This window comes from Hasllibacter sp. MH4015 (assembly GCF_020177575.1).
Taxonomy (GTDB): domain Bacteria; phylum Pseudomonadota; class Alphaproteobacteria; order Rhodobacterales; family Rhodobacteraceae; genus Gymnodinialimonas.
Genome location: NZ_JAHTBK010000001.1, coordinates 1,330,041 through 1,443,386 on the forward strand (window position 1 = coordinate 1,330,041; position 113,346 = coordinate 1,443,386).

The 113,346-nt window shown below is 64.2% G+C and carries 110 protein-coding genes, 1 tRNA gene and 1 pseudogene (2 of these 112 running past the window's edge); 57 read left to right on the forward strand and 55 right to left on the reverse strand.

The genetic code is table 11. The annotated features are described in order from the left end of the window. The 10 genes and pseudogenes from trbG to KUW62_RS07025 form a co-directional block, all read right to left on the reverse strand. Positions 1–45 carry the beginning of a P-type conjugative transfer protein TrbG gene (gene trbG / locus KUW62_RS06975; protein WP_224814780.1) on the reverse strand. 942 nt of this gene lie to the left of the window's left edge, so only the first 45 of its 987 coding nucleotides appear in the window; the start codon lies at positions 43–45; the stop codon falls past the left edge of the window. Next, complete coding sequence (gene trbF / locus KUW62_RS06980) at positions 42–731, reverse strand: conjugal transfer protein TrbF (RefSeq protein WP_224817058.1); 690 nt, start codon at positions 729–731, stop codon at positions 42–44. The genes trbG and trbF overlap by 4 nt, the downstream gene beginning before the upstream one ends. Beyond that, positions 728–1,438: a type IV secretion system protein gene (locus KUW62_RS06985; protein WP_370632863.1), complete on the reverse strand. Its 711-nt coding sequence runs from the start codon at positions 1,436–1,438 to the stop codon at positions 728–730. Before KUW62_RS06985 ends, trbF begins: the two co-directional genes overlap by 4 nt. Further along, positions 1,396–1,779, reverse strand: coding sequence for a hypothetical protein (locus tag KUW62_RS06990; protein ID WP_224817160.1), 384 nt, complete (start codon positions 1,777–1,779; stop codon positions 1,396–1,398). The genes KUW62_RS06985 and KUW62_RS06990 overlap by 43 nt, the downstream gene beginning before the upstream one ends. Before the next feature lie 117 nt (positions 1,780–1,896). Continuing rightward, positions 1,897–2,823: a DUF2493 domain-containing protein gene (locus KUW62_RS06995; protein ID WP_224814781.1), complete on the reverse strand. Its 927-nt coding sequence runs from the start codon at positions 2,821–2,823 to the stop codon at positions 1,897–1,899. 251 nt (positions 2,824–3,074) lie between these two features. After that, positions 3,075–4,118 (reverse strand): toprim domain-containing protein, encoded by a 1,044-nt coding sequence (locus tag KUW62_RS07000; protein ID WP_224814782.1) that lies wholly within the window; start codon positions 4,116–4,118, stop codon positions 3,075–3,077. Between the two features lie 116 nt (positions 4,119–4,234). Further along, positions 4,235–6,364: pseudogene (locus KUW62_RS07005) on the reverse strand (ParB/RepB/Spo0J family partition protein). A 181-nt stretch (positions 6,365–6,545) separates the two neighbouring features. Then, positions 6,546–6,797: a hypothetical protein gene (locus tag KUW62_RS07015; RefSeq protein ID WP_224814785.1), complete on the reverse strand. Its 252-nt coding sequence runs from the start codon at positions 6,795–6,797 to the stop codon at positions 6,546–6,548. Between the two features lie 157 nt (positions 6,798–6,954). Continuing rightward, a complete protein-coding gene (locus tag KUW62_RS07020; RefSeq protein ID WP_224814786.1) occupies positions 6,955–8,148 on the reverse strand; it encodes a DUF932 domain-containing protein in 1,194 nt (397 codons plus the stop codon). Positions 8,149–8,237: 89 nt separating this feature from the next. Continuing rightward, positions 8,238–9,326: a site-specific integrase gene (locus KUW62_RS07025; protein WP_224814787.1), complete on the reverse strand. Its 1,089-nt coding sequence runs from the start codon at positions 9,324–9,326 to the stop codon at positions 8,238–8,240. Positions 9,327–9,439: 113 nt separating this feature from the next. Here KUW62_RS07025 and dusA point away from each other — a divergent pair, with 113 nt between their 5' ends. From dusA to KUW62_RS07055, 6 genes are all read left to right on the forward strand, one after another. Next, the gene (gene dusA, locus KUW62_RS07030; RefSeq protein WP_224814788.1) at positions 9,440–10,429 is read left to right on the forward strand and encodes a tRNA dihydrouridine(20/20a) synthase DusA; all 990 of its coding nucleotides are present in this window, start codon (positions 9,440–9,442) and stop codon (positions 10,427–10,429) included. Between the two features lie 52 nt (positions 10,430–10,481). Beyond that, a tRNA-Arg gene (locus KUW62_RS07035) sits at positions 10,482–10,558 on the forward strand. A 155-nt stretch (positions 10,559–10,713) separates the two neighbouring features. Next, positions 10,714–12,249 carry a DUF4153 domain-containing protein gene (locus tag KUW62_RS07040; RefSeq protein WP_224814789.1) on the forward strand — a complete coding sequence of 512 codons (1,536 nt, stop codon included), beginning with the start codon at positions 10,714–10,716 and terminating at the stop codon, positions 12,247–12,249. 10 nt (positions 12,250–12,259) lie between these two features. After that, a complete protein-coding gene (locus KUW62_RS07045) occupies positions 12,260–12,955 on the forward strand; it encodes a response regulator transcription factor (protein ID WP_224814790.1) in 696 nt (231 codons plus the stop codon). Continuing rightward, positions 12,940–14,463 (forward strand): HAMP domain-containing sensor histidine kinase, encoded by a 1,524-nt coding sequence (locus KUW62_RS07050; protein WP_224814791.1) that lies wholly within the window; start codon positions 12,940–12,942, stop codon positions 14,461–14,463. Before KUW62_RS07045 ends, KUW62_RS07050 begins: the two co-directional genes overlap by 16 nt. Before the next feature lie 65 nt (positions 14,464–14,528). After that, positions 14,529–15,518, forward strand: coding sequence for an Ldh family oxidoreductase (locus KUW62_RS07055; RefSeq protein ID WP_224814792.1), 990 nt, complete (start codon positions 14,529–14,531; stop codon positions 15,516–15,518). 24 nt (positions 15,519–15,542) lie between these two features. Here the strand turns inward: KUW62_RS07055 and KUW62_RS19035 are convergent, their stop codons facing one another. The 4 genes from KUW62_RS19035 to KUW62_RS07070 form a co-directional block, all read right to left on the reverse strand. After that, a complete protein-coding gene (locus KUW62_RS19035; protein WP_255598657.1) occupies positions 15,543–15,668 on the reverse strand; it encodes a hypothetical protein in 126 nt (41 codons plus the stop codon). Positions 15,669–15,674: 6 nt separating this feature from the next. Next, on the reverse strand, positions 15,675–16,184 hold the full coding sequence (msrA, locus tag KUW62_RS07060; protein WP_224814793.1) for a peptide-methionine (S)-S-oxide reductase MsrA: 510 nt from the start codon (positions 16,182–16,184) through the stop codon (positions 15,675–15,677). Then, entirely contained in the window at positions 16,181–16,630 is a 450-nt protein-coding gene (gene msrB, locus KUW62_RS07065) for a peptide-methionine (R)-S-oxide reductase MsrB (protein ID WP_224814794.1), read from the reverse strand. Before msrB ends, msrA begins: the two co-directional genes overlap by 4 nt. A 159-nt stretch (positions 16,631–16,789) precedes the next feature. Beyond that, a complete protein-coding gene (locus tag KUW62_RS07070) occupies positions 16,790–17,350 on the reverse strand; it encodes a DUF882 domain-containing protein (RefSeq protein WP_224814795.1) in 561 nt (186 codons plus the stop codon). 397 nt (positions 17,351–17,747) lie between these two features. On the opposite strand from KUW62_RS07070, the gene KUW62_RS07075 reads away from it, so the two are divergent. Genes KUW62_RS07075 through KUW62_RS07090 form a run of 4 tightly spaced genes read left to right on the forward strand, consistent with a single transcriptional unit; the run spans position 17,748 to position 21,984 of the window. Beyond that, positions 17,748–19,343 (forward strand): murein L,D-transpeptidase, encoded by a 1,596-nt coding sequence (locus KUW62_RS07075; protein WP_224814796.1) that lies wholly within the window; start codon positions 17,748–17,750, stop codon positions 19,341–19,343. A gap of 31 nt (positions 19,344–19,374) precedes the next feature. Continuing rightward, positions 19,375–20,472, forward strand: coding sequence for a UDP-3-O-(3-hydroxymyristoyl)glucosamine N-acyltransferase (gene lpxD, locus KUW62_RS07080; RefSeq protein WP_224814797.1), 1,098 nt, complete (start codon positions 19,375–19,377; stop codon positions 20,470–20,472). Positions 20,473–20,502: 30 nt separating this feature from the next. After that, positions 20,503–20,769 (forward strand): acyl carrier protein, encoded by a 267-nt coding sequence (locus KUW62_RS07085; protein ID WP_224817059.1) that lies wholly within the window; start codon positions 20,503–20,505, stop codon positions 20,767–20,769. Positions 20,770–20,772: 3 nt separating this feature from the next. Then, positions 20,773–21,984, forward strand: coding sequence for a beta-ketoacyl synthase (locus tag KUW62_RS07090; RefSeq protein WP_224814798.1), 1,212 nt, complete (start codon positions 20,773–20,775; stop codon positions 21,982–21,984). A gap of 75 nt (positions 21,985–22,059) precedes the next feature. Here the strand turns inward: KUW62_RS07090 and KUW62_RS07095 are convergent, their stop codons facing one another. Continuing rightward, positions 22,060–22,728: an invasion associated locus B family protein gene (locus KUW62_RS07095; RefSeq protein ID WP_224814799.1), complete on the reverse strand. Its 669-nt coding sequence runs from the start codon at positions 22,726–22,728 to the stop codon at positions 22,060–22,062. A 531-nt stretch (positions 22,729–23,259) separates the two neighbouring features. Here KUW62_RS07095 and KUW62_RS07100 point away from each other — a divergent pair. From KUW62_RS07100 to KUW62_RS07130, 7 genes are all read left to right on the forward strand, one after another. After that, on the forward strand, positions 23,260–24,831 hold the full coding sequence (locus KUW62_RS07100; RefSeq protein WP_224814800.1) for a helicase HerA-like domain-containing protein: 1,572 nt from the start codon (positions 23,260–23,262) through the stop codon (positions 24,829–24,831). 213 nt (positions 24,832–25,044) lie between these two features. Continuing rightward, entirely contained in the window at positions 25,045–27,027 is a 1,983-nt protein-coding gene (locus tag KUW62_RS07105) for a heme lyase CcmF/NrfE family subunit (RefSeq protein WP_224817060.1), read from the forward strand. Then, on the forward strand, positions 27,024–27,488 hold the full coding sequence (locus tag KUW62_RS07110; protein WP_224814801.1) for a cytochrome c-type biogenesis protein: 465 nt from the start codon (positions 27,024–27,026) through the stop codon (positions 27,486–27,488). Before KUW62_RS07105 ends, KUW62_RS07110 begins: the two co-directional genes overlap by 4 nt. A 74-nt stretch (positions 27,489–27,562) precedes the next feature. After that, positions 27,563–28,339 carry an enoyl-CoA hydratase-related protein gene (locus KUW62_RS07115; RefSeq protein WP_224814802.1) on the forward strand — a complete coding sequence of 259 codons (777 nt, stop codon included), beginning with the start codon at positions 27,563–27,565 and terminating at the stop codon, positions 28,337–28,339. Positions 28,340–28,474: 135 nt separating this feature from the next. Then, positions 28,475–28,849, forward strand: coding sequence for a hypothetical protein (locus KUW62_RS07120; RefSeq protein WP_224814803.1), 375 nt, complete (start codon positions 28,475–28,477; stop codon positions 28,847–28,849). A gap of 81 nt (positions 28,850–28,930) precedes the next feature. Beyond that, positions 28,931–30,010, forward strand: a complete 1,080-nt coding sequence (locus tag KUW62_RS07125; RefSeq protein ID WP_224814804.1) for a tartrate dehydrogenase — start codon at positions 28,931–28,933, stop codon at positions 30,008–30,010. After that, entirely contained in the window at positions 30,011–30,901 is an 891-nt protein-coding gene (locus KUW62_RS07130) for an alpha/beta fold hydrolase (RefSeq protein ID WP_224814805.1), read from the forward strand. It begins immediately after the preceding gene. Positions 30,902–30,910: 9 nt separating this feature from the next. Here the strand turns inward: KUW62_RS07130 and KUW62_RS07135 are convergent, their stop codons facing one another. The 13 genes from KUW62_RS07135 to dctP form a co-directional block, all read right to left on the reverse strand. Continuing rightward, positions 30,911–32,248: a branched-chain amino acid ABC transporter permease gene (locus KUW62_RS07135; protein WP_224814806.1), complete on the reverse strand. Its 1,338-nt coding sequence runs from the start codon at positions 32,246–32,248 to the stop codon at positions 30,911–30,913. Next, positions 32,245–33,255, reverse strand: coding sequence for a branched-chain amino acid ABC transporter permease (locus KUW62_RS07140; protein WP_224814807.1), 1,011 nt, complete (start codon positions 33,253–33,255; stop codon positions 32,245–32,247). Before KUW62_RS07140 ends, KUW62_RS07135 begins: the two co-directional genes overlap by 4 nt. A 93-nt stretch (positions 33,256–33,348) precedes the next feature. Beyond that, complete coding sequence (locus tag KUW62_RS07145) at positions 33,349–33,726, reverse strand: hypothetical protein (protein WP_224814808.1); 378 nt, start codon at positions 33,724–33,726, stop codon at positions 33,349–33,351. Beyond that, a complete protein-coding gene (locus KUW62_RS07150) occupies positions 33,723–34,127 on the reverse strand; it encodes a hypothetical protein (protein ID WP_224814809.1) in 405 nt (134 codons plus the stop codon). The genes KUW62_RS07145 and KUW62_RS07150 overlap by 4 nt, the downstream gene beginning before the upstream one ends. 46 nt (positions 34,128–34,173) lie before the next feature. Continuing rightward, a complete protein-coding gene (locus tag KUW62_RS07155) occupies positions 34,174–34,542 on the reverse strand; it encodes a hypothetical protein (protein ID WP_224814810.1) in 369 nt (122 codons plus the stop codon). Continuing rightward, positions 34,539–34,967 (reverse strand): hypothetical protein, encoded by a 429-nt coding sequence (locus KUW62_RS07160; protein WP_224814811.1) that lies wholly within the window; start codon positions 34,965–34,967, stop codon positions 34,539–34,541. The genes KUW62_RS07155 and KUW62_RS07160 overlap by 4 nt, the downstream gene beginning before the upstream one ends. Further along, the gene (locus KUW62_RS07165) at positions 34,968–35,801 is read right to left on the reverse strand and encodes an ABC transporter ATP-binding protein (protein ID WP_224814812.1); all 834 of its coding nucleotides are present in this window, start codon (positions 35,799–35,801) and stop codon (positions 34,968–34,970) included. Next, complete coding sequence (locus tag KUW62_RS07170) at positions 35,798–36,373, reverse strand: hypothetical protein (RefSeq protein WP_224814813.1); 576 nt, start codon at positions 36,371–36,373, stop codon at positions 35,798–35,800. Before KUW62_RS07170 ends, KUW62_RS07165 begins: the two co-directional genes overlap by 4 nt. Next, the gene (locus KUW62_RS07175; protein WP_224814814.1) at positions 36,370–37,158 is read right to left on the reverse strand and encodes an ABC transporter ATP-binding protein; all 789 of its coding nucleotides are present in this window, start codon (positions 37,156–37,158) and stop codon (positions 36,370–36,372) included. Before KUW62_RS07175 ends, KUW62_RS07170 begins: the two co-directional genes overlap by 4 nt. A 97-nt stretch (positions 37,159–37,255) precedes the next feature. After that, on the reverse strand, positions 37,256–38,452 hold the full coding sequence (locus tag KUW62_RS07180; RefSeq protein ID WP_224814815.1) for an ABC transporter substrate-binding protein: 1,197 nt from the start codon (positions 38,450–38,452) through the stop codon (positions 37,256–37,258). Positions 38,453–38,544: 92 nt separating this feature from the next. Then, positions 38,545–39,942 carry a TRAP transporter large permease gene (locus KUW62_RS07185; RefSeq protein WP_370632920.1) on the reverse strand — a complete coding sequence of 466 codons (1,398 nt, stop codon included), beginning with the start codon at positions 39,940–39,942 and terminating at the stop codon, positions 38,545–38,547. A gap of 174 nt (positions 39,943–40,116) precedes the next feature. Continuing rightward, entirely contained in the window at positions 40,117–40,755 is a 639-nt protein-coding gene (locus KUW62_RS07190; RefSeq protein WP_224814816.1) for a TRAP transporter small permease subunit, read from the reverse strand. 42 nt (positions 40,756–40,797) lie between these two features. Further along, entirely contained in the window at positions 40,798–41,808 is a 1,011-nt protein-coding gene (gene dctP, locus KUW62_RS07195) for a TRAP transporter substrate-binding protein DctP (protein ID WP_224814817.1), read from the reverse strand. A 205-nt stretch (positions 41,809–42,013) separates the two neighbouring features. On the opposite strand from dctP, the gene KUW62_RS07200 reads away from it, so the two are divergent. Genes KUW62_RS07200 through der form a run of 4 tightly spaced genes read left to right on the forward strand, consistent with a single transcriptional unit; the run spans position 42,014 to position 45,745 of the window. Further along, a complete protein-coding gene (locus KUW62_RS07200) occupies positions 42,014–42,775 on the forward strand; it encodes an HpcH/HpaI aldolase/citrate lyase family protein (protein ID WP_224814818.1) in 762 nt (253 codons plus the stop codon). Next, positions 42,769–43,812: a hypothetical protein gene (locus tag KUW62_RS07205; protein WP_224814819.1), complete on the forward strand. Its 1,044-nt coding sequence runs from the start codon at positions 42,769–42,771 to the stop codon at positions 43,810–43,812. Before KUW62_RS07200 ends, KUW62_RS07205 begins: the two co-directional genes overlap by 7 nt. Beyond that, complete coding sequence (locus KUW62_RS07210; protein ID WP_224814820.1) at positions 43,805–44,260, forward strand: YaiI/YqxD family protein; 456 nt, start codon at positions 43,805–43,807, stop codon at positions 44,258–44,260. The genes KUW62_RS07205 and KUW62_RS07210 overlap by 8 nt, the downstream gene beginning before the upstream one ends. Before the next feature lie 45 nt (positions 44,261–44,305). Beyond that, the gene (gene der, locus KUW62_RS07215) at positions 44,306–45,745 is read left to right on the forward strand and encodes a ribosome biogenesis GTPase Der (protein WP_224814821.1); all 1,440 of its coding nucleotides are present in this window, start codon (positions 44,306–44,308) and stop codon (positions 45,743–45,745) included. Between the two features lie 116 nt (positions 45,746–45,861). Here der and grxD read toward each other — a convergent pair whose 3' ends face one another. From grxD to KUW62_RS07230, 3 genes are all read right to left on the reverse strand, one after another. Further along, complete coding sequence (grxD, locus tag KUW62_RS07220; protein WP_224814822.1) at positions 45,862–46,221, reverse strand: Grx4 family monothiol glutaredoxin; 360 nt, start codon at positions 46,219–46,221, stop codon at positions 45,862–45,864. Between the two features lie 131 nt (positions 46,222–46,352). Further along, positions 46,353–46,616 carry a hypothetical protein gene (locus KUW62_RS07225; RefSeq protein WP_224814823.1) on the reverse strand — a complete coding sequence of 88 codons (264 nt, stop codon included), beginning with the start codon at positions 46,614–46,616 and terminating at the stop codon, positions 46,353–46,355. Then, positions 46,613–46,849, reverse strand: coding sequence for a BolA/IbaG family iron-sulfur metabolism protein (locus KUW62_RS07230; protein WP_224814824.1), 237 nt, complete (start codon positions 46,847–46,849; stop codon positions 46,613–46,615). Before KUW62_RS07230 ends, KUW62_RS07225 begins: the two co-directional genes overlap by 4 nt. A 141-nt stretch (positions 46,850–46,990) precedes the next feature. Here KUW62_RS07230 and KUW62_RS07235 point away from each other — a divergent pair, with 141 nt between their 5' ends. Continuing rightward, entirely contained in the window at positions 46,991–47,773 is a 783-nt protein-coding gene (locus tag KUW62_RS07235) for an EAL domain-containing protein (protein WP_224814825.1), read from the forward strand. Between the two features lie 4 nt (positions 47,774–47,777). On the opposite strand, the gene purL is transcribed toward KUW62_RS07235, so the two are convergent. From purL to KUW62_RS07255, 4 genes are all read right to left on the reverse strand, one after another. After that, a complete protein-coding gene (purL, locus tag KUW62_RS07240) occupies positions 47,778–49,937 on the reverse strand; it encodes a phosphoribosylformylglycinamidine synthase subunit PurL (RefSeq protein ID WP_224814826.1) in 2,160 nt (719 codons plus the stop codon). A 58-nt stretch (positions 49,938–49,995) separates the two neighbouring features. Then, positions 49,996–50,409 (reverse strand): GNAT family N-acetyltransferase, encoded by a 414-nt coding sequence (locus tag KUW62_RS07245; RefSeq protein WP_224814827.1) that lies wholly within the window; start codon positions 50,407–50,409, stop codon positions 49,996–49,998. A gap of 257 nt (positions 50,410–50,666) precedes the next feature. Then, on the reverse strand, positions 50,667–51,581 hold the full coding sequence (locus tag KUW62_RS07250) for a LysR family transcriptional regulator (protein ID WP_224814828.1): 915 nt from the start codon (positions 51,579–51,581) through the stop codon (positions 50,667–50,669). Positions 51,582–51,681: 100 nt separating this feature from the next. Next, positions 51,682–52,533: an EamA family transporter gene (locus KUW62_RS07255; protein WP_224814829.1), complete on the reverse strand. Its 852-nt coding sequence runs from the start codon at positions 52,531–52,533 to the stop codon at positions 51,682–51,684. A gap of 291 nt (positions 52,534–52,824) precedes the next feature. Between KUW62_RS07255 and KUW62_RS07260 the strand changes: the two genes are divergently transcribed. The 3 genes from KUW62_RS07260 to KUW62_RS07270 all read left to right on the forward strand — a co-directional run bounded on the left by KUW62_RS07260 (position 52,825) and on the right by KUW62_RS07270 (position 57,986). Then, a complete protein-coding gene (locus KUW62_RS07260) occupies positions 52,825–56,229 on the forward strand; it encodes an indolepyruvate ferredoxin oxidoreductase family protein (RefSeq protein ID WP_224814830.1) in 3,405 nt (1,134 codons plus the stop codon). Between the two features lie 156 nt (positions 56,230–56,385). Beyond that, a complete protein-coding gene (locus tag KUW62_RS07265; RefSeq protein WP_224814831.1) occupies positions 56,386–57,210 on the forward strand; it encodes a sulfite exporter TauE/SafE family protein in 825 nt (274 codons plus the stop codon). Next, positions 57,207–57,986: a hypothetical protein gene (locus KUW62_RS07270; RefSeq protein ID WP_224814832.1), complete on the forward strand. Its 780-nt coding sequence runs from the start codon at positions 57,207–57,209 to the stop codon at positions 57,984–57,986. Before KUW62_RS07265 ends, KUW62_RS07270 begins: the two co-directional genes overlap by 4 nt. Positions 57,987–57,989: 3 nt before the next feature. On the opposite strand, the gene KUW62_RS07275 is transcribed toward KUW62_RS07270, so the two are convergent. From KUW62_RS07275 to ccmI, 4 genes are read right to left on the reverse strand one after another with little or no spacing between them, the layout of a single operon-like run. Further along, on the reverse strand, positions 57,990–58,205 hold the full coding sequence (locus KUW62_RS07275) for a DUF2945 domain-containing protein (protein WP_224814833.1): 216 nt from the start codon (positions 58,203–58,205) through the stop codon (positions 57,990–57,992). Between the two features lie 60 nt (positions 58,206–58,265). Further along, on the reverse strand, positions 58,266–58,502 hold the full coding sequence (locus KUW62_RS07280; RefSeq protein ID WP_224814834.1) for a DUF1289 domain-containing protein: 237 nt from the start codon (positions 58,500–58,502) through the stop codon (positions 58,266–58,268). After that, positions 58,499–58,939: a Holliday junction resolvase RuvX gene (ruvX, locus tag KUW62_RS07285; protein ID WP_255599334.1), complete on the reverse strand. Its 441-nt coding sequence runs from the start codon at positions 58,937–58,939 to the stop codon at positions 58,499–58,501. The genes KUW62_RS07280 and ruvX overlap by 4 nt, the downstream gene beginning before the upstream one ends. A 41-nt stretch (positions 58,940–58,980) precedes the next feature. Next, positions 58,981–60,210: a c-type cytochrome biogenesis protein CcmI gene (ccmI, locus tag KUW62_RS07290; protein WP_224814836.1), complete on the reverse strand. Its 1,230-nt coding sequence runs from the start codon at positions 60,208–60,210 to the stop codon at positions 58,981–58,983. A gap of 223 nt (positions 60,211–60,433) precedes the next feature. Here ccmI and KUW62_RS07295 point away from each other — a divergent pair, with 223 nt between their 5' ends. The 12 genes from KUW62_RS07295 to KUW62_RS07350 all read left to right on the forward strand — a co-directional run bounded on the left by KUW62_RS07295 (position 60,434) and on the right by KUW62_RS07350 (position 70,471). Then, complete coding sequence (locus tag KUW62_RS07295) at positions 60,434–61,678, forward strand: sarcosine oxidase subunit beta family protein (protein WP_224814837.1); 1,245 nt, start codon at positions 60,434–60,436, stop codon at positions 61,676–61,678. Between the two features lie 94 nt (positions 61,679–61,772). Then, positions 61,773–62,054 (forward strand): hypothetical protein, encoded by a 282-nt coding sequence (locus tag KUW62_RS07300; RefSeq protein ID WP_224814838.1) that lies wholly within the window; start codon positions 61,773–61,775, stop codon positions 62,052–62,054. Between the two features lie 264 nt (positions 62,055–62,318). Continuing rightward, entirely contained in the window at positions 62,319–62,555 is a 237-nt protein-coding gene (locus KUW62_RS07305; protein ID WP_224814839.1) for a hypothetical protein, read from the forward strand. A 129-nt stretch (positions 62,556–62,684) separates the two neighbouring features. Beyond that, positions 62,685–63,008: a sarcosine oxidase subunit delta gene (locus KUW62_RS07310; protein WP_224814840.1), complete on the forward strand. Its 324-nt coding sequence runs from the start codon at positions 62,685–62,687 to the stop codon at positions 63,006–63,008. After that, complete coding sequence (locus tag KUW62_RS07315; RefSeq protein ID WP_224814841.1) at positions 63,005–66,004, forward strand: sarcosine oxidase subunit alpha family protein; 3,000 nt, start codon at positions 63,005–63,007, stop codon at positions 66,002–66,004. Before KUW62_RS07310 ends, KUW62_RS07315 begins: the two co-directional genes overlap by 4 nt. Then, positions 65,997–66,566 carry a sarcosine oxidase subunit gamma gene (locus KUW62_RS07320; protein ID WP_224814842.1) on the forward strand — a complete coding sequence of 190 codons (570 nt, stop codon included), beginning with the start codon at positions 65,997–65,999 and terminating at the stop codon, positions 66,564–66,566. Before KUW62_RS07315 ends, KUW62_RS07320 begins: the two co-directional genes overlap by 8 nt. An 81-nt stretch (positions 66,567–66,647) precedes the next feature. Next, positions 66,648–67,052 carry a hypothetical protein gene (locus KUW62_RS07325; protein ID WP_224814843.1) on the forward strand — a complete coding sequence of 135 codons (405 nt, stop codon included), beginning with the start codon at positions 66,648–66,650 and terminating at the stop codon, positions 67,050–67,052. Positions 67,053–67,150: 98 nt separating this feature from the next. Next, positions 67,151–67,945 carry a hypothetical protein gene (locus tag KUW62_RS07330; RefSeq protein WP_224814844.1) on the forward strand — a complete coding sequence of 265 codons (795 nt, stop codon included), beginning with the start codon at positions 67,151–67,153 and terminating at the stop codon, positions 67,943–67,945. Between the two features lie 101 nt (positions 67,946–68,046). After that, a complete protein-coding gene (locus tag KUW62_RS07335) occupies positions 68,047–68,646 on the forward strand; it encodes a superoxide dismutase (protein ID WP_224814845.1) in 600 nt (199 codons plus the stop codon). A 120-nt stretch (positions 68,647–68,766) separates the two neighbouring features. Beyond that, the gene (locus KUW62_RS07340; protein WP_224814846.1) at positions 68,767–68,997 is read left to right on the forward strand and encodes a hypothetical protein; all 231 of its coding nucleotides are present in this window, start codon (positions 68,767–68,769) and stop codon (positions 68,995–68,997) included. Between the two features lie 2 nt (positions 68,998–68,999). Then, positions 69,000–69,506, forward strand: coding sequence for a host attachment protein (locus KUW62_RS07345; protein WP_224814847.1), 507 nt, complete (start codon positions 69,000–69,002; stop codon positions 69,504–69,506). A gap of 311 nt (positions 69,507–69,817) precedes the next feature. Beyond that, complete coding sequence (locus KUW62_RS07350; protein ID WP_224814848.1) at positions 69,818–70,471, forward strand: Crp/Fnr family transcriptional regulator; 654 nt, start codon at positions 69,818–69,820, stop codon at positions 70,469–70,471. Here the strand turns inward: KUW62_RS07350 and KUW62_RS07355 are convergent. Further along, positions 70,468–71,010, reverse strand: coding sequence for a TIGR00730 family Rossman fold protein (locus KUW62_RS07355; RefSeq protein ID WP_224814849.1), 543 nt, complete (start codon positions 71,008–71,010; stop codon positions 70,468–70,470). The genes KUW62_RS07350 and KUW62_RS07355 overlap by 4 nt on opposite strands. A 113-nt stretch (positions 71,011–71,123) precedes the next feature. Here KUW62_RS07355 and KUW62_RS07360 point away from each other — a divergent pair, with 113 nt between their 5' ends. Together KUW62_RS07360 and KUW62_RS07365 are read left to right on the forward strand one after the other, a co-directional pair. After that, positions 71,124–72,446 carry a LysM peptidoglycan-binding domain-containing protein gene (locus KUW62_RS07360; RefSeq protein WP_224814850.1) on the forward strand — a complete coding sequence of 441 codons (1,323 nt, stop codon included), beginning with the start codon at positions 71,124–71,126 and terminating at the stop codon, positions 72,444–72,446. A 151-nt stretch (positions 72,447–72,597) separates the two neighbouring features. Continuing rightward, entirely contained in the window at positions 72,598–74,400 is a 1,803-nt protein-coding gene (locus KUW62_RS07365) for an ABC transporter ATP-binding protein/permease (protein WP_224817062.1), read from the forward strand. Positions 74,401–74,405: 5 nt separating this feature from the next. Here KUW62_RS07365 and KUW62_RS07370 read toward each other — a convergent pair whose 3' ends face one another. The 3 genes from KUW62_RS07370 to KUW62_RS07380 form a co-directional block, all read right to left on the reverse strand. Continuing rightward, on the reverse strand, positions 74,406–75,320 hold the full coding sequence (locus KUW62_RS07370) for a fatty acid desaturase (RefSeq protein ID WP_224814851.1): 915 nt from the start codon (positions 75,318–75,320) through the stop codon (positions 74,406–74,408). A gap of 70 nt (positions 75,321–75,390) precedes the next feature. Then, complete coding sequence (locus KUW62_RS07375; RefSeq protein WP_224814852.1) at positions 75,391–79,230, reverse strand: efflux RND transporter permease subunit; 3,840 nt, start codon at positions 79,228–79,230, stop codon at positions 75,391–75,393. Beyond that, the gene (locus tag KUW62_RS07380; protein WP_224814853.1) at positions 79,227–80,522 is read right to left on the reverse strand and encodes an efflux RND transporter periplasmic adaptor subunit; all 1,296 of its coding nucleotides are present in this window, start codon (positions 80,520–80,522) and stop codon (positions 79,227–79,229) included. The genes KUW62_RS07375 and KUW62_RS07380 overlap by 4 nt, the downstream gene beginning before the upstream one ends. Positions 80,523–80,825: 303 nt before the next feature. Between KUW62_RS07380 and KUW62_RS07385 the strand changes: the two genes are divergently transcribed. Further along, positions 80,826–81,710, forward strand: a complete 885-nt coding sequence (locus KUW62_RS07385) for a hypothetical protein (protein ID WP_224814854.1) — start codon at positions 80,826–80,828, stop codon at positions 81,708–81,710. 82 nt (positions 81,711–81,792) lie between these two features. Further along, entirely contained in the window at positions 81,793–83,151 is a 1,359-nt protein-coding gene (locus tag KUW62_RS07390) for a PQQ-like beta-propeller repeat protein (protein WP_224814855.1), read from the forward strand. An 8-nt stretch (positions 83,152–83,159) separates the two neighbouring features. Here KUW62_RS07390 and KUW62_RS07395 read toward each other — a convergent pair whose 3' ends face one another. Together KUW62_RS07395 and guaA are read right to left on the reverse strand one after the other, a co-directional pair. Further along, positions 83,160–83,780: a YdcF family protein gene (locus KUW62_RS07395; protein ID WP_224814856.1), complete on the reverse strand. Its 621-nt coding sequence runs from the start codon at positions 83,778–83,780 to the stop codon at positions 83,160–83,162. Further along, complete coding sequence (gene guaA, locus KUW62_RS07400) at positions 83,771–85,375, reverse strand: glutamine-hydrolyzing GMP synthase (protein ID WP_224814857.1); 1,605 nt, start codon at positions 85,373–85,375, stop codon at positions 83,771–83,773. The genes KUW62_RS07395 and guaA overlap by 10 nt, the downstream gene beginning before the upstream one ends. A gap of 466 nt (positions 85,376–85,841) precedes the next feature. Here guaA and KUW62_RS07405 point away from each other — a divergent pair, with 466 nt between their 5' ends. Then, positions 85,842–87,398, forward strand: a complete 1,557-nt coding sequence (locus KUW62_RS07405) for a trimethylamine methyltransferase family protein (RefSeq protein WP_224817063.1) — start codon at positions 85,842–85,844, stop codon at positions 87,396–87,398. 21 nt (positions 87,399–87,419) lie between these two features. On the opposite strand, the gene KUW62_RS07410 is transcribed toward KUW62_RS07405, so the two are convergent. After that, positions 87,420–87,662, reverse strand: a complete 243-nt coding sequence (locus KUW62_RS07410) for a DUF6477 family protein (protein ID WP_224814858.1) — start codon at positions 87,660–87,662, stop codon at positions 87,420–87,422. Positions 87,663–87,871: 209 nt separating this feature from the next. Between KUW62_RS07410 and KUW62_RS07415 the strand changes: the two genes are divergently transcribed. From KUW62_RS07415 to KUW62_RS07430, 4 genes are all read left to right on the forward strand, one after another. Further along, complete coding sequence (locus KUW62_RS07415) at positions 87,872–89,026, forward strand: DUF6456 domain-containing protein (protein WP_224814859.1); 1,155 nt, start codon at positions 87,872–87,874, stop codon at positions 89,024–89,026. Positions 89,027–89,268: 242 nt separating this feature from the next. Then, positions 89,269–89,535 carry a hypothetical protein gene (locus KUW62_RS07420; protein WP_224814860.1) on the forward strand — a complete coding sequence of 89 codons (267 nt, stop codon included), beginning with the start codon at positions 89,269–89,271 and terminating at the stop codon, positions 89,533–89,535. A 136-nt stretch (positions 89,536–89,671) separates the two neighbouring features. Beyond that, positions 89,672–90,625, forward strand: a complete 954-nt coding sequence (gene lipA / locus KUW62_RS07425; RefSeq protein WP_224814861.1) for a lipoyl synthase — start codon at positions 89,672–89,674, stop codon at positions 90,623–90,625. 106 nt (positions 90,626–90,731) lie between these two features. Then, positions 90,732–92,102, forward strand: coding sequence for a tetratricopeptide repeat protein (locus tag KUW62_RS07430; protein WP_224814862.1), 1,371 nt, complete (start codon positions 90,732–90,734; stop codon positions 92,100–92,102). Positions 92,103–92,105: 3 nt separating this feature from the next. Here KUW62_RS07430 and KUW62_RS07435 read toward each other — a convergent pair whose 3' ends face one another. From KUW62_RS07435 to hpt, 3 genes are all read right to left on the reverse strand, one after another. Further along, positions 92,106–93,011: a cytochrome c gene (locus KUW62_RS07435; protein WP_224814863.1), complete on the reverse strand. Its 906-nt coding sequence runs from the start codon at positions 93,009–93,011 to the stop codon at positions 92,106–92,108. Between the two features lie 30 nt (positions 93,012–93,041). After that, positions 93,042–93,521, reverse strand: coding sequence for a cytochrome c (locus tag KUW62_RS07440; RefSeq protein WP_224814864.1), 480 nt, complete (start codon positions 93,519–93,521; stop codon positions 93,042–93,044). Between the two features lie 138 nt (positions 93,522–93,659). Continuing rightward, on the reverse strand, positions 93,660–94,196 hold the full coding sequence (gene hpt, locus KUW62_RS07445) for a hypoxanthine phosphoribosyltransferase (RefSeq protein ID WP_224817064.1): 537 nt from the start codon (positions 94,194–94,196) through the stop codon (positions 93,660–93,662). An 84-nt stretch (positions 94,197–94,280) separates the two neighbouring features. On the opposite strand from hpt, the gene KUW62_RS07450 reads away from it, so the two are divergent. Further along, on the forward strand, positions 94,281–94,742 hold the full coding sequence (locus tag KUW62_RS07450) for a type II toxin-antitoxin system RatA family toxin (RefSeq protein WP_224814865.1): 462 nt from the start codon (positions 94,281–94,283) through the stop codon (positions 94,740–94,742). Between the two features lie 69 nt (positions 94,743–94,811). On the opposite strand, the gene KUW62_RS07455 is transcribed toward KUW62_RS07450, so the two are convergent. From KUW62_RS07455 to KUW62_RS07470, 4 genes are all read right to left on the reverse strand, one after another. Beyond that, positions 94,812–95,996, reverse strand: a complete 1,185-nt coding sequence (locus tag KUW62_RS07455; protein WP_224814866.1) for an ammonium transporter — start codon at positions 95,994–95,996, stop codon at positions 94,812–94,814. A gap of 144 nt (positions 95,997–96,140) precedes the next feature. Next, the gene (locus KUW62_RS07460) at positions 96,141–96,617 is read right to left on the reverse strand and encodes a CinA family protein (protein ID WP_224814867.1); all 477 of its coding nucleotides are present in this window, start codon (positions 96,615–96,617) and stop codon (positions 96,141–96,143) included. Next, positions 96,614–97,099, reverse strand: coding sequence for a phosphatidylglycerophosphatase A (locus KUW62_RS07465; protein WP_224814868.1), 486 nt, complete (start codon positions 97,097–97,099; stop codon positions 96,614–96,616). The genes KUW62_RS07460 and KUW62_RS07465 overlap by 4 nt, the downstream gene beginning before the upstream one ends. Continuing rightward, complete coding sequence (locus KUW62_RS07470; RefSeq protein ID WP_224814869.1) at positions 97,096–98,241, reverse strand: bifunctional 2-C-methyl-D-erythritol 4-phosphate cytidylyltransferase/2-C-methyl-D-erythritol 2,4-cyclodiphosphate synthase; 1,146 nt, start codon at positions 98,239–98,241, stop codon at positions 97,096–97,098. Before KUW62_RS07470 ends, KUW62_RS07465 begins: the two co-directional genes overlap by 4 nt. 234 nt (positions 98,242–98,475) lie before the next feature. Here KUW62_RS07470 and dusB point away from each other — a divergent pair, with 234 nt between their 5' ends. The 5 genes from dusB (at position 98,476) to KUW62_RS07495 (ending at position 105,715) form a co-directional block, all read left to right on the forward strand. Then, entirely contained in the window at positions 98,476–99,408 is a 933-nt protein-coding gene (gene dusB / locus KUW62_RS07475) for a tRNA dihydrouridine synthase DusB (RefSeq protein WP_370632865.1), read from the forward strand. After that, positions 99,405–100,475, forward strand: a complete 1,071-nt coding sequence (locus KUW62_RS07480) for a nitrogen regulation protein NR(II) (RefSeq protein ID WP_224814870.1) — start codon at positions 99,405–99,407, stop codon at positions 100,473–100,475. The genes dusB and KUW62_RS07480 overlap by 4 nt, the downstream gene beginning before the upstream one ends. Before the next feature lie 107 nt (positions 100,476–100,582). Further along, the gene (locus KUW62_RS07485; protein WP_224814871.1) at positions 100,583–101,965 is read left to right on the forward strand and encodes a response regulator; all 1,383 of its coding nucleotides are present in this window, start codon (positions 100,583–100,585) and stop codon (positions 101,963–101,965) included. Positions 101,966–102,049: 84 nt separating this feature from the next. Next, positions 102,050–104,317 (forward strand): ATP-binding protein, encoded by a 2,268-nt coding sequence (locus KUW62_RS07490; RefSeq protein WP_370632866.1) that lies wholly within the window; start codon positions 102,050–102,052, stop codon positions 104,315–104,317. Next, entirely contained in the window at positions 104,318–105,715 is a 1,398-nt protein-coding gene (locus tag KUW62_RS07495) for a sigma-54 dependent transcriptional regulator (protein WP_224814872.1), read from the forward strand. A 3-nt stretch (positions 105,716–105,718) separates the two neighbouring features. Here KUW62_RS07495 and KUW62_RS07500 read toward each other — a convergent pair whose 3' ends face one another. Then, positions 105,719–106,177: a hypothetical protein gene (locus tag KUW62_RS07500; RefSeq protein WP_224814873.1), complete on the reverse strand. Its 459-nt coding sequence runs from the start codon at positions 106,175–106,177 to the stop codon at positions 105,719–105,721. Positions 106,178–106,334: 157 nt separating this feature from the next. Here KUW62_RS07500 and trkA point away from each other — a divergent pair, with 157 nt between their 5' ends. From trkA to KUW62_RS07525, 5 genes are all read left to right on the forward strand, one after another. After that, positions 106,335–107,711, forward strand: coding sequence for a Trk system potassium transporter TrkA (trkA, locus tag KUW62_RS07505; protein WP_224814874.1), 1,377 nt, complete (start codon positions 106,335–106,337; stop codon positions 107,709–107,711). Between the two features lie 18 nt (positions 107,712–107,729). After that, on the forward strand, positions 107,730–109,247 hold the full coding sequence (locus tag KUW62_RS07510; RefSeq protein ID WP_224814875.1) for a TrkH family potassium uptake protein: 1,518 nt from the start codon (positions 107,730–107,732) through the stop codon (positions 109,245–109,247). Between the two features lie 121 nt (positions 109,248–109,368). Further along, positions 109,369–109,602: an RNA chaperone Hfq gene (gene hfq / locus KUW62_RS07515; protein WP_025312876.1), complete on the forward strand. Its 234-nt coding sequence runs from the start codon at positions 109,369–109,371 to the stop codon at positions 109,600–109,602. Positions 109,603–109,658: 56 nt separating this feature from the next. After that, on the forward strand, positions 109,659–110,909 hold the full coding sequence (hflX, locus tag KUW62_RS07520) for a GTPase HflX (protein WP_224817067.1): 1,251 nt from the start codon (positions 109,659–109,661) through the stop codon (positions 110,907–110,909). A gap of 124 nt (positions 110,910–111,033) precedes the next feature. Beyond that, positions 111,034–112,257 carry an EAL domain-containing protein gene (locus KUW62_RS07525; RefSeq protein WP_224814876.1) on the forward strand — a complete coding sequence of 408 codons (1,224 nt, stop codon included), beginning with the start codon at positions 111,034–111,036 and terminating at the stop codon, positions 112,255–112,257. 22 nt (positions 112,258–112,279) lie between these two features. Here the strand turns inward: KUW62_RS07525 and KUW62_RS07530 are convergent, their stop codons facing one another. Beyond that, positions 112,280–113,346, reverse strand: partial view of a penicillin acylase family protein gene (locus KUW62_RS07530; RefSeq protein ID WP_224814877.1) — the 3' end only. 1,417 nt of this gene lie beyond the right edge of the window; only the last 1,067 of its 2,484 coding nucleotides appear in the window; its start codon lies beyond the right edge, outside the window; the stop codon is at positions 112,280–112,282.

Sequence of the window (113,346 nt, forward strand, 5' to 3'; positions counted from 1 at the left end):
AGTTGTTGCGAGAAGAAGACAAGACAGGGTTCTGAGATGGGTCATTGGACACTCTCCCTCGACCAGTTGATGGCATGGACATAGACACCGAGCGGGTTCTCACGCAGGCGCTCGGCATCGCGGGGCGGTTGGATGACGATGGTGAGGATGGCGGTCCAGCGTTCGGTGGCTGCCAGCTGGCCGTTCTCGTAGCGCCGCTCCATCCAGGCGACGCGGAAACTGGTTTCGGAGGCGCGGATGACACTGGAGATCTCGATGGCGATCTGGGTCTCGCCGACGGCTGCGAAGGGGTCGTTCACCCGTGCGTAGTCGTTGAGTGCTGTAGCACCGCGATCCGTGGTGAACTCATAAGCCCGCAGCGAGCTTTGGCGCAGCACGATGGGGTCCGCGGGCACTTGCCGGACATTCTCGATGAATCGCGCCAGATGCCAGGCGATCTGCGGATCGGTGGGTTCATAATCTGCGAGAGCGGGCGCAACTGCCTGTGCCGCGCCGAGATTGTCGACCTCGACCACATACGGAACGATCGAACGTTGCGTCGATTGCCAAATGAGCGTGACGCTCAGCCCGGCGACCAGCGTGAGACAACCATGGGCCATGAGGCGCCAGTTGCGGGCTTGAACGCGGGCGGAGCCGATGCGGTCGTCCCAGGCTTGCGCTGCCCTCTGATAGGGCGTGACGGGCTCGGGGGTGGTGGAGTATCGGACTGTTGGACGGCGGAACATGGTCAGGATCTCTCCGATAGGCTGACGGCTGATCCGCCACCGCCATGATCGCCAGAACGGATCACGTGGGCAGCGGTACTCACGCCGTGATGGATGGATTGCTGTTGCTTCATGCGACGCGCCCATGCGGGCGGGCCAGCGTTCGCGGTGGCTACGTTGGTATGTCTGGCATAACTGCCACCGGTGGCGGCGTAGGCGGCGCGCGCGCCGGACTGGGCACTCTCCGCAATCGAGCGTTGCAGGGGGCTCGTGGCGGCCGCCACTCCGGCTTTGCCGATTGCGGCAACGCCTCCCGCAGCCTTTCCGGCCATCGTGGATCGCGATGCAAACCCGAGCTGGTAGGCTGTGCTCGCTCCTCCGGCCGTCGCGCTCGCGCCACGAACGCCAGCCCCTGCCGCTCCAAGAGCCATGTGTCCGGCGGCGGCACCACCGAGGGCCAGACCGCCCGCGGCCACCGCGGTCCCGACGGCGGTGCCAGCGCCAAGTTGCGGTCCGCCCGAGACGATCCCGTTGGCGATGCCCGGGCCGAAGATGCCTAACGCCAAGAGCGCCAAGGCACCCAGAACGACCGACATGGCGTCTTCGATGGTAGGCTCCCCAGCAAAGCCGGAGGTGAAGTCCGCAAAGATGGTTGAGCCGATACCAACGATAACAGCGAGGACAAGAACCTTCACGCCTGACGAGATGACAAGGCCAAGCACGCGTTCCGCCATGAAGGCAGCGTGACCGTGAGATCGCCGGTACCGCCAAAGCTTGAAAGGCCCTTTGCAGCGTGAAACCCGGCGATCCCGGCTGGAACCGCGTAAATGACGCCAATCACCATGCGAAGGATTGGGCCCCGGACGCGCTCGAAGGCGAGCTCGCCGATTACAACGGCGATGCCGCCGAACAGAACCCCTACGAGAATGGACAGGAACACGCCATTGCCGGTCTCGTAGACGCAAAAGCCGGATGTCAGGCCAATTGCGAAAGGAAGGGCGTAGACTGCGAGATTAAAAGCAATCCAACCGAGAACACCAAGACCGAACAGGGAAAGAAAGGTGGAAGCAAGCATAAGGCTCTCCTTTTCGAAGCAGGATTGCGCCGCCACCACCACCATCGGCACGCAGGGAACATAACAGATTGGTGCCCACCCCGGGAGGTCCAAGAACGGGCATCGGCGGAAATCCGGTCATGTCGGCAGGGTGGCTTTCGGGCGAAAGTCGAAGAGGGGGATGCCCATCGCACGGGCCTTGTCTGCGAGGTTGTCGGTGATGCCCGAGCCGGGAAAGACGACAAGGCCAATGGGCAGGAGTTCGATTAAGCGATCATTGAGCTTGAACGGCGCGGATTTGCCATGCCGGGTCCAGTCGGGCCTGAAAACGATCTGAGTCACACTGCGGTTGTCGGCCCAGGCGCTGGCGATCCGTTCCGCACCACGCGGAGCACCGCCGTGCAGAAGCACCATGTCGGCGTGCTTGGCATAGACCCGATCGAGCGCCGCCCAGATCGCGGGGTGGTCATTGCAGTCGAGCCCGCCGGCGAAGGCGATTTTTGTGCCCATGGGCAGCAGCGGCTCCAGATCGGCCCGGCGTTTTGCGGCGATGTGATCGCGGCTGTCGATCAGCGACGCGGTTAGGGCCCGGTGGGAGATATGGCTGCCCGTGCGCGGATGCCAGTTCTGGCCGAGATGGGTCTCGAATAGGTCGGCGGCAAGATCGCGCAGGGCCTCATAGGCGTTGCGTTGCTCCAGAAGGGTAAGACCTTCGGCAGTCAGAGCCTCCAGTTCGACCGAGCGGACTTCAGACCCGTCCTGTTCGCGCTGTGACCGCTTCTGCACTTGCTCATTGGCGTCCAGATCCCGCTCGACCCGGGCTGCCTTGCGATGGAACAGGTTGGTGACGGACCAAAGGAGATCGTCGAGGTCTGGCTCCAGCCGCGTGGCGGACAGCGTGGCGACGAGGGCATCGAAGATGTCTGTGACAGCGGTGCGAAGCGCGCCGAGCTCCGGCAGTGGGCGCGGATCGGGTTCGTCGTTGAAGGGGCGCCAGCCGTAGAGTTGCAACTCGTCGAGAACTATTGCGGTTGAGGATCGGGTCTGAGGATCGGTGTCGGCCATGGAAGTGTCTCCGGATATCGAGGTCCGCGCCTGTCGCGGCCTTCCCGGGCAACGGAAAAGCAGGGGCCGGGCGGGCTTGCATTCTCAGGGGTCCCCGTCGCGCCTGTGCGATGGGGTGGAACCGGAGCGCAGCGGAGGACGGCTTGCCGTTGCGTGCCAGCCCGGCCTCTGCTCCGTTTCGCCCGCTTACGGAAGGCCTGCAGGCGCGGCTCTCCGGCCAGGAACGGCACTGGCCGAGGCGTCGGACCTGGTCAATCGGGGACGGAATCGAGGAAGGTGCCTGCATCTTCTGGCGCAAGTTGTGGGCGCAGACGGGCGCGCAGATCGTCGAGGCCGAAGGCGCGCAGATCGTCGTTGAAATCGCCAAGACGCGGGGTGAGCTGGATGACCTCGATGTGTTGATCTGTGAAACGGTCTATAAGAGACGTCGCCGCACTACGTCCTGCCGGGTCATTGTCGACAGCAATATAGAGGCGGCGCAGGGTCTTCGGTAGGTTGAGTGCTGAGAGGTGGTTTGCCGAGAGGACGGCAACGACAGGCAGGTCAGGCAAAGCCAGACGCAACGAGAGTAACGTCTCCAGCCCTTCGCCCGCGGCCATGATGCTGGCGGCATCACCCATGCGGACCCCATTGCCGAGGAGGTTCCCCATGGCCTTCCGAGGAGGGACGACAGGGGCTTTTAGGGCCGTAGCCGGATCGAGCCAAGTCCGGTGCAGACCGGTCAGGCGACCCTCCAGATCGGTGACTTTCGCCAATAGGGCGGGCCATGTCTCCGGGGGCTCCAGAGGCGGATGGCCCTTGCGCCAGTAGAAGCAGCTCGGATGGAACCGCAGTGCACGGGTTTGCGCCATACCCACCAGCCCACGCTTCTCAAGATATCGTTCGGCCAAAGTGCCCTCGACCGGTTGCCCCATACTCCAGAGCCGCCGCGCGGCCTTTGCCGATCCGCGCTTAGCGGGAGCATTTTCTGTTGTCTGAGTTGGGGGTCTTGGGAGCCCCAGAAACCGTCGCGCTTCTTCCATCGTATCCTTCAGCGTGGTGATCTGCATGGCCGCGCCGATCAGATCGAGAAGGTCGCCATGCTCGCCCGTGGCGGCATCCGACCACTTTCCGGCTGCACCGGCACCGTATGTCGGACCCGTCAGCCGAACGTAGAGGCTGTGCCCGGGCGCGTTCTCGACATTGTCGACCATCCAGTATTGCCCATGCCTGCGGCCGTTCGACAGGTAGTGACGACAGACGGCCTCCGCATTTGCAGCCAAACTGCAGGCGATAACTCTTGCAGGGCTATCCATCGGTGGGTCCTCTCGTCAGTGCAGATGGAAAAAGGGCTCACCGTTTCCGATGGGCCCAAGGTGTCCGGTGGGTCGGGCGGCCTGGGGGACGGTTTAGGCCCGACCCACCGGATGTGTCACTCGGCGGCTGTCTTGGCGAAGGCGTCACCGGCGACGGGATCATCTTCCTCCATCGGGTCGGAGTCTCCGATAGCCGGTTCGCCGCCGTCTTCCGCCGATTGCGCTTCGCTGCTGTCGGGATCGTCGTCCGAAGCGTCATCGTCGACGCGGCCTGCCTCGTCGACCAGCTCGATTGCCGGTGTGTCCTTTTCCGGCAGCGGCGGCGTACGCAACGGTTCGGGCAGCCAGCCGGTGCCCACAAGCTGCTCCTCGGCCGCCGTCACCATCTCGGTCTTCTTCAGCCCGCCGATCCGGTCGGCAGCGTCCTCACCTTTCGCTTCGCGCACGGCCTCGAGGATGCGCGCCTTGGTCACGCGACCGAGGTAGCTGTCACCCGTGGCCGTCCAGCCCGCCTTTGCCATGTCGAGCCCGACGGTCCCAGCCAACACATCCGCATGCGCGATGGCGCGCGGTCGGCGCTGGTAGGGGTCGTGGACGGCATTCACGCTGATCGCCACGCAATGGGCGAAGAGCGCCTCGCGGCTGCAGCTGTCGAACTCGGTCAGGGCCTCCCAGAGGTCTTCTGGCGCTTTCGGCAGGTTCCGTGCCCAGGTTTCATGGCGCTGGTCGATAGCCTGCGCATAGCCCGTGTCGCTGAGGCCCGGCACCTGCGATCCGAAGGCGGCGTTGCGCGGTTCGATCTCGACGCAGCTGTCGACGGCGTAGCGATAGAAGAGCCGCAGGACCATCGCGTGCAGGGCTGCGAGGAAGGCGACCTGCGGGTCCTGGGCCAGCGCATTGCGGAGCGCCACCGTGCGATGGGCCGTCAGTTCCATGACGAGGCGGTCGGAGAGCGGCTTGAGGCCGTCGTCCTCTTCCTCCTCGTCCGTAGTGGACGCGACGGTGTCATCAGCATCCTCGACCGGCGCCGTTTCTGGTGCGATCTCGCCGGTGTCCTCCACCTCCTCGACCGGTTCATCCTCTGCTCGCACATAGCCCCGCTCGACCCGCAGCCGCCCTGAACTGTCGATGCTGACGAAAGCCCCGGCCAAGGCAAGGTCGTCGGCCTCGTACCAGACCGGACGTGCCTCAAACGCTTCCATCGCCTCCTCGATCTCGCCCAACCGGGTATCGACGTCGTCAGGCAGCTCGTCGGCTTCTGCATGCTCGGCCTCAATTGCGTCGTATTCGGCCTTAAGCGCCTGGTAGCTGGTAGCCTCCTCGTCGCTCATCGGCACCGCCTCGCCATGGACCCGGCGCATCCCGAAGGTGTGGCCATAGGGGAATTCGGTATCGACCTCGACCCATTTCCAGCCTTCGGCGCGCACCCCCTCGGCCTCCTCGGCAAGCTTCTCGCGCACCATTGCGTCGAGCAGTGCAGCATCCTGCAGCCAGCCGCCGTCGTCCTGCTGGAACAGGTCGCGCAGGATCTCGCCCCCGGCCTCGATGTAATCGTCGAGCCCGGCGAACTGCGCCCGCTTGTCCGAGGCCCGCACCGCACCCTCTGTCAGCATGCGGCGGATCTCGTAAGGCTGCCGCGAATAGTGCCGCTGCAGCGCCTCCTAGACCTGCTCCTGCCGCGCGTGATCGGGATTGACCGTTAAGGCCATGAGCTGGTCGAGCGTCATCTCTTCCTCGGCATAGGCGTCGAGCAGCGAGGGCGCCACGGCGGCGAGCTTCAGCCGCTGCTTGACCACGCGAGCCGAGACGAAGAAGGCCGCGGCGATCTCCTCCTCGGTGCGGCCCTTCTCGCGCATCGCCTGGAAGGCGCGGAACTGATCGAGCGGATGCAGCGGGGCGCGCTGGACGTTCTCGGCCAGGCTGTCCTCCTCGGCGAGGCCATCGGTGCGCATGATGCAGGGGACCAGCGCGGTCATGTTCATGCGCTTCTGCTTGACGAGCAATTCCAGCGCCCGGAAGCGCCGCCCGCCGGCGGGGATCGTGTACATGCCGGTCTCGGTGCCGTTCTCGTCCAGCACAGACCGCACGGTGATGGAACTAAGCAGCGTCCGCCGTGCGATGTCCTCAGCCAGTTCCTCGATCGACACGCCCGCCTTGACGTGGCGCACGTTCGACTGGCTGAGAATGAGCTTGTTGAAGGGGATGTCGCGCGAGGCGCTGAGGGTGATCTTCTGTTGCTTGGTCATCGGGATATCTCCGCGACAGGCCGGCCGGGAGCCTCTCTCCCGACCTCCAAACCCGTCACGGAAAACCCGGCACCCCTCTCACTCTAGGGCCGCTAGGGCGAACGTGTGCCGCATGAGACGCCCGATATGCGGACGAAGCTGCCTTCGGCAAAGTTTGAGCCAATGACCGCTTTGTGTTACGCTAACGGCGAACCCAGAGAAGTGACACGCCGTGACCATGCCGAAGCTGAAAAGAGTAAAGGTTTCCACCGAGCAGGAGCTTCGGAATTGGCTCAATAAGAATTCTGATCAAGAGCAGGAAGTGATGATTGTTACCTGCAACCAGAAGTCTCGCGACAAATTCATCAGCATCGATCGAGTCCGGGATGCCGTTGTGCAGAGTGGCTGGAATGCCGGGCGAAGTTACACTCTCGACGGCAACTTGGTCGGACACGTCATCAGTCACAGCTAACTGACCTGCTATTCTCAAAACAACTGAATGCGGACATTGGTCATTGCCGCAGCATTTGTAACTTCGGGCTCGAAGCGGACCTTGAAGGCGTGATGCGAGGGAGGTGGCTGCCGCCGGAACCACTCTCATCGGAACCAGACTACGTCACCTTCTCCAACAGGCACTTCGCCTTCCCCTCCATCACCAACCGCGCATCCTGCTGCGGCTTCGACCGTGCCACCGCGGTGATCCCCTGCACGAAGTCGAAGACGCTCTCGGGCGGGCGGCCTTCCTCGGCCAGCACAGTCTCGACGATCCGCCCCGTCTCCGCCTTCGAGAACCCGCGCTTGCGCAGGAAGTCCTGACGGTCCTCGTCCGACCGCGCGACGATCTTCTCTCGCGCCGCGCGGATGCCGTCGATGAAGGGCGCGGGCGAGGACTCGGCGAAGCGGCTGAGCGCCGGGGCGGCCTCATGCGCGAAGCGGGACGCGGCGTATTTCGAGTGCCGGATCGTGATCTCTTGGAAGTCCTCGACGCCCCAGAGGTTGCGGTTCTGGCAGACGGCGCGCAGGTAGAAGCTGGCGATGCCGAGCGTCTTGGCGCCCACCTCCGAGTTCCAGCAATAGAACCCCCGGAAGTAGAGGTCGGGCGAGCCGTCGGGCAGCAGCCCCGCCTCGATGGGGTTCAGGTCGTCGACGAGGAACAGGAACACGTCGCGGTCCGAGGCGTAGAGCGTCGTTGTCTCCTTCGTGACGTCCACGCGCGGGTTGTAGATGCCCGTCGACCAGTCGAGCACGCCCGGCACCTTCCAGCGCGTGTCGCCCGTGCCGTTGCCCGCGATCCGCTGCACGGCGGAGACCAGTTCATGATCGTAGATGCGGCCGTAATCGGGGCCGGTCACGGCGCGCAGTTCCCTTCGGCCATTCGCGACTTCCATGGTCTTGATCTGCTCGGCCCGGTGGTTCGTCAGCCCGTATTGCAGGTTGATGCCCGCCAGAGGCGCAGGCAGCTGCCGGAGATAGGCGGCGGGCGCACCGACGAGGCTTGAGAGCTGGCCGAAGGACCAATGCGTCGGTGCTAGGGGTTCATCCGCACCAGGCAGGACCAGCCCCAGCTTTTCCGGGTCGTCGCGATGCGCCTCGACCCGGATCGACGCACTCTCCACCGTGCGCGTCCGGCTCCGCTCCGCCCGGCCCTTGACCGAGGCGAAGAGATCGTCGAGCGACAGATACCGCTCGTCATCCGGCCGCGAGAACCATTCGGACGCAACGCGGTCCACGTTCGTGCCGCGCGACACGTCCACCTTGTAGCCGCCGCTTGTGTCACGTCCGGCATCGATAATCTCGGTATTCATGCGTTTTCTCCCGCGACGGGCGGTCGAAAGCCTCTCTCTCGACCTCCAAACCCGTCACGGGCCGGAACGGCACCCCTCTGACCCTCGGGTCACTCCGCTGCGAGATCCCCCAGCGGGGAGGAGCCGCGCGATGCGTCCAGCCGGTGAAGCGCCTCTGGACGAATATGGGTGTAGCGGCGCAGCATCTTCCAGTCCTTGTGGCCGGTAACCAGCGAGACTTGCTCGATGGCGAAGCCGGCCTCGAAGAGGCGGCTTGTGCCTTCATGGCGCAAATCGTGGAAATGCAGGTCCTTCACGCTGACCTCGACGCAGGCGCGCCGGAAGGCCGAGCCGACCGATCTCGAATTGTAGGGAAAGATCCGGCCCCTTGCGTGTCCGAGTTCCTTGGCCTGTTCGGTGACCAACGCCCAGGAATCGAACCCCGTGGCGGCGAAGAGTGGGATCCGCTGGTCGTTCCCGGTCTTGTTGCGCGGGTCCTTCCTGTCGCGGATCATGAGCATCCGACGGTCGATGTCGAGATCGGTCCATTCGACGCGGCAGATCTCGTCGAGCCGCATCGCACTGGCCACGGCGAACTTCACGATCCGCGTCATCGGCAGGGTGAGGCGTTCGTTGTCATCGAAGCATCGGAATAGGCGGTTCAACTCGTCCGTTGTGGGGCGACGATCCCGCTCGGTGCCCTTGCCGATCAGACCGAGCCGCTTGAGCGCGACACGCGCCAGATCAACGGGTTCGGGAGAGATGTCGAGCCCGTGCACGGCTGCCGCATGGGTGATGATCATCTTGATCACGCCGATATCGACGCTGAGGGTCACCGGGCCCGCACCTTGCTCCGCGCGCATCTTGCCGTAGTCGATCAGCTTCTGTCGGTCGAGATGCCCGATCTTCTCCTTGCCGAGGTTGCGCTTGAGCGTCGTGAGCGTGGCGGCCTTGCTGCGACGCGGCGGTTTCCCTACCTCGCACATATCGGTTATATGAAGGTCGATGAGGTCGCCAAAGGTCTGGAGGCTGGAAACGGACATGCTTGTAGGCGCCAACCCCTGATCGACCCGGGTCTCCGCCTGGCGGGCCCAGCGATGGGCGTCGTCGCGGCGGAGGAACGTCTCGCTCGCGTAGCGGCCCTTTCGTCTGATTTGGACCCGGTAGGCACCGGAGGGAAGCTTGGTGACGGAGGCCATTTTCGTGTGCGCTGTGTGTGCAATGAATCGTCGTAGAGGGGCAAATTCGGGGATATTGAAGCGTATTCCAGCGTAGCAGCATCCGCCACCAACAGTTTGAAGATACACAAAAAATGCAAATAATTCAACACGCTAGATTGTCTATTGCCCCGATGATGGATTGGACCGATCGCCATTGCCGGTATTTTCACCGGCTGATGTCGACGCGGGCGTTGCTTTACACAGAGATGGTCACAGCCCCCGCAATCGTGCGTGGGGATGCGGAGCGGCATCTGGCCTTCGACGCGGCTGAGCATCCAGTGGCCTTGCAACTGGGCGGTTCGGAGCCTGCGGAATTGGCGGCCGCCACGAGGATCGCGGATGACTACGGGTACGACGAGATCAACCTGAATGTCGGCTGCCCGTCGGATCGCGTACAGTCGGGATGCTTCGGGGCTGTTCTGATGCGTCAGCCAAGGCTCGTGGCGGAGTGTGTGCAAGCCATGCAAGCTGAAACACGCGTGGAGGTGACGGTGAAATGCCGGATCGGGGTGGACGAGCAAGACCCGCGTGAGTCCTTGCCCGCGTTCCTCTCGGCGATGGTCGAAGCGGGTGTATCGCGCGTGACGATCCACGCACGCAAGGCGTGGCTGGAGGGGTTGAGCCCGAAGCAGAACCGCGATGTCCCGCCGCTCGATTACGATCTGGTCTATGACATGAAGCGCCAATTTCCCGCGCTGCATGTGTCCCTCAACGGCGGGATCGACACGCTTGATACGGCGAAAGACCATCTTCGCCGCGGCATGGACGGGGTGATGATCGGTCGCGCAGCCTATCACTCACCCGGGGAGATTCTTCTGACCGCGGACGCGCATATCTTCGGCGATTCTGGGGCGGGGCGGACGGCCGAAGACGTGGCGCTGGCCATGTTGCCTTACATCGAGGCGCACCTGTCCACGGGCGGGCGCCTCAGCCACGTCACCCGCCACATGCTCGGCCTCTTTGCAGGCAGGCCCGGCGCGCGGGCTTGGCGCCGCATCCTGTCGCAGGAAGCCCATATCGACGGCGCCGGGCCGGAGGTCGTGGAGCGCGCCCTGCAAAGCCTGACCGCCCGGGCCGCGTGATATTTATTTGAGATTGCGGGGGGCAGAGGGGGCGGATATACCGCGCTGACGTGGACCCTTAGCTCAGCTGGATAGAGCGCTGCCCTCCGAAGGCAGAGGCCAGAGGTTCGAATCCTCTAGGGTCCGCCACTTTCCCCACGGCCAATTCATCGAAGCCGAAGGCGCGCGCCGCTACGTTCCCCGCGCACCTGCACGGTTTCTGCACGAAAGCCTCTCGCCCCTTGCGCAAGCCCGCGACACATCGCGAGGGCTGCCCTGTCAATGTGCCCCCAACCAATTTTGGAATGGAGAACATGATGACGGGACAATGGACCATCCGCGGCGTACCGGACAGCTTGAGAGATGACGCCTGGTGGTTGGCCGAGCCGAGCGAGGGGCCCGCCCGGCCCGGCGATGCATCGTTTTGGACCCGTGCGCAGCCGCTTTGGAAGGTCATGCTCGCGCTCGTCCTCTTGGTCTGCCTTGCCGATCTCAGCTTCTGGCGGGTCGAGTCGGGGCTTTCGATCGCGGTGTTCTGCCTCGCGCTTTCGGTTGCGATGCTGTTCTTCAGACCGGGCGGGGCCACGATCAGGGAATGGATGCTCGCATTGGGCTTCGCTGTGCTGTGCAATCTTCCGGTGATCGAGCAGGTGCAGGGGCTGTCGATTGTCTTCAGCTTCGCCGGCCTCCTGATCCTCCTGGCTTGGGTTGCCGCGGGCCGTGTTCCCGGCCTTGGCCATACAGCACGCGCGCTGGTCTGGGCGTGTTGCGACGGGATTGCCGCGATGCCGGTGCAAACAATCCGGGCGGCTCGTGCGAACCATGGGGGCGTCGGATACCAGGGCCTGCTGCGTAGCGCACTTCTGCCCGCCGGGATCGGGCTGGTCTTTGCCGCCCTTTTCGTCAATGCCAATCCGATCTTTGGCGGCGTTCTGAACGATCTTACGGCGTTCGGCTGGCTCAGCATTGATGGCGTATTGCGCATCCTTTTCTGGGGCTTCGTCGCCTGCCTCATCTGGCCATATCTGAACGCGCAAGGCGTAAATGGCGTGGAGCCTTTTGGGGCCGCGCGGTTCAGGACCCCGACCTTGCCCGCGACGCTCACCGAATTGGTCAATGCCCGGTCCGTCACACTGTCCCTGATCCTGTTCAACATCCTGTTTCTCGGCCAGACGCTGTCGGATCTCGGCGTGTTGCTTGGCACTGTCGGCCTTCCCGAGGGCGTAACCTATGCCCAATACGCCCATAGCGGGGTCTATCCCCTGATGGCGGCGGCCCTTCTGGCGGGGCTGTTTGCGATGGCGACCCGGTCGATGGTCCAGGACAATCGCACCTTGCGATGGATGGTCTATGCCTGGTTGGCGCAGACCCTGTTTCTGGTGATGACGGCGGCACTGCGCATGATGCTCTATGTGCAGGTCTATTCGCTCACCTACCTGCGCGTGGCCGTCTTCATCTGGCTGGCCGTGGTGCTGATTGGCCTTGTCTTGGTCATCGTCCAGATTGCGGAGCGGCGGTCGACGGGCTGGTTGATCCGCTCAACCTTCGGCGTCGGGATTGTCACGCTCTACGTGTGTTGTTTCGTGAATTTCGCCCACCTGATCGTTTCGTACAACCTGAACGCCGACATTCCGCTCAGCCGGTTGGACCTTGCCTATCTCTGCGGGTTGGGCGAGCAGGCGATCCCGGCGATGATGGACCAGGGGCAGGTCATGGACGAGGTTGTGTGCGGCACGGGCGGGCGGCCGGCAATCCGCTTCGACCCGATCGAGACGTGGCAGGAATGGGGCTTTCGCCGCTGGCGCTTGCAGTCGTATCTTGCCGCTCACCATGATCTTTGAGGGGCGTGTGATGCCTGCCAAACTTCTCGTCATCGACGACGACCCGAATATCCGCGACGTGATCGGCTTCGCGGTGCAGGCGGCGGGGTTCGAATGCACCTTCGCCGAAGATGGCGCGCGGGGTCTGGCGATGGCGCAGGCCGGTGGTGTGGACCTCGTGATCCTCGATATCGGCCTGCCGGAGATGGACGGGCTGGAGGTCTGCAAGGCTTTGCGCAAGACCTCCGACGTGCCCATCTTGTTCCTGACCGCGCGTGATGATGAGATCGACCGCGTGCTGGGGATGGAGATCGGGGGCGATGACTACGTCACCAAACCCTTCAGCCCCCGCGAATTGGTCGCGCGCATCAAGGCGATCCTGCGGCGGGCCGGGGCGGGTCCGGTGGATGACACGTCGGGCGTCTTGCAACAGGGCGCGCTGACCCTCGACACCGGGCGACATGTCTGCCGGTTCGACGGCGCGGAGGTGGCGCTGACGAATTCCGAATTCTCCCTCCTGAGGGTGTTGATGGAGCAGCCCGACCACGTGGTGAAACGCCCGGACCTGACCGACGCCGTCTATGGCACGAACATCCACGTCTCCGACCGCACGGTCGATAGCCACATCCGCAACTTGCGCCGGAAATTGGCGGATGCGGGATGTGCCGACGGGATTGTCACGCTCCACGGGGTCGGATTGCGGATGGGCTCGTGCCGGACCGCGTAAGGCGCAAGTGGCGTCCTGGCCTTTGGGTCGTGATCCTGTTGGTCCTTGGGCTGGTGCTCTGCCTGCCTTTCGCGGGCCTGTTGCTGTTTCGCTTTTACGCCAATCAACTGGTCCAACAGACCGAGGAAAGCCTTTTGATGCAGGCCTCCGTCCTCGCGGCCACCTATGAGCAGGTCTACCGTGTGGCCAGTGACCTGCCGGAGCTTGCCGATGCCCCGATCGGCTTCGCGCCGCTTTTTCCATCCGTCACGATGAACCCCCAGGCGATACTGTCACCGCGCCCCGATCCTTTGCCCGCGACGGAGGCGATCGGCCCGGCCTATGCGCAGATCGCGCCGCTTCTGTCGCGTATCGCCGACAATGCCCAGGAACAGACGCTGGCGGGCTACCGCTTCATCGACCGGTTCGGCACCGTGATCGCGGGCAGCGCGGAGGTCGGCACGTATCTCGGTCATGTGCAGGAGGTCGCCCTTGCCCTGAACGGGGAAACCGTGTCCGTCCCGCGCACGCGGGTGCGCCAGGGGCGGGAAAGGGCGATTTACGCGCTCAGCCAGGGATCGCGGGTCCGCATTTTCGTAGCGATGCCGGTCTTCGTGGAGGAGGATCTGATCGGCGTCGTCTATCTCAGCCGGACGCCCAACCACATCTTCCGCTTTCTCTACAGCGAGCGCCTGAACCTCTTCGGCGCGGCGCTGTTTGTCCTGATTTCTACCGGGCTGATCGGCTTCGTGTTCTGGCGGTTCATCTCGCGACCCCTGCACGCGTTGATCGCCCGAACGGAAACCTTTGGCGCCACGAACGCCGAATGGGACCCGTTGGAGCATTACGGCACGCGGGAGATCGAGACACTGGCCCAGAGTTTCGGCACGCTCGCCAATCGCCTGCAACGGCAGCAGACCAGCCTCAAGACCTACACCGCCCATGTCAGCCACGAGATGAAATCGCCCCTGACCTCCATCAAGGGGGCGGCGGAGTTGATGCAAGACGCAGACATGTCGCCGGAACAGCGCGCCGTCTTCCTCGACAATATCGGGCGCGACAGCGCGCGGATGGAACATCTTCTGGCGCGGATGCGCGAATACAGCGCCGTGGGTCAGTTGCCCGCCGCCGGAACCTGCCGCGTGTCAGCGGTTCTGGCGGCCGTCGAAAGCCCGCTCGATGTCAGGCTGACGGGCGCCGATGAGACTCTGCCGATCTCTGCCGAGGCTTTGACCATCATCCTGCACCATTTGGTCGAGAATGCCGCGGCCCACGGTGCCACGCGCGTCGACGTGCGTGCGGGCAAGGGGGAGGACGAGGCATGGATCACCGTTTCCGATAACGGATCAGGTGTGAGTGCTGGCAACCGCGACCGGATTTTCGAGCCGTTCTTCACCAGCCGCCGCGCGGAGGGTGGCACGGGCATGGGGCTAAGCATCGTGCGCTCGGTCGTGGAACAATCGGGCGGCACGATTGCGCTTGTCGATGCGGGGCAGGGCGCGGCCTTCCGGATCGCCTTCGCTGTGTAGAAAGCCTTGTCTCTGCTGGAAAAAACCGGTTCAGCTAAGCGCGGCACAATTTGAAGGACTAAGATATGCTCGTCTCCGTCTCAGACATCCGCGCGCGCGCCGAGGCGGCGTTGCTGGCCCATGGAGCCGGTCCCTTCCAGGCCGCCGAAGTCGCCCGTGCCGTCGCGAGAGCGGAGCAGACCGGGAACATCATCTGCGGGCTCTACTATCTGGAAAGCTATTGTACCCAGCTGCGCTCCGGCCGTGTGAATGGGACCGTCGAGCCTCAGGTTGCGCGCCCCAAGCCCGGTGTCGTCCGGGCCGATGCGCGCCTGGGTTTCGCGCAACCGGCCTTCGCCCGTGCGCTGCCCATGGCCGTCGAGGCCGCGCGGGAGGTCGGCGTGGCGACCCTTGCGGTCGCCCATTCCCACACCTGCACCTCCCTTGGGTACTTCACCGAACAGATCGCGGCGGAGGGTCTGATCGGGATCGGGTTCACCAACGCCTCCGCCATCGTGGCGGCCCCGGGTGGGCGCGCGCCGGTTCTCGGAACGAACCCGATCGCCATGACGATCCCGGGCGACGATGCGCCCCTGATGCACGCGGATTTCTCCACCTCGGCCGTGGCGCTTGGCAAGATCACCATGGCAAAGGCCGCGGGCGAAGCGATCCCGCCCGGATGGGCCGTCGATGCCGAGGGCCAGCCGACAACCGACCCCGAAGCGGCCTTGAAAGGTGCCTTGGTCAGCGCCGCCGGGCCCAAGGGATGGGCCTTTGGCCTGTTGGTGGAGGTGATGGCGGCCGGGCTGACCGGGTCAGTCAATTCGCTGGATGTGAAAGGGCTGAAGCTGCCCGACGGGCCGCCTCACGATCTGGGACAGACCTACATCCTGATCGACCCCGGTGCCCATGCGGGGCATGACGTGATGGCGGCACGATTGGCGCGCGTTGCCGATACGATCGCGCAGGATGGGGGAACGGGGCGCATTCCGGGCGCCCCGCGCCGTCATCTCGATCCGGTCGATGTGCCGGATGCGCTCTGGGCGCAGGTGCAGGCGCTCGCACCCGGGTCTTAATCCCACCGCATACTGCGCCGACACTCATCGGGTCTGTTCAGACGTTTGCTCTGGCTTCTTGGCCGCCGCTTCCTTCCGTTTGGCCAACACGGTCCATACGACAAACGCCACACCAAGGATCAGGAAAACGGCGATGTGTTGTATGGCCATGGACGGCTACTCCGCTGCTTCGGTCCGCTTGGGCAGGACCCAGTTTGGTCGAACGAAATGGCAGGTATAGCCATTCGGGATGCGCTCAAGATAATCCTGATGCTCCGGCTCAGCTTCCCAGAAATCGCCCACCGGCTCAACCTCCGTGACAACGGGGCCGGGCCAGATCCCGCTATGGTTGACGTCCGCGATCGTGTCGAGCGCCACTTTGTGCTGTTCCTCATCCACATAATAGATCGCCGAGCGGTAGCTCAGGCCGCGATCGTTGCCCTGCCGGTTCGGCGTGGTGGGGTCGTGGATCTGGAAGAAGAATTCCAGCAGTGTCCGATAGCTGATGCGGTCCGGATCAAAGATGATCTCGATCCCCTCCGCATGGGTGCCGTGGTTGCGATAAGTCGCGTTGGGCACATCGCCACCGGTATACCCGACGCGCGTCTCCAGAACGCCGGGCATCTTGCGGATCAGATCCTGCATGCCCCAGAAACAACCGCCTGCCAGTACCGCACGTTCGCTCATGCCACATCCTCCACTTGATCCAGGTATTCGCCGTAGCCTTCGGCCTCCATGTCGTCGCGATGCACGAACCGCAAGGAGGCGGAGTTGATGCAATACCGCAGGCCACCGCGGTCCTGTGGGCCATCGGGGAATACGTGGCCCAGATGGCTGTCCCCGTGGGTGGAGCGGACTTCGGTGCGAACCATGCCAAGGCTCATATCGCGCAACTCGTTGATATGGGCGGGTTCGATCGGCTTGGTGAACGAGGGCCAGCCACAGCCGCTTTCGTACTTGTCCGAGGATGCGAACAGGGGCTCGCCGGACACGATGTCGACGTAGATGCCCGGCTCCTTGTTGTTCAGCAGCTCTCCGGTGCCGGGCCGCTCCGTCGCGTCTTGCTGCGTCACGCGGAATTGCTCCGGCGTCAGCGTCGCGATCACGTCCGGATTTTTGGTGTAGTTTGCCATGGGCGTCCCCCTTCTTGCCTATGCGCAGGATATGGGGGGGCGGGGCGGCTTGTCCAACACTCGGTCAAGTCACGCCTGCGTGTGCAAAAACGCCCCCGACCGGACGGCGGGGGCGTTGCAAGATCTGGGCCGGGCAGGCCGGATATTTCGACAGAGGCGTCAGCCGCCCCAGGTGCGCACCGGACCGCAATCCATGTGCACGAAGTTGGACCGGGAATAGCGCCCGACGCCACCGGCGTTGCAGGCACGTGCCGCGTTGAAGATCTGCGTGACCGAGCGGGACTGCAATTGCAGGTCCGCCGCTTCGCCCCGGATGTGCCGGGAATTGCGCGCCACGCCGGAGGACCGGCGGCGCAGCATCGCGTTCGTCTCCGGGCTGCGGTAGCCGGAAAGAAGCGTGTAGGGCTCGCTCGTATCCATCAGGTTATGGGCGGCGGCCATGATGTCGATGGTGCGGATGTTGATGTCGATGACCTGATCATTGCGCCAATCGCGCATGAAATAGTTCACTTCGTCCAGCGCCGGAGCAATGTATTCGCCTTCGATCCAGTAGATCATGTTCAGGCTTTCGCCCGCGCGGCCATTATACATGTTGAGACGGCGAATATCGCCTGCGCCCCGGAGAAAGCCTGTCGCGTTGGCCATTACCGGCGCTGCGGCAACAGTCGTCGCTGCGAACGTACGCAAAAGCGCACGACGCGAAAAAGTCGTGTCCGTCATGGGTGTCTTGCCCCTTTGTCCTGCCCGTTCCATGTAGCACCCGACCGCTTGTCCACGCGGCCCTCAGCAGAGTTTCGAGTACCATCCCCACAGGTTAGTGTGGTGGGAGTGACACAATCGAAACTTTTTTGGAAGGGTCGTTGCGCCTCAACTCCTCTATGCCCCCGAATTTCGGCGATTTTCTGCCGGTTTCACGGAGAAACGCTGAAATTCGCGTGGCGATTGTGGCGATCACGCTTTGCACCTCTGGCGGATGCCGCGCACCACGTATGCCGTTGCAGAGATGAAACTACACCGAAAAACTTACAGAAACGTGAATGGACTTAAGGCGTTGTTCACGCGACGGTGAGCCATTGACGGCTGCCCATTCATTTTGTCCGACGGGGATAAGAGTAACATGTTGAAATTTGCCAAGCTTTCGCTGCTCTCGCTGGCGTTGGCCGGGACGCCCATGGTGGCGACCCTCGTGATGCCCGCCCAGGCCGAGGCGCAGGCTTTCTCCGCACTGCGCCAGGCGATTGCCGAAGCCTCCTCCACCGAAGAGCAATTGGCCGCGTTCTACCGCGAGCGGGATTTCCAGCCGATCTGGACGACGCCCGACGCCGCCGACCGCCGCAATGCGCTGTTTTCCGCACTGGCGGAGGCGAATAACCACGGCCTTCCCACCCAACGCTACGACGCCGACGCCTTGATCGCGGCGTTCGAAGGCGCGACCAACCCCTACATGGTGGGGCAGGCCGACGTTCAGGCGTCGCTTCTGTTCCTGCAATACGCCCAGGACGTCCATTCCGGTTTCCTGGAGCCCGGCGACATCGTGGGCGACATCGTTCACACCCTGCCGCGCCGCGATCCGCTGGAGCTGTTCACGGAATTCGTCGATGCGAACCCCTATGAGTACATCGCGACCCTGCCGCCGCAGCACCCGGAATATACGCGCCTTATGCGCGCCAAGTTGCATCTGGAAAACCTCATCGACAATGGCGGCTACGGCCCCACGGTTCAGGCAGGCTCACTCGCGCCCGGTGCCACGGGCAACGCGGTCGTGCAATTGCGCAACCGCCTGATGGCGATGGGCTACCTCGAACGCTCGGCCACCGCGACCTACGACGCGCGCCTGCAACAGGCAGTGGTTGCGTTCCAGCTTGCCAACGGGATCGAGGCCGATGGCATCGCCGGCGGCGACACCATCAATGCCGTGAACCGATCCGCCACGGAACACCTGTCCGAGGTCATCCTTGCGATGGAACGCCAGCGCTGGCTGAATTTCGACCGCGGCGACCGGCATGTCTTCGTGAACCTGCCCGATTTCCACACCCGCGTGATCGATGATGGCGAAGTCACCTTCATCACCCGCTCGGTCATCGGCAGCCGTGACAGCGATCGCCGCACCCCGGAATTCTCCGACGTGATGGAGCACATGGTCATCAACCCGAGTTGGTATGTGCCCCGGTCCATCGCGCGCGGCTATATCCCGTCGATCCTTGCGGGCGGCGCGAACCACCTGCAATTGATGGCCAATGGCCGCCCGGTCAGCCGCGGAGCCGTGGATTGGTCGCGGTATTCGGCCTCGAACTTCCCGTTCGACCTGCGCCAGCCGCCGGGTCCGCGCAACGCGCTTGGCCTTGTGAAGTTCATGTTTCCCAACCAGTGGAACATCTACCTCCACGACAGCCCGGACCAGCACCTGATGACCCATGAGGTGCGGGCCTATTCCGCGGGCTGCATCCGTCTGGATGATCCCTTCGACCTCGCCTACCACCTTCTCGCCGCGCAGGAGGCCGATCCCCGGACCTTCTTCGACACGATCTTGAACACGCGGCGCGAGACGCAAGTGAACCTGGTGGAGCCGGTTCCGGTGCACCTCGTCTACTGGACGGCCTGGGTGGATACGGAGAACCGCTTGAACTTCCGCAACGACATCTACGGTCGCAACGCGCAATTGCGCCGCGCCATTCAGGACCTGGGGGTGGAGATTCGCGGGGTGAACAGCTAAGTCCAACCCGCAATCAGCGGGTGAGGGCGGCATGGCTGCTTACAAGGTGAAAGACATTGCGGCGGCGCTTGGGGCAGAGGTCCTGGGCGCCGCCGATCTTTTGGTGACCGGTGTGGCGGAGCCGTCCGCCGCAAGTCCCGACGATCTCGCGCTCGCCATGTCGCCCGCCTATGCCGAGGGCTTGTCCCAGGGTCGCGCCCGCGTGGCGGTGATCGGGGCGGGCATGGATTGGCAGGCGCTGGGGTTGGAGGCCGCGATCATCGCGCCGCGCCCCCGATATGCCATGGCGGGTGTGACCTCGGCGATGGATCCCGGCCCGGCGCTTCCGCGCGGCATTCACGCCAACGCCGTGATCGACCCGACCGCCGTGATCGGACGGGACGCGCGGATCGGGCCGTTCGTCGTGATCGGACACGGTGTGCGCATCGGGGCCAATGCCCGCATCGCATCCCACGCCAGCATCGGGGCAGGGGCCACGATCGGCGACGATGCCGTCATCCACGAAGGGGTCCGCATCTGCCACCACGTGCGCATCGGGGATCGCTTCATCGCGCAGCCCGGCGCGGTTCTGGGCGCGGACGGTTTCAGTTTCGTCACGCCCGAAAAGTCACAGGTGGAGGCGGCGCGCGAAAGCCTTGGCACCGCGCAGGACGCGGCCACCGACCAGAGTTGGACACGCATCCATTCCCTCGGCGGGTTGGTGATCGGCGAGGATGTGGAGGTTGGGGCCAACACCGCCATCGACCGGGGCACGATCGCAGACAGCGTCATCGGGGACGGCACGAAGGTCGATAATCTCGTCCATATCGGCCATAATTGCAGGATCGGGCGCGATTGCCTGATCTGCGGCCAGACAGGTTTCGCAGGATCGGTGGAGGTCGGCGACCGCGTGGTTCTCGGCGGCAAATGCGGGGTCAGCGACAACATCACGATCGGCTCGGACGTGGTGGCAGCGGGGGCGTCCAAGCTTTTCACCAATGTCCCTTCGGGCCGGATGGTCATGGGGCATCCGGCGGTGAAGATGGACCTGCACGTGGACATGTACAAAGCACTCCGCCGCTTGCCCCGCCTGTCCCAGACCGTGGCGGAATTGAAGAAAGCCGTTTTAAAGTCCGACAAGACGCCCTAGATGATCGTTCAAGATCAAAGGGAAGAGGCGATGGGCCAGAGCGTTCACGACAAGGTCATAGCGATCATTGCCGAACAGGCGGTGCTGGAACCCGGCGATGTCACCCCCGACGCCACCTTGGAGGATCTGGGGATCGACAGCCTCGGCCTTGTGGAGTCGATTTTCGCGATCGAGGAAGCCTTCGATATTCAGGTCCCGTTCAACGCCAATGAACCCGATGCCTCGGAGTTCGACATCTCTTCGGTGGCCGCGATCATCCGTGCCGTTGAAGGCCTCGTCGCCGAACAGAAGGCCTGACATTTGCGCCGCGTCGTCATCACCGGGCAGGGCACGATCAACGCCTTGGGCCATGACGTGCCCGCGACGCTGGCAGCGTTCCGCGACGGGCGCTGCGGCATTTCCGAGCTGGAGTTGCGCGATGTCGACCGGTTGAGCGTGCGCATCGGCGGGCAGGTGAAGGATTACGACCCCGAGGCGCTGTTCAACCGCCAGCAGATCGCGCTCTACGACCGCTTCACCCAATTCACCCTCATCGCCGCCCGCCAGGCCCTGGACGGGTGCGGTCTTGATTTCTCCGGTGCGCTGGCCACGCGGTCGGGCGTGGTGCTTGGCACCGCGGGCGGCGGCGTGAACACATGGGATGAGAATTACCGCTCCGTCTATGAGGAGGGGAAGAACCGCGTCCACCCCTTCGTCGTGCCGAAGCTGATGAACAACGCCGCCGCCTCCCATGTCAGCATGGAATGGAACCTCAAGGGACCGTCATTCTCGGTGGCGACGGCCTGCGCATCGTCCAACCATGCCATGGGGCAGGCGTTCAATATCATACGCTACGGCGGTGCGGACGTGATGGTGACGGGCGGATCGGAAGCGATGCTCAGCTTCGGGGGCGTCAAGGCGTGGGAAGGGCTGCGTGTCATGTCGAAAGATGCATGCCGCCCGTTCTCCGCCAACCGTAACGGCATGGTCCAGGGCGAGGGCGCGGCGGTGTTCCTGTTCGAGGAATACGAGCACGCGCGCGCCCGCGGGGCGGACGTTCTGGCGGAAGTCGTGGGCTTCGCCATGACATCCGACGCCGCCGATATCGTCATGCCGTCCCAGCAGGGGGCCGCGCGCGCGATTTCGGGGGCGCTCACCGATGGCGGTCTCAATCCCGAGGATGTGGGCTATATCAATGCCCACGGCACTGGAACGGCGGCCAATGACAAGGTGGAATGCGCCGCCGTGGCCCATGCATTCGGCCACCACGCGGACGACCTGATGATCTCGTCCACCAAGTCCATGCACGGCCACCTCATCGGTGGAACGGGCGCGGTGGAGCTTCTGGCCTGCATCATGGCACTGAAGGACGGCATCGTGGCGCCCACCATCGGCTATGAGGAGCCGGACCCCGAATGCGCCCTCGACGTCGTGCCCAACGACGCGCGGGAGGCGAAGGTCGGCGCCTGCCTGTCCAATGCCTTTGCCTTCGGCGGCCTGAATGCGGTCATCGCCCTGCGTGCTGCGCCCTGACGCGGCAAACGATACCAAAGAAAAAGCCCGCGAACCAAACGGGTCGCGGGCCAATTCTTTAACCGGATACGCGGCTTATTCGGTTGCCTCACCTTCCGCGTCACCCTCTGCGGGCGCGGCATCTTCCTGGGCCTCGATGAAGGCCCGGATCTCGACCATCCGCTCCTCCAGGGACGCGAATGCCGCCGTGAAACCCCGCAGCGATGCAACCGTCGGCACAGGCGCGCCGCCCATCTGGCCCGACTCGTCACGGATCAGCGCGAACAGGCGCACCGCGGTATCGGCGCCGCTTTCGAACTGGCTGATGTCGTCGGCGGTCAGTGCCAGCTGCACGAAACAGCCGATCGGACGACAGAACGCATAGGGTACGGTCGCGGGCGGATTGTCGTCGATCTGGATCTGCAGGCCCGGGCTCAACAGCGTGTCGAGCGGGGTCAGGATCGTCGCGGTCGCCACGGTGTCATCCTGTTCGAACAGCGCAGCGGAGATGCGGAATTCCGCGACCGGGTTGCCGTTTTCCTCCTCCAGAAGCTGGAACATTTCGCAGCGGTCCGGGGCCTCGTCACCCTCGGCACGGATGCAGCGGATCTGCCAGTCCCGGAAGATGTCGGAGACATAGGGCTCCCCCGGTTCAACCTCGGCCCGGTCGGGCAGGACCAGCGGCTCATCCTGGGCCAACGCCAAGCCGGGAAGGGCGAGGCTGGCCGCAAGGCCAAGTGCGACAAGGGTTCTGGAGAAATTCATGCGGAACACTTTCCTTAACGTCTTTGCGGTTCTGGCGTGCAATCCCGGTCCGTCAGTCGATCCGGTGCCATGTCTGAGCGGGTGGCTATCACGGGAAGGCCCGGTCTGTCAGGGGCAAAATCGTAGGGGCTTTCGGGATCGGCCCCGATATGCCGACCGGGGCTGAATTGGTATCCGCGGAGGTTGTAGATTGGGGTGTGCGGGGGTCCCAAAATAGCTAAAGGGTCCGCGGACGGACCCTTTGCATTTTCTCTCCCTGTCGGACTGGCCGACTTATGTGGCGGACGCTATGCCACCGGCGACGAGGCGTCAACAGCCCAAATGCGCCTTTTTTCAAATGTGAACGACCTCGCGATTCCTGACCAAACGGCCAAAAAAAACCGCGCCCATGAAGGACGCGGCCAGTTGACAGGGAGGAAGTCAACACCCACCCAAGCGGGCAGATGCACGGACAGACTGGCATCAAAAGGTTAAAAATGTATTTGTATCCGCGACGTGCCGCGGGGGCAGGGCAGAGCAGGGGGCAGGATCATGGCCGACCAGGTGGATAACGGAATTTTCGTGGGCGGCGGCGGCCCCGATTACGGGCAAGCGCAGGTGCTGCGCCCTGACTATGCGAACCGCCACGGGCTGATTGCCGGTGCGACGGGGACCGGCAAGACCGTCACGCTCCAGATTCTCGCCGAAAGCTTCTCCGCCCTTGGCGTGCCGGTCGTCCTGTCGGACGTGAAGGGTGATCTGTCGGGCCTGGCCCAGGCCGGTTCGCCGGACTTCAAGCTGCACCAACCCTTCATGGATCGCGCCGCCACGATCAACTTCACCGACTACGCCTACCGCGCCTTTCCCGTAACGTTCTGGGACCTTTTCGGCGAACAGGGCCACCCGATCCGCACGACGGTGGCCGAGATGGGGCCACTCCTCCTGTCGCGCCTGCTGGAATTGAGCGAGGCACAGGAAGGCGTGATGAACATCGCCTTCCGTGTCGCGGACGAAGAAGGATGGGCGCTCCTGGACCTCAAGGATCTTCAGGCCTTGCTGGTCTGGGTGGGGGAGAATCGCAAGACCCTGTCCCTGCGCTACGGAAACGTCTCCACCGCGTCGATCGGCGCGATCCAACGGCGCCTGCTGGTGCTGGAGGGGCAGGGTGGCACCGCTTTCTTCGGCGAACCGGCGTTGGAGTTGGACGATCTGTTTCTGACGGATGCTGCCGGGGCCGGCCGCATCAACATCCTGGCCGCAGACAAGCTGATGCAATCGCCACGGCTTTACGCGACCTTCCTGCTGTGGCTCCTGTCCGAGCTGTTCGAGACCCTGCCGGAGGTCGGCGACCCCGACAAACCCAAGCTGGTCTTCTTCTTCGACGAGGCGCATCTGCTGTTCGAAGACGCCCCCAAGGCGCTTGTCGACAAGGTGGAACAGGTCGCGCGCCTGATCCGGTCCAAGGGTGTTGGCGTCTATTTCATCACCCAGAACCCGGCCGACGTACCCGAGGACATCCTGGGTCAACTCGGCAATCGTGTTCAGCACGCACTCCGCGCCTTTACCGCCAAGGACCGCCGCGATCTGCGTCAGGCGGCGGAGAATTACCGCGACAATCCTGATTTCGATATCGAAGACGCGATCCGCGAAGTTGGTGTGGGGGAGGCCGTGACGTCCCTGCTGGAACGCAAGGGCATCCCGGGCATTGCCCAACGCACGTTGATCCGCCCGCCCTCGTCCCAGCTTGGCCCGATCGAGCCCTCAACCCGCGCTGCGCTGATGGGCCAATCACCGGTCGCAGGCAAATACGAGACGCTGCAGGACCGTGAAAGCGCCTACGAGATCTTGCAAAAACGCGCCGCCGAAGCCGCGAAAGAGGCGGAAGAAGCGGAGGCGGCCGAGGAACAGGCGGAAGCCGCCGAACGCGAATACCGCGCCGGGCGTCGCTATACCGGTGGTGGCGTCAGCCGCTCGTCTTCGCGCCCCGCGCGCCAGCGCCGCTCCTCCTCCCGCTCCGATTCCATCGGGACGACCTTCGCGAAAAGCTTCGCCCGTCAGCTTGGCACCCGCACGGGCCGCGCCGTGGTCCGTGGCGTTCTGGGCGGGCTGTTCCGGGGCCGCTAGGCGGGGTCATCCCGCCCCGCTGGTATCGCGTTGATCATTCACTCGTGAATGATTTGTGACCGTTTTCGAGATGACGCTATTCATTCTTGAATGAGCTACGCGCTCCTCTTCTGCACCTTGCGACATGACATCCGCGTCAACGCGGCGAAATCCGATTGGCCAAGGCATCGCATCCTATGGTCACTGGCGCCCGCACGACCTAGACTACATCCCATGATCGTTGAGCTTGGACATTTCGCCCTGATCCTCGGCTTTGCCGTGGCCATCTTCCAGATGATCGTACCGTTGATCGGCGCGGCCCGTAACGATGCGGCCTGGATGGCGACCGCCGATCCCGCGGCGTCTGCGCAATTCATCCTGACGGCGTTCAGCTTCGCCGCGCTGACCTATGCCTTCGTGACATCCGATTTCTCGCTCAGCCTCGTTGTCGCAAATTCCCATACCGACAAGCCACTGCTCTACAAGATCACCGGGGTCTGGGGGAACCATGAGGGTTCGCTTCTGCTTTGGGTGCTGATCCTGACGCTGTTCGGGGCGTGTGCCAGCTGGTTCGGCAAGGGCCTGCCGCCGACACTGCGCGCCCGCGTTCTGGCGGTTCAATCCTCCGTCGCCGTGGCGTTCTTCGCCTTCATCCTTTTCACGTCCAACCCGTTCCTGCGCCTTGCGAGCCCGCCCTTCAACGGGCAGGACTTGAATCCGCTGTTGCAGGACCCTGGCTTGGCCTTCCATCCGCCGTTCCTTTACCTCGGTTATGTCGGCCTCTCCATGGCGTTCTCCTTCGCCGTCGCCGCCCTGATCGAGGGGCGCGTTGACGCGGCGTGGGGCCGGTGGGTGCGGCCCTGGACGCTGGCGGCCTGGGTGTTCTTGACCATCGGCATCGGCCTTGGGTCGTGGTGGGCGTATTACGAGCTTGGCTGGGGCGGGTTCTGGTTTTGGGACCCGGTGGAAAATGCGAGCTTCATGCCGTGGCTGATCTCGGCGGCTTTGCTCCACTCAGCCATCGTTGTGGAAAAACGCGAGAGCCTGAAGTCGTGGACGATCCTTCTGGCGATCCTCGCCTTCGGCTTCTCGCTCATCGGGACCTTCATCGTGCGCTCCGGCGTGCTGACGTCGGTGCATGCCTTCGCCAACGATCCCGAACGTGGCGTCTTCATCCTGATGATCCTGGCCGTGTTCATGGGTAGCGCGCTTATCCTCTTCGCCTTCCGCGCGGGCGCGATGGAGGCGAAGGGCGTCTTCTCGACCGTCAGCCGCGAGAGTGGGCTCGTCCTCAACAATCTCCTCTTGGCGGTGTCGTGCTTCGTGGTTTTTATCGGAACGATCTGGCCGATGATTGCGGACCTGTTCTTTGACCGAACGCTCTCTGTCGGGCCACCTTTCTTCGACGCGGCGTTCACGCCCTTCGTATTCGCGCTGTCGGTGGCCCTGCCTATCGCGGCGATGATGCCGTGGAAACGCGCAACGCTGACCAAGCCGCTGCGTGCGCTGATGCCCGCCGCGATTCTGGCCATCGCAATCGGCCTGCTGACCTGGGCGATGTATACGGGCCGCACGGCGATCGCCCCCCTTGGCGTGGCGCTTTCGGTTTGGTTGGTTGCCGGAGCCGTGACCGACCTCTGGACCCGGACCGGGCGCGGGGAGATTTCAAGCAGGTTTGGCCGTCTCACCCGCTTGCCGCGTGCCGATTGGGGCAAGTCCATCGCACATGCCGGTGTGGGGATCACGATGTTCGGCGTCGTGACCCTGACCGGGTATCAGATCGAGGATATCCGCGTCGCGCGGGAAGGGGAGACCTATATCGTCGGCGCCTACCAGATTGAGCTTCTGGGTGTGGATGAGAATGTGCAGGGCCCCAATTACCTCGCCACGCAAGCGCGCGTCCGCGTCAGCGATCCGGAGACGGGGGAGGAGATTTCCGTCCTCACGCCGGAGCGTCGGATCTATCCCGTGGCGGGCATGCCCACGACGGAGGCCGGGATCAACAACGGCGTGACGCGCGATGTCTACGTCACCCTCGGCGATCCGCAGCAGGGCGGCGGTTGGGCGTTGCGGGTCTGGATCAAGCCCTTCGCCAATTGGATCTGGGGCGGCACGATCATCATGGCGCTTGGCGGCTTCCTCAGTCTCAGTGACCGGCGCTACCGCGTGGCGGCGGGAGCGGCGAAAGCACCCAACGCGGGCGTGCCAGCGGAATGAAACGCATCCTCCTCATCCTGCTTCTCGCCGCGACGCCCGTGCTGGCGGTGCAACCCGACGAGGTGCTGGACGATCCGGTGCTGGAGGAGCGGGCGCGGGATATCTCCGGCGGTTTGCGCTGCCTGGTCTGCCGCAACGAGAGTATCGACGAATCCAACGCCGATCTGGCCCGCGACCTGCGCCTTCTGGTGCGCGAGCGCCTGGTGGAGGGCGACAGCGATACGGAGGTCGTGGATTACATCGTGGCGCGCTACGGCGAATACGTGCTGCTGCGCCCGACCTTTGACGGGTCGACCATGCTCCTGTGGCTGGCCGGACCGGCCTTGCTGCTGGCGGGGCTTGGCCTTTCGGTGGCTTACGTGCGGGGCCGTGCCACCGCGCAGGCGCCTGCGGAAGCCGGGTTGAGCGCCGAGGAACAGGCGCGGCTGGACGAAATCCTCTCCGATCCGCGCCGCGACTGACGCAGCGTTTCCGCTTTTCTGAACCGAACGGTTTGCCTATGGTCCGGGCAGGTAAACGAAAAGGCCCCACGCCCATGGATTATCAGACCATCACGCTCGACACTCGCGAAGGTATCGCCGTCATCACGCTCAACCGTGAAGAGGTGATGAACGCGCTCAACACCCAGATGCGGGCGGAGATCACCCATGCCGTCGTCGCGGCGGGACAATCGGCGCGCGTTGTGGTGCTGACCGGGACGGGGCGGGCGTTTTGTTCGGGGCAGGATCTGGGCGACCGGGCCAATGCGGCGAACCTGAACCTGGAACGGACGCTGCGCGACGAATACATCCCGATGCTGATGGCGATTGTCGATTGCCCGGTTCCGGTCATCGCGGCGGTGAACGGCACGGCGGCGGGGGCGGGGGCGAACCTTGCCCTGGTCTGTGACGTGGTGATCGCAGCCGAATCCGCGTCGTTCATCCAGGCGTTTTCGCGCATCGGCCTGATCCCGGATGCGGGCGGCACCTGGGCCTTGCCGCGCACCATCGGGTTGCAGCGGGCGATGGGAGCAGCGCTGTTCGCCGAGAAGATCAGCGCGGCACAGGCGGCGGAATGGGGCATGATCTGGGAAATGGCTCCGGACCACGAATTCGAGGAGCTCTGGATGGCCCGCGCGACCCACCTGGCAACCGGCCCGACGGAGGCGTTCAAGCGGATCAAACAGGTCATGCGGGCAAGCTTCGGCAACGGGCTGGAGGAGCAGTTGCACCTGGAGGGGCAGTTGCAGGGCCAATGCGGAAAGACGCGGGACTTCAAGGAAGGCGTGATGGCCTTCCTGGAAAAGCGCGCACCGGCCTATGAGGGGCGGTGATCTGGATGATTGCAAGCGCGCAACCCATGGTTAAGTCGTTGTAACAGAACAATATTATTGAAATTGTTTACGAAAATTTAGCGATTTCTACGGGGAAGGTGGGTCTCACCGACCCGACGATGTATACTTTCGGGCATGGGCAAGACAGTCGATATCCAGGCGGGCGCGCGGACGAAGGTGTTCCGGCTGTTCTCAAGCTCTGTTCCCAGCACGATCAACTTCGACGCGACCGCTAAGGACGGCGACATCTCGGGGATTGTCGAGGTGGACCGCTGGCACTGGTTCAGCTGGAAGCGGGAAACCTTTCCGCTGCAATCCCGCAACAGCATCGAGAAGGGATTTGCCGACGCGGATTTCATCATCCATGTGACGCCCGATCAGGATTGCGAATTGGTTTTCACGGGCAAGGGGGCCGGGAGGGGATTGGTGGTGATCGTGCTGGCGGCCCTTGCGATCGTGGCGATTGCGGTTGCGATGGTCCTTCTCTCCGCCCCGCCGCCGGGCGGCTGAGGGAGGACCGGGGCGCGACCGTCCCGGTTGCCTGACCTCGACGTCTGGCCTAGGCAGGTCGGGCCCAAAAGGAAGACACCCATGTCGAAAAACAGCTGGAAAATCGCCGTCATCCCCGGTGACGGGATCGGGAAGGAGACGACGCGAGAAGGCGTTCGCGTTCTGGAGGCGGCCGCGAAACGGTTCGACCTGGGGTTCGATTTCACCGATCACGACTTCGCTTCGGCCGACTATTATGCGCAGCACGGGCAGATGATGCCCGATAACTGGAAGGATCACCTTGGCGGCAGCGACGCGCTGTTCTTCGGGGCGGTCGGATGGCCGGATGTCGTGCCTGACCACATCTCGCTTTGGGGATCGCTGATCCAGTTTCGCCGCGAATTCGACCAATATGTCAGCCTGCGCCCCGCGCGCGCCATGCCTGGCGTTCCGCTGCCCTTGGCGGGTCGCGCACCCGGCGACATCGACATGATGATCGTGCGCGAGAATACCGAGGGTGAATATTCGTCCATCGGGGGCAAGATGTTCCCCGGCACGGACCGGGAAATCGTGGTGCAGGAAACGGTGATGAGCCGGATCGGCGTGGACCGCATCCTGAAATACGCCTTCGATCTGGCGGCCAAGCGCGGTAAGCACCTGACATCGGCCACGAAGTCCAACGGGATCTCCATCACGATGCCCTATTGGGACGAGAGGGTGGCCGAGATGGCGACGCACTATCCCGACATCAAGGTCGACAAGTACCACATTGATATTCTGACGGCACAATTCGTCCTCCACCCGGATTGGTTCGACGTCGTGGTTGCCTCCAACCTCTTTGGCGACATCCTTTCGGACCTTGGCCCTGCTTGCACCGGAACCATCGGGATTGCGCCGTCGGGCAACATCAACCCGGAGGGAAAATTCCCCTCCCTCTTCGAGCCGGTCCATGGCTCCGCCCCGGACATCGCTGGCAAGGGTATCGCCAATCCGGTCGGGCAGATCTGGGCCGCGGCGATGATGCTGGAACATCTGGGCGCGCAGGAGGCCAGCGCGTCGATTGTCACCGCCATCGAGCGTGTGTTGGCGGAGGAGGACTTGCGCACGGGCGATCTTGGCGGGCGCGCCGACACGAAAACCTGCGGCGCGGCGATTGCGGACGCCGTGCTGGACGGGGCCTGAATGGCCGCGTCTGCGTTTCTTGAGGGCTTTGACGTCCAGCGGGTTCAGCTGCCCGACCTCTCCATCAATTATGCCAGCGCGGGGGCGGGGCCGCCGATCTTGCTTCTGCACGGTCATCCGCAGACCCACGTGGTCTGGCGCAAGGTCGCGCCGCGTCTGGTGGAGGCCGGGTATCAGGTGATCGCGCCGGACCTGAGGGGATATGGCGACAGCGACAAACCGCAGAGTGATCCGTCACACCGTCCCTATTCCAAAAGGGTGATGGCCACCGATCAGATCGCCCTGATGCAGCATCTGGGCCTTGAGCGGATTTCGGTCGTCGGCCATGACCGCGGCGGGCGCGTGGCGCATCGGATGGCGCTTGACCACCCGGATGCGGTCGAGCGGCTGATCGTGCTGGATATCGCGCCCACGCGCACGATGTACGAGCGCACCAACCAGGAATTCGCGACGCGCTATTTCTGGTGGTTCTTCCTGATTCAGCCCGATGGCCTGCCCGAGAAGATGATCGCGTCGGACCCGGAATACTTCCTGCGCAGGCATATCGCGGGGCAGGTGAAGATCGAAGGATCGGTGGAGGAGGCGGCGATCGCCGAATACCTGCGCTGTTACCGTGATCCGGCGACGTTGCATGCGATTTGCGAGGATTACCGGGCGGCGGCGAGCATTGATCTGGAACACGACCGGGACGATGAGGATCGTCGCGTCACCGCACCGCTCCTCGCCATCTGGGGGGCGCGCGGCGTTGTGGGGGAGCTTTACGATGTCATGGCGACCTGGAGGGAGAAGGCGGACGATGTGTCCGGCCTCGCCCTGCCATGCGGTCATGCGATCCCCGAGGAAGCCCCAGAGGATCTGACGGCGCACATCCTCACCTTCATGTCGCGGTGATCGTCGCGCTTACCGTTCCGGGATCAGGCCGCGGGGACTGAACCGCAGGACCAGAAGCAGGATGATCCCCATTGTCAGAAGCCGCATATGGGCCGCTGAATCGAGAAGGTGTTCGCGCAGGAAGGCGCCTTCCTCCATCCCCGCGGTCAGCCCTTGTAGGAGCAGGAGGCCAAGCGGTTCGACCTGCACCCAGAGCCACCAGATCAGGAAGCCGCCCAGAACCGCGCCCCAATTGTTGCCCGATCCGCCCACGATCACCATCACCCAGATCAGGAAAGTGAAGCGCAGGGGTTGGTAGGTGCCGGGGACAAGCTGGCTGTCGAGGGTGGTCATCATCGCGCCCGCCAGCCCGCAAACGGCGGAGCCGAGGATGAAGATCTGCAAATGGCGCGCCTTCACGTCCTTGCCCATGGCGGATGCCGAGACCTCGTTGTCGCGGATCGCGCGCATCATGCGGCCCCAGGGCGAATTCCACGCCTTTTCGACCAGCCAGATCAGCACTCCGAGCACGACGATGAAGAGGCCCGCATAGGCGAGTTTCACGGTGATGGTCGACGCGCTGACCGGATCGGCCCCGAGGGAATTGGCGAAGTTGAGGAAGCTTTCGGAGGCCTGTAGATCAACCTCATAAGGGACGGGGCGGGGGATGCCGGTGACGTTCTTGACGCCACGGGCCAGCCAATCCTCGTTCTTGAGGATGGCGATGATGATCTCGGCGATGCCGAGGGTGGCGATGGCGAGGTAATCGGACCGCAGGCCCAGGGCGGTCTTGCCGATGATCCACGCCGCTCCGGCAGCCAGAAGCCCGCCCACGGGCCAGGCAAGGACCACCGGCAGGCCGAGGCCGCCAAGAAAACCGGTCGAGGCGGGCTCGTAGGCTTCGACCGCTTCGACGCCCGGTCCGATGACCGCGCGGTAGATCGCGAAGCCGCCGATCAGGATGACGAGGATGGCGAGCATCCGAAGACGGCCGGCGGGCAATCTGGAATAGGCGAGGATGGCGGCGAGGATGGTAGCCGCGCCCAGGACAAGGCCCAGAAGGATGCGCGGGCCGCCCAGGGCCCACGCCTCCGGCACCGGGTCGGAGGAGACGAGGACGGCGGCAAGACCGCCCAGGGCCACAAAGCCCATAACGCCCACGTTGAACAGGCCCGCATAGCCCCATTGCATGTTCACACCCAGCGCCATGATGGCCGAGATCAGGCCCATGTTGAAAATCGTGAGCGCGGTGTTCCACGATTGCACGAAGCCCGTGCCGACGAACAGCAGCGCCACCAACGCGAAGAGCAGGATGTTCTTGGCGTTGATGGAGGAGGCGGGGGTCTGGGTATTGGCCGCGTCGCTCATACCGATTTCCCCTTCATGATGCCGGTGGGTTTGAACAGGAGCACGATCAGGAGGATGCCGAAGGACACGGCGAATTTGTAATCGGTGCTGAGCAATTGCAGGAGCCCCTCGGGCTGCCAATCCTCCGGCCCGAGATAGCCCACGACCTTGCGGAAGGCGTAGGTCACGCCGACCTCGGAAAACGCGATGAGAAAGCCGCCGAGGATTGCGCCGAGCGGGTTGCCGAGCCCGCCCACGATGGCCGAGGCGAAGATCGGCAGGAGCAGCTGGAAGTAGGTGAAGGGTTTGAATGACTTGTCGAGGCCGTAAAGCACACCCGCCGTGGTCGCCAGCGCCGCCACGATGATCCACGTGATGAGCACGACCCGTTCGGGGTTGATGCCTGATAATAGCGCCAGATCCTCGTTATCGGAAAAGGCGCGCATCGACTTGCCGGTGCGGGTGCGGTTGAGGAACCAGAACAGCAGGACCACGGCGATGATGGCGACGACGATGGTGATGCCTTGGGTGGTCCGGAACGCAAGACCCTCCTCAAGCCCCGTCATCTCGCGAAAGTCCCGTGCGCCGATGATGAACCGCTCCCCATCCGCAAAACGCTGGTCGTCGACGCCGATCAGGAAGCGGACGATGCCGTTCATGATGAACATCACGCCGAGCGAGGCGATCACGAAGATCACCGGCTTGGCCTTCTGGGTGCGGTAGAAGCGATAGACGGTGGCATCCGTCCCGATCGCCAGCAGGGCCGTGGCCGCGATGCCGAAGGGCAGGGCCAGAAGCGCCGTGGGCAGGGGGCCGAACCCGATGCCTGCGGCCTGGAATCCCCATGTCACGAAAATCGTGACCATGGTGCCGAAAGCCATCGTGTCGCCATGGGCGAAGTTGGAGAACCGCAAAATCCCGTAGATCAGGGTCACGCCAAGAGCGCCGAGCGCCAGTTGCGCGCCGTAGGCCGTGGCGGGGATGATGACGAAATTCGCCAATGCGACGATGGCGTTCAGGACGTCCACGCGATGTCTCCCTTGGTCGGTAACGCGCCTTGTGGCGGCGCTTGAAAATCAGGTCTAGCGAAGGGGCTTTGGCTTGGCCAGTGGGTCATGGGGTCATTGCACGGCGCAGGTGCCGAAAAGCGTCGTCGTGCGCGCGGGGCCGTCATAGCCGTGGATCGACAGAAGCGCGCGGCCATCCTCGATTATCGTCAGAAGCTCTCCCAAGGCGGCGTCGCCGGCCCCGGCATAGGCGGCGGGCAGCGTGCCCTGGCGGGTGAGGCGTTCGACAGGGTGATCGCCCGCGGGGGAGGTCAGGAACAATTGCCCCTCGTGATCGGCGGCGATCACTTCGTAACGGTCGTCGACGGCGTGGCAATCGAGGTTCTGGCACAGGACGGTCATCCGGCAATTCCACGGCTCCGCCGCCACCGGCGCCGCGAGAAACGCGAGGGCCAGCACGATGGGGCGCGGATCGGGGCGGGCGAGACTCACGATGCCTCGCAGGTTCCGATGCCCGTGACGGTGCGCGTTGCGGCCTGGGGCTGGTGGCCTGTGACGACCACTCGTCCGGTGCTGTCGAATGTCACCATCTGCGTCGATTGCGCGCGTTCGTTGCGGTAAAGCAGGCTGCGCACATGGACCGGTTCAAGGGCATCTTCAGCCGGTGGCAAATCCGCGATCAATTCGTAGGCATTCGGCAGATCCGCGTTCCAGTTGACCTGCCAATCCTCCTCTCCCTCGACGATCGTGATGACCTGATCCCAGTCCCGGCACGCACCGGTGTCGGGGCACAGGATGCTGAGGAGGCAGGTCCAATTCAGCGTTCCCTCCTGCGCCGGGGCCGCGAAGGGCAGAAGGCAAAGGGGCAGGGCCGTGAGGATGCGGCGGGTCATGGGCGTCCCTTCAAGTCTTGGGCCGGATGGTGTCGGCTGGTGCGGGTCATGCGGCGGGTTCGCAGATGCCGAAGAATGACACCGATTGGATCGTGTCACCCGCAAGGATATCTTGCTGCGTCATCACCGCCTGTCCGCTGGCCGTGACGGACAAAAGGATCGTGGCATCGGGGGCCGTATCGAAGACCAGCGCCATGGCGGGCGGCGCGACGTTCGAAAGTGGTGTGCCAAGGATCGTGCGCCCGTCCGACACGAAGCTTAGCCCGCCATCGGTAACATCGAACCGGAACGGAACGCCCGCGTGGTCCTGGCAATCGGTTAGGGGGCTGCAAATCGTGGTGAAGCGGCAGTCGAGGCCCGTGGCCTGTGCCTGCCCGGGCGTGAACAGCAAAACCGCGAGAGCGAGGGCCTTCATGCGGGGGCCTCGAAGCAGGTCAGCCGGAAGTGACGGGGGCTGAGGGCGGGTTGGCCCGGGGCCGGTTCCGCGATCTGGACATGAAGGTGAAAGCGCCGCGCCGCGCCCTCCGCCGGGGCATCGGTCAGGAAGCTGCGGCGGTGATTGTCGAGCGCGGGCAGCGGCAGGGCCGCGTCAAGCGTCGGGTAATGGTCGATCATATCCAGGGTTTCTTCATCGGGGCGACCCATACGGGTCGCCTCGGGCGTGATGCGGATCACAAGCTCCCCCAATGCAGGGATACGGGTGCAATGGCCATCGGCGTCACAGGCGGCATCCATGGTGCATAGTCCGGAATAGGTGTCGGACAGCGGCTCATCATCAAGCGCGGCCAGGACGGGGCCGCAGGCGAGCATCGCAATGGAGAGGACCGCGATACGCGCCATTCAACCGCCCAGGAAGCTCTTGCGGACCTCCGGATCGGCCAGAAGCTCCTTCCCTGTGCCGGTATAGCCGTTGCGCCCCTGCACGAGGACATAGCCCTTGTCGGCGATTTCCAACGCTTGGCGGGCGTTCTGTTCAACCATCAATATCGGAATACCGGTTCGCGACACTTCGATGATCCGGTCGAAAAGTTCGTCCATCACGATGGGGGAGACACCCGCCGTTGGCTCATCAAGCATCAAAACCTTCGGTTTTGTCATGAGCGCGCGGCCCACGGCGACCTGCTGGCGTTGACCACCGCTGAGCTCCCCGGCGGCCTGTTTGCGCTTGTCGCGCAGGATTGGGAAAAGGTCATAGACCTGCTCCATCGTGGTGCGGATGTCATCGCGGCGGATGAAGGCGCCCATCTCCAGGTTTTCCTCCACGCTCATGGAGGTGAAGATGTTGGAGGTCTGCGGCACGAACCCCATGCCCTTGGCGACGCGTGCCTGGGGCGAAAGCTCTGAGATATCCTCCCCATCTAGCACGACGCGCCCCTCGCGCAGGTTGAGCATGCCGAAGACGGCCTTCATCGCGGTGGATTTCCCGGCGCCGTTCGGTCCGACGATCACCGCGATCTCGCCGGGATTAACGGCGATGGTGCAGGCATGCAGGATATCCGCGCCCGAGCCGTAGCCGCCGGTCATAGCCTCCCCGATCAAGAACGCCTCCGCCGCCTCCGCTACACGCGCCGCACCGCCGGAGCGCACCGGTTCCGCGGTGCCGACGCCGTGGGAATGGCCCAAGGACCGGTCCTTGTTGCCGCGGTCATTCTGGTAGGGATTGGTCTGGGTCATTCGGCCACCTGAATGTTGGAAAGGAAGCGGGCGTGAAGTTCCCGATGGCGGTCGGTATAGGCGCGCGCCCCGATGTCGAGCGTCACGAATTGCGCGACCGACTGGTCCAGAAGGACGATCGTGTTGGAATAGACGATGGGCGTGCCGTCGACCACGCCGGAATAGACGAAATTCGGCCGCGAGGTGGCGCTGACATCAAGCGTCCCCCGTTCGAGGATCGGGATCGTCCCGGGCGAAGTGCCGGTGGATTGCGACAGGATCTGGAGCGCGCTTTGCTGCATGGAGGCGATGGTCAGCCCGTCCTGGGAGCCCAGCGGCTCGATCACGGCGACGGCCTGGATCGCTTCGGGCGTGACGTAATAGGCGGTGACATCGGCATTGTCGCCTTGGGGCGTCAGCGTGAATTGGGGGGAATTGCCGCAAAAGCGGAACGGGCCCGAGACGACGGGGCAGGGCGCGGCGGGTTGCGCGCCATCCGCGGCCACGTCATCGCCGTCCTTCGGCACAAGCTGCGCGGTCAGGGGCGAGGCAAGCACCCCCAGAAGCAGCAGGAGCGACAGGCGGCGGATCAAGCGGTTTCCTCCAACTTGTCCTTGTTTTTCAAGCCGGTACCCAGATATGCCTCGATCACCGCGTCATTGGCCTTGATCTCGGCCAACGTGCCCTCGGCAAGGACGCGGCCTTCGGCCATGCAGATGACGGGGCCACAGAGGCGACCGATGAAATCCATGTCGTGTTCAATGACGCAGAAGGTGTAGCCCCGCTCCTCGTTGAGGCGGATGATCGCGTCGCCGATCGTGTTGAGAAGCGTCCGGTTCACGCCCGCGCCGACCTCATCAAGGAAGACCATCTTGGCGTCGACCATCATGGTTCGGCCAAGCTCCAAGAGCTTCTTCTGACCGCCCGAAACCGCGCCTGCGGGGTGGTCGGCGAGATGCGAAATGGTAAGGAGTTCAAGGACTTCATCGGCCTTTGCGCGCAAGGCCCGCTCCTCCTCCGCGATGCGTTTGCGCCCGAACCACGTGTTCCACAGGCTTTCCCCGGTCTGGCCATCGGGGACCATCATCAGGTTCTCGCGGCAGGTCATGGAGGAGAATTCGTGGGCGATCTGGAAGGTCCGCAAAAGGCCCTTGGCGAACAATTGGTGTGGCTTGAGGCCGGTTATATCCTCGCCATCCATCGTGACACGACCGGAGGTTGGTTCAAGAACGCCCGCGATCACATTGAAAAGCGTGGTTTTTCCCGCGCCGTTCGGGCCGATGAGACCGGTGATCGAGCCGGTTTCTATCTTGAGCGACGCGCCGTCGACGGCGTGGAAACCGCCGAAATGCTTGTGGAGGTCGTGGACTTCAATCATGTGCGCCCCTTGGTGCGACGATCCTCGGGCTGCCCCCGGAAGGAAAAAGAGCAGCCCGGCGCGATGACCGGGCTGCCCTATATCAATGGTAGATCAATTAACGGTAACCTGCGACCGTCAGCTCACCACCGGAGATCTCGATCTCGCGGTAATTGCCGGCGCTCTCACCGCCACCGATCAGTTCCACGGCGGAGGCACCGACGTAGTCGATGTCTTCGCCATTGGCGATCATCTCCAGCGCCATGCCAAGCTGACCCGGAAGGATCTCCGTGCCCGGCGCGTTGGCGACGTTCATGACCTCGCCCATGTAATCGGCGGGGTTGCGCGATCCGGCGGCGGCCATGGCGAGCATGATCAGCGCGGCGGCGTCATAGCTTTCCGCCGAGAAGGGGGACGTGCCATCGAAGCCGGCCTCGTCTGCCATGCCCTGATAGATGCCTGCACCTTCACTGTCGGTACCGGGGTTCTGGCCGAAGGAGCCGTCGATGTCGGAGCCGAAATTGTCGACCAGCGCCTGGGAGACCATGCCGTCGGGGAAGACGAAGGTGTCAAACGCGCCGGTGTCCAAAGCGGCCTGGATCACGCCGGAGCCGCCCTGGTCCACGTAGCCCGCCACGACCAGTGCGTCGCCACCGGCAGATGCCAGCGCGCCGACTTCAGCGGAGTAATCCGCGCGACCGTCTTCGTGGGCCGCGGAAAGGGTGACGGTGCCGCCCGCTTCCTCGAACGCGGCGGAGAACGCATCGGCCAGACCTTGACCGTAATCGTTGTTGGTATAGGTCAGTGCGACGGTGTCGATGCCGCGTTCCATGATGATCTCGGCCATCACGACGCCCTGGCGCGCATCCGACGGCGCGGTGCGGAAGAACAGACCGTTATCCTCAGCCGTGGAGAGGCCGGGGGAGGTGGCCGACGGCGAGATCATCACCATGCCGTTCGGAACGGCCACGTTGGCGAGGATCGAGCCGGTGACACCGGAGCAATCGGCGCCGACGATGCCATGCACGCCATCGGAGGTTATGAGACGCTCGGCGGCGGCCTGGGCGGCGGAAGAGTCAACGCAGGTGGAATCCGCGCGCACGGAGGTTACGGACGCCCCGTCGAACAGCATGCCGCTTTCGGTGACTTCGGCCATCGCCAGTTCCGCGCCGTCGCCCATGGCGGGCGTGATCGATTCAATCGGGCCGGTGAAGCCGAGGATGACCCCGAGCGTCACGTCGCCCTGGTGGCCATCGGCGGCGGCCACACCGGTCAGCGCCATGGTCGCGGCGGATGCCAGCAAAAACTTCTTCATATTATTTCTCCCTGTGTGAGGACACGTTGGTCCTTGGTGTGGCGGAGATTACCCGCCTGATTTGCAAAGGGGAAGGGGCCGCTTACGCCACGTCAGATCAGGCTTGGCAGCCACAGGACGATGCCCGGAAAGGCGATCAGGACGGCGACCGTGGCGACATCGGCGGCGAAGAATGGCGTGGCCCCTTTGAAGACGTCCTGCACGCCGATGGGCAGGTTGCTGTCCTTGGCGACACCGGCCACCACGAAGCAGTTCAGGCCGATGGGGGGCGTGATCAGGCACAGCTCCGCCATCTTCACCACGATGATGCCGAACCAGATCGCGCATTCCTCCGCTGTCATGCCGAAGGCGGAGGCCTCGCGCGTGACATCGGGGCCGCCGTTGAGCGCGATGATCGCGGGAAACGTCACGGGCAGGGTCAGGATCAGCATCCCGATCGCATCCATGAACATGCCAAGCACGACATAGACCAGAAGGATGCAAAGAAGGATCACGTAGGGCGAGAATTCCAGCCCCGCGATCAGGTCGGCCACCGTGTTGGGCAGATCCGCGTAACCCAGGAAGCGCACGAAGATCAGCACGCCCCAGATCATCGCGAAGATCATCGCGGTCAGCTTCGCCGCTTCCATCAGTGCGGTCTTGGCCTGATCCCATTTCATGCCTTTGAGGACCGCGATCACGAGAACCACGAAGGCGCCAAGGGCACCGGCCTCCGTCGGCGTGGCCCAGGCGCCGTCTTCGCCGCGATAATAGATCGAGAAGATGATGATGAAGATCACGAAGATGATCGGCAGCGTGCCGGGCAGGGCGGACAGGCGTTGGCCCCATGTGAAGCCACGCACCGGGGGGCCGAGTGCGGGGTTGCGCCATGCCATGCCGGTGACAAGACCCGCGTAGATCAGTGCGGAGACGAAGCCCGGAATAAAGCCCGCCAGCAGAAGTTTGCCCACGCTTTGTTCCACGATGATCGCGTAGATGACCAGGATCGCCGAGGGCGGGATCAGGGAGGCGAGGGTGCCGCCCGCGGCCACGACACCGGCGGCGAAGGCCTTGTCGTAGCCTTCTTTCAGCATTTCGGGGATCGCGATGCGCGCAAAGACGGCGGAGGTGGCGACGGATGCGCCCGAGACGGCGGCAAAGCCCGCGGTTGCGAACACGGTGGAGACGGCCAGGCCCCCCGGCAGCCAGCCCACCCAACGCTTCGCCGCCTCGAACAGTGATTTGGTCAGGCCCGCGTAATAGGCGAGGTAGCCGATCAGGATGAAGGTGGGGATCAGCGACAGCTCGTAGCCCGAGGATTTGGAATGCGGCACCTGGCCCGCGGTCAGAAGCGCGGTGCTGAGGCCCCGGTCGAAGCCCTGCCGCGCCATGAAGAACGCGCAAAGGCCCAGGATGCCCACGAAGGCGGCGGCAAAGGCCACGCGCACGCCGATCAGGACCAGCACCAAGAGCAGGCCGCACAGCCAGAGAGACACGGTGAAGATATCCACTCCGTCCATGAGCGCGCGCATGTCGATCAGGCTATCCATTGCGAGCCGCTCCGCCCGTTGCGATGTCGGATTGCGTCTGCTTGGGCCAAGGACGTGCCGATCCGATGGCCATGCGCGCGGCCCGATCGGCGGGCCGAGGCCCGGTTTCCGTGTTCGTGGGATACGCGAAATACGTCATTGGCCCCCCTCGCGTCCGCTGACGGTTTCCGCTTCGCGCGCGGCGATGGCCATGGGATCTTCGGGCAAAGGCACGCCTGCGGGGCGCTCCTGCCCGGTGACGAGGGCGCGGGAATAGATGATGAGCTGGATGATGAGCCGCAGGGTCAGGATGCCGAAGGAGACCGGCACGATCAGTTTCGCGGGCCAGAGCGGCAGGGCAATGTCGATGGAGCTGTCGCGCGACCAGAGCGGGCGGGACAGATCGAAGGAGCGGTCGAAATGCTGCCACGCGCCGTAGATCAGCCCGATGGTGAGGATCAGCATGAAGAGGGTCGACAGCCATTCGGCCAGCCACAGCACCCGGCCCTTCATGCGCATCACGAGGATGTCCATGCGGATATGTCCGCCTTCGCGCTGGCAATAGCTGAGCCCGAAGAAGGCGAAGACGACCATGAATTGCTGAATCCAGTCCACGTAGCCATAGACCGGCGCGTTGAAAAGCTTGCGGCCCACCACATGCACGACCGCCAGGACAACGAGCGCCAGGATCGTGGCGCCGCCGAGCAGGTTCAACCGCGCTTCCAGCCAAAGCAGCGCACGGTCAAGGCGCGACGCTGTGCCGTCGTCGGTCAGGACGTTGGAGGTTTGGGCCATGGTGAAGTGGGGCGCCCCGAAGCGGGCGGCGCCCCGATTGCCTTATTCGCTGCGCGCGGCTTCGAGGGTCGAGACGACCAGATCATAAAGCTCCTGCGCGGGCAGGCCTTGCGCGGACATGTCGGCGATCCATGCGTCGTGGATGCCCTGGGCATTGTCCTGCATCGCGGCGATGGTTTCCTCCGGCACGGACACACGTTCCACGCCACGCTCCTCCAGCACGCCATCCCAACGCTCGATCAGTTCGGCGTAATTGGCCAGGTAATGCTCGATGGCGGCATCGACCGCTCCGTCGAGGGCGGCGCGATGGTCGTCGGGCAGCGCCTCGTAGGCGTCGATATTGACCACGACGGGGCAGTTCACCGTGCCGGGATTGAGGTTGGCGGTCCACCAATCGGCGATGTCGATGGTCCCGAAGCTCAGATGCGCGTGCTGCGCGAAGGCCACGGCGTCGACCGTCCCGCCTTCCATGGCCTGATAGGCCTCGGTCGCGGTGACGGACGTGGGCACGGCACCGACGGAGGCGAAGATCTCACCCAGGCCGCCCGTGGCGCGCACGCGCATGCCGTCGAATTCCGCCACCGTGTCGCGGGGATCGCCGGTGCCGACGAGGTTGTATTGCGGCATGGGCGAGGTCATCAGCATCATCGCGTTCCACTGCGCCATCTCGTCCGCCACGGCTGGGTGGTCGTAGACCGCGTGGGACACGGCGACCTCTTCCTCAAGGTTGCTCACGCCGAGGAACGGCAGTTCCAGCACGGTGATCGCGCGGTTCTTGTCGCGGTGATAACCCGCGCAGAACTGCGCCATCTCGAACGCACCGATGGAGATCCCATCGAGGTTCTCGCGGTTATTCGACAACCCGCCATAGGAGATGTTGAGGGTGAATTCGCCATCGGTCGCCTCGGCCACCGCATCGGCGAGGTGGTGAATGTGTTCGGTGAACGCGCGGCGCTGCCCCCAGACGGAGACGTTCCATTCGGTCGCGGCCGCCTCGGCCACGAAGGCGAACGACAGCACACCGGCGATGGCGGTGGTGGTCAGATGTTTCATGGTGTCCTCCCAGACAATGGGGGGCCGTCGTGTCGGTTGCGGCCCCTTCTGGGGCGAACACTAGCCGTCCGCGTTGCGCGCTGCCAAGGGGGCAGGCGCAATTACATCTGTGGGTTGTGGATGGGTCCGGAGCGTGACGGCTTGCGAAGGCGGAGGGTTTCGGTGGAAATGGGCGCAACGGATCGGACCCGGGGGAGGATCGCAGATGGCCGCACCACACAACACCTTGAAGGCCGCATTGGCGGAGGGCCGGGTGCAGCGCGGCCTGTGGCTGAACCTGCCCGGACCCGTCCCGGCGGAGATCGCGGGGGCGGCGGGGTTCGACTGGTGCCTGATCGACGGGGAGCATGGGCCCTGGGACCCGACCGGCATCCGAGACCAGCTGATCGCGTTGGCCGCCACCGGCACGCAGGCGGTGGTCCGGGTTCCGGTGGCGGAGGACTGGATTATCAAGCAGGCGCTGGACCTGGGCGCGCAGACACTGCTGATCCCGATGATCAACTCCGCCGAGGAGGCCCGCGCCGTCGTGCGCGCCTGCCGCTATCCGCCCCAGGGGGTGCGGGGCATGGGCGCGATGGTGGCACGCGCTGGCGGATATGGCGCCACAGAACGGTATGCCGCGACGGCCAATGACCAGATCTGCATCCTCGTGCAGGCTGAAAGCCGTGCGGCGATGGACGATCTGGCGGAGATCACGGCGGTGGACGGCGTGGACGGTGTCTTCATCGGCCCCGCCGATCTGGGGGCCGATATGGGATACCGCGACGACCTGGCGAACCCCGACCTCTGGACCGCCGTGGGCGCGGGGATCGAGACGATCCGCGCGGGCGGCAAGGCGCCCGGGATCATCGTGTCGGGCGCGGAGGCGGAGGCCAAGATGCTGGAACTTGGCGTCACCTTCCTGGGCTGCGGATCGGATGCGAGCCTGTTGCACAAGGCCCTGAGCGCCCTGGCCCGTCCATGCTGATCGACCTCAAACATGGCGATGCCCACGCGGTGTTCGACATGGAGGCGGGCAATATCCCGGTCTGGACCATCGGCGGGCGTTCCCCGCTGCATGTCGCGCCGTGGCGGGACGAACCGGAGGTGCAGGACGATCCGAACGTGGCGGATGTGGACAAGCGGCTGGCGGGCGATTTCTTCTGCATGCCGTTCGGGCGCGACGATGTGCATGGCCACCCGATCCACGGCCCCACGGCAAATGCCCCGTGGCTGATGCTGAACGCGGAAGGTAGCAAGGGGGTTTTCGCCAACACCCTGCCCAAGATGGGCGATGCGGTGGTCGCCAAGGAAATCCGGTTGGTCGGCGAAAGCCTTCTGCAACGCCACATCATCGACAAGGGGCGGGGAGACGTGACCTTCGCCCATCACCCGATGGTGCGGATGGAAGAAGGGGGCCGCCTGTCCTTCAGCCGCAAGCGCGCCGCGATGACCGACCCGGTGGCACAGCATGCGGGCCACAACCTCTGGGCGCTGAACCAGGTGCGGGGCGATCTGAATCTCGATTGCGAGGATGGGGGGCAGTGGGATTTGCGGACCTATCCCGCGGGCCATGTGGTGGAGGATTTCTGCACTCTCGTGGAATCGCGGGACAACACGCTCGGCTGGACCTGCGTGATGCGCAATGCCGAGGCTGACATGCTGTTGGTCCTGAAGGACCCGGCAATGATGCCGGTGACGATGCTGTGGATTTCCAACGGCGCGCGGGATTTTCCGCCGTGGAACAGCCGCCACACAGGCGTGCTGGGGATCGAGGATGGGCGCGCCCTGGGCGGGCAGGGCCTTGCGGCGGCCGCGCGGGACAACCGGCTCAGCGCGATGGATGTCCCGACCGTCCTGCCCCTGGGCGAGGTTCACGTGATCCGCCATGCCATGGTGTCCCTGCCGCGCCCGCCCGGCTGGTCGGAGCTGTCAGCCGTGGTCCTGTCGCGCGGGACGCTGACCTTGCGCGAAGCCTCCGGCGCCGAGATCGCCGTGCCATTCCCGGAGGGACATTTTGACTGAGCGCCAGATCCTCGTCGATGCCGATGCCTGTCCGGTGAAAGAGGAAATCTACAAGGCTGCGTGGCGCCACGAAATCCCCGTGCGGCTGGTGGCCGGAAGCTATTTGCGCCACCCAGAGCACCCGCTGATCACCATGGAGATGGCGGGCGATGCCTTCGATGCCGCCGATGATGTGATCGAGGCGGCGGCGGGTCCCGGATCGCTGGTCATCACCGCCGATATCCTGCTGGCCGAACGCTGCCTCGGGAAGGGGGCCGCGGTCCTCAACCACAAGGGCCAGCCCTTCACCGCCAATTCCATCGGCACGCAAGTGGCCACGCGCGCGATCATGGCCGATATCCGCGCCGGTCTGGACGGGCAGGGGATCGGCGGGCAGAAGCCGTTCTCCAAGGCCGACCGGTCCGCCTTTTCCAACGCGCTGGAGACGGCACTGAGGCGCTTGAACTAGGGACGCGAAGGGCGTAGAGCCGCCGCTTCTGCTAAAGGTGCAATCATGTCCTTCACTCTCGCCATCGTGGGCCGTCCCAATGTCGGCAAATCGACGCTGTTCAACCGGCTTGTGGGGCGCAAGCTGGCGCTGGTCGACGATCAGCCCGGCGTCACGCGCGACCTGCGCGAGGGCGAGGCGCGGCTGGCGGACCTGCGGTTCACGGTGATTGACACGGCGGGCCTTGAGGATGCCAGCGACGACAGCCTCCAGGGCCGGATGCGGCGGCTGACCGAACGCGCGGTGGCCATGGCCGATGCGACGCTGTTCGTGATCGACGCGCGCGCGGGCGTGACGGCCAATGATGAATTGTTTGCCGACATCTTGCGCAAGTCCGGACGCCCGGTCCTTCTGGCCGCCAACAAGGCGGAGGGAAATGCCGGGCAATCGGGGATGCTGGAGGCGTTCAGCCTGGGCCTGGGGGAGCCCATCGGGGTGAGCGCCGAGCACGGCGAAGGCATGGCGGACCTTGCCCTGGCCCTGCGCCCGCTGATCGAGGCCGCTGACCCGGCGGAGGAGGCCGAGGCGGATGTGGATGTGGAAGATGAAGAGCGCCTGATAACGCCTTTAAAACCCTTGCAGATCGCCGTTGTCGGCCGGCCCAACGCGGGCAAATCCACCCTGATCAACCAGATCATCGGAGAGGATCGCCTGCTGACCGGACCCGAGGCCGGGATCACGCGCGACGCCATCGGGCTGAGCTTCGACTGGGACGGCGTGCCGATGCGCATCTTCGACACGGCCGGTATGCGCAAGCGCGCCAAGGTGCAGGAGAAGTTGGAGAAGCTCAGCGTGTCCGACGGCTTGCGCGCGGTGAAATTCGCCGAAGTGGTCGTGGTTCTGCTCGACGCCGCCATCCCGTTCGAAAGCCAGGATTTGCGCATCGCGGACCTGGCGGAGCGGGAGGGGCGCGCGGTGGTCGTGGCCGTCAACAAATGGGACCTGGAGCCGGAAAAGCAGCAAAAGCTGAAAGACCTGCGTAACGGGTTCGAGAAACTGCTCCCGCAATTGCGCGGCGCGCCACTGGTCACGGTGTCGGCCAAGACGGGCAAAGGCCTCGACCGGCTGCACGGCGCGATCGTGAAGGCCCATGAGACGTGGAATGCCCGGATTTCGACCGCGCGCCTGAACCAGTGGCTGAGCGCGATGGTGGAGGCGCACCCGCCCCCCGCGCCCGGCGGGCGGCGCATCAAGCTGCGCTACATGACCCAGGCCAAGACCCGGCCGCCGGGCTTCGTGGTGATGTGTTCCCACCCCCAGAACCTGCCGGAGGCCTATTCCCGCTATCTGGTCAACGGGTTACGGGAGGATTTCAACCTGCCCGGCACGCCGATCCGGCTCTGGATGCGCAGCCAATCCGAGGACAACCCCTACAAGAACCGGAAAAAGTCGATCCCGTCCCGGCTCAACAAGCACGTCAAGAAGGGCGCCACGAAGAAAAGCTGACGCGGCTCGGGGACTGTGCGCGCCTGTCTTCCATGTGCCAGAAATATCCCGGGGGAGCGCGAGGGGGCAGTGCCCCCTCGCATCGGTCGGCCCGGCGAAAGCCGGGGCGAAATCTTTCAGGCGTTGGCTTCGCGGATTTTATCCGCCGCGTCCTTGTCGAAGGTCACGCCGTTCTCCGCGAACATCGCGTCCAATTCGCCCGACAGCGTCATCTCCGTGATGATGTCGCAGCCGCCCACGAATTCGCCCTTCACGTAGAGCTGCGGGATCGTCGGCCAGTCGGAGAAATCCTTGATGCCCTGCCGGATTTCCTCATCGGCCAGCACGTTCACATCGGCAAAATCGACGCCCATGTAATTCAGCACCCCCGCCACGCGGGAGGAGAAGCCGCATTGGGGCATTTCCTTGGTGCCCTTCATGAACAGCACCACGTCATTGCCGGTGATAGTCTCTTTGATCTGGTCTTCAGCGCTCATGGGGCGGGATCCTTTGATCGTCTTTTCGAATGAGAATGGGGCGCAACTGCTGCCGCACCGGGCGGAATGCGAGGGCGAGGGGACCGAGAAACGCGATGAAGGCGCCGTGTAGGAAGGATTTCATGGGAGGCTCACTTTCTGTTTCCGGGCATCATGGCGCGCGCGTAGTGCTGCGGGTCCCGAGTGACGCGGACCACGCGGCCTGCGGCATCCTCGTTCCCCGAGCCGAAAAACGCGGTCCGTTCCTTGGCATAGACGAGCGTGTCGCCGTGGCCGGGTTCGGTGCCGCGGGGTGTACGGGTCCGGTGGGGCGACGTGTGGTGCCGGATGATTGCGACCACGCCGAGTACCGTGATCGTCACAAGCCCGATCGTGATCCATCCGGCCACGGTCATTCCGGCGCTTTCGTGGTCAACGCCAAAGCGTGCAATTCACCGGCGGAGCCGTCCATCTTGCCCTTGAGCGCCGCATAGACCGCGCGTTGCTGCTGGACGCGGTTCTTGCCGCGGAAGCTCTCATCCACGACCTGTGCCGCGAAATGCGCCCCGTCGTCGCCTTCGACCGTGATCTGGGCGTTGGGAAAGTCCTCGCGGATCAGATCCTCAATCTGGCGGGCGGTGATGGGCATTCCGGCGGCTCCTTGATCCTGTTCGAAAGATAGGGGGGGTGAACGGTCGCCGCAAGTCGATCCGGCGCCTTTCGGAAATGGCTTCTTAACGACTTGGCGCTATCCGGTTCCGGACCGGACCCGTCATGTAAGGAGGCTTCGATGACATGTATGCGCTGTTCCGAGATTGGGCGCTTCCGGTTTCCCCACAAGATCACCATGGCTTTCCAGCCGATCGTCGATGTCGCGGCGCGCACGATCTTCGCACACGAGGCGCTTGTGCGCGGGGTCGATGGCACGGGGGCGGCGCGCCTGATGGCCGATCTGACGGAGGACACGAAGTATCACTTCGACCAGACCTGCCGGGCGACGGCGATCCGGCTGGCGGCGCAATTGGGCGTGGAGCGTGTGTCGATCAACTTCATGCCGAACGCCGTCTATGATCCGGCCACCTGCATTCGCAAGACCCTCGACGTAGCGGAGCGCCATGGATACGATCTGGGGCGTATTATTTTCGAGCTGACCGAACAGGAGGTCGTGCGCGACCCCGAGCACCTCAAGCGGATCGTCACGGAATACAAGAAACGGGGTTTCATGACCGCGATCGACGATTTCGGCGCGGGCTATGCCGGGCTTGGCCTGCTTGCGGATTTGCAGCCCGATATCCTGAAACTGGACAGGTCGCTGATTTCCCAGATCGACACGGATGTCACGCGGAGCGCCATCGTGCAGGGCATCGCCGAGACGGCGCGGCGGCTTGGGATCACCGTCCTCGCCGAGGGGATCGAACGGGAGGAGGAGGCGCACACGCTTCACGACATCGGCATTGTCCTGCAACAGGGATATTTCTACGCGCGCCCGCAATTCGAGGCGGTCACGACGCTGGCGGACATCGCCATTCCCGATTTCAAAGATGCGCGGACGGACGCCCGACCGGAGGTGTGAGCGCCTAGGCGAAGGTCTCGGCGAAGGCGCCGGCCCATAGTGCCACCAGATCGTCGAGTGGGGCGGAGGCGCGCCCGATGCGCATCTGGTCGCCGCCCACCTTGCCGACCGACACGATGGGAACCCCGGCCTGTCCGGCGGCGACCATGAGCGCTTCTGCCTTGTCGAAACTCGTCGATATCAGGTAGCGGGCCTGATCCTCTCCGAACAGAGTTTCGGTATCGGCGACGTCCAGCGTGATCCCGATACCCGCCTTCTGCGCCATCTCGAAGGCCGCCAAGGCAAGGCCGCCGTCGGAAAGGTCGGTGCAGGCCCCGATCCAGTCACGGTTGTCGCGGATGAAGTCGCCGTTGCGACGCTCCGATTCCAGATCGACATGGGGGGCGTCGCCGTCTTCGCGGCTGAAGACTTCTGCCAGCAGCGCGGATTGGCCCAGATGGCCGCTGGTCTCCCCCACCAGCAAGAGCATATGCCCTTCCCGCGCCACGCCCGCGATCAGCTCGTCAAGGGACGCCAGAAGCCCCACGGCCCCGATGGTCGGCGTGGGCAGGATCGCGGTGCCGTCGGTTTCATTGTAAAGCGAGACGTTGCCCGAAACGATGGGCATGTCGAGCGCCGTGCAGGCCGCGCCGATGCCTTGGATCGCGCCCACGAACTGGCCCATGATCTCGGGCTTTTCGGGATTGCCGAAATTCATGTTGTCGGTGGTGGCGAGGGGCTTGGCCCCCACCGCGGTCAGGTTGCGATAGGCCTCGGCCACCGCCTGTTTGCCCCCTTCGACGGGGTTCGCCCTGACGTAGCGCGGTGTCACGTCAGAGGTGAAGGCCAGCGCCTTGTCGGTGCCGTGGACCCGCACCACGCCCGCGCCGAGGCCAGGGGCGAGAACCGTGTCGGCCATCACCATGTGGTCGTACTGGGTATAGACCCAGGCGCGGGAGCAGTAATTGGGCGCGCTGACCAGCGCGCGCAGGGCGTCGATCGGGTCGACGTCCGGCACCGGGTCCAGGGCCGCGGCGGGCTCCGTCGGGACCCAGGGCCGGTCATATTCCGGCGCGGTGGAGGCGAGTTTGGAGAGCGGCAGGTCCGCCTTTGTTTCCCCGTTGTGGACAATCACGAAGCGATCCTCGGGGATCGTCTCACCCACGATGGCAAAATCCAGGTCCCATTTGTCGAAGATGGCGCGGGCCGTGTCCTCCAGCTCGGGCTTGAGGACCATGAGCATACGTTCCTGGGATTCCGAAAGCATCATTTCGTAGGCGGTCATCGCGTCCTCGCGCACCGGGACGGCATCGAGGTCGAGCCGGATGCCGAGGCCGCCCTTGTCGCCCATCTCCACCGCCGAGCAGGTGAGGCCCGCGGCCCCCATATCCTGGATGGAGATCACTGCGCCCGACGCCATCAGCTCCAGCGTCGCCTCCAAAAGGCGCTTTTCCGTGAAGGGATCGCCTACTTGGACAGTGGGGCGCTTTTCCTCGATCGTGTCGTCGAATTCCGCGCTGGCCATGGTCGCGCCGCCCACGCCGTCACGGCCCGTCTTTGCGCCAAGATAGACCACCGGCATGCCGACGCCGGACGCGGCGGAGTAGAAGATCTTGTCGGTATCGGCCAAGCCGGCGGCGAAGGCGTTGACGAGGCAATTGCCGTTATAGGCGGCGTGGAAGCGGACCTCTCCGCCGATTGTCGGCACGCCGAAGCAATTCCCGTAGCCACCGACGCCTTCGACGACGCCGTGAACCAATTGCCGGGTCTTGGGGTGGGCGACCTCTCCGAACGACAGCGCGTTCATCGCCGCGATGGGCCGTGCGCCCATGGTGAAGACATCGCGCAGGATGCCGCCAACGCCGGTGGCCGCGCCCTGGTAGGGCTCGATATAGGAGGGGTGGTTGTGGCTCTCCATCTTGAAGACCACGCATTGCCCGTCCCCGATATCGACGATGCCCGCATTCTCACCGGGGCCGCAGATCACCTGGGGGCCTTCGGTGGGCAGAGTGCGCAGCCATTTCTTGGAGCTTTTGTAGGAGCAGTGCTCGTTCCACATCGCCGAGAAGATGCCCATCTCCGTGTAGTTCGGTGCGCGTCCGAGGATCGTGTTGACCTCCGCCCATTCGTCATCGGTGAAGCCGTGGGCGGCAATGATCTCGGGCGTGATGATCGGATCGGTCATGTGGTTCTGTCCCCCAGTTGGGGCGGTCTATAAGCCGGTCCCGGGACGGTTGGAACCCTCAGACGGCGCGACGAAAGATCATCGCGGTGGGGCGGTCGTAGCCTTCGTGGGTGAAGGGGCCGTGCAGATGGAAGCCGAGCGCGCGGTAGGTGGCGTGGTTTTCGGCGAGTTCGACGCGGGCGTAGAGTTGCAGGGTAAGGAGGCCCAGGGCGCGCGCACGCCTGGCGGCTGCGTCCATGAGGGCGCGGGCCAGGCCCTGCCGACGATGGGTGTCGGCCACCGCGACCTTGCCGATCTCGTAGACATCGTCAATGGGTGTGCCGAAGCCGCAGGCGATGGGCACGCCGTCCGCCCGGGCAAGGAACAGATCCTCCTGTTGCGCTTTCCGGGCGATGTCGGCGCGGGTCATCGTGGTCAGGAACGACGGCGGATCAATCCGCCCCTCCATGGGGGCATAGGCCGCGCGCAGCAAGGCCTCCGGGTCGGTCGGGTTTGTTTCGATTTCGGAAACGATTTTCCTGCCCTCCGTTTGCGCAAAAAAAAGGCCGAGACGAATCTCGGCCGAAGTCCAACAGGGAGGTATTGAAGCGACCCGATTTGGCCTCTTCAATGATTGATCAATTAAGTTGCACAAAGCGTTGGATCAAGGCAAATCGCGCCTTCAGACCGCAATGCTGGTATGTCTGTGGCGCATAGCACACAGACTTAGTAGGGCGTTTCGGCGGCGATTCAGGTGTCGGGGCTGGCCTCCACCTCCCGTTGGCGGCGGCGATAGGCGATCACTTCTTCGGTGACGAAATCGCGAAAGACCTCGATCCGGCGGGATTGGCGCAATTCCTCCGGGTAGGCGAGGAAGACAGGCACTTCGGCGGATTCGACCTCCGGCAAGACGCGGACGAGGTCGGGGAAATCCTGAGTCAGGTAATCGGGCAGCACGCCGATGCCGAGGTCGTGGATCACCGCCTGAAGGACGCCGAAATAATTGTTCACCGACAGGGTGGAGCCGACATCGTAGCTCATCAATTCGCGCACCAGGATCGCGCCCGCGCTGACCTGCGCGGCGGAGGCATTTTGGGAAATCAGCCGATGGCGGCCCAGATCCTCCACGCTTTCGGGCGTGCCGTTCTTCTCCAGGTACGAGGGCGTTGCGTAGAGGCGCATGTTGATGGTCATCAGGCGACGGCGGATCAGGTCCGCCTGCGACGGCTCCTTCATCCGGATGGCGACATCGGCCTCTCGCATGGGCAGGTCGAGCAGCCGTTCCTCCAGCATCAGGTCGATCTTGAGATCGGGGTACTTGTCGTAGAGCGCAGGCAGGCGCGGGGCCAGCCAGAGGGAGCCGAATCCGATCGTGGTGGTCACGCGCAGCTCACCAAACACCTCCTCCTCGCTGTCGCGGATGCGGGCGGCGGCGGCGTCGAGCCGTTTGGACATGGCGCGGGTGGCATCGAACAGCAATTCACCCTGCTCGGTGAGGATCAGGCCGCGCGCATGGCGGTGGAAGAGCGTCGTGTCGAGGCCTTCCTCCAGCGCCCGGATCTGGCGGGAGACGGCCGATTGCGACAGGTGCAGGGTGTCACCGGCATGGGTCAACGACCCGGCCGAGGCCACCGCATGAAAGATGCGCAACTTGTCCCAATCCATGATGTCACCCGTTCGGCCCCGTGCGTGGCGCAACCTAGGTATGGCAGCCGCCCCTTGCAAAGGGTTTCTCGGCCGGAGGCGGGGCGGCGCCCGCAACCGCTCAGCTGGTCGCAAGGATGGATACGCCCGCCAGGATCACCACGGCCCATCCCATCCGGCGCGCCAATTGTCCCTCGCCGAGGAGGACGGAGCCCAGAAGCACCGCGATCAGGACGGAGACTTCGCGCAAGGGCGCCACGTAGATCACCGGGGTGAAGGTCAGGGCATAGAGCACCAGGATATAAGCCCCGGAATTCAGGACGGCGATGGCCATCACCTCCCACCGGTGATCGTGCCAGAGCGTCTGGACCTTGTCCCACCGCCGTCGCGCGTAGGGGTAGAGAAGGACTGAGCGCCCGATGGCAGAGGCGTAATCCATCAAGACGGGCGGGATCAGTAGGACGGACACACCCCACGCGTCCCAGACCGTGTAGGCCCCGATCAGCGTGCCGACGGCCAATCCGTAAAGGAGCGATTTCACCGGACGCGCCGATCCCTCCGGCCCGCCGGTCAGCATCATGACGCCGAAGACGATGATTGCGCCGCCGAGCGCGGCTTGCGCCGGCAGCGCCTGACCCAGCAGCAGAAGCGCCAGGAGCGAGGACAGGACGGGCCCCGTCGCCCGCGCGGTGGGATAGATGACCGACAGATCGCCCACGCGGTAGCCCGCTTGCAGCAGCAAGAAGTAGCCCAGATGCAGGATCGCGGTGCCGAGGAGGGCGAGGACGGCAGGGCCGCTCCACCCCTCGAAGGTTACCGCGAGGCAAAGGGCGAAGGGGCCGTAGACCGGAAGCGACAGCGCGGCGAAGAGCCAAAGCAGCTCCGGCCCGCCATTGAGGCGCTTGACGAGGAAATTCCAGGTGGCATGGGCGAATGCCGCCGCGAGGACGAGGGAAAAGCCGAGAATTGTCATGGAGCGGGCCCTTTCGGGATTGGGGGTCATCAGGCACGGCAAAGCCGCGCCCATGCCATCCCCCCTGGTCTTGTCATCCCTTAAGGTGTCCGCCGATGCATCGGCTACCGTGGCGCTCGGTCCAGGCCCGGATTGACCGGCGGAACCCTAGCCACACATGGATGGGCAGAGCGATCCTAGGCCCGTCCGGCGGCCGATGGCAATGATGTGAGATTGTTTTTCTAGACAGGTCAGGAAGTTTGACCTATTGTTGCGGTGATTTTCGACACCAAGCAGCACGGGAGGTCCCTGATGGGAGTGCAGCAGGTCTCGCTCAGCGACAAATTCGACCTTGAGAAATCCCCGGTTCTTCTGAACGGCACCCAGGCGCTGGTGCGCCTGATGCTGATGCAAAAGGAACGCGACCGGCAGGCGGGCCTGAACACGGGCGGCTTCGTGTCGGGCTATCGCGGATCGCCCCTTGGCGCGGTGGATTTGCAGATGGCACGCGCGAAAAAGACGCTGGAGGCCAATGACATCCTGTTCCGCCCGGGCCTGAACGAGGACCTGGCCGCGACCGCCCATTGGGGCACGCAACAGGCGGAGTTGCGCGGCGAGGGGACCCGCGATGGCGTCTTCGGCTTGTGGTACGGAAAAGGGCCGGGCGTGGACCGGTCGGGCGACGTGATGCGCCACGCCAATATGGCCGGCACGTCGAAACATGGCGGTGTCCTGATGGCCATGGGCGACGACCATACCGGCGAATCCTCCACCGTCTGCCACCAAAGCGATTGGGCGCTTGTCGATGTGCATATGCCCGTGCTCAGCCCCGCGGGTGTGCAGGAAATCCTCGATTACGGGATCTACGGCTACGCGCTCAGTCGCTTTGCGGGCGTCTGGGTCGGCCTGAAATGCGTCAAGGAAAACGTGGAGGCGACAGGGGTGGTCGATGGCCGCCCGGATCGGCTCAGCTTCGTGGAGCCGGATTTCAACATGCCGCCGGGCGGGCTGAACATCCGCCTGGGCGATCACTGGATCGGGCAGGAAGAGCGGCTGCTGGAACACAAGAGATGGGCGGCGGAGGCGTTTTCCCACGCCAACAAGATGGACAAGCGGATGCTCGGCAAGCCGGGCGCGAAGATCGGCTTCGTGGCGGCGGGCAAGAACTGGCTGGACCTCGTGTCGTCCCTGTCCTCCCTGGGCATCGACGGGGCGGAGGCCGAACGGCTGGGGATCACCACTTACAAGGTCGGGCAGACCTGGCCGCTTGACATGAAGGGATTCCACGATTGGGCCGAAGGCCTCGAATTGATCGTGGTGGTCGAGGAAAAGCGCAAGCTGATCGAGGTGCAGGTCAAAGAGGCGATCTTCGACGACCGGCAGGGGCGGCGCGTCTATGGCTACAAGGACGGCAAGGGGGAGGTTCTGTTCCCCCAGCACTACGCGCTGGACCCCGCCGACATCGCCATCAAGATCGGCGATATCCTGATCGAGGAAGGGTGCGGAACCGACCGGATGCGGGCGGGCATGGCACGGGTGGAGGAGTCCAAGCGCGCCACCAACGCGCCCGATCTGGCCGTTCGCACGCCGTGGTTCTGTTCGGGATGTCCGCATAATTCGTCGACCAAGGTGCCGAAGGGCTCGCGCGCGGGCGCGGGCATCGGCTGCCACTTCATGGCGAAATGGATGGATCGGGAGACGGAGGCGTTCACCCATATGGGCGCGGAAGGCGCAAACTGGATCGGCGAGAGCCTGTTTTCGACCCGCGATCACATGTTCCAGAACTTGGGCGAAGGGACCTACAACCATTCCGGCATCCTGGCGATCCGGGCGGCTTTGGCCGCTGGCACCAACATCACCTACAAGATCCTGTTCAACGATGCCGTGGCCATGACCGGCGGTCAGCATAACGAGGGTGATCTGGACCCGGCGCGCATCGCCTACGAGATCAAGGCGATGGGTGTGGAGCATATCGCGCTGGTCTACGACCCCAAGGAAGAGATTGATTTCAGCGCCTTCCCGAGCGGATTGCAGCGCCACGAGCGCGACGACCTGATGAAGGTCCAGATGGAATTCGCCAAGATCAAGGGCGTCAGCGCCATCATCTATGTCCAGACCTGCGCGGCGGAGAAGCGGCGGCGGCGCAAGCGCGGCACGTTCCCCGATATCGACAAGCGCGTCTTCATCAACACCGATGTCTGCGAGGGGTGCGGCGATTGCGGGGTGCAGTCGAATTGCGTCTCCATCGTGCCGGTGGACACGGAACTGGGCCGCAAGCGCGCCATCGACCAATCCACCTGCAACAAGGATTTTTCCTGCGTGAAAGGGTTCTGTCCGTCATTCGTGACCCTGGAGGGCGCGGTGATCCGGAAGGAGGCCACGGCCTCGGTCGATCTGGAGGGTCTGCCGGTGCCGGTGCTGCCGAAGATCGACGGCACGCACAACGTGTTGGTCACGGGTGTGGGCGGCACGGGCGTGGTGACGATTGGCGCCGTGATGGCGCAGGCCGCGCAGCTTGACGGCATGGGCGCGGGGATGATCGAGATGGCGGGGCTGGCCCAAAAGGGCGGCGCGGTGTGGATTCACCTGCGGCTTGCCGAAAAGCCCGGCGACATCGCCGCGATCCGCATCGGCGCGGGGGAGGCGGACACGGTGATCGGGGGTGATCTGGTCGTCACGGGCGGGGCGAAGACCCTTGGCCTGATGACAACGGGCCGGACTGGTGCTGCGGTCAATTCCCACGAGATCATTACCGGGGACTTCACGCTCAACACCGAATTCACCATTCCGGGCAACGACTTGGAGGTCGCCCTTCAAGCGCGCCTGAGAGAGAATCTGGCGCTGTTCGATGCCACGGAATTGTCGCGGGTCCTGCTGGGGGATTCGATCTTTTCCAACATGATGACCTTCGGCGCGGCGTGGCAGATGGGGTTCGTTCCGCTGTCCCACGAGGCGATCCGGGGCGCGATCGAGATGAATGGGGCGGCGGTGGAGGCCAACAAGCAAGCCTTCGAGATGGGCCGGTGGGCGGTTGCGAACCCGGAGGAGGCCGCGCGGTTGACGACGTCGAACGTGGTGGAAAAGCCCAAGACGCTGGAGGAGAAGATTGCCTTCCGAGAGGCGCATCTGGTCGCCTACCAGGGCAAGCGGCTGGCCACGCGCTACCGCAAGCTGGTGGATGGGATCGAGGATCCGCGCCTGAAGGAAGCGGTCGCCAAAGGCTATCACAAGCTTCTGTCCTACAAGGATGAATACGAGGTCGCACGCCTGCACCTGGAGACGGAGGCCAAGGCGCGGGAGACCTTCGGCGGCGATTTCAAGATGACCTATCACCTGGCCCCGCCGCTCCTGCCGGGCAAGGACGGCAATGGCCGGCCGAAGAAGCGGGAATTCGGGCGCTGGATCAACGGCGCCTACAAGGTGCTGGCCCGGATGAAGGGCTTGCGCGGTACGCTTCTTGATCCGTTCGGATATTCGGCGGAGCGTCGGATGGAGCGGGACCTGATTCGCGAATACGAAAGCGACATGACCCTGTGGCTGCCGGATCTGACGCCGGAGCGGATGGACGCCATGGTGGCGCTGGCTGAATTACCGTTGCAGATCAAGGGGTTCGGTCCGGTGAAGGAAAAAAATGCCGCCAAGGCGGCGAAGCAACGGGCGGATTTGCTGGCGGTGTTGGTGGCCGGTGGCACGTCGATGGACCGCGCGGCGGAGTAGGGTCGAAATTGTCCTTCGCATGGCGCTAGGGTTTCGTGCGCGGCGCGAGCGTATCCACGTGACCGCGGTTGGCATCGTCGCGCCGCCCGTGGCACGCGGCCTTCCCCATGTCGGCCCATTGCGCTAGGGCGGGATCGGTCTGGAACGGAGCCGTCGATGCCTGAACTTTCTGATCTGTTGCCGATGCTGCTTCTGATCCTCGTGATCGGGGCCATGGCCGGTGTGATCGCGGGGCTTCTGGGTGTCGGTGGCGGCATCGTGCTGGTCCCTGCCTTCTTCTTTGCATTCGAAGGTCTGGGCTACGGCACCGAAGGGTTGATGCAGATCTGCCTTGCCACATCACTTGCCACTATCGTGGTGACGTCCATCCGGTCCGTGCTGGGGCACAACAAGAAGGGGGCCGTGGATTGGGCCATATTGCGGGCCTGGGGTCCGGGGATCGCGATCGGCGCGGGCCTTGGCGTCGTGGCGGCCAGCGGGCTGCGCAACGAGGTGTTGATGGGCATTTTCGGCGTGCTTGGCCTTGCTGTCGGGCTTTACATGGCGTTCGGGCGCAGCGAATGGCGGTTGGGCGACGCGATGCCGGGAGCGATTGGAACTGCCGTGACGTCGCCGGTTCTCGGCTTCCTGTCGGTCCTGATGGGTATCGGCGGCGGGTCCTTCGGGGTGCCGTTGATGACGCTTTACAACCAGCCGATCCACCGCGCGGTGGCCACGGCGGCGGGCTTTGGCGTGATTATCGCGGTTCCGGCGGTCATCGGGTTTCTGCTGACGAGTGGCACGGGCGCGAACCGGCCGCCCTTTACCGTCGGTCAGGTCAATCTGGTGGCCTTCGCCATCGTCGTGGCAATGACGCTGATCACGACACCCATCGGGGTGCGGCTGGCCCATGCGATGGACCCCAAACCGCTCAAGCGCGTGTTCGCGCTGTTCATCGCAGTGATGGCGGCGAACATGTTGCGTCGGGCTTTCGGGTTGTGAACTGGCAAGCGGTCGGTTTTCAGGTTTTCCCGCCCGAAGCAGCGGTGGAGGATTGGGCGGCCTCGGTGCGCGACGCGGCCCTTGCCGCCGCTGCTGATCACGCCGCGCGCGAGGAATGGCTGCGCCACGGCGGAACGTGGTTCGTGGGCGTCGACGCGCTACCCAACGGGCCGGATGGCCGGGTGGGGGACGGCCCAGCGCTTGGCGGCGCCGCGTTTGACACGGCGATCGGGGCGACCGGTGTCTCCCGCCTGCATCGCGCCCAGATCTCCGTCACCTATCCCGGCTATCCCCGTCGTGACGCCGATGAAAGTGAGGCCGCGCATCGGTTTCGCAGGAGGCGCGATGGGGCGCATCTGGATGGGCTCTTGGCGGAAGGCCCGCAGAGGCGGCGCCATCTGCGCGAGGCCCATGCCTGGATCCTCGGCATCGCGCTGACGGCGGCGGAGGCGGGCGCGGCCCCCCTGGTGGTGTGGGAAGGGAGCCACCACGTAATCCGGCGCAGCTTCGAGGCGGCATTCGCACGAATTCCAGCGCACGACTGGGGCGACGTGGACGTGACGGAGACCTACAAGGCCGCACGGGCGCAGGTCTTCGCCCATTGCAAACGGGTCGAGGTGCCATTGGCCGTGGGCGAGACGGTGTTGTTGCACCGCATGGCGATCCACGGCGTGGCCCCCTGGGCCGAGGGCGCGCGCGCGGCACCGGAGGGACGGGTCATCGCCTATTTCCGCCCGTGTTTCGCGACGCCAGAGGCATGGCTCACGCTGCCCTGATCCTCAGGCCTTGCGGACCTCCGAGGCCAGCTTGAGGACGCCGTCGCCGTCATCTTGCTCGATATAGAGCGCCGGGTCGTCGTCTGAGCCGTCGCGCGTCACCTCACTGCCTTGCAGCTTGCGGGTAATTTTCTGGGTATAGGTTTTCTCGACCGTGCCCTTGGCGGTGCCGTTGCCCCAATCCCATTCCACTTTGTCACCTTGGCTGTAGCTGGCCATTTCGATCCTCCGAATGTCGTGATGTCGAAGCAGCAACCGATTGGGGGCCGTACGGTTCCCTCAGCTGTCGCGGGCCAGGCGCGCGGCGCGTCCACCCCGGCGCTTGTGCAATTGCGCGCGGCGGGCGGGCAGGGCGTCCATGATGGCGCGTCGCGCCTCCCGCGTCATGCGGCCCCATTGGGTGATTTCGTCGATGGAGCGCAGGCAGCCGGTGCAGATACGGGCCTCCGGATGGACGACGCAGATCTTCACGCAGGGGCTTTCGATCTCCTCCCGTGTCCAGATGTCATCCGTCATGTGCCGCTCCTGAGATGGCGCAACCGATCAAGTGCCCCTTGCAGGATATAGCCCGCGGCGACGGCGTCGATCACCTCTGCGCGACGCTTGCGGGTCGTATCCGCCGCCAACAGTGCCTTTTCTGCCGCAACGGTGCTCAGCCGTTCGTCCCAGAAGCCAAGGGGCAGGTCCGCGAAATCGGGACGCCGGGCGAGGTTCTGGGCGAACGCCCGCGTGGCCTGAGCACGGGGGCCTTCGGAGCCGTCCATGTTGCGGGGCAGCCCGAGGATCAGACCGCCGATGTCGTGATGACGGACCAGGTCGGCCAGCCGGTCGGCATCAAGGGTGAATTTGCGGCGCTTGACGGTTTCAAGGGCGGTGGCGGAGTTCAGGAGCCGGTCGGAGAGGGCCACGCCGATGGTCTTGGTGCCGAGATCGAGCCCGAGAAGCGCACGCATCGGCGGCAGCGTCGACGCAAATTCATCGAGGTCGGGGAAGATCACTGGGAGCCCGCCTGGGCCATGGCGGCGCGGAAGGCGGCGTCGATCATCTCCAACGCATCGGGGAAGTCGGCGAAGACCACCTGCGCGTCGTCATGGACGATCTGCGCAGCGTTGGAGCGGCCGAGAACACCGTAGGCGGTGATGAGCTGTGCCCAATCCTCGGGCGTGCCGCCATCGGTCGCCAGGCGATTGGCCAGCCCTTCGACCATGGATTCGATCATCGCCTGCTGTTGGTCGGCGGAGAGGCCGTCCATCGCCTCCATCTCGGCGGCTGAGGGGCCGCGCGGTCCGTCGAGGAGTGCGGGGTCGATCTCCACCCCGGCGGCGAAGGCGATATCGGCAATCTGGGCGCGGATCGGCGGAACCCACGGCGCGTCGGGGCGGCTGTCCTGCAGCAGGCTGAGCCAGATCGGCAATGCGCGGTCGGGGCGGCCCTGTTGGGCATACATCTCTCCGGCGTAGAAACGCCCGGTGCCGTCGCGCGGCTCCCGCTCCAGCCCCACCCGCAGCGCGGCCTCCGCCTCGGGGGAAACATAGCCGCCCGCGGCCAGGATCATCATCTCGGCGTGGTCGATATGGTGGCGGCCCGTCGCCTCCGACCCCAGAAGCGCGATCAGCCGTTCCTGGGCCAGGCGCGCGGCGCGGAAATTGCCCAACATCGCTTCGTTCGCGGCCAGCAGTTCAAGGCCGGTCGTGTCGTCGGGGCGACGCTCCATCACGGTGCGCAATTGTTCGACCATGGCCAGACGCTCGGGATCGACCGGCGGGGCAGGGCGGTCCGCCGCCTGCTCTTCGGCCAGGTCCTGGGACGGGCGGTTCTCCCGCATCTCCTCGATCGCGGCAACACGTTCCATCAGGGGGAGGTCGGGATAGCCGGGCGCGCCGATCTGCGTGTAGACCCAGATGGCCCCGGCCACGGTTAGCGCGACGGCGCCTGCGATCAGGGCGGTGCCGGCAGGCGAGGGGCCGGTGCGGGCAGTGCCCTCGGTCAGGGCGCGGTCGGCGTCGAGGATGCGGCGGCTGACTTCGGTGCGGGCGCGGGTCGCCTCCGCCTCCGACAAGGTGCCGCGTGCCACGTCCCGCTCCAGCTCGCGCAGCTGATCGCGGTACACTTTCAGGTCATAGGCAGCCGCCGGAGCCTCGTCCGAAGGGGGACGGCGCGCGGCCAGCACCACCAGTGCAGCCACGACAAGGCAGATGAACCCGGCGGCGATCCAGAACGCCATTTCTTTCCTGTCCTTCCCTTCTGTCCAGTCCCCACATAAGCCGCCCCCGGACGGAGTGAAAGCGGCTACGGCGTCACATCCGTCACATGCCCGTGGGTCGCCGGAGCCGCCGGGACGCGACAACATGACCCCGGGTCGCAAATAGCCATTCAAACGTCGCGCGGAGTATCCTCTTTTCCGCGCCACTGCCCAAAAGCAAAAGGACCAGATCGGAGCCCCGCCCATGCGCAAATATTCCGCCTTTGCCATCGCCCGTGAAGCGTTTCGCCATCACGAGGGGTGGGAGCGTGCGTGGCGGTCGCCTGCGCCCAAGCCCGCCTATGACGTGGTGATCGTCGGCGCGGGTGGGCATGGCCTTGCCACGGCCTATTATCTCGGCAAGAATTTCGGCATCACCAATGTCGCCGTGATCGAGAAAGGGTGGCTTGGGGGCGGCAATACCGGGCGCAACACCACGATCATCCGGTCGAACTACCTCCAGGATCCGTCTGCGGCGATCTACGAGAAGGCGCGCAGCCTCTACGAGACGCTGAGCCAGGACCTGAATTACAACATCATGTTCAGCCCCCGCGGCGTCATCATGCTGGCCCAGACCCATCACGAGGTGCGCGGCTATGTCCGCACGGCGCACGCCAATGCGTTGCAGGGCGTGGAGACACGGTTCATCGACCGCCACGAGGTCAAGAAGCTCGTGCCGATCATGAATATCGAAGGGCCGCGCTACCCGGTTCTGGGCGGGTTGTGGCAGCCGCGCGGCGGCACGGCACGCCACGATGCGGTTGCCTGGGGCTACGCACGGGCGTGTTCGGACATGGGCATGGACATCATCCAGCAATGTGAGGTGACGGGCGTGCGCGTCGAAGGCGGCGCGGTGCAGGGGGTGGAGACGTCCAAGGGCTTCATCGGCTGCAAGAAGCTTGGCGGCGTCGTGGCAGGCCATTCCGGCGTGCTGGCCGAGATGGCGGGCTTCCGTCTGCCGCTGGAATCGGTGGCGTTGCAGGCGCTTGTGTCCGAGCCGATCAAGCCGATCATGGATGTGGTCGTCATGGCGAACACGGTCCACGGTTACATGAGCCAGTCCGACAAGGGCGAGATGGTTATCGGCGGCGGCACCGACAGCTACAACAACTACACCCAGCGCGGATCCTTCCACCATATCGAGGAGACGGTGCGCGCGTTGATCGAGACCTTCCCGATGCTCAGCCGCCTGAAGATGCTGCGCCAATGGGGCGGAATCGTGGATGTGACGGGGGATCGGTCGCCGATCCTTTCGAAAACCCCGGTTGAGGGGATGTTCATGAATTGCGGCTGGGGGACGGGCGGGTTCAAGGCCATTCCGGGCTCCGGCTGGGGCATGGCGGAGCTGATCGCCAAGGGGCATTCGCCGCTGACGGCGGAATTCGGCATGGACCGATTCCGCGAGGGCCGCTTCATCGACGAAAGCGTCGCCGCCGGGGTGGCCCATTGATGCAGGCGAATATCTGCCGCGCCGGAAAATCGTGGAACCCGCGGGCGGGAGTTCCCGTTGTTGGTGTGCACTACACAGACAACGGAGAGATATCATGGCCGACAACACGACCCATATCGAACGCCGCGAAGTGGAACATTCCAGCGGGAACGGTGGCTTCGGATTCATTCTTGGCGCCGTCGTCGTGGCCCTTGCCGTCGTGGCCTATTTCGTTTTCGTGGGCATGCCCGATACGGCTGGCCCGGCCGCCACGGGCGGGGACAGCACCTCGTTGTCCGTTACGGTTGAAGGCGGTGGCGAAGCGGCCCCTGCCGGTGAAGCCGCAGGCGATGCCGGTGCAGCGGAAGGTGGCGCAGCCGCCGCTTCCGACCAGTAAGGCGTCCTACCCTACGGACGAAACGGCCCCGTTTGCGGGGCCGTTTTCGTGTGCGCTTCCCATGGAACGGGCCATGAAGCCGCGTGGCCCTAGGACGCGCGATTTTTCGCCAAGCGCCCCGCAGGTGCGGGACGCGGCAATGAATGGCCCATGGTTTAGGTCCGAACCGGCCCCTTTTGGCGCATTTGCGCCCGGCAGGCCCCCCGAGATTGATACGCAAGCGTCAGACGTGAGGCTGATCTCCATCCAAATGGAGGATGCCTCATGTCCGATTACAACCAACACCGTAACCAGGCCTTCGATTACGCGCCGCCGTCCCGGTCGACCGGGTCCGGCAAGGGTGCGCTGCTTCTCGTGGCCGGGATCTTTGCCCTGTTCTTCCTGTTCGTGCTGTTTGCGGGCGGCGGCGGACAGACGCCGATCCCCGAGGAGGGCGCGGCCCCTGCCGTGGCCCCCGCTGACGACGCGCCAACGGCGCCAGCTGTACCCATCGCGGAATAACCGCGCCTTCGTCCGGGCGGCCTTGTGCGCGCCCGGACGACTTTGCGTCCCGACATTGACACCACGTTCCTGCGCCCCGGTCCTGCGACCGGCGGCGTTTTTGGCGTGCGCACGAGAGGAGATTTGCCCGTGCTGACCCTCCATTGTCCGGTCTGCGGCATTGATGCCTGCGAGACGGAGCTTGCCGCCGGTGGCGAGGCGCATCTGAAGCGGTACGGACCCGGATCAAGCGACGACCAGTTCGAGGAATACCTGTTCCTGCGCCCCAACACGAAAGGCGTCCATTTCGAGCGGTGGCGCCACGCGATGGGCTGCGGCAAGTGGTTTCTGGCGGCGCGCGATACCGCGACGCTGGAAGTGTTCGGGACCTATTCGGCCCAAACGCAGGAGCCGCCCAAGGCGATCATCGACGCCATCAAAGCCAAGCGCCCCGACTGGAGCCCCGAGACATGAGCCGCCTTTCCAGCCACGGTCGCCTGATCGACCGAGACACGAGTGTCAAATTCACGTTCAACGGCAAATGGATGCGTGGCCATGGCGGCGATACGCTGGCCTCTGCGCTGCTGGCCAACGGTCAGACATTGGTGGGACGGTCGTTCAAATATCACCGACCGCGCGGCATCGTGGCCGCAGGCGGGGAGGAGCCGAATGCGCTGGTGAACCTCGGCAGCGGCGCGCGCCATGAGCCGAACCAGCGCGCCACGACGACGGAATTATTCGAGCGGTTGGAGGCCACCAGCCAGAACCACTGGCCGAGCCTTGAATTCGACGTGGGCGCGATCAACGCGCTGGTGAGCCGGTTCCTGCCCGCGGGGTTCTACTACAAGACCTTCATGTTCCCGCGCGCCTTCTGGAAACACGTGTTCGAGCCGGTCATCCGCCAATCTGCGGGCCTGGGCGCCGCGCCCGATCCCGAAACGATGGATGTCGACCGGTACGAGCATTTCTACGCCCATGTGGATATCGTCGTGGCCGGGGGCGGGATCGCGGGCCTGATGGCGGCGCTGGAGGCGGGTCGTGCGGGCAAGCGCGTGCTGCTGGTGGAACAGTCTGCCCATTGGGGCGGTCGGGCCCCGGTCGACGGGGACGTGATCGACGGCAAGCCAGCGGCGGATTGGGTGAACGACGCCCTGCAAGAGATTGATATCATGCAGAATGTGACGCGGCGCAACCGTACGATGCTGGCCGGCGTCTATGACCACGGCTATGTCACGGCCTATGAGCGGGTGGGCGATCATCGCCCCGCTGAAGACGGTCCGCGCCATCGCCTGTGGCGCATCCGGGCCGATCACATCGTGTCGGCGACGGGCGCGATCGAACGCCCGCTGAGCTTCCCGGGCAACGACAAGCCGGGGGTCATGCTCGCCTGTGCCGTGCGCGACTATATCGTGAATTACGCGGTCGCGGCCGGGGATACGCTGGCCGTCGTGACCAACAATGACGACGGCTATCGCACGGCGCTGATTGCGTTGGATGCGGGCCTGCGCGTGGCATGCGTTGTCGATCCGCGCCCGGATGTGGACGGACCGCTGCCCCGCGCGGTGCGGGACCGGGGCGTCCGGGTGATAACCGGCGCGGCGATTTCGAAGGTGAAGGGCCTGAAACAGGTCGTGTCGATCCGCGTGCAGGCGCATCAAGGCTATGACGGCGGACATGAGGAAATCCCCTGTGACGTGGTCGCGATGTCCGGCGGCTGGTCGCCGGTGGTGCATCTGTGGTCCCATTGTGGGGGCAAGCTGAACTGGGACGAGGACCAAGCCTGTTTCCGGCCCGATCCCGCGCGTCCGCCGACCGATCAGAACGGCGCGGGATTCGTGACCTGCGTCGGCGCCGCCGATGGGGGCCTTCAGGGCGATGCGGCGTTTGCCTCGGTCGCGCAGCGGATGGGCGACCTTTTGGGCACGACAGTCCATGCGCCATCGGTCGATGTTCCGGAGGAGGGGGCGCTGGCCCCGATCTGGATCATGCCGGCACAGGCGGGTGCGAAAAAGCGCGCAAAGATGTGGCTCGATTTCCAGAACGACGTGAAAGTGTCGGACGTCATGCTGGCGGCCCAGGAGGGCTATGAGAGCGTGGAACATACCAAACGCTACACCACGCTTGGCATGGCAACGGATCAAGGGAAACTCAGCAATATCAACGGGCTGGCGGTGTTGGCGGAAGCATTGAATAAGGGCATTCCGCAGGTGGGCACGACGACCTTCCGCCCGCCCTACACGCCGATTTCCATGGGTTCCATTGCCGGAGAAGCGCGGGCCGAGATTTTCCAACCGCTGCGCCGCACCCCGATCCATGACTGGCACGAGGCGCGCGGCGCTTACATGGAGCCCGTGGGCGGCTGGCGGCGGCCCTATTGCTTCCCGCGCGAGGGTGAGAGCCACGCCGATGCCGTCAACCGGGAGATCGACGCCACGCGCCGGTCGCTCGGGCTGCTGGATGCCTCGACCCTTGGCAAGATCCTTGTGAAGGGCCCCGATGCGGGTCGGTTCATGGACATGCTCTACACCAACATGATGAGTAACCTGAAACCTAGGAAATGCCGTTACGGGTTGATGTGCTCCGAAAACGGGTTCTTGATGGATGACGGCGTTGTCGTGCGGCTGGACGACGAGACGTTCCTTGCGCACACGACCTCCGGCGGGGCCGATCATGTCCATGCCCATATGGAAGATTGGCTGCAATGCGAATGGTGGGACTGGAAGGTCCACACCGTCAACGTGACGGAGCAATGGGCGCAGATCGCCGTGGTCGGCCCGAATGCCCGCAAGGTGCTGGAGAAGCTTGGGGCGGATTTCGACCTCTCCGCCGATGCGCTGCCGTTCATGGCAATGGCGCAGGGCAAGATCGGCGGCTTCGATGCACGGGTGTTCCGCATCTCCTTCTCCGGTGAGCTGAGCTACGAGATTGCCGTACCCGCCAGCCAGGGCCGCGCGTTTTGGGACGCTCTGCACGAGGCAGGGGCCGAGTGGAACGCGATGCCCTACGGCACAGAGGCGCTGCACGTGATGCGCGCCGAAAAGGGGTTCATCATGATCGGGGACGAAACCGACGGCACGATCATTCCCCAGGACCTCGGGCTGAACTGGGCGATCTCCAAGAAGAAAGAGGATTTCCTGGGCAAGCGCGGGCAGGAACGGACCCACATGACCGATCCGAACCGCTGGAAACTGGTGGGGCTGGAGACCGTCGATGGCTCCGTCCTGCCGGACGGGTCCTACTGCATCGCGGGCGGGCGGAACGCCAACGGACAGGTCAACGTGCAGGGGCGCGTAACCTCCACCTACTACTCCCCCACGCTCAGTCGCGGGATCGCCATGGGCCTTGTTCTCAACGGGCCGGACCGCATGGGCGAGGTGGTGGAATTCAACAAGGTCGACGGATCGACGGCCAAGGCGAAGATCGTGAGCGCGGTCTTCTATGATCCGGAAGGGGAGAAGCAGAATGCCTGATCTTGCCAGCGCATTGCCCGGCGCACATTACGCCGGGATCGTCACCGTGGAAGAGGCCGGGCTGACCGGCATGGTGACGCTGAAAGCCGATCTGGATGCGGCGGTGGGCAAGGCCGTGAGGGCCGCCACCGGTCGGGATATTCCTGAGGCGCGGCGCGTGGTCGAAGGGAAGATGTCCGTCGCGTGGATGGCGCCGGACGAGCTGCTGATCCTGTGTGACTTTGCCGAGGCCGACACGATTGTGGCGGGTCTGTCGGACAAGCTGGGGGACGCTCATCACCTGGCCGTCAACGTCTCTGACGCACGCGCGGTCTTCCGGCTGAACGGGGCCGCGATCAAGGATGTCCTGGGGAAGCTGACCCCTGCGGACCTTCGGAAGCTGCAACCAGGAGAGATGCGGCGCACACGTCTGGCGCAGGTCGCCGCCGCGATCTGGTTGAGCGATGCGGAGACGGCCCACGTGATCTGCTTCCGATCCGTCGCGCAGTACATGTTCGACCTGCTGTTGACCGCCGCGCTTCCCGGTGGCGAAGTCGGGTATCACGAGGCTGCGCCCGGTTAATCGGATGCATCACTCGTGCAGGTTGAAGGCGGTAACACGCCCCGTTAGCCTTTGTTTGTACGACAAAAAACGGGTGACACGATGAAAAAACCACTCTCACGGCTGGGGCCGCTTGCACTTGTTGTGGCCATGGCGCTTCCGGGGGCGGCTATGGCGCAATCCTTTCTTTGCACCATCACGGAATCGGGTGGGACCAATGGCTGGATGCCGCCGTCGTTTCTGATCGAGTATTCCGGCGACAACGCAACTGTCACCCACGGCTGGGTTGGCGGACCGTCGAGCGTACAGACGCAAATCCGGGGCAATGACAATCGCCGTCGCCTGAACTACGTCCTTGGAGATGTGGGCGGCAGCGGTGGGCAGAGGGCGACCATGGCCTTCCGGTTGGTCCATACGATGGGGTCGGGCCAATTGCGCGTCTATATCGACCCGGTCGAGTATAGAAACTCCTATTCCGCGAGCGGGGCCTGCGCCCGGATGTCCTGAGGCAGCGCGGGGCGATCTTGCATCTGCATCGGCAGTCATAGTTTGGCCAAATTGAACGAGCACAACCGGACGGCACGCAATCTAGACCGGGATGCTCCATGCCGCATGATGCCAGACGCCCAAGGGCGGCCTCCTCCGCCATTGCCCTGCCGCGCCCCGGGGGCGGCCTGTCGCGGCCAGGGTTCTTTCCCAAGGCGCCGGGGCCCGGCCTTATCGTCTTTGCCATCGCCCTTGGCATCCTGCCTTCTGCCTTTGCGATCATCGTGGTGCTTGGTCACAAGCTGGAGGCCGGGTTCTATATGGATGCAGACTTCATCTGGGCGCAGCATCGCTGGCTGCTGATGGTGGCGAGTTTCGTGACGGTTCCGGCGCTCATCGCGCTGTTCTTCGTGTTGCGCGCCTTGCGCGGTGAAACCCGGGATCGGGGTCCTTTGATCGGGGTGGCCCTGGCCCTCGTCGCCACGATCTGCTGGGACTGGATCGCGGCGCAGGGTTTGCGCAGCCTGCTCAATCCCGTCATCACAACGCCCCAGATTGAGGCCGTGGCGGAGCGGATGACGCTGTCCTTGCCGGGGCTGGACGTGGCAGCGCGGGTCGACGGGGCGGTCTTCGTGATCGAATACATGGTGCCGGAAGACGCCCCGGTGGAGCAATTTGCGTCGCTACGCACGGGGCCTGCCATCTGTACCGAGTTGGGGGCCATGTTCTCCGGCCCCGTTGCTGTCGTGAGCCTTCGGATTACACGGCCGGACGGCGCGACAGTCACAAGCAACGTGGGACGCGCCGATTGCCGGGCCTGGTACCTGCGCGAGCGAGTTATTGCGAACCGCCCGCGGCCTCTTGGGGCACAGAGCGCGGGCAGTTTGCTTGTCACCCTCCTGCACGGGCGCTGAGCCGCGTCACCGAAAGGAACATTGACCGGCCCCTTGACGTTTACCCCCAGCGACCTCCATCTGTGCCGCAACGACATGAACCGAAACAGGGGGACCCCTTCATGGCCTTTCAACTTCCCGACCTTCCCTATGCGCACGACGCCCTTGCCGCCCACGGCATGTCCGCCGAGACGCTGGAATACCACCACGACCTGCACCACAACGCCTATGTCACCAACGGCAACAAGGCGATCGAGGGCACGGAGTGGGAGGGTAAGTCCCTCGAAGAGATCATCACCGGCACCTACGATGCCGATGCGGTCGCGCAATCCGGGATCTTCAACAACATCAGCCAGTTGTGGAACCACAACCAGTTCTGGGAAATGATGTCGCCCGACGTATCCTCCATGCCGTCCGAGCTGGAGAGCGCGATCAACGACAGTTTCGGCTCGGTCGATGAATTCAAGTCGCAATTCTCCGCCGCCGGGGCGGGGCAGTTCGGCTCCGGCTGGTGCTGGCTCGTGAAGAATGCCGATGGCAGCCTTGCCGTCACCAAGACGGAAAATGGCGTGAACCCGCTTTGCTTCAATCAGACAGCGCTTCTAGGCTGTGATGTTTGGGAGCATTCCTATTACATCGACTTCCGCAACAAGCGGCCCGATTACCTGAAGAATTTCCTCGACAATCTGGTGAACTGGGAAAACGTCGCCTCGCGCATGTGATCCTGGTCCCGATTTGGAATGCAAAGGCCCGCCGAAACCGGCGGGCCTTTTCGCGTTTTCGGGAACCGGAATCCTAGGGTCCGCGTTGACCCGATGATCACCGCAGAAGGAGGATACGACATGGCCGAACGCGCCAGATCCAGCGACGGAAAAAGCGAAACCAAGGCGCTTCTGGGCGACATGCCCGAGACGCCCGATCACCAAGGTCGCGAAGGCGGTGATCTTGCGCGCAAAACCGGCACCAAGGCCGACATGCGCAAATTTCTCAACGGGTCCGCCGGGGCGACACGGGTCACGAAGTCCGATGAGGACAAGCCCGGCACCGACAATCTGGGCGAAAGGAACAAGTAACCATGGCCGATCCGCTTCGACATCCCGATATCGACTACGTGCGCGAAAATCGGTCCCCGTTGACCGAAGGCACCTGGGTGCTTGTGGCCGACGGCGAAAAGGCACTTTTCTTGCGCAATGACGGCGACGCCGACGCCCCGAACCTGATTGTCGTCCGCGAGGAGGAGCAGGAAAATCCGCCCACCCACGAGCAAGGCACGCACAAGCCGGGTCGCTTCAACGATGGCCCGTCCGTGCACCGCTCCGCCGTGGCGGATACCGATTGGCACTGGCTCGAAAAGGAACGCTTCGCCGCCGATATGGCCGACATTCTTTACAAGATGGCGCATAAAGGCCGCTTCGACCGTCTGATCGTCGCAGCCGCGCCCAAGATCCTGGGTGAATTGCGCAAGGAGATGCACCAGGAAGTGACGGGAAAAATAGTGGCGGAGGTCGACAAGACCCTGACCAATCATCCGATCGACGAGATTGCCAAGATCGTGGCGGACGCGGCAACGCCCGACGCATGACATTCATAAAGCCCCCGCTGTAGCCAGCGGGGGCTTTTGCTTGCGAAGGGGCGTGCGGCGATATTCAGTTGGACGATGGCTGATCCCAGCGGAGACCGCCGTGGGTCGGCTGGTGCATCCTATTGCCGGTTGAGGGATCCGTCCCATGAGCTCAAGCCACAATACGATAGTTCACCGCACCTATGACGCCGCGGGCCATTCAGGCAGCAAGACCGAATTCCAGAAGCGCCGCATTCCTAATCGCGGCAGCAAGGCTTGACCCCGGCACGTTAAGCAGGGCGCAATGGTGCCGGGTGATCTTGGGGGACAACATGGCATTTCTGTTCAACGGCGCATTGGCCATCCTGGTGCTGGCCATGCTGATGCGGTCATTCCTGTGGCTGCGCGCGCTGGTGATCGTGGCGGCGGTGTTTTTCCTGGTCCTGGCCACGATGGTTTTGGGCGACGGCATGCTGAGCTTCTGGGCATTGATGCTGATCGCGGTGAACCTCCTGCAACTCTACCGCACGGAATGGAGCAACTTCCTTGCCCCTTTCAATGCCGAGGAACAGGCGATGGTGTCCGAACACCTCCCGGGTCTGAACAGGGACGAAGCGCGGCGTCTGCTTGATCAGGGGCAATGGCTGAAACTGCCCAACGGCCAACCGCTTAGCGCGGAGGGGCAGCCGGTGGACCATCTTTACTATATCGCCAAGGGCCATGCGGATGTTGAAGTGGTGGACGACGTGGTGTCGGTCTGCCGCGAGGGGAATTTCGTGGGGGAGATGACGGTGATGACCGGCGCGCCAGCCAGCGCCACCGTGACAATCGGCAGTCCTACGGCACAGCTTTGGCGGATCGAGGCAGGGAAGCTGCGCGCGCTGCTGGAAGGGCAGGACGCGATCGCCCGCGCGCTTGATGCAGCCTTTGCCCGGAATTACCGCGACAAGCTGGGGCGGATGAACCGCAGGGCGTTGGAGGATTAGGTCGCCAAGGCGGCCATCAACGCCTCTACATCCGGGACGACCTGCACGAACTCGAGCAGGCTTGGGTCGGCGAACCCCTCGGACACCACGTGGTCCATGAGAGCGCATAACGGTGCCCAGTAACCTTCGGTGTTCAGGAGGAAAATCGGCTTGTCGTGCAGGCCCAATTGCCGCCAGGTCAGAACCTCGAAAAACTCATCGAGCGATCCGGCGCCGCCGGGAAGGACCACGACCGCATCGGCATTCATGAACATGACCTTCTTTCGTTCATGCATCGTCTCGGTCACGACGAAGGTGGTGAGATCGGTCTTGCCGACCTCGCGGTCAAGCAGGTGGGTGGGGATCACGCCGAATGTCTCCGCACCCTGGGATTGGGCCGCGCGGGCCACGGCACCCATCAGGCCCACATCGCCCGCACCATAGACAAGCCGCATCTTCGCACCCGCAATGGCATGGCCGAGCGCCGTCGCCGCGACCTCATATTCCGGCCGCGCCCCGGCGCGAGAGCCACAATAGACACACAACGAAAGCCTTCGCATCACAACACCTTGCGTTTCAAACCCGCTTGCGCCCTGATAGTGGGCATTCGCAAGGCACTCAAGCGCCGTGGGCGGTCGGGTGCGGGGGAAGGCTGCAAGCGAAGGGGTCTCCGATGAAACTCGCGGCCATGTTCGGGTCCAGTAGCGGCGCAATCGCCACGGCGGCGGGTGCGGCGATCCTGGTCGTGGGCGGGGCGATCGGCTACACGGTGATGAACCGCTCAGACCCGGTGGACGACGCGCCGGTGCAGTCGGCCATGCCGGTTATGACCGAAGACGATGCATTGCAAGTGGCGGACCCAACAGCGCCCGACATCGCGGCGTCGGATGTGGAGCCGACCGTGCCACAATTCGCGGCGCCGAGCCTGGATCTTGTCCGCGTGGCCCCCGACGGAAACACCGTGATCGCGGGCCAGACGGAGCCGGGAATGGCGATCGCAATCATGCTGGACGGACAGGAGATCGCCTTGGTCGATGCCGACCGGGCAGGCGATTTCGTGGCGCTGCTGTCCCTGGATCCCTCGGAGACGCCGCGCACGATCTCGGTCGAATTGCGCGGCCCGGACGAGGTGAGCGTCGCCGGATTGGAAACGATCCTTGTTGCGCCCTTCGGGGCAGTGGATGTGGCGGAGGCCGATACTGCCCCCTTGCCGGAGGAGAACACGCCGGCTGCACCTGATGGCACCGAAATTTTAGCGTCGGATACACCGGCAGTGGCCACGGCGCAGGCGCTCGCAAGCGGGGCCCTTGCCAATGCGCCCGACCCGGCGGCGACCGCCCCGGCGGCCCCGGCGGCCCCGTCACCCTCCGTCAATGTCGCGGACCTGTCGTCAGAGACGCAACCGGTGCCGCAGCCCGTACCGGCCCGCGCCGAAGCGCCCGCCGTGGTCATCGCGGGGCCGGAAGGCCTGCGCATCACCCAAGGCCCCGGGAACCAGCCCGATGTCCTGACCGCCGTGCAGCTTGACGCGATATCCTACAATGCCGACGGCGCGGTGATCCTTGCCGGTCGGGGACCGGCGGCGGCGGACATCCAGGTCTATCTCAACAACCAGCCGATCCAGTTGGGGGAAATCGGGGAAGGCGGGTCGTGGTCGCTTCAACTGCCCGATGTCGATCCTGGGACCTACACGCTGGCCGTGGCGGAACTGGCCGACGATGGTTCGGTGGAAAGCCGGGTGGAGACGCCGTTTCTGCGCGAAGACCCCGAGCGCGTTGCCGAAGCACCGGCGCAGGCCGCGAACCGGGGCATCGACGTAATTACCGTACAGCCGGGCTTCACCCTTTGGGGCATGGCGGAGGATACGTTCGGGGACGGTATTCTCTACGTTCAGATCTTCGAGGAGAACCGCGACCAGATCCGCGATCCCAACTGGATCTTCCCCGGCCAGATCTTCCGTATGCCCGATCAGGGGGAGGAGGCCGCCGCGAACTGACCCCGCCCCTCTGGTCCTTCCCCTGCGCGGGGCCTAGTTATGGGGGGAACAGATCAGGACGCCAGCTTCCATGCCAGCCGATACCTCCGCCCCGACGCAGCCGGGGCAATCCACCGATGTGCAAGACCAGGTCGCGGCAGAGGCCGAAGCCATGGCCCGCGCCGAGGAGGCCGAACGCCGCTCCGCTTGGCGCACGATCCGAAAGGTCGCCCCCTATCTTTGGCCCGATGACAAGCCGTGGGTGAAGCAGCGGGTGGTGATTGCGCTCATCATGTTGGCTATGGCCAAGGTGATCGCTGTCGCCACACCGTTTTTCTACCGCGAGGCGGTGAACCTCCTGTCGGGCGAAAGCGCTTCACCCGCCTGGGCGCTGGGGATGGGGGCCGTGGCGATCACGGTCGTCTACGGCATGGCGCGCGCGATGAACGTGGGCTTCCAGCAATTGCGCGACGCGATCTTCGCGCGGGTGGCGCAGCGGGCATTGCGGCAATTGGCGTTGGAGACGTTCCGCCATATCCACGCGCTCAGCCTGCGGTACCACATCGCGCGCAAGACCGGGGGGCTCAGCCGGGTCATCGAACGCGGCGTGAAGGGCGTGGAATTCCTTCTGCGCTTCTTGTTGTTTTCCGTGGGGCCGCTGATCCTTGAACTGGCGTTGACGGGCATCATCCTGGCGGTCGTTTTCGACATCACCTATCTGATCGTCCTGTCTGTCACGATCGGGATCTATATCTGGTTTACCTTCAAGGTCACGGAATGGCGCGTTCGCATCCGCAAGGAGATGAACGACCAGGACACCGACGCCAACCAGAAGGCGATCGACAGCCTGCTGAACTTCGAGACGGTCAAGTATTTCGGGGCCGAGGGGCGGGAAGCCGCGCGGTATGACAGCGCGATGGAGGGATACGAGTCAGCGGCGCTCAAGACATCCTATTCGCTCGCCTTCCTGAATTTCGGGCAATCCCTGATTATCACGAGCGGCCTTGTGGCCGTCATGGTGATGGCGGTGATGGGCGTGCAATCGGGAGAACTGACCGTTGGCGATTTCGTCATGGTCAATGCCTACATGATCCAGATTACCATGCCGCTCAATTTCCTTGGCACCGTATACCGGGAAATCCGCCAGGCGTTGGTGGACATGGGGGAGATGTTCGATCTGCTCGAACAGCCGCAGGAGGTGCGCGATGCAGAAGACGCGCGTCCCTTGCAGGTGCGCGGTGGACACGTACAGCTCAAGAATGTGCGCTTTGGGTACGAGGCGGAGCGCGCGATCCTCAAAGGTGTCGACATTGATATTCCCGCCGGTCAGACCGTGGCCGTCGTCGGCTCCAGCGGGTCGGGCAAATCCACAATCGGGCGGCTGATGTTCCGGTTCTACGATGTGGGCGACGGTGCGATTACCATCGACGGACAGGACTTGCGCGATGTGACGCAAGCGAGCCTGCACGCGCAGATCGGCGTCGTGCCGCAGGATACCGTGCTGTTCAATGACACAATCTACTACAACATCGCCTATGGGCGGGACGGCGCAACGCAGGACGACGTGGAACAGGCGGCGCGCGCGGCGGCGATCCACGACTTCATTCTGTCGCTGCCCGATGGGTATGAGACGATGGTGGGCGAGCGGGGCCTGAAGCTGTCGGGCGGTGAAAAGCAGCGCGTGGGCATCGCGCGCACGCTGTTGAAGGATCCCCCGATCCTCGTGCTGGACGAGGCGACAAGCGCGCTCGACACCGATACGGAGATGGAGATCCAGGCCGAGTTGAAAGCGATGGGAGAGGGGCGAACGGTCCTGACCATCGCGCACCGCCTGTCTACCATCGTTGATGCGGATCGGATCGTGGTGCTGGAAAAGGGCGAAGTGGTGGAGCAGGGCACCCACGACGAATTGTTGGATCGCGACGGACGCTACGCGCAGCTGTGGCACCGGCAGGCGGCGGACGAAGCGGCGTAAGGGGGTTAACGGCCCGCCGCGCGGCTTTCGAATGTGTCCCGCGCAAACCGGGCGTAGCCGTCGGTCTTGGTGTGCAGGTGTGGCTCTGCCAGCTCATGCAGGCCGGGCAGGGCATGGAACGGCACCATGGGCCAGGCGTGATGCTCCGCATGATACGGCATGTTCCAGGCAAGGAAATTGACGATGCGCGTGGTCGTGGTCGTCCGCGAATTGGCGAACATGTTGGCGACCTGCGGGCAGCGGTCGTGTTCCGCCAGTAGATAGAGCCGCAGGACCGGGAACCCAAGGATCAGCGGGAGGAGCCAGATCCAGAACAGGATCGGGGCCACGCTGACCATGGCGAGGAAGGCGGCCGCGTAGATTGCCAGATATACACGCGCTTCGACACGGATCGGGCCGCGTTGCCGGTCCGCGATGAAGGGCGCGGGGGACGGGCCACTTGCGTTGCCGAGCAGGACGGAGAGCTTCGCGCGCCAGTACCCGATCGTGGACAAGTGCCACAGCAGGGCTTGGAGTGTCTCGGGCTTGCCGTCCGACAATTCGGGGTCGAGTTCGGGATCGTTGGTGTGCTTGTGGTGTGCCATGTGAAACGCACGGAACCACAGGAACGGTTGCACCAAGACAATGCCGCAAAGATGGCCAACCGCGTCGTTCAGCCAAGGCGACGCGAAGGGCGTACGATGGGTGCACTCGTGCTGCAACGTGAACAGAAACGTGAGCGTGATGCCGAGGGGCAGCAAGACGAGCCACCAAAGCGGGCCGCCCCACGCCACATAGCTCGCACACGCCGCGATCAGCCCGACATGCCCCGCCAGATGCAGCAACCCGGCCCGGTCGGAGCGGGCGGTGAACCGCGCCCGGTCCTCGGGCGGAAGGCTGGCGAGAAAGGCGCGGTGGTCTAGGGCGGGGTCGGTGGACATCGCCGGTACGATACGCGGCTCAGGTCCGAGATGAAAAGGCCGGGCTCCATCTGAACCCGGCCTTTTTCGGTCATTCCGCCGCGCGCAGGGGCGGTCGTGGCGGCACGTCATTGTCCAGCTCCGTATCCTCATAGGGATCGGGGGCTGGCGGCAGGTCCGGCGGCGCGGGGGGCAGCGTCGGCTCTTCCGTCAGGGTCTCCGCCATCGGGATGTCGTCCTCGGGCACTTCAAGGGCCCCGACTTCATCCTGACGCGGGTCTTCGTCCCAGAAAATGATCGGATCGCGCGCGCGCCGGGCCTGGCGTTGCAGGGCCCAGTCCTGGGCCCGCGTGCTCATCCGGTTGGCGCCGACCATAGCAAGGCCACGCGCGCCCGCCCCAAGGATCGTCCAGAACCAGATCCGGAGCGCCAGAAGCGACGGCGTGAAGATCAACGTCAGGAACGTCGCGATGCCAAGGCCCCAGACAACGGCGGTCGCCAATTGCTTCCACCACAGGGCCGTCGGGCTGTCGACCGTATAGCCGCCCGCCCCGAAATCGAGCGAGATGCCGTACATCATCGGGGCCAGACCGGCCATTGTCGTGATCGTGGTCAGAAGGACGGGGCGGATGCGCGATTCAACGGTGCGCACCACCGCTTCCAGCCGCGGCATGTAGCGGGAATATTCCTGATATGTGTCAATCAGGACGATGTTGTTGTTCACGACGATCCCGGCCAAGGCCACGATCCCCGTTCCCGTCATGATGATCGAGAAGGTCTGATCCATGAAGATCATGCCCCACAGCACACCCGTGGTGGACAGGACGACCGCCAGAAGCACCAGGATCGAGTTGTAGATCGAGTTGAACTGCGCCAGCAGGATGATGAACATCAAGCCAAGCGCGGCGGAAAACGCGACCATCAGGAACTGGCCGGATTCTTCCTGCTCTTCCTGATCGCCCGCCCATTCCCAACTGACCGATGCGGGCAGGGGATTTTCGGTTTCCAACCACTCGGTGATCTGGGTGATCCGCTCGTTGGGGTTGACCGGGGTCAGGGAATAGGTGCCGTCCTCCAGCCCCGCTTCGATATCGGCGGTCGACAGGCCGTCATAGGCCGCGAAGACCTGGTATTCGGCATCGCCGAACGCGAAATCCGCGCCGCCGCCTGTCGCGACCTCTTCCATGTCGCGCACGATGGTGACGATATTGCCGTCCTCATCGGTGACACCCGACAGGCCGGATGTGACGTCGGCCTTGACCATGAAGAAGCGGCTCTGGTCGATCCGCTCGATAGTGGCCAGTTGCGGCGTCGGCTCGTAGGTCACGAAGTTCGACAGCGGGATCAAACCTTCCTGTGTTCTGACCCGCAGACTGTCGAGCGTCGACAGCACGCGCGCTTCTTCCGGGAAGCGCACGCGGATGTCGATTTCCTCGTCCGAGGTCGGCACACGCATCGTGTCGAGCAATATGCCGCGCGTAACCAGCTGGACCATCGCGCCCACGGTCGCGACATCCGCGCCGAAGCGGCCCGCGGCCTCCACGTCCACATTGATCTGCCAGTCGATGCCGGGCAGGGGGCGGGTATCCTCGATCAGGATCAGGCCGTCCAATTGCTCGTAATAGGCGCGCACGATGGCGGTGGCCTCCTGCAATTCCTCCCAATCGTCGCCGACAAGGCGCAGGGAAATCGGCTTGCCCTCCGCAGGACCGGTGGAAGCCGAAAAAATCTCCGTCTCGATGCCGGGGATCAGGTCAAGTCGCGCTTGCAGGCGTTCAAGAATGATGTCGCCATCGGCCCGTTCGCCCCATGGCTCCAGGTCGATCTGAACCTGCCCGATCGTGTCGGCGGGGGCCGCCGCGCCGCCGGTATTGTTGTCCAACCCACCGCTGCCGGCGAAGGCGAACACATCGCGAATGCCTTCATGGGCCAGCACGATTTCTTCGACCTGGCGGACCAGCGCATCCTGCTCCTCCAACGAAAGATTGCCCCGGGCGCGGACATAGACGATGGCGTTCTCGGGCTCCGTCGCCACGAAGAATTCGACGCCGTTGTTGTTCTCTCCGAAATACATGAACGTGTAGGTGACGAAGCCCAGAACCGCGGCGATGGAGACGAGCGGCATGACAGGATTGCCCGTCAGCATGTGGATCACCCAACCGAACGGCGTCCGCTTGTACCCCGCCTGGACCGCCCGTTCGCGCCGTTGCCACTGGACCGACGCGATGATGACGGACATCACGACGCAGACGAGGACGAAGACCACCGCGGAGATCGCCATCGCGATCATCGGCGACAGGGTATCGGGCAGGGGAAAGAGAACGCCCGGGCGAACGACCTGAAGCGCCGCAAGGAACATCAGATAGGCCCCGCCGAGCGCGAGGAGCGCGCGGACGGGATACCACGGTATCAGCGCCTTCAGCCAAGCGGAGGCGTTGTCGATCACGCGGCTGAACCGTGCGGCCACACCGCCCAGAACCGGCAGATAGATCAGCGCCACGATCAGCGAGGCCGACAGGACGAAGATCAGCGTCACCGGCAACATGCCCATGAACTCGCCAGGCACGCCGGGCCAGAACAGCATCGGCAGGAAGGCGCAAAGCGTGGTGGCGGTGGAGGAGACGATGGGCCAGAACATGCGCTTGGCCGCATCGGCATAGGCCTGCATCGGGCGGGCCCCTTCCTGCAGGCGGCGGTCGGCGTATTCCACCACCACGATGGCCCCGTCCACCAGCATCCCCACAGCCAGGATCAGACCGAACATCACGATGTTTGAGATGGTGATGCCCATCACGCCCAGAAGGATGAAGCACAACAGGAACGAGGTCGGGATCGCGAAGCCCACCAGCAGGGCCGAGCGCGTGCCGAGCGCGGCAAGGACCACGATCATCACCAATGCAATCGCCGTCAAGACGGAGCCTTCAAGCTGCCGCACCATGCCGTCGACCTGCACCGACTGGTCCAGCGTCGTCTCCACGTTCACCGACGCCTGCAATTCCTCCGGCCAGGAGGCCTGCACACGGTCTACTTCCTCGCGGATCAGCGCGACCGTGTCGATGATGTTGAACCCCTGCCGCTTGACCACCTGAAGGGCAACGGTCGTCTCGCCGTTGAAGCGCGCGGTCCCGGAACGGTCCTGGTAGGTCAGCCGGATGTCGGCCAGTTCGCCCAAGGTCACGACACGGTCGCCGTTCACCGTAATGGCAAGGTTGTAGACGTCCTGAGCATTGTCGAAACTGGACGGGATGGTGATGGAGATCGAGCCGCTTTCCGTCTCCACCTCACCGGCTGCGATCAGCTGGTTGTTGTTGACGACTGCGTTGATCAGGTCGGCGGCGGTGACGTCATAGGCTTCCAACGCGAGGGGGTCGAGGATCACCTCAAGCATCTCGTCGCGCGTGCCTGCAAGACCGGCTTCGAGCACGGGGGACAGGGTTTCAAGCTGCGCCTGCATCTCGTTGGCGAGGCGGATCAGCGTGCGTTCTGGCGCGTCGCCGGAAAGGGCCACCACGATGATCGGGAACTCGGAGAAGTTGATTTCGTTGATCGAATAGCTTTCGGCCCCGGAGGGAAACTGCACCTCCGCCCGGCCCATCGCATCACGGACATCGGCGATGGTTTCGCCCTTGTCCCAACCGAACTCGAATTCGAGGAAGACGCCCGCGTAGCCTTCCGCCGCGGTGGCGTTGATGCTGAGCAAGCCGTCGAGATCCTGGAATTCCGCCTCCATCGGGCGGACCAGCAGGCGTTCACTGTCGGTGGCCGAAATGCCGGGGAAGGGGACGGAGACGAAGAGGCCGGGGATGTCGATATCCGGCTCCCCTTCCTTGGGCAGGCCCACATAGGCCATCGTGCCTGCCGTCAGTGACAGCACGACGAAGGCAAGGACCATGCGCGCACGGCCAGCGGCCCAATCTATCAGGCCGGTCATTGCGTCAGCTCCTCAAGGGTGGTGCGCACCTCGACCCCGGCGGTCACGAATTCCTGGCCGACGGTGATGACATCCGCCGTCTCCGGCAAACCGGTCAGAAGCACACCGCGCGCGGTGTCGCGGATCATCTGGACGGGCGTGAATTCAACCACGCCATCCACCACGATGCGCACGCCCAATTGGCCGTCATCGTTCAGCGTCATGGCCGAGGCCGGAAGAAGATGCGCGGGCGTCCCCTCGGTCCGGATCAGGATATCCGCCGTCTGACCATCTCGGATCGTCAGGTCGGAATTGTCGACCATGATCTCCACCCGGAAGGTGCGGGTCCGGTCATCGGCGGAGCGGCTGAGGAACGTCACCTCGCCCTGGACCTGGTCGCCGCTGGCTAGTTGCGCGGTGGCCATGGCCCCGACCTCAACCCGGCCCACCTGCGCCTCGGGGACGAAACCAACCAGCTTGATCGGATCAAGCTGGATGATCGTGGCGCAGATCGCGCCCGGCTGCATCAGAGTGCCGAGTTCCGCGGTGTCGGTTTCCAGCAACCCCTCGAACGGGGCGTAGATCGTCAGATCGGCAATGGCGTCCTCAGCGCGGGTCACGGCGGCTTCTGCCGCGCGCACGCTGGCCAGCGCGGATTGCACGCCCGCCTCCGCTCCCTGAACCCCGGCCATGGCGCTTTCCACGCCCGCCTCGGCCCCGGCGACACCGGCGGCGGCGGAGGCCGCGCGCGTGTCAGAGCCAAACCCGGATTCGTTCAGGCGGGAGGCTGCATTCCCGTCGATCCGTGCGGAGGCCAGTTGCGCTTCGGCCTGGGCCAGCATCGCGCGCGCCTCGGGCAGGCGTGCCTCGGCCTCCGGCACCCGAGCCCGCGCTTCGGCAAGACGCGCCTGCGCCTCTTCCAGGGCGGTCTGACTGGTGCCGGGGTCGATCTCGCACATGACCTGGCCTTCTTCGACGAAGGCACCGGCGCGGATCGGGGTGGAGATGATACGCCCCATCGCCTCCGACGCGACATCGACAAGACGTAGAGCTTCCGTGCGGCCGCGCAAAAGCACCGCATTCTCCGTCACTTGCGCCTCGGACCGGCGGACGACCACATGGATACGGTCATCATCGGGATCGGTGACCTCTTCGGTGTCGGCGACATCTGCTTCCGGTGTGGCCTCGGTCGGCGCATTGGTCGGTTCGGGCACGAACCCACTGGCGAAGCTCACAAGCGCGTCCCGGTTGAGGATCGCGAAATAGAGCGCAACGCAGACAAGGGCTGCGGTGATCAGGGGGAAGAGCCTCATGGCATGTGCCTTTTCTCGTCTGGAACGCCGGTTCGTTCCGGGACAGATATTGTTCGCGTTTGGGTCGGTTCGACAGGATCGTGTGTGTGCTACACGAAGATACGCTGAACCGACCCGTTCAGATTACTTTTTGGTTCAGAAAACCACAAGTCTAAACTGAACGGTTCAGATTACTCTTCCCAAGGACGGCCGCGCGCCCGCGAAAACAGGCAGGGCCGCGATCGTTCGGCAGGCCTTGCCCCATGTACCGCGCCGGGGTAAGCCACGGGCAAGTGGTTAAGAATTCGGGGGTGGGCGGCGTCCATGACCAATACCGACAGTTTCATCGAAGAGGTCAGCGAAGAGGTCCGCCGCGACCGTCTGTTCAAGCTGTTCCGCCGGTGGGGATGGGTGGCCGTTCTGGTCGTCGTCGGGATTGTCGGGGGGGCCGCCCATTTCGAATGGCAGGCTGCGCAGGACCGCGCCCAGGCGGAAGCGTTCGGCGATGCGGTTCTGGGCGCGCTGGACGGCGAGGACCCCGAGGCGCGCATCGCGGCCCTGCAGGCCGTCGATACACCGACGCCCGAGGCGCAGATCATCCTCGCACTTCTTGCCGCAGCTGAGGCTGCGAATGGCGACGACCCGTCCGAGGCCGCCACGCGGCTGAGAGAGGCGGCCGCGGCCCCGGGCCTTCCGCGCCGGTTTGCCGATCTGGCACTTCTGAAAGCCGAAATGCTGGATCCGGCCCCGGAGGATGAGGCGCGCCTGATCCTTGAGACGCTGGCCGCCCCCGGCGCGCCCTATTCGGCGTTGGCGGAGGAGCAATTGGCCCTTCTGGACGTGCGCAGCGGAGATGTGGAGGCCGGGCTGGATCGCCTGCGCTCCATCGAGCGGAGTGCCGCGGCCACGGCAGGCTTGCAACAACGCGCCGCACAGTTGATTGTGGCGCTCGAAAGTGGTGCAGTGCTGGTGGACGAAGCGCCGGACGCAGTGGCGCCTGAGCCTGTGGACGAAGATGCGCCAGCCGAAGAGGATGCGACTGTTGAAGAGGATGCCGCTCCGCTGAACGATACCGCCCCGGCGGAGGAGGGGACTCCCGCGGAGGATGCCGGGGTAACCGAAGCGGACACGACCGACGGTGACGCAGACGCCGCCACGGCGGACGAAGAAGCAGCCCCCGCCGAGGACGCGGAAGCGACGGACGAATAAGCCGCCGAGGCGCGCAAGGATTGAGACGATGACGGGCAAGGCGGCCGATCCCGCCCCCAAGAACAACAAACGGACGCGGGCCATGAGCACAGCACATCCGACCAAATCGCGGAACATGATCCGGGCCGGTGGCCTGTTGATCGCCTCCACCCTGTTCGTTGCGGCCTGCGAACGGGAAACGGTCTTGCCGGGCGAACGTTTCTCCATCGACACGCCGCTCTCCCAGACCCTCGCCGGGGAGGCATCGGCACCAGCCTCCGCGGCGGATGCGCCGCGCGCCATCTCACTTCCCGGTGTGACCCGTATCGGCGCGTGGGAGATGAGCGGTTTTGACGCCACCAACCGCACACCCCATGCCGCCCTCGGCAGCAGCCTGACGCCGATCTGGTCGGCCGAAATCGGCAACGGCAATTCGCGCCGCAACCGGATCACCGCCGATCCCGTGGCCGCCGATGGGCGCGTCTTCACCATGGATTCGCGCGCCGGTGTCGTTGCGACGGCGCTTGCGTCGGGTGCCGCACTCTGGACGGCGGATTTGCAGCCGGGCTTTGACCGGGGGGGGGCCGTATCTGGCGGTGGCCTCGCGGTATCGGGCGGACGGCTTTACGCGACCACCGGTTTCGGGGAATTGATCGCGCTCGATCCTGCCACGGGTGCCGTGCAATGGCGCCAGCGGCTTGACGCGGGCATCGGCTCTCCCACGGTCCATGGTGGCACGGTCTATGTCGTCAGCCGCAACAACCAGGCTTGGGCGGTGGATGCCGCGACGGGGCGCATCGACTGGCAATTGCCCGCCACCAACGGGGAGGCGCTCCTGACCGGCGGTGCAGCCCCCGCGATCACGGATCGCCTGGTGGTCTTCCCCTTCGGCTCGGGGGAGATCGTGGGCACGCTGCGCCGTTCCGGCGCGCCGTTCTGGACCACGACTGTCGCGGGCGGACGTTCGGGCGTGGCCTATGCCAACATCAATGACATCACCGGCGATCCGGTCATCGCCAATGGCCGCATCTATGCCGGCAATCAATCGGGCCGCGTCGTCGCACTTGATCCGCGCACGGGCGGCCGCCTCTGGACCGCGGAGGAGGGAGCCTATTCCCCGGTTCTCGCCACGGGCAACGATTTGTTCTTCGTCTCGGACCGCAACGAATTGATCCGCATCGACGCGGGCAGCGGTGCGCGTATCTGGGGTACGGAGCTTCCGCTTTACGTCAATGATCGGGAGCGCCGCCGCCGCGCGGTCTTCACCCATTACGGGCCGATCCTTGCCGGTGGACGCCTGATCGTGGCATCCGGCGACGGGAATGTCCGCATGTTCAGCCCGGAATCCGGCGCGCTGGTCGGTGCGGCGGAGATGCGCGATGGCGCGGCCGCCCATCCCATCGTGGTCAATGACACGCTTCTGGTCGTAACGGCTGACGGACGCCTGCAAGCCTTCCGCTAGGGGGTACCTCAGATCAACAGGTCGTCGGCGGGTCCAAGGCCCATCGCGATTGCGAAGCGCCACATCCCGTAGCGCGCGGCGTTGAACCAGATCGCGAGGGCTTCCCGGAAGAGCGGACGCGCCCCATCGGATCGCCCCTCGGCGGCGATGACCGTCACCCGGTCATACCCCATAAGGCGGAATGTCAGCCAACTGCGCGGCAGGTGATAGGCGCTGCTGACAAGGAGGACATCCTCCGTCCCGGTCATGATCCGGCTGGAGAACAGCGCGTTTTGAAGGGTGGATCGGCTTTGAGTCTCCACGAGGATCACCTCGGCCGGAACGCCAGATGCCCGGGCGAGGTCCGCCATGGGCTCCGCGGCCTGAACGCCAGTGAACACGATCTGGGGCGCAGCACCCGCCAAGTAGAGTTCCACACACCGTTCCGCCCGCGTGCGGCTGCTGGCAAACAAACGCCCGTCCGACGCACCGCCGCCCAGGCAGATGATCGTATCGGCGGAAACGCCTTGGGGTGCGCTGCGCGGCCATGCCCATTCCACGGCCAGCACCACAAGAAGCGTCACGCAATAGACAATCGCCGCCCCCTGCACGATGCGCCCGATGCGGCGACCGGTATGCCTTACTCCCACTCGATCGTGCCCGGCGGTTTTGACGTGATGTCATAGGTTACGCGGTTGATCCCCGGCACCTCGTTGATGATGCGCGTCGCGGTTTCGCCCAGGAAATCGTGGCTGAACGGGTAATAATCCGCCGTCATACCGTCGACCGATGTCACGGCACGAAGCGCACAGGCATAATCGTAGGTCCGCCCATCGCCCATCACGCCCACGGTGCGCACGGGCAGGATCGCACAGAAGGCCTGCCAAATCTCGTCGTAAAGCCCATGCTTGCGGATTTGGTCGATGTAGACGGCATCCGCCTGCCGCAAAATGTCCAGTTTGGCGCGCGTGATCTCACCGGGGCAGCGGATGGCGAGGCCGGGGCCGGGGAAGGGGTGGCGGGCAATGAAATGGGCGGGCAGGCCCAGTTCGGCACCCAGCGCGCGCACCTCGTCCTTGAAGAGTTCGCGCAAGGGCTCCACCAGTTTCAGGCCCATCTTTTCGGGCAGGCCGCCGACATTGTGATGGCTCTTGATCGTCACCGACGGGCCGCCGGAAAATGAAACGGACTCAATGACATCGGGGTAAAGCGTGCCTTGGGCGAGGTAGGCCGCGCCCTCAATCTGATTGGCGTATTTCTGAAAGACGTCAATGAAAAGCCGCCCGATAATCTTCCGCTTCGTCTCGGGGTCAGAAACCCCTTCCAACTCGCCCAGGAACAACTCCTGCTCTTCGGCGTGGATGACATGCAGGTTCATGTGATCGCGGAACATTTCCACGACCTCTTCACCCTCGTTCAGGCGCAACAATCCGTGGTCGACGAACACGCAGGTGAGCTGATCGCCAATCGCCTCATGCAAGAGCGCGGCTGTCACCGAGGAATCCACGCCGCCGGACAGCGCACAGATGACCTTGGCCGTACCGACCTGCGCGCGGATCGCTTCCACGGCCTGTTCGCGGTACGCCTCCATCGTCCAGTCGCCGGTGAATCCGGCCAGACGCACGAAATTCTCGTAGAGCTTCGCGCCCTTCGGCGTGTGATGAACCTCCGGATGGAATTGCACCGCGTAGAAATGGCGGCTGACATCGGCGGTGATCGCATAGGGCGCATTGGGGGAGGTGCCAAAGACCTCGAAGCCCGGCGCCAGCTTGGCCACGTGATCGCCATGGCTCATCCAGACCTGTTCTCGCCCGTCCTGCTCCGGCGTGCCGAACCAGCCGGTCAGAAGGTCGAGCGCGCCTGTCGGCTCCACGAATGCGCGTCCGAACTCCGCCGTGCCGCCGCCGCCGGAAATCTTGCCGCCATGCACTTCGCCGCCAAGGTCTTGCATCATGACCTGCTGGCCGTAGCAGATCCCCAGGATCGGCACGCCCGCTTGGTATGCGGCTTGCGGGGGCCGGGGCGAGCCGTCCCGAACCACGGAATCCGGACCGCCGGAGAAAATGATCGCCTTGGGTGCGAACGACGAGATGAAGGCATCGTCCACGTTCTGATAGGGGTGGATTTCGCAATAGACGTTCAACTCGCGCAGGCGGCGCGCGATCAATTGCGTGACCTGCGACCCGAAGTCGATGATCAGCAGGCGTTCATGGTTTGCGGGGTCGGGGACGGCGCTGGTGTTCATGGACGTCGATTACGGCGCGGGGCATGGGGGTGCAAGCCCCCTGGGCGCGCGGGCCTAATTGATGGGGGCGAAGGCGCGCGAGGATAGCATCGCCGGGTCGCGCTTTGCGCCCGGCAAGACTTGCGCGATATAAGTGAAATCTGCCAGCTCCACCGCGGTAGGGCCGACTTTCGCCAGTATTCCGGCATTCGGGATCGCGCAGCATCTGGCTTACGGAGACACGCCACCCGCCGTATCCGCCGACCTCGCAACAGGTCCGATCCATATTGGCCGGCCGATCTCGGCCAGATTGTTCAAGCCACAAGGTGCAAGCCTGCCGTTCCGCGGACACCAATCCTTAGCGGCATACCTCACCCCACCCAGCCCCATGTCGCATCCGCCCCACACATGTCGCACACCGGCGATGGCCCTTCGGGCCCACGGGGTAGTGAGAGCCATGAAATTCACGCCGGTGGAGGATGATGTCATGGGCGAAGCGGAAGCAGATACGGGCGGGCGTCGGCGGGCACGGGGCGGCGGCGGCGCCGCGCGCAGGGCCAGCCGCAGTGCTGTTAGCTTTGAAACGGCACGCTTCATCGAGCGCAAGATCCCCAACCTCGACATCCTCCACGATGAGGCGCTTGAGATCATCGAGGCCAACGCCGAAACGGTGCTTGAAGAGATCGGCGTGATGTTCGTCGAAAATCCGGCCGCTTTGCAAAGGTGGCGGGACGCCGGGGCCGATGTGCAGGGCGAGCGGGTGCACATTCCCCGTGGACTGGCCCGGGAGCTGGTGAAAACCGCCCCGTCGAAATTCACCCAGATCGCCCGAAACCGCGCCCGTGATGTGGAGATCGGGGGCAATTCGCTCGTCCTTGCGCCCGTCTATGGCCCGCCTTTCGTCCACGACCTGAAAGGCGGCCGCCGCTACGCCACGATGGCGGATTTCGAGATGTTCGTGAAACTGGGCTACATGTCGCCTTGGCTGCACCATTCCGGCGGGACGGTGTGCGAGCCGACCGACGTCCCTGTCAACAAGCGTCATCTGGACATGCTCTATGCCCATATGTCGCTGAGTGACAAACCCTTCATGGGTTCGGTGACGGAACCGTCGCGGGCCGAGGATTCGATCGAGATGTCGAAGATCCTATTCGGGGCGGACGTGGTGGACGCGAACACGGTGATGACGTCGCTCATCAACATCAATTCTCCACTCACATTCGACGGCGTAATGATGGGCGCGTTGGAACATTACGCGGCTGCCAACCAGGCCTCCATCATCTCTCCGTTCATCGTGGGCGGGGCGATGGCGCCTGTCTCCGTCGTGGGAACCCTGACCCAATGCCTGGCCGAGGGTCTGGCGGGCGTGGCCTATAGCCAGCTCGTCCGTGCGGGCTCGCCTGCGATCCTCGGGGCGATGGTGACGTCGATCGACATGAATTCCGGCGCACCCACGTTCGGCACGCCCGAGACCTCTCAGATCACTTACGGTATGGGGCAATTGACCCGGCGGCTTGGTCTTCCCTACCGATCTGCCGGATCGTTCACCGGATCTAAAATCCCTGACGCGCAGGCAGGGTACGAGACGGCGAATTCGCTGAACATGGGCCTTCTGGCCGGGGTGAACTTCATGCTGCATTCCTGCGGCTGGTTGGAAGGGGGCCTTGCCTCCAGCCCCGAGAAATTCGTGATGGACGCCGACCAGCTTGGCATTCTGCACAGGATGGCCGCGGGCGTTGAGATCGACGAAAACGCGCAAGCCATGGACGCCCTGCGCGAGGTCGGGCCGGGCGGGCACTTCTTGGGCTGTGCGCATACCCAGGCCAATTACCAGACCGCGTTCTGGCGGTCCGGCGTGCTGGATTACAAACCCTACGAGACCTGGTCGGAGGATGGGGCGCGGTCGACCTATGAGCTTGCGGCGCTCAAGGTCGAAAAGATGCTGGCCGATTACCAGCAGCCCCACCTTGACCCGGCGGTGGACGAAGCCCTGCGCGCCTATATCGCCGAGAAGAAATCCGCGATGCCGGACGCCTTCATCTAGGACGCGACCGCCTTGGCCCGGTCAATTCACCGACCGGGCGGCAGCAAGGATCGCGCTCATCACTTGCACGTGGCGCGTCGGGGAATAGCCCATGCCGCCGCCCATCCGGGCCGCGTTCAGCATCTCCTCCTCCGCCAGCAGTTTGCTGACCGGACGGCGCTTGGCGCGCCGATGCGCGTCGCCTGTGTCGCATGCGAGCGTGGCCGCGCGCACCAACAATCCCGGTCGCCGCATCTCGCTGAGTTGTTGTGTCAAATCCGTCATTGCGAAGCCCCTTCGGTATCTGCCTATCGCTCGACAGTCTGACCCGGCCCAAAGGGGTGTTGCGCGAATTACCGCCACTGCGCGCGGTGCTTTGCTGTCTGTTTACGGATTGGAAACAATTTTCGACTTATCCACAGATTTTAACCATTCAGTAATCAATACGGCGGACTTTCGCAGGCGTTCTTTCGCAATCCGTGGGGCCTTGCGCCATGACAAATTCTGCATCAGCCGATCGCGCGGTTTCCGCCGCCGGTGCCCGCCAATTTCCCGGCTGGGTTCCGGAGGAAACGCAGCAATATCTGGCCCATACAGCAGAAGGCCGCTCCTTGAGGGATATTGCGAAAAGCTCCGGTCAGGCGGCCTCGACGATTTCGCGTCGGGTGCGTCTGGTCGAATCCCGGCGAGACGATCCCCTGGTGGATGAGGCACTCAGCAGTCTTGCGCGTTTTAATCAAAGCGTCGCGACAACGGCGCATAAAGATCTCAAGGAGACACGGCAGATGACGGCCCCTATACGAACGCCCCTTCACGACGAAGCGTTGATAACCAGAGAGGCACGGCGCATCCTTCGCCGGTTGTGCGAAACCGGGGCCGTCCTGGCCGTGGCAAAGGACATGGACAAGGCTGTCGTGCTGCGGCAAGGCGCCGATGGGGACCAGACCCGCACGGCGGTCGTGGATCGCCGGGTGGCCCAGGCCTTCGCGATCAAGGATTGGATTTCGTGTACGAAGTCGGGCCGCATCGCGCGTTATGCCATCACGGTGGCCGGAAAGTCGGCTTTGAAACGCCTGTTGGAAGAAGATCGCAAGAAACGCATGGCGAGTGCCGGGTTCGCCGAAGGTCCAAGCGCGTTTCAGGGGCAACACGCGACATGGGGCAAACGCGCGGTGGCGGGCGACGATGGCCGCCGCAAGGTCATGTGCGTGAACCTGTCGGAATCGCCGCTGGCAGGATTGGCGCGGCGTAAGGGCTCGGACGGCAAACCTTTCCTTGGGCCTGAGCTCGTGCAGGCAGGTGAAAGGCTGCGGGAAGATTTCGAACGCGCGCAGATGGGCCCACGTGTCGGCCAGAATTGGGACCGCTTCCTGACCGGTGGCGACCGGGGCGGTTTTCTGACCGACGGGGGACTGGCCGAGGGCCCGCGCGAGGCGCGCAAACGCGTCTCGGACGCATTGGATGATCTTGGGCCGGGACTGGCCGACGTGGTAATGCGCGTCTGCTGCTTTCTGGAGGGGCTGGAATCGGCGGAAAAGCGGCTGGGATGGTCGGCGCGCTCCGGCAAGGTGGTGCTCAAGATCGGGCTGCAACGGCTTCTGGCCCATTACGAGGAACGCTACGGGTTCGTTCCGGCCACATTGGGATGAGATTCGCCTTTACGACGGATGTCGCGGCGGGGAATTGTGGCGGCATCGTGCAAAAGGCGTTGTGTTGGCATCCCTCACATGCGTTAACCCGCTGCTAACGTTGAAAAATGTGTCGGTCGCCCAGGGCTTTGACAATGTCGTTCATATTCTTCGCATCCATCGGTTTACAGGCCGCCTTCCGGTTTGACCAATGCGTTGCGCCCCGGTGCCGTGGCGCGATGTGCAATACAATGGATGCCCAAATGACCCGATCCTCTACCAAGTCCCTTATCCTTCCCGCCGCGCTTGTCGGCCTGTCCCTGCCCGTGGCCGCCCAGGGTGTGCCCGCCAATCCCCAATGTGAAACCGTGATGATGGTGGGGCCGGCCCATTTTTCGGCAGAGGTGCTTGCAGCCTGCCAGCCGTATTTCCAGGCTTTGGCCGACGGGGCGATCGCGACGAATACATTCTCATCGGCTGTCCCGCGCAACGGCGGTCTCAACGTCGTGGCCTCGTCTTCCGGCAACTGAGAATAGGCGAGGGCGCGCGAAACTGCGTCGATCCCAGCGTTGCGTGGGCCGCATGGCGGCTGTGCCATTCCGCCCCCGTGACCTTTTGCGATCAAGGGGTTACATAGGGCCGATGCAAGACGCCGGAGCCTTCGCCATGCGCGACCTGAAAATCCCCGAGCAGCGCCACCCCGAAAAGGCGCGCCGCCCCGACAATCCGCAACCCAAAAAGCCGAGCTGGATCCGGGTGAAGGCCCCCGTGGGCGAGGGGTACAAGGCCACCGCACGTATCATGCGCGACCACAAGCTCACGACGGTGTGCGAAGAAGCGGGCTGCCCCAACGTGGGTGAATGCTGGTCCCAGGGCCACGCCACCATGATGATCATGGGGGAGGTCTGCACGCGGGCCTGCACATTTTGCAACATTGCAACCGGCAAGCCGCCGGAACCGCTTGATGTGTTCGAGCCGGGCCGGGTGGCGGATGCCGTCCAGAAGCTTGGCCTGAACCATGTCGTCGTCACCTCCGTCGACCGGGATGACGTGTCCGATGGCGGGGCGGAGCATTTCGCACAGACCATCCGCGCCATCCGCCACCGCGCGCCCGAGACGACGATCGAGATCCTGACCCCCGATTTCATCAAGTCCACGCCCGACGCCTTGCAGATCGTCGTGGATGCCAAGCCCGACGTGTTCAACCACAACCTTGAAACGGTGCCCGGCCTCTATCCCGAAGTGCGTCCCGGCGCGCGGTATTTCCATTCCCTTCGCCTGCTCCAGCGGGTGAAGGAGATGGATCCGACCATCTTCACCAAATCCGGTATCATGGTGGGGTTGGGAGAAGACAAGCAGGCGGTCCATCAGGTGATGGACGACATGCGTGCGGCGGATATCGACTTCCTGACCATCGGCCAATACCTGCAACCCACGCCCAAGCACCACGCCGTGGACCGCTTCGTCACACCCGAGGAATTCGCCGGTTACGAGAAGGCCGCATGGGGCAAGGGCTTTCTGATGGTCTCGGCCACGCCGCTCACCCGCTCGTCCTACCACGCGGGCGACGATTTCGCGCGGTTGCGGGAGAACCGGCTAGCGAAACTCGCGGGTCAATAGGTCTTACCAACTTGTGAATTACCGGAAATCCGCACTTCGCGGATCGGAAAAGTCGGGCTAGGTTCGAGAAAAAGAAACCTCTCTGCCCCTTTCGAAAGGTAATTATATGACACGTTCCCCTTCTTTTCTTCTTGCTGCCGGTCTCGCCTTCGGGCTTGCGATGCCGCTGGCGGCGCAATCATTCAACGAGGCACTTGACGCCTATGACGCCGGCAATTTGTCGCTGGCAGGCCAGATCGTCCAACCGCTGGCCGAGGCCGGTGATGCACGGGCGATGAACCTTTTCGCCAATATTCTCGATGACGGGGCGGAAGGCTTCCCCCGCGACCCGGCGCTTGCGTTCGACTATTACACGCGCGCTGCGGCTGGTGGATCGTCCGCCGCCCAGAACAATCTTGGCCGCGTCTATCACCTTGGTCGCCTTGGCCAGGCCGTCGATGCCGAGCGGGCGGAGCAGCTCTACCTCCAGGCCATTGCCGGGGGCAGCCAGTTCGCCCAGAACAACTACGCCCTGATGCAGGAAGAAGGTCTGCTGGGTCCGCAGGACTGGCCGGCCATCGTATCGCTCTACCAGGCAGCTGCGGATCGGAACGAGCCCAATGCCGCCGCGAACCTCGCCAACCTCTACCTGAACGGTGGCCCCGGGTTTCAGACCGATCCCGTGATCGCCCGCCAATGGGGCGAACGCGCCGTGCTGGTGGAGAATACACGCGGAATGCGCATCCTCGGCTACATGCTGGAACTTGGCATCGGCGGTGATCACGACGTGGCCCGCGCGGTGGAGCTGTACCAGACCGCCTACAACATGGGTGACGCCTCCGCCGCCAACGACCTTGGCCTGCTGCTGGAATACGGCGCGCCGGGCGTGGAGCCGAGCAATCCGCAGGCCGCCGCCTGGTACGAGGTCGCCATTCAGGGCGGCTCCGTCGGCGGGCACATGAACATGGCCGGCCTGTTGAATGACGGCGACCCGGATGTGCCCGATGATGGCGCGCGCGCGCGCGCACTTTACGAATACGCCCATGCGGAAGGAAACCTGCGCGGGACGGTCAACCTGTCCTACCTCTACTGGGACGGCGTCGGCGGTCCGGTCGATTTCGGACGCGCGCGGGAGCTTCTGACCGATGCTTCGAACCGGGGCGATCTGGGCGCGATGAACGATCTGGCCGTGATGAACGAACGCGGGCTTGGCGCACCGGTCAACGTGCCGGCCGCCGCAGACCTCTACCTGCGTGCGGCACAGGGTGGTCACACGCTGGGGGCGCAGAACCTCGCCTACATCCTGACCGATGCAAGCAACCAGCCGGTGAACCCGGTCGAGGGCCTGGCGTGGTGTCACTTCGCGTCCGAGCGGGAGGATGATGCCGAAACCCAGGCCGAATATCGCCAGAACTGCGCCGATATCGGTGTGAACATGAGCGATGCAGACCGCAGCGCCGCGGTGGCCCGGTCCGCCCAATTGCTTCAGCAGTTTTGAGGTCTAATCGTCCCCGGCGCGGCCTGCGTCGGGGACGATCCCAAGATAGGCCGCCACGGCGGCCCGATCCGATGCGGCCAGGTTCGAGAAATTGTCGATCACCGAGCGCATGTGCCCGCCCGCCGTATCGAAATCCGGCGTGAAGCCATCGTTGAGATAGGCCGCGATCTCATCCTCCGACCATGTCAGTTCATCCGGGGTCAACGCCGGGATCGTCCCCGGCCCGGTCAGCGACGGCGCACCGTGGAGCCATCGCTCCCGATCCACGGCCCCCAGCGGCCCGCGCGGCGTATGGCATTCCCCGCAATGGGCCAACGCCTCGGAGAGATAGCGACCACGGGCCTCCTCTTCCGACAAATCACCGGTCACGGCGAAATCGTCGTGCAGGTAAAGGACGTTCCACAATCCGACCGCCCGACGGATGGAGAACGGAAAGCCGACCTCGTGGGCGAGGGAGGGCGCGTCACTCGCCGGAAGCGTGATCATGAAAGCATGGAGGTCCGCCAGATCCTGTCGATCGGCAAGGCGGTAAGCGGTGTACGGGAAGGCGGGGTAGTAATGCTCGCCCTCGGGGCTGATGCCGTTTTGCAGGGCGGTCAGGAATTCGGCGAGGGTCCAGTCGCCGATCCCGTGTTCCGGATGGGGAGAGATGTTGGGCGCGCGGAACATCCCGAAATCGCTTGGGAAGGCCTGACCACCGCCCAGGACAAGGCGCGCGTCACCGCTTGCGTCCTCCGCTGCATGGCACGACGCACAGCCCCCGGCCCAGAAGATCGCCTCCCCGGCCGTGGCGTCCCCGCTCAGCCCAGCAACTTCGGCGTCGCTGATTGTCCGGGGGCGCGTCACCAGCCACGCCACCCCCGCGCCCACAAGCGCGAGGAGGAGGATGAGGCGCAGCAGGCCTTTCATCTTCGGGGGACCGGGCCCATGGGTGCAGGCTCAGCGCTCTTCCTGGAAGCTCTCATGGCAATCGCCACACACCGCCCCCAACGGGCCGATGGCCGCGCGCATCGCATCAAGCCCCTGGCCGGCGGCGGCGGATAGTCCCTCGGCAGCGGGACCGTAACGCATGGCAATCTCCATCAGAGAGGCCTGATCTTCCCAGATCGCGGGCAGGGCGCGGGTGCCTTCAATGGATTCGCTATCCGTCCCTTCGGGCCAATAGAAGCGCTGATTGACGGCGCCCATCGTAACCAAATTGTCTGCCGCGGCCTGCGCGATGTCGGCATCGTATTCCGTATTGCCACGCGCCATGTTGCCAAGAATGCCGAGGTTCAGGCTCATCACCTGCATATGACCCTGGCGCGCCGCAACGGCCGGGTTCGCCCCGTGGCCTTCGGCGTTCGCTGTCAGGGCGAGGGCGGATATTGCAATCGCACCTGTGAGCGCGATCGTGGTGATGGATTTGGGCAGGGACATGGCACATTCTCCGGGCGTTGGGCTGGACGTGGTCGTCACACTCCGATGGTACGGGGCAATGACGCCACGTCAACTCAACTCACGGTGCGCGGTTGCAGGGGCGGGTGTTCGCCATGTCACAGCGCGGGCGCGGGCGGCTCAGCCCATGCGCACCTTGCCGATGAAGGGGAGGTTTCGATTTCGTTGTGCGTAATCAATGCCGTAGCCCACGACGAATTCGTCGGGGATTTCGAAGCCGATCCAATCGGCTTCAATGTCGACTTCCCGCCTGATCTTCTTGTTGAGCAGCGCAATGGTCTTCAGCCGGTTCGGTTTCCGCTGATTGAGAAGGCCGACCACATGGGTCAACGTGTGGCCGGTATCGACGATATCCTCAACCACCAGCACGTCGCGGCCCTGGATCTCGCCACGCAGATCCTTGAGAATGCGCACCTCGCGGGAGCTTTCCATTTCATTGCCATAGCTGGACGCTTCAAGGAAATCGACTTCCACCGGCAGGTCAATCTCTCTCACCAGGTCGGCGATGAACACGAAGGACCCACGCAACAGACCGACCACGACCAGCTTGTCCGTACCCGCGAATGCCGCTTCGATCTCGCGCGCCAGCGCCTCGATCCGGGCAGCGATGCTCTTGGCCGAGATCATCTGATCCACGGTGTAACCCAACTGCGCCATATCGCCCCCAAGCCGTTCAGGCACCTTGAAAAGTTCCTGTCGTTTTATGACATGGAGTGAAAAGGGAAAAGGCGAAAGGCCAAGATGCCAACCCATTCAGAGACCCGCGTGCTGCCCTACACGGCCGAGCAGATGTACGATCTTGTGGCAGATGTGGAGAAATATCCCGATTTCATTCCCTGGACCATCGCCACGCGCATCCGATCGGTCGAGGACAAAGGCGACCACCGTCTGATGCTGGCCGATATGGTGGTGGGTTTCCGGATGTTCCGAGAAAAGTTCCTCAGCCGCGTGGTCTTGAAGGACGCGGCCCGCAAGATCGACACTGAATATGTCGACGGGCCGTTCAAGCACCTGGTGTCGAATTGGGTGTTCGAGGAGGCGGAGCAGGGGTGCCGCGTCCATTTCCATGTCGATTTCGAGTTCAAGAACCGCCTGCTGCAAGGGGCGGCGGGCCTGTTCTTCATGGATGCCATGCAGCGGATCGTCCGGGCCTATGAGGCGCGCGCGGAGGCGCTTTACGGGGCAGGGGCGGCAACCGCCTGACAAATTGGCATGATCCGGGATTAACGCCCGACCGGATGGGCCGGGCGTTACGCTCGTGAAGGAAGGAGACTACGAGCTCATATCGTAGGCCCGCTCGCCATGAACGCTGAGGTCGAGGCCATTGACCTCCGTCTCCTCATCCACGCGCAGGGGCGTAATCAGGCCAACAAGCCGTGCGATCACGAAGGTCAACACGATCGTGTAGACGCCCACGATGGCCAGCCCGCCGAACTGCGCCACCGCGCTTACGTCGCTTGCGAAGAACAGGATCATGATCGTTCCGAAAATGCCGCCGACGCCGTGGACGGCGAAGACATCGAGCGTGTCGTCGATGCGCGCCTTGTTGCGGATCAGGGTCACGGCTTCCTGACAGAGGATACCGGCGACCGAGCCGATGATCAGCGCCGCGACGGGGCCAACGAAGCCGCTTGCCGGCGTGATGGAGGCCAGGCCCGCAATCGTACCCGTCACGACACCGACAAGGGAAACCTTGCCGTATTTCACCCGCTCCCACAGGCCCCAGCTGAGCGAGGCGGCCGCCGCAGAGATATGGGTGACGGTCAGCGCCATCGCCGCCCCGCCATCGGCGGCCAGCTGCGAGCCGCCGTTGAAGCCGAACCAGCCCACCCACAGCATCGCGGCCCCGATCATCACCATGCCCGGATTGTGCGGCGGGGTCGTGTTGTTCTTGCGCGCCCCCAGCATCACAGCAAGCACCAGCGCCGCCAGACCGGCGGTTTCATGGACGACGATGCCGCCGGCGAAATCGCGGACCCCGATCTCTCCCAATATCCCGCCATCGGACAGCATTCCGCCACCCCAGATCCAATGCACGACCGGCGCGTAGACGACGAGCATCCAGATCGCGGAAAACAGAAGCACGAAGCCAAAGCCGATCCGCTCCACATAGGCGCCGACGATCAGGGCGGGCGTGATGATCGCGAAGGTCATCTGGAAAGCGAAGAACAGCACCTCGGGCAGGGTGCCGAACACGGTGTCGGTGTCCACACCGGTCAGAAAGGCGCGATCCAACCCGCCCCAATAGCCGCTTTCGCCCGGACCGAAGGCGATGGAATAGCCAACGGCAAGCCACAGAAGGCTCATCAGGCAGGCGATCGCATAGACATGCATGAACACGCTCAACACGTTGCGTGACCGCACGAGCCCCCCGTAAAACAACGCCAAACCCGGCAATGACATGAACAGGACCAGTGCCGTTGCGACGATGATCCAGGCTGTGTCGGCTCCAACCATGATGGTCTCCCTTCCCTCGTTTTCCGCCTCAAAGCCGGATCGAGGTGCCACTTGAAGAGGCAGGAACGGGATTTGCCGCTGAAACCTTGGGCAGATTCAAATCTGCTTGAAAAATGTGCGGGTGGCGGGCGGGTTTGCCTGATTTCAGGGCGTATTCGGATTGGCGGCGTTCAGGACAAGCGACAGTGCATGATCCACCGTCCTGCGACGCACCTCAGCGCGGCCCACGGCACCGAATTCCACGGTCTCGGTGAAGGTATTGCCCGCGACGCACAGGCCGAAGCACACCCGACCCTCGGGCTTGTGCTCGGACCCGCCTGGGCCCGCGATACCGGTGACGGAGACCGCGACATTGGCATGGGCCAGCGTCATCGCACCGACGGCCATCGCGGCGGCGACGTCTTCCGACACCGCGCCGTGTTCTGCGATCAGGTCGGGGGGGACTCCCAACATCTCCGTCTTGGCGGCGTTGGAATAGGTGACAAAGCCCCGGTCGAATACGTCGGAGGAGCCTGCCACATCCGTCAAGGCCGCCGCGATCATGCCGCCGGTGCAACTCTCTGCCGTGGCCAGCCACCAGCCCCGCGCGCGCAAGGCGTCCAGAACATCGGCCGCGCTCATAGAAACACCAAATGGCCAAGAACGGCGGCGAGGGCCACGACCATGGCTGCAAGCCAGCCCGCGATGACGTCATCGGCCATGATGCCAAACGCGCCGTGTTGCCGGTCGGCCCATCCCACGGGCCCGGGCTTCAGGATGTCGAATGCGCGAAAGGCCACGAAGGCGACGATCAGGCCAGGATAGAGCGCCAGGATGTCCGAACCGGTGAGCTGCGCGCCAAGGGAGACGGGCCAAAGGGCAATCCATTGCCCCGCGACCTCGTCGATCACGAATTCCGAAGGGTCGTCCTCCGACGTGCCGACCTCCTGCGCGATGGCCCAATAGCCCAACGCTGTCACGCCGAGGGTGGCGATGAAAAGCAGGGCGAAGCCCCCGGCCATGTGGAGCAGGAATGCCAGAACAAGCCCCGCCAGACTGCCCCAGGTGCCGGGCGCAGGGCGCAGCAGGCCGACGCCGCCGAAGGTCGCAATCAGACGCGTCATGTCTTGACCAACGTCACATTGGCCAAAGCCGCGATGCCTTCCTCCCGGCCCGTGAAGCCAAGGCGTTCGCTGGTCGTGGCCTTCACGGAAACGCGGGCCACGTCGACGCGAAGCAGATCGGCGAGCCTCTCGCGCATCTGTGCCGCGACCGGCCCGATCTTGGGCTGCTCGCAGATCAATGTCAGGTCGGCGTGCGTGATTGAAAATCCCCGCTCGGCCACAAGATCCACGGCATGGGTCAGGAAAATATGGCTTTCCGCGCCTTTCCATTTCGGGTCGGTTGGCGGGAAGTGGGTGCCGATATCCCCCTCCGCCAATGCGCCATAGATGGCGTCCGTGACCGTGTGCAGGCCTACATCCGCATCCGAATGGCCCTGTAGCCCGCGGGTATGGGGAACGGCCACGCCACAGAGCATCACGTGGTCGCCGGGGCCAAAGCGATGCACGTCAAATCCGTTGCCGACACGAATATCCATCTTGTCCCCTCTTAACAGCGCCTGCGCCCGCGCGAAATCCTCGGGTCCGGTGATCTTCAGGTTGGCTTCGTCCCCGGGTACGATCGCCACCTCGATCCCCGCTGCGCGCGCCACCTCCACGTCATCGGCGGGCGCGCCCTTGAACGCATCGTGGGCCGCGATGATCGCAGCCGTCCCAAAGCCCTGCGGCGTCTGTGCACGCCAAAGCCCGCCGCGATCCTGCGTGCCTTCCACGATCTCTGAGCCGCGCCAAAGCGCGTCTGTCACGGCGAGGGCAGGGGCCGCGGCCCCGTGGCGGCGCACGCCGTCGATCACGGCGGAGATTACCTCAGGCGAAACACAGGGCCGGGCCACATCATGGATCAGGACGATCCCCTCCGGACATGCCGCCAGACCGGCCCTGACCGATGCCGCGCGATCCGCCCCACCATGGACGACGCGCAGGGTGCTCGGCAGCTCCAGACCGTCCAGACGACTTGCATCATCGGGGTGGATAACCAGCACCACACCAATCCCGGCCGGATGCGCCGTGAATTGCGAAACGGTCCATTCCACGACGCTGCGTCCCGCTATCGCGCGCCACTGCTTTGGCACGTCCCCACCGGCGCGTGTGCCGCGTCCGGCGGCCACGATCACGGCGGTCAGATTTTCGGGGCGCTGATCCATGGGTTTCGTGATATGCGAGGCTCATTCCACGCACAATCCGATATGCATCTGGTGTTTTTTGCGGCGCAACGCCTAATTATTGTGCGAACGCACTTTTCCGTGCAAATAGAGGACGCCACCACTTTGTCTTCCGTCTATCGCCCCCCTATCGAAGGGGGCAACGCACAAGGATTAAGCGCCCTGTCTCTTTCGCTCGCGGATATCAAGCTGGACCCACCCGTCTTGCTGGCCCCCATGGCCGGGATCACCGATTTGCCGTTCCGTAGGTTGGTCAGCCGGTTCGGGGCAGGGCTGGTCGTGTCGGAGATGGTGGCAAGCCAGGAGATGGTGGAGGCCAAGCCCTCCGTCCGGGCGCGGGCGGAACTGGGATTCGGAGAGCAGGCGACGGCGGTGCAGCTGGCCGGGCGGGAAGCCCACTGGATGGCGGAAGCCGCGCGGATCGCCGAGGGGCAGGGCGCGCGGATCATTGATATCAACATGGGGTGTCCGGCCAAGAAGGTGGTGGGCGGTATGTCGGGCTCCGCCCTAATGCGCGACCTGGACCACGCCCTGCGCCTGATCGAAGCGGTCGTGGGGGCCGTCACCGTGCCGGTGACACTCAAGACGCGGCTTGGGTGGGACGACGACACACTGAACGCCGCTGATCTGGCCCGCCGGGCGGAGGATGCGGGGATCGCGATGATCACCATCCATGGCCGTACGAGATGTCAGTTCTACAACGGTCACGCCGATTGGTCCGCGATCCGTGACGTGAAAGATGCCGTGGGCATCCCCGTCATCGCCAATGGTGATGTCACCGACGCGCCCGCCGCGGCCCAGGCGTTGAGATGTTCCGGTGCCGATGGCGTCATGGTCGGACGCGGCATTCAGGGACAACCGTGGCTGTTGGCGGAGATCGGGGCGGCCCTGTTCGGCGCGCCCGCGCCCGATGTCCCGCGTGGTGACGCGCTTGCGGACATGGTGATCGGACATTATCGCGACATGCTCGACTTCTATGGCCGGGACCTTGGCCTGCGCGTCGCGCGGAAACATCTGGGGTGGTACATGGATGGCGCGCGCTCACCCGCCTCCCTGCGCAAGCGCCTGCTGACCACAAAGGCGCCCCAAGACGTGATCGCGGCCCTGCCGGAGGCTTTGGCCCACGCGCCCGAACGGGTGGCGGCATGACGCAATGGACGAATGCGCTTTGGGCATCCTTGCCGATCCCGGCGCTGATCCTCGACGCCGAAGATCGCATTCGCGACGTTAATCCGGCGGCGGAGACATTCCTGAACGCGTCGATGAAATCCCTGGACGGCCATCCGGTCTGGGACAAGATTTTCGTTGATGCGCCGCTGGAAGACAGTTTCGCGCGGGTCCGCTCCGCCCAAGCGCCGCTTTTCGTCAATGCCGTCGATGTCGGCACGGGCAGCCGCAAGCCCGTGGCCTGTGACGTGCAGATCGCGGGGCTGGCGGACAAGCCCGACCATGTCCTTGTGCTTCTGGAAAACCGCGAATTGGTGGGGCGCATGGACCGCGCCATGTCGTCCAAATCTGCCGCGAAATCCGCCATCGGCATGGCCGAGATGCTCGCCCACGAGATCAAGAATCCGCTTGCCGGCATCACCGGCGCGGCGCAGCTGATCTCCATGAATGCCAGCGCGGAGGATCGGGAACTGACCGACCTGATCGTGGAGGAAACGCGCCGCGTTCTGAAGCTGTTGGAGCAGGTGGAGGATTTCGGCAATGTCCGCCCGCCCGATCGCCGTGCCGTCAATATCCACGACGTGCTCGACCGGGCCCGGAAATCCGCGGCCCTTGGTTTTGCGGCCCATATGGTGATCGAGGACGATTATGACCCGTCACTTCCGGCCACCTGGGCCGATCCGGACCAGATCCTGCAAGTGATCCTGAACCTCCTCAAGAACGCGGCGGAGGCGGGAAGTGAAGGCGGCACGATCCGCTTGCGCACGTTCTATGAGCTTGGCCTGAAGGTGCGTCGCCGCGACGGGTCGGGCGGTTCGGTTCCCCTCCAGATCGAGGTGATTGACGACGGTCCGGGCATCCCGCCCGATATCGCGGGGGACGTGTTCGAGCCATTCGTGTCGGGGCGGGAAAACGGCACCGGCCTTGGCCTTGCCCTGATCGCGAAGATCGTGGCCGATCACGAGGGCTGGATTTCCGTCGACAGCGTGCCGGGGCACACCGTGTTCCGCATCTCCCTTCCGACCGCGCCCAAGGATGCCACGCCATGATCGCCCGCGAATCGGCACGCGTCCCAATTAGCGCAACTGGCCCCGCAGACGTCCCGCCACCGGACCTATCGCGCCCCTCCGGGCCCCACGTGAAAGGCTACTGATCCATGGACGGCACCGTACTTGTCGCCGATGACGACCGCACGATCCGCACCGTGCTGACCCAGGCGCTCACGCGCGCGGGCTGCAAGGTTCACGCAACGTCCAGCCTGATGACGCTGATGCGGTGGGTGGAAGAAGGGAAGGGCGATCTTGTGATCTCGGACGTCGTCATGCCCGATGGCAACGGGTTGGAGACCTTGCCGAAGATCACGGAGCGCCGACCCGGCCTTCCGGTCATCATCATATCGGCCCAGAACACGATCATGACGGCCATTCAGGCGACGGAGAAAGACGCTTACGATTACCTGCCCAAACCCTTCGACCTGCCGGATTTGATGAAACGGGCATCGCGGGCCTTGCAGGAAAAACGCCGGGTGGCGGCGCCTGCAAGATCGACGCCGGACATGCAATTGCCCGGCGAGGGCGAGGATCTGCCGCTGGTGGGCCGCACACCGCTGATGCAGGCGCTCTACCGGCTTGTGGCACGGGTGATGAACACGGATTTGACGGTCCTCATCACCGGCGAAAGCGGGACTGGCAAATCCCTTATCGCACGGGCGATCCACGATTTTTCCGACCGGCGCACCTTGCCGTTCGTCGTGGCCTCTGCCGCCGATCTTGACGGAGCCGACGGGCCTTCGACGATGCTGAACCGGGCCAAGGGCGGCTCGATCCTGTTCGACGAAGTCGGTGATCTGGGCGAGGAGGCGCAGGCCAAGATCGTGCGAATGCTCGACGCCATGCCCGACAATGCGCCTCGCATCATGGCGACGTCCCAAAAGGATCTGATGGACAAGATGGAGGCGGGGCAGTTCCGGCAGGACCTGTTCTACCGCTTGGGTGGTGTCGGCGTGGCGGTGCCGTCCTTGCGGGAGCGGGTAGAGGACATTCCCCTTCTTGCCACCCATTTCCTCGCGCGCGCCGAACGGGATGGGGCACCCGCCCGCAGGTTCTCGGACGAGGCGGCGGAGTTGATCCGCGCCTATTCCTGGCCCGGAAATGTGCGGCAATTGGAGAACACTGTGCGCCGTCTGACCGTTACGGGGCAAACCGAGGAAATCACCCGTGCGGAGGTCGAAGCCGTTCTCGGCAGCCAGCCTGCCATCGAGCCGCTGATCGCGGGCGGCGGGGAGGGGGACAAGCTTTCCGCCAGCGTTGCCAAGCACTTGCGTCGTTACTTCGATCTCCACGGGGGTGTTTTGCCGGCCCCGGGCCTCTACACCCGCATCTTGCGGGAGGTAGAGATGCCTTTGATCGAGATCGCGCTGGACGCGACGGGCGGCAATCAGGCCAAATGTGCCGACCTTCTGGGCATCAACCGCAATACCTTGAGAAAAAAGATCACCGATCTGGATATTCGCGTGACACGACGCCGCAAATTGATGTAATCTCGCAACAGTCGCGTGGCGTTTGGGGAACAGGCTTTCCAAACGCTTGGTCCTGTCAGGCCAAAGGCGCGCGTGGATTGGGGGATGCGAGTGGTGGATGAACCCGCCCAAAGCATGGGCGACAAGCAACCTTTGCTGGACCGTCTGGGGGAGTGGCGCCGGTCGCGGCGTGTGCGCTCTGTCGGGACCATCGGGCTTGTCGTTCTGGCACCGGTGCTTGCCCTGGCGACATTCCTTGCGTTGGGGCCGTTGGCGGAGGTGGCGGATTCGCCCGGTCTGCGGCTGATCGTTCTGGCCGATCTCGTCTATATCCTCGTCGTGGCCACGCTTGTTTTGCGCGAAGTGGCGCGGATCGTGGCTTCGCGCCGCGCGGATTCGGCAGGATCGAAGCTGCACCTCCGGCTCACCGCGATTTTCGGGGCCGTGGCGCTGATCCCCACGGTCGTTGTCGCCGTTCTGGCGGTGTTGAGCGTGAATATGGGCCTGGAGGGCTGGTTTTCGGACCGTGTCTCCACCGCGCTTGGCAATTCCGTCGATGCCGCCGTGGCCTATCAGGAGGAACATCGCGACGACCTGGAACAGGACGCGCGCGCTCTCGGAGCGTTTCTGAACCTCAATCGCCGCGCTGTGCCGTTCCTGTCGGACGGCGATTTGCGGCAGGTTCTCAGCCAGGGGCAGGGCCAGATCCAGCGTGGCTTGCGGGAGGCATTCGTGATTGACGGTGCCGGAGAGATCCGGGCGCGCGGGGAGCGGTCCTACCTATTCGATTATGACCGGCCCTCGGACGAAGACCTTGCCCGCGCTGCGGAAGGCGAGCTCGTCTTGTCGGAGGATCGCGCCCAGAACGAGTTTCGCGCGCTTTTCCGGCTGGAGGCGTTCCCGGACCGCTACCTCTACATCTCGCGGGAGGTCGACGGTCAGATCATCGCGCTGCTCGATGAGACGGAACAGACGGTTCTGTTGTATCGGCAGGTAGAATCCGATCGGGGCCGACTTCTTTTCGACTTCGCGCTTCTCTATCTCGGGTTCGCCACTTTGATGATCCTAGCTGCGATCTGGGCCGGGCTGAGCTTCGGGGAGAGGCTGTCACGCCCCGTGGGGCGCCTGGCCGGCGCGGCGCAGAGGGTGGGGCAGGGCGATCTGGACGTGCGCGTGCCCGAGGCGACCTCCGACGACGAGATCGCGATGTTGGGTCGGCTTTTCAACCAGATGACGCGGCAGCTGAAAGGGCAGCGCGATACGCTGATCGAGCAAAACGCCGCGACGGAGGAACGGCGCAGGCTGTTCGATTCCGTTCTGGGCTCCGTCACGGCCGGGGTTATCGGGTTGGAGGAATCGGGGCGGGTGGATTTCATGAACCGCTCTGCCATGCGGCTTCTGTCACTGGTCGAGCAGCGCGACAGCGGCCTGACCTTGGAGGCGGCGGTGCCGGAATTTGCGGCGTTGTTCGAGCGACTTACGAATACCGCGGCGGAAACGGTTCAGGAGGAAATCAAGCTGACGCGCGCAGGGAAGCAGGAAAGCCTGCTCGTTCGCATGGCCGCCCGCCGCAATCTGGATGGGGAGCTGGAAGGCTACGTGGTGGCCTTCGACGATGTGACGCAACTGGTGTCTGCCCAACGGACGGCGGCCTGGGGCGACGTGGCCCGCCGCATCGCCCATGAAATCAAGAACCCTCTGACACCGATCCAGCTATCGGCCGAACGCATTAATCGCAAGTTTTCCAAGAGCTTGGACGATGAAGATAAAGTCGCGCTGGAGCAGATGACCGAGGTGATCGTGCGCCAGACCAATGACTTGCGCCGGATCGTGGACGAATTCTCCAAATTCGCCCGCATGCCAGAGCCGGAAACGCGAACGGAGGATATGGTTCAACTGTTGAACGATGCACTTTTGCTGCAACGCGCGGGGCAGCCAGACATCCGCTTCATCACCGACATTCCGGATCGAAAAGTGATGGCCGAGGTCGATGCCACGATGATCGGGCAAGCATTGACCAATTTGTTGAAGAATGGCGGTGAAGCGATTGAAAGCCTTCAGGAAAAGGGCGCGCCTGAGGGGCATGAGCCGGAGTTGCGCGTCGATGTGGCGGTCGCGGAAGACACGATCCGCATCGACATCGCCGATAACGGCATCGGCTTGCCACCGGACCGCGCGAAGCTGTTCGAGCCTTACGTCACCACCCGCGACAAGGGCACCGGCCTTGGCCTGCCCATCGTCAAGAAAATCATTGAAGAGCATGGCGGTACGCTTGAGCTGCGCGATGCGCCCCCGTTTTCAGAGGGGGCCCATCGTGGAGCCATGGCGCGCATAACGTTGCCGCGACTGCCCGACAGGCATGGAGAGAGTTGAATGAGTGATATTCTGGTCGTCGATGACGAACGCGATATTCGGGAACTGATCTGCGACATCCTTCAGGACGAGGGCTTCGTGACGCGGATGGCGGGCAATTCGGACGAGGCGATGGCCGAGCTGAACAAGAGCCAGCCGGGGCTGATGATCCTCGATATCTGGCTCAAGGACAGCAACATGGACGGGATCGACATCCTGGGCCATGTGAAACGCGACAATCCCGAAGTCCCGGTCGTAATCATCTCGGGCCACGGCAACGTGGAAATCGCGGTCGCCGCAATTAAGCAGGGCGCGTATGATTTCATCGAGAAGCCGTTCAACATCGACCAGCTGATGGTTGTGATCAAGCGCGCCATGGAAACCTCGCGCCTGCGGCGGGAGAACACGGCGCTCCGGCGGCAGGATTCGCGGTCGTCTGATATGATCGGCTCCTCCTCGGCGTTTCGGACCCTGAAGGGCCAGTTGGAGAAGGTCACGAAGTCCAACGGGCGCGTGATGCTGACGGGTGGACCCGGCTCCGGCAAGGAAGTGGCCGCGCGCTTTATCCACGCAGAATCGAACCGCGCCGATGCGCCCTTCGTCATCGTCTCCTCCGCCTCGATCCAGCCCGATCACATGGAAGAGGTGCTGTTCGGCCGTGAAAGCCAGCAGCGCGGGGTCGAACAAGGCCTACTGGAGCAAGCCCATGGTGGCGTGATCTACTTCGATGAGGTCGCCGATATGCCGCTGGCCACCCAGGCCAAGATCCTGCGGGTGCTGGTGGATCAGAGCTTCACCCGCGTGGGGGGCACCGCGAAAGTCCGGGTCGATCTGCGCGTCATCTCCTCCACCACACGTGACCTGATGGCGGAGATCGCGGCGGGCCGGTTCCGGGAGGAGCTGTATCACCGCCTCAACGTCGTCCCGATCGAGGTGCCGGCGCTTGAGGACCGTCGGGAGGATATTCCCGAACTCGCCCGGCATTTCATCGACCTGCTCAACCAGGAACAGGGCCTTACGGCGCGACCCTTGGGCGAAGACGCAGCCGCGATGCTGCAAACGATGAATTGGCCCGGCAATGCGCGGCAGTTGAAGAACGTCATCGAACGGGTTCTGATCCTGGGGGAAGGCGACGGCCCGATCGAGGCACGCGACCTTCCGGGGCAGGACGAGGCGCCGTCCAGCGATGATGAGATGACGCTGTCGGCCTCCCTCACCACGTTGCCGCTGCGCGAGGCACGCGAATTGTTCGAACGCCAGTACCTGATGGCGCAGATCAACCGGTTCGGCGGAAATATCAGCCGCACAGCAAGTTTCGTGGGTATGGAACGGTCCGCCCTGCACAGAAAACTGAAATCGCTCGGTGTCGTGACGACATCGAAAGCCGGGACACGCGTGGCACAGGTCAGCGAGGATTAGGGCCTAGCGCGCCGGGTTCACGACCAGCGGCGTGCCCGGTCCACGGCGCAAGAGGCAGGTATCCCCCGTCAGGCGCGGCATCACGGTGGTCTGCGTGACCGCCGTGCCTTGCTCGCAATAGGGCAGGTCGATGCGGTCATATCCATTGTCGCCCATGCAGCCCCGGATGGCCTGGCGGCGAAAATCGGCGTTGATGTCGACTGTGTAGGGTTCGCCGGGTTCGAAATATGCGTCCGTCCGGGTGCAAGCGCCAGTTGCATCGCAGGTTTCGGTCGCAGGAATGAAGGTCGGGGCGCGGAGGCGTGTCTCGTTCACGATGGGATATCGGGCAAGGCTCTCTCCCTCGCACATCGCCAGGTCCGCGTCACGGCGCCCGACGCTTACGCCTTCGGAATAATAGACGCTTTGCGCCATACAGCCCGTCACGATCAGGGGGGCGAACAGGATGAGACGTGCGAACATGAGTGGTCCCTCAACGGGGGAAGCGGGCGAAGCAGCAGGCTAGGGGCCGGGAGCGCCACGCTCAACCCCGCCTGCGCTGCCCCGACGCGCCCCGTTGACGCCCAAAGCCCAACCTGCCTAGATGCGCGGCAATCAGGACCCGCCAACGGACACCCGAATGAAGGTCATCATATGCGGCGCTGGCCAGGTCGGCTGGCAGATCGCGCGCCATCTTTCCTCGGAAAACAACGATGTAACCGTGGTCGACAACAATGCCGACCTGGTGCGCCGCGCGACCGATACGCTGGACGTCCAAGGCCTGACGGGCTTTGCCAGCTATCCCGACGTGCTGGACCGTGCGGGCGCCCGCGATGCCGACATGGTGATCGCGGCGACCTTTTCGGACGAAGTGAACATGGTGACATGCCAGGTCGCCCACTCCGTTTTTGGCGTGCCCCGCAAGATCGCGCGCCTTCGGGCGCAGAGCTACCTCGATGCCATATATTCCGACCTCTACCGGCGCGATCACCTTCCCATCGACGTCGTCATCAGCCCCGAGATGGAGGTGGCGGAGGCCGTGCTGAACCGCATCGCATCCCCCTCCACCTTCGATATCGAAAGCTTTCTGGGCGGCGATGCACAGCTTCTGGGCGTGGACCTGGATGAGGATTGTCCGGTTCTCGACACGCCGCTCCGGCAATTGTCGGAGCTGTTTTCGACCCTGCGCGCCATCGTTGTGGGTGTGAGGCGAGACGGCGTTCTGTTCGCGCCGGAGCCGGGGGATCAGCTTTTCGCGGGCGATCAGATCTACGTCTTCACCCACGTCGATGATGTCGACCGCACGATGGATATCTTCGGCAAGACCCGAAAGGCGTTGGAGCGGATCCTGATCATCGGCGGCGGCAATGTGGGCCTGACGGTCGCCAAGAAGCTGGAGAAATCCGCAACCCGGATGCGCACCCGCGTGATCGAGGCGAACCGGGGCCGGGCGGAAATTGCCGCCGATGCGTTGGAACGCACCATCGTGCTTCACGGCGATGGGCTGGACGTTGATTTGTTGCGCGAAGCGGGTGTGGAGCGGGCCGATGTCGTGCTCAGCCTCACCGATGATGACAAGACCAATATGCTGGCCTCCGTCCGGGCGAAATCGGCGGGGGCTGGCATGGCGATCAGCCTCGTGAATGACCCGACGCTCGTGCCGCTGATGCATCCGTTGGGGATCGACGCCTATGTGAACCCGCGCGCCACGACCGTGAGTTCGATCTTGCGGCACATCCGCCACGGGCGGGTGCGCGGCGTCTATTCCATCGGTGACGCCGAGGCTGAGGTGATCGAGGCGCAGGTTCTCTCGACCTCTCCCATCTCGGGCAAGGCGATCCGTGACGTGGATTTCCCCGAAGGCGCGCTGGTGGGCGCGGTGCAGCGCGGTGGCAAGGTGTTCCGCCCCACCGGCTCCACCCGGATTGAGGAGGGCGACGCGGTGGCGATTTTTGCGTTGACCGCCGATGTCCCCGCGGTCGAGGCTTTGCTGCAAGTCTCCATCGACTTCTTCTGAGCGCGGGGCCAGCCGCCAATGGCCGCTTATTTCCGAAACATCCCCTTCTTCGTGGTCCTGATCTTCGTCAGCGGCGGGGCGATGTTCATTCCCGCCATCACGGCGCTGGCGACGGAGGATTATCCGACCGCGCGCGTCTTCTTCTACTGCGCGCTCCTCGTGCTGATGGCGGCCGTCTTGCTTGGGTTCGCGAGCCAAACCCCACGCCGCCGCCCGTCGGAGCGCAGCCATCTGGCCTCACTGGTGCTGGCCTATCTGTGGCTGCCCCTGATCCTGACCCTGCCGATGGAGCAGGCGGTCGGAAACACGCGGATCATCAATGCCTATCTCGACATGGTCTCGGCGCTGACGACCACGGGCGCGCAGGTGTTCGACCCGAGCCGCCTGACCCCGTCGCTGCATCTCTGGCGGGGGCTTGTCGCGTGGTTCGGGGGGCTTCTGATCTGGATCACGGCCTTCGCGGTCCTCGCGCCGCTCAACCTTGGCGGTTACGAGGTGACGTCCGAGGCGGCGGTTCAGGGCAAGGCCGGCCCGTCATCCGGCATGATGCAGGCGGCCAATGCGTCCGAGCGGCTGCGCAAGCACGCCATGCGCCTGACGCCGATCTACGGGGGCCTGACCCTCGCCCTTGGCCTTCTCCTGGTGATCGCGGGGGAGGAGCCGATGGTTGCCGCGATCCACGCCATGTCCACCCTCGCCACCTCCGGCATCACGCCGCTTGCGGGGATGGAGGGACGGCCGGCGGGCCTTGGGGGGGAGGCACTGATCTTGGTCTTCTTTCTGTTCGCGTTGTCCCGGCGCACCTATTCCAGCGGGATCGGGCGCGAATTCCGCACCCGCCTGACCAAGGATCGCGAAATCCGCCTTGCGCTGTTTGCCTGCGTCGTGTTGCCAACGCTTCTGTTCGCCCGGCATTGGTTCGGTGCGCTGGAGGTGGACGAACTGGCCGATGCGAGGGCCGCGCTGCGCGCGCTTTGGGGATCTGTTTTTACGGTCGTGTCGTTCCTGACGACGACCGGTTTCGTGTCCGACGCCTGGGGTGACGCGCGGGCGTGGTCGGGCCTTCCGACCCCGGGCCTGTTGTTGGTCGGTTTGGTTTTGATGGGCGGGGGCGTCGCCACGACGGCGGGCGGTGTGAAGCTCTTGCGGGTATACGCGCTCTACAAACACGGCGTGCGCGAAATGGGAAAGCTCATCTATCCCAACTCGGTCGCCGGGGCAGGGCGCCTTGGCCGCCGCATCCGCCGTGAAGGCGCCTATATCGCCTGGGTCGTGTTCATGCTTCTGGTGCTCAGCATCGCGGTCATCATGGTGGCGTTGGCGGCGACCGGGCTAGATTTCGAAACGGCAATGATCCTTGCCATTTCCGCGCTGACCACGACCGGTCCCCTGGCCAGCGTGGCAGGCGAGGTGCCGATTGATTATTTCACCCTGACCGACGCGGCGAAGCTGATTTGTGCGGCCGCAATGATCGTCGGCCGGGTCGAGACGCTGGTTCTGATCGCGCTCATTAATCCGGCATTCTGGCGGGATTGAGCGGCGGGATCGTGCCATGTTCCCATCGGGGGTGGAAATCCCCTTGAAGTGGCGACATAGTGGCTCGGCAAGATGTGTCCGGGGACCAACCCGGATCGCCTCCAACGGGACCGGAAGAACAATGGCCGAAAATAAACAAAACTTGCAGGACGCGTTTCTCAACCACGTCCGCAAGACAAAAGTTCCAGTGACGATATTCCTGATCAACGGCGTGAAATTGCAAGGCGTGATCACATGGTTTGACAATTTCTGTGTGCTGCTGCGCCGGGATGGTCAATCCCAGCTGGTCTACAAGCACGCGATTTCGACGGTGATGCCCGCGCAGCCCATCAACCTCTACGACGGGGAAGAGTGAGCGCGGATCCCCGTGCCGCGGACGACCCTCATCTGACCGGATCGGGCGATGGCCCGATGCGGGCGCTGGTGCTGCATCCTGACATCAAATCCGACCAGGGACGGCGCGGGCCGGAATTCGCGCTCGACGAAGCCGTGGCTTTGGCCGCCGCACTTCCCGATCTGGAGGTCGTGGGCGCCGATATCGTTCGTCTGCCACGCGCGCAGCCCGGCCTCTTGTTCGGCACTGGCAAGATCGAGGAGATCAGGCAGAGGATCGAAGCCGAAGAGATCGGCCTTGTCCTGATCGACGGCCCTGTCACCCCGGTTCAGCAGCGGAACCTGGAGAAGGCGTGGGGCTGCAAGCTTCTGGATCGCACCGGCTTGATCCTTGAGATTTTCGCCGACCGCGCCGCCACACGCGAGGGCGTATTGCAGGTCGAGTTGGCCGCGCTCAGCTACCAGCGGACGCGCCTGGTGCGGGCCTGGACCCACCTGGAACGCCAGCGCGGCGGGCTTGGCTTCGTGGGCGGCCCGGGCGAGACCCAGATCGAGGCTGACCGACGCGCAATCGACGAGGCGGTCACGCGAATTCGTCGCCAGTTGCAGAAGGTCGTGAAGACCCGCGCGCTCCACCGATCCGCCCGCAAGAAGGTGCCGTATCCGATCGTGGCCCTTGTGGGGTACACCAATGCCGGGAAATCGACCCTTTTCAATCGCCTGACGGGCGCGGATGTCATGGCCAAGGACATGCTCTTTGCCACCCTCGACCCGACGATGCGGGCCGTGACGTTACCCGATGGGATGGACGTGATCCTGTCGGACACCGTGGGCTTCATCAGCGACCTGCCAACGCAATTGGTCGCCGCCTTCCGCGCGACGCTTGAGGAGGTTCTGGACGCCGATCTGATCGTCCACGTGCGCGACATCAGCCATCCTGAAACCGAAGAACAGGCCGCGGATGTCCGCACGATCCTGAGTGATCTGGGCGTTGCCGACACCGCCCGCCAGATCGAGGTCTGGAACAAGGTTGATCGGCTGGACCGGGACACCGCCGATGCGCGCCGGACCGAGGCCGCCCGTCAGCCGCATATCTTCACCACCTCCGCCATCACGGGCGAGGGGATGGAGACGATGCTGGCCGCGATCAGCGAAACCCTATCGCCGCCGCGCTTCGAGGCGGTGCTGGACTTGCCCCATGCGGACGGGCGCAAGCGTGCCTGGCTGTTCGAGCAAGGCGTGGTTGAGCACGAGGAGCAGGGGGATGCTTCGACCCGCCTGCGCGTTCTGTGGACGGCGCGGCAGGAAAAGGCGTTCCGCGTGCTCTGATACTTGGCCGCCATCTGCTTAATCCCCGTCAATTTGTCGGCGTAACGGCGCGCGGTGCTTACGCTCCCTTAACCCGCTCTCGCCATGTCTGGCGCGGATCACGGCGCGGAAGGGAAGGCCACAAATGTCCAATATCGGTGCGATCAAACCGGCTTCTGTCGCGGTGGGCCAAGACATCATTTTCGACGCGCTTCACACGATGCGCACCCATCTTCAGATGGAGATCGCGTATCTTTCCGAGTTCGTCGGGGACAAGTTGGTGTTCCGCGCACTGGACGCACCGGGCCTGGAGCATATCGCACAGGTCGGCGGCACCCGCGATCTGTCGGAGACCTATTGCAATCACATCCTTGCGGGCGACTTGCCCGAATTGATGTCCGATACCCACGACATCCCCTTCGCCGCCGCGATGCCGATCACCAAGGCGTTGCCCATCCGTGCCCATGTCAGCGTGCCGATCGAGCGCAGCGACGGTTCGATCTACGGCATGTTCTGCTGCCTGTCGCCCAATCCCAATTCGTCGCTCAACCAACGTGACCTCGGCCTGATGCGGACCTTCGCGCGCCTCGCCCAGTCGGAGGTGCAACGCACGCTTGAGGTGAAGGCGGAGGCGGAGGCGACAGCGGCGTTGATTGAAACGGCGCTCGGCACCCGAAATTTCGAGATGGTCTACCAACCGATCTTCGATCTCGCCTCGGGTCGGATATCGGGGATGGAGGCGCTGTGCCGCTTCAAGACCGATCCATATCGCGCGCCGAATCTGTGGTTTGACGATGCGGCCCGTGTCGGGAAGGCGGAGTTGCTGGAAATTTGTGTGATCGAAACGGCGCTTGCGGCACTGGGTGATATCCCCCCGGACCTTTACCTGACGCTCAATGCCAGCCCCGAGACCGTGGCCACGGGGCGCCTTGCACCGATCCTGGCACAACACCCGGCGGATCGACTCGTGATCGAGGTGACGGAACACATGCAGGTCGGCGACTGGGCCGCGCTTGACCGGTCGCTTCGCGCGCTGCGCGACATGGGTATCCGCGTGGCTATCGACGACGCAGGAGCGGGATATTCCGGGCTGCAACAGATGGTTCGTCTCAAGCCGGAAATCATCAAGCTCGACCGGTCACTGGTCGACCATATTGACGAAGATCGTGCACGTCGGTCGCTCTGCGCGGCCATGGTGCATTATGCCACCGAAACCGGCGCAGCCCTTGTGGCCGAAGGGATCGAACGCCAGGAGGAGGTGGAGGTTTTGCGCGATCTCGGCGTTGACCGCGGCCAAGGATATCTGCTTGCCAAGCCGATGCCGCTTCGCGAATTGCTCGAAACGCATCACGGCGCGCAGAAAACCTAGGCGCACTTAGGATGAAGTCGCGCTAGTCCAGCGGCCGAAGCACCGAAATTCCGATATTGCCCGCCCGCGCAAGATCCGGGTCCAAGGTCATCGGCACGTATTCCCCGCGCCGCCACAGCTCCCCCAGATCATCGTAGTGGGGGGACAGCGGGTGACCCGATTGCCCGGTCGATATGATGAAGACCGAACTGTCGGGATCGGCGAAGTCGTAAACCCCACGATATCCCGCGCCGTGGGTATTCAGGTACGGCTCTGGGCCGGTGCCCGGGGACGCGCCGCGATTCAGGGTGAAATCCCCGCCCGACGTCGCCTGGCGAATGTTGACAATCCACGAAAAGAGCCGCGTGTCGCCAAGAACGGGGTGTTCGTGGACTGCTTCGTGCGCCGCGCCCCACCGCCAGCTTTCCAGATCGTCGCCGTATCTCTCGGATAAATCCTGCAACGCCTCGTCAAGCGCGATACGGGCGATATCGGTACAGCTTTCCTCGATTGTCGAGGGGCGCACGTCGCACCAGATCGACGCGCCCGCCACGTCGCGGAACACCCGTTCGATGAAGATCGGCTCCACCTGCCAGAACTCCTCGGCCAATGGGCCGATATCATCCTGGATCAAGCGGTGTTGCAGGTGCCGCATCCATGCGCTGAAAATCAGGGGCTCGGGCAGATGCTCATTCATCTCTCCGTTCCAGTTGGCCAGTAGGGCCAGCGCCCGCTGCCTGCGCCGTTCCGCAGTGCCGGGGGCGGCGGGCTCTCCGGTGAACCACAATTCCCGCGCGACGAGCGGCAGCAGGTTTCGCGCGGCGGGGGAGACGGTATCCAACTGCGCCTCGATGAAACTGTCCCGGGTATGAACCTCCCGCACCTCCATCAGGCGGCTCAACCGTGTGATCCGCTGCGTATCCCCCCAGAGGAAGGAGACGTGGAGCGGAAACTCCCGATCCACCATCTTGTTGTTGGTGTTGCCAAGCACGCCGCTTTCGGGATCAAGAAAGGTCGGGTTCGCGAAGTATTGCGTGATACCCTGCCAGCGATTGCCCGCGATCCAGCCGCGCGACGGCATCCGCGCCTCCGTCTCATGCTCGACAAGGC

Bases quoted from the DNA above. Each gene is read 5' to 3' on its own strand.
- KUW62_RS07000 (WP_224814782.1), bottom strand. From the start codon at position 4,118: ATGGATAGCCCTGCAAGAGTTATCGCCTGCAGTTTGGCTGCAAATGCG.
- KUW62_RS07040 (WP_224814789.1), top strand. From the start codon at position 10,714: ATGGAGAACATGATGACGGGACAATGGACCATCCGCGGCGTACCGGAC.
- msrB (WP_224814794.1), bottom strand. From the start codon at position 16,630: ATGGCAAACTACACCAAAAATCCGGACGTGATCGCGACGCTGACGCCG.
- KUW62_RS07025 (WP_224814787.1), bottom strand. From the start codon at position 9,326: ATGGCCTCCGTCACCAAGCTTCCCTCCGGTGCCTACCGGGTCCAAATC.
- KUW62_RS07455 (WP_224814866.1), bottom strand. From the start codon at position 95,996: ATGGTTGGAGCCGACACAGCCTGGATCATCGTCGCAACGGCACTGGTC.
- KUW62_RS07380 (WP_224814853.1), bottom strand. From the start codon at position 80,522: ATGAGGCTCTTCCCCCTGATCACCGCAGCCCTTGTCTGCGTTGCGCTC.
- KUW62_RS07300 (WP_224814838.1), top strand. From the start codon at position 61,773: ATGGCCGACAACACGACCCATATCGAACGCCGCGAAGTGGAACATTCC.
- KUW62_RS07165 (WP_224814812.1), bottom strand. From the start codon at position 35,801: ATGACCCAGACCAATCCCTACCAGAATGACCGCGGCAACAAGGACCGG.
- KUW62_RS07320 (WP_224814842.1), top strand. From the start codon at position 65,997: ATGCCTGATCTTGCCAGCGCATTGCCCGGCGCACATTACGCCGGGATC.
- KUW62_RS07465 (WP_224814868.1), bottom strand. From the start codon at position 97,099: ATGACGCGTCTGATTGCGACCTTCGGCGGCGTCGGCCTGCTGCGCCCT.
- KUW62_RS07135 (WP_224814806.1), bottom strand. From the start codon at position 32,248: ATGAGCGACGCGGCCAATACCCAGACCCCCGCCTCCTCCATCAACGCC.
- KUW62_RS07305 (WP_224814839.1), top strand. From the start codon at position 62,319: ATGTCCGATTACAACCAACACCGTAACCAGGCCTTCGATTACGCGCCG.
- KUW62_RS19035 (WP_255598657.1), bottom strand. From the start codon at position 15,668: ATGGCCATACAACACATCGCCGTTTTCCTGATCCTTGGTGTGGCGTTT.
- KUW62_RS07480 (WP_224814870.1), top strand. From the start codon at position 99,405: ATGACGCAATGGACGAATGCGCTTTGGGCATCCTTGCCGATCCCGGCG.
- KUW62_RS07415 (WP_224814859.1), top strand. From the start codon at position 87,872: ATGACAAATTCTGCATCAGCCGATCGCGCGGTTTCCGCCGCCGGTGCC.
- KUW62_RS07360 (WP_224814850.1), top strand. From the start codon at position 71,124: ATGAAACTCGCGGCCATGTTCGGGTCCAGTAGCGGCGCAATCGCCACG.
- KUW62_RS06985 (WP_370632863.1), bottom strand. From the start codon at position 1,438: ATGGCGGAACGCGTGCTTGGCCTTGTCATCTCGTCAGGCGTGAAGGTT.
- KUW62_RS07280 (WP_224814834.1), bottom strand. From the start codon at position 58,502: ATGACGGATGACATCTGGACACGGGAGGAGATCGAAAGCCCCTGCGTG.
- KUW62_RS07130 (WP_224814805.1), top strand. From the start codon at position 30,011: ATGGCCGCGTCTGCGTTTCTTGAGGGCTTTGACGTCCAGCGGGTTCAG.
- der (WP_224814821.1), top strand. From the start codon at position 44,306: ATGTCCTTCACTCTCGCCATCGTGGGCCGTCCCAATGTCGGCAAATCG.
- KUW62_RS07420 (WP_224814860.1), top strand. From the start codon at position 89,269: ATGACCCGATCCTCTACCAAGTCCCTTATCCTTCCCGCCGCGCTTGTC.
- KUW62_RS07020 (WP_224814786.1), bottom strand. From the start codon at position 8,148: ATGAATACCGAGATTATCGATGCCGGACGTGACACAAGCGGCGGCTAC.
- KUW62_RS07110 (WP_224814801.1), top strand. From the start codon at position 27,024: ATGAAACGCATCCTCCTCATCCTGCTTCTCGCCGCGACGCCCGTGCTG.
- KUW62_RS07340 (WP_224814846.1), top strand. From the start codon at position 68,767: ATGGCCGAACGCGCCAGATCCAGCGACGGAAAAAGCGAAACCAAGGCG.
- KUW62_RS07350 (WP_224814848.1), top strand. From the start codon at position 69,818: ATGGCATTTCTGTTCAACGGCGCATTGGCCATCCTGGTGCTGGCCATG.
- KUW62_RS07055 (WP_224814792.1), top strand. From the start codon at position 14,529: ATGCTCGTCTCCGTCTCAGACATCCGCGCGCGCGCCGAGGCGGCGTTG.
- KUW62_RS07485 (WP_224814871.1), top strand. From the start codon at position 100,583: ATGGACGGCACCGTACTTGTCGCCGATGACGACCGCACGATCCGCACC.
- KUW62_RS07460 (WP_224814867.1), bottom strand. From the start codon at position 96,617: ATGAGCGCGGCCGATGTTCTGGACGCCTTGCGCGCGCGGGGCTGGTGG.
- KUW62_RS07405 (WP_224817063.1), top strand. From the start codon at position 85,842: ATGGGCGAAGCGGAAGCAGATACGGGCGGGCGTCGGCGGGCACGGGGC.
- KUW62_RS07370 (WP_224814851.1), bottom strand. From the start codon at position 75,320: ATGTCCACCGACCCCGCCCTAGACCACCGCGCCTTTCTCGCCAGCCTT.
- lipA (WP_224814861.1), top strand. From the start codon at position 89,672: ATGCGCGACCTGAAAATCCCCGAGCAGCGCCACCCCGAAAAGGCGCGC.
- KUW62_RS07095 (WP_224814799.1), bottom strand. From the start codon at position 22,728: ATGAATTTCTCCAGAACCCTTGTCGCACTTGGCCTTGCGGCCAGCCTC.
- KUW62_RS07265 (WP_224814831.1), top strand. From the start codon at position 56,386: ATGCCTGAACTTTCTGATCTGTTGCCGATGCTGCTTCTGATCCTCGTG.
- hflX (WP_224817067.1), top strand. From the start codon at position 109,659: ATGCGGGCGCTGGTGCTGCATCCTGACATCAAATCCGACCAGGGACGG.
- KUW62_RS07345 (WP_224814847.1), top strand. From the start codon at position 69,000: ATGGCCGATCCGCTTCGACATCCCGATATCGACTACGTGCGCGAAAAT.
- KUW62_RS07495 (WP_224814872.1), top strand. From the start codon at position 104,318: ATGAGTGATATTCTGGTCGTCGATGACGAACGCGATATTCGGGAACTG.
- ruvX (WP_255599334.1), bottom strand. From the start codon at position 58,939: ATGCGTGCGCTTCTCGGGCTCGATCTCGGCACCAAGACCATCGGCGTG.
- KUW62_RS07450 (WP_224814865.1), top strand. From the start codon at position 94,281: ATGCCAACCCATTCAGAGACCCGCGTGCTGCCCTACACGGCCGAGCAG.
- grxD (WP_224814822.1), bottom strand. From the start codon at position 46,221: ATGAGCGCTGAAGACCAGATCAAAGAGACTATCACCGGCAATGACGTG.
- KUW62_RS07160 (WP_224814811.1), bottom strand. From the start codon at position 34,967: ATGGCGCGTATCGCGGTCCTCTCCATTGCGATGCTCGCCTGCGGCCCC.
- KUW62_RS07500 (WP_224814873.1), bottom strand. From the start codon at position 106,177: ATGTTCGCACGTCTCATCCTGTTCGCCCCCCTGATCGTGACGGGCTGT.
- KUW62_RS07250 (WP_224814828.1), bottom strand. From the start codon at position 51,581: ATGGATTGGGACAAGTTGCGCATCTTTCATGCGGTGGCCTCGGCCGGG.
- KUW62_RS07175 (WP_224814814.1), bottom strand. From the start codon at position 37,158: ATGATTGAAGTCCACGACCTCCACAAGCATTTCGGCGGTTTCCACGCC.
- KUW62_RS06995 (WP_224814781.1), bottom strand. From the start codon at position 2,823: ATGGCCGACACCGATCCTCAGACCCGATCCTCAACCGCAATAGTTCTC.
- KUW62_RS07365 (WP_224817062.1), top strand. From the start codon at position 72,598: ATGGCCCGCGCCGAGGAGGCCGAACGCCGCTCCGCTTGGCGCACGATC.
- KUW62_RS07200 (WP_224814818.1), top strand. From the start codon at position 42,014: ATGGCCGCACCACACAACACCTTGAAGGCCGCATTGGCGGAGGGCCGG.
- trkA (WP_224814874.1), top strand. From the start codon at position 106,335: ATGAAGGTCATCATATGCGGCGCTGGCCAGGTCGGCTGGCAGATCGCG.
- KUW62_RS07510 (WP_224814875.1), top strand. From the start codon at position 107,730: ATGGCCGCTTATTTCCGAAACATCCCCTTCTTCGTGGTCCTGATCTTC.
- hpt (WP_224817064.1), bottom strand. From the start codon at position 94,196: ATGGCGCAGTTGGGTTACACCGTGGATCAGATGATCTCGGCCAAGAGC.
- KUW62_RS07190 (WP_224814816.1), bottom strand. From the start codon at position 40,755: ATGGCCCAAACCTCCAACGTCCTGACCGACGACGGCACAGCGTCGCGC.
- KUW62_RS06990 (WP_224817160.1), bottom strand. From the start codon at position 1,779: ATGCTTGCTTCCACCTTTCTTTCCCTGTTCGGTCTTGGTGTTCTCGGT.
- KUW62_RS07105 (WP_224817060.1), top strand. From the start codon at position 25,045: ATGATCGTTGAGCTTGGACATTTCGCCCTGATCCTCGGCTTTGCCGTG.
- KUW62_RS07085 (WP_224817059.1), top strand. From the start codon at position 20,503: ATGGGCCAGAGCGTTCACGACAAGGTCATAGCGATCATTGCCGAACAG.
- KUW62_RS07255 (WP_224814829.1), bottom strand. From the start codon at position 52,533: ATGACAATTCTCGGCTTTTCCCTCGTCCTCGCGGCGGCATTCGCCCAT.
- KUW62_RS07335 (WP_224814845.1), top strand. From the start codon at position 68,047: ATGGCCTTTCAACTTCCCGACCTTCCCTATGCGCACGACGCCCTTGCC.
- dusB (WP_370632865.1), top strand. From the start codon at position 98,476: ATGGCCGGGATCACCGATTTGCCGTTCCGTAGGTTGGTCAGCCGGTTC.
- ccmI (WP_224814836.1), bottom strand. From the start codon at position 60,210: ATGGCGTTCTGGATCGCCGCCGGGTTCATCTGCCTTGTCGTGGCTGCA.
- KUW62_RS07410 (WP_224814858.1), bottom strand. From the start codon at position 87,662: ATGACGGATTTGACACAACAACTCAGCGAGATGCGGCGACCGGGATTG.
- KUW62_RS07385 (WP_224814854.1), top strand. From the start codon at position 80,826: ATGACCAATACCGACAGTTTCATCGAAGAGGTCAGCGAAGAGGTCCGC.
- KUW62_RS07155 (WP_224814810.1), bottom strand. From the start codon at position 34,542: ATGAAGGCCCTCGCTCTCGCGGTTTTGCTGTTCACGCCCGGGCAGGCA.
- dusA (WP_224814788.1), top strand. From the start codon at position 9,440: ATGCAAATAATTCAACACGCTAGATTGTCTATTGCCCCGATGATGGAT.
- dctP (WP_224814817.1), bottom strand. From the start codon at position 41,808: ATGAAACATCTGACCACCACCGCCATCGCCGGTGTGCTGTCGTTCGCC.
- KUW62_RS07235 (WP_224814825.1), top strand. From the start codon at position 46,991: ATGACATGTATGCGCTGTTCCGAGATTGGGCGCTTCCGGTTTCCCCAC.
- KUW62_RS07100 (WP_224814800.1), top strand. From the start codon at position 23,260: ATGGCCGACCAGGTGGATAACGGAATTTTCGTGGGCGGCGGCGGCCCC.
- KUW62_RS07490 (WP_370632866.1), top strand. From the start codon at position 102,050: ATGCGAGTGGTGGATGAACCCGCCCAAAGCATGGGCGACAAGCAACCT.
- KUW62_RS07375 (WP_224814852.1), bottom strand. From the start codon at position 79,230: ATGACCGGCCTGATAGATTGGGCCGCTGGCCGTGCGCGCATGGTCCTT.
- KUW62_RS07295 (WP_224814837.1), top strand. From the start codon at position 60,434: ATGCGCAAATATTCCGCCTTTGCCATCGCCCGTGAAGCGTTTCGCCAT.
- KUW62_RS07315 (WP_224814841.1), top strand. From the start codon at position 63,005: ATGAGCCGCCTTTCCAGCCACGGTCGCCTGATCGACCGAGACACGAGT.
- KUW62_RS07430 (WP_224814862.1), top strand. From the start codon at position 90,732: ATGACACGTTCCCCTTCTTTTCTTCTTGCTGCCGGTCTCGCCTTCGGG.
- KUW62_RS07275 (WP_224814833.1), bottom strand. From the start codon at position 58,205: ATGGCCAGCTACAGCCAAGGTGACAAAGTGGAATGGGATTGGGGCAAC.
- hfq (WP_025312876.1), top strand. From the start codon at position 109,369: ATGGCCGAAAATAAACAAAACTTGCAGGACGCGTTTCTCAACCACGTC.
- KUW62_RS07525 (WP_224814876.1), top strand. From the start codon at position 111,034: ATGTCCAATATCGGTGCGATCAAACCGGCTTCTGTCGCGGTGGGCCAA.
- KUW62_RS07150 (WP_224814809.1), bottom strand. From the start codon at position 34,127: ATGACCCGCCGCATCCTCACGGCCCTGCCCCTTTGCCTTCTGCCCTTC.
- KUW62_RS07435 (WP_224814863.1), bottom strand. From the start codon at position 93,011: ATGAAAGGCCTGCTGCGCCTCATCCTCCTCCTCGCGCTTGTGGGCGCG.
- purL (WP_224814826.1), bottom strand. From the start codon at position 49,937: ATGACCGATCCGATCATCACGCCCGAGATCATTGCCGCCCACGGCTTC.
- lpxD (WP_224814797.1), top strand. From the start codon at position 19,375: ATGGCTGCTTACAAGGTGAAAGACATTGCGGCGGCGCTTGGGGCAGAG.
- KUW62_RS07230 (WP_224814824.1), bottom strand. From the start codon at position 46,849: ATGCCCATCACCGCCCGCCAGATTGAGGATCTGATCCGCGAGGACTTT.
- msrA (WP_224814793.1), bottom strand. From the start codon at position 16,184: ATGAGCGAACGTGCGGTACTGGCAGGCGGTTGTTTCTGGGGCATGCAG.
- KUW62_RS07070 (WP_224814795.1), bottom strand. From the start codon at position 17,350: ATGACGGACACGACTTTTTCGCGTCGTGCGCTTTTGCGTACGTTCGCA.
- KUW62_RS07440 (WP_224814864.1), bottom strand. From the start codon at position 93,521: ATGTCCCTGCCCAAATCCATCACCACGATCGCGCTCACAGGTGCGATT.
- KUW62_RS07120 (WP_224814803.1), top strand. From the start codon at position 28,475: ATGGGCAAGACAGTCGATATCCAGGCGGGCGCGCGGACGAAGGTGTTC.
- KUW62_RS07325 (WP_224814843.1), top strand. From the start codon at position 66,648: ATGAAAAAACCACTCTCACGGCTGGGGCCGCTTGCACTTGTTGTGGCC.
- KUW62_RS07355 (WP_224814849.1), bottom strand. From the start codon at position 71,010: ATGCGAAGGCTTTCGTTGTGTGTCTATTGTGGCTCTCGCGCCGGGGCG.
- KUW62_RS07125 (WP_224814804.1), top strand. From the start codon at position 28,931: ATGTCGAAAAACAGCTGGAAAATCGCCGTCATCCCCGGTGACGGGATC.
- guaA (WP_224814857.1), bottom strand. From the start codon at position 85,375: ATGAACACCAGCGCCGTCCCCGACCCCGCAAACCATGAACGCCTGCTG.
- KUW62_RS07390 (WP_224814855.1), top strand. From the start codon at position 81,793: ATGAGCACAGCACATCCGACCAAATCGCGGAACATGATCCGGGCCGGT.
- KUW62_RS07260 (WP_224814830.1), top strand. From the start codon at position 52,825: ATGGGAGTGCAGCAGGTCTCGCTCAGCGACAAATTCGACCTTGAGAAA.
- KUW62_RS07470 (WP_224814869.1), bottom strand. From the start codon at position 98,241: ATGGATCAGCGCCCCGAAAATCTGACCGCCGTGATCGTGGCCGCCGGA.
- KUW62_RS07180 (WP_224814815.1), bottom strand. From the start codon at position 38,452: ATGAAGAAGTTTTTGCTGGCATCCGCCGCGACCATGGCGCTGACCGGT.
- KUW62_RS07225 (WP_224814823.1), bottom strand. From the start codon at position 46,616: ATGACCGTGGCCGGATGGATCACGATCGGGCTTGTGACGATCACGGTA.
- KUW62_RS07330 (WP_224814844.1), top strand. From the start codon at position 67,151: ATGCCGCATGATGCCAGACGCCCAAGGGCGGCCTCCTCCGCCATTGCC.
- KUW62_RS07045 (WP_224814790.1), top strand. From the start codon at position 12,260: ATGCCTGCCAAACTTCTCGTCATCGACGACGACCCGAATATCCGCGAC.
- KUW62_RS07075 (WP_224814796.1), top strand. From the start codon at position 17,748: ATGTTGAAATTTGCCAAGCTTTCGCTGCTCTCGCTGGCGTTGGCCGGG.
- KUW62_RS07205 (WP_224814819.1), top strand. From the start codon at position 42,769: ATGCTGATCGACCTCAAACATGGCGATGCCCACGCGGTGTTCGACATG.
- KUW62_RS07115 (WP_224814802.1), top strand. From the start codon at position 27,563: ATGGATTATCAGACCATCACGCTCGACACTCGCGAAGGTATCGCCGTC.